The 108,217-nt window shown below is 65.7% G+C and carries 115 protein-coding genes and 1 tRNA gene (2 of these 116 running past the window's edge); 48 read left to right on the forward strand and 68 right to left on the reverse strand.

Annotation, left to right across the window (positions count from 1 at the left end):
• Positions 1–143: the beginning of an NAD(P)-dependent oxidoreductase gene (locus ACYQ6W_RS03050; protein ID WP_459673503.1), read on the reverse strand. Its footprint begins 736 nt before the window's first position; 143 of the gene's 879 nt are visible here — the first part of the coding sequence; its start codon is at positions 141–143; its stop codon lies beyond the left edge, outside the window.
• A 137-nt stretch (positions 144–280) separates the two neighbouring features.
• Between ACYQ6W_RS03050 and ACYQ6W_RS03055 the strand changes: the two genes are divergently transcribed.
• Together ACYQ6W_RS03055 and ACYQ6W_RS03060 are read left to right on the forward strand one after the other, a co-directional pair.
• A complete protein-coding gene (locus tag ACYQ6W_RS03055; RefSeq protein ID WP_459673504.1) occupies positions 281–892 on the forward strand; it encodes a carbonic anhydrase in 612 nt (203 codons plus the stop codon).
• Positions 893–956: 64 nt separating this feature from the next.
• Positions 957–1,163 carry a hypothetical protein gene (locus tag ACYQ6W_RS03060; protein WP_459673505.1) on the forward strand — a complete coding sequence of 69 codons (207 nt, stop codon included), beginning with the start codon at positions 957–959 and terminating at the stop codon, positions 1,161–1,163.
• Positions 1,164–1,243: 80 nt separating this feature from the next.
• On the opposite strand, the gene ACYQ6W_RS03065 is transcribed toward ACYQ6W_RS03060, so the two are convergent.
• Positions 1,244–1,804: an NADPH-dependent FMN reductase gene (locus ACYQ6W_RS03065; protein ID WP_459673507.1), complete on the reverse strand. Its 561-nt coding sequence runs from the start codon at positions 1,802–1,804 to the stop codon at positions 1,244–1,246.
• 140 nt (positions 1,805–1,944) lie between these two features.
• On the opposite strand from ACYQ6W_RS03065, the gene ACYQ6W_RS03070 reads away from it, so the two are divergent.
• Entirely contained in the window at positions 1,945–2,637 is a 693-nt protein-coding gene (locus ACYQ6W_RS03070; RefSeq protein ID WP_459673508.1) for an AraC family ligand binding domain-containing protein, read from the forward strand.
• On the opposite strand, the gene ACYQ6W_RS03075 is transcribed toward ACYQ6W_RS03070, so the two are convergent.
• Entirely contained in the window at positions 2,582–2,983 is a 402-nt protein-coding gene (locus ACYQ6W_RS03075) for a winged helix-turn-helix transcriptional regulator (RefSeq protein ID WP_459673509.1), read from the reverse strand. The genes ACYQ6W_RS03070 and ACYQ6W_RS03075 overlap by 56 nt on opposite strands.
• A gap of 85 nt (positions 2,984–3,068) precedes the next feature.
• On the opposite strand from ACYQ6W_RS03075, the gene ACYQ6W_RS03080 reads away from it, so the two are divergent.
• A complete protein-coding gene (locus ACYQ6W_RS03080) occupies positions 3,069–4,085 on the forward strand; it encodes a zinc-binding alcohol dehydrogenase family protein (RefSeq protein WP_459673510.1) in 1,017 nt (338 codons plus the stop codon).
• A 30-nt stretch (positions 4,086–4,115) separates the two neighbouring features.
• On the opposite strand, the gene ACYQ6W_RS03085 is transcribed toward ACYQ6W_RS03080, so the two are convergent.
• Positions 4,116–4,325, reverse strand: a complete 210-nt coding sequence (locus tag ACYQ6W_RS03085) for a hypothetical protein (RefSeq protein WP_459673511.1) — start codon at positions 4,323–4,325, stop codon at positions 4,116–4,118.
• 275 nt (positions 4,326–4,600) lie between these two features.
• Between ACYQ6W_RS03085 and ACYQ6W_RS03090 the strand changes: the two genes are divergently transcribed.
• The gene (locus ACYQ6W_RS03090) at positions 4,601–5,014 is read left to right on the forward strand and encodes a hypothetical protein (RefSeq protein WP_459673512.1); all 414 of its coding nucleotides are present in this window, start codon (positions 4,601–4,603) and stop codon (positions 5,012–5,014) included.
• Positions 5,015–5,117: 103 nt separating this feature from the next.
• On the opposite strand, the gene ACYQ6W_RS03095 is transcribed toward ACYQ6W_RS03090, so the two are convergent.
• The 6 genes from ACYQ6W_RS03095 to trxB all read right to left on the reverse strand — a co-directional run bounded on the left by ACYQ6W_RS03095 (position 5,118) and on the right by trxB (position 10,020).
• Positions 5,118–5,192 (reverse strand) — tRNA-Met (locus ACYQ6W_RS03095).
• A 90-nt stretch (positions 5,193–5,282) separates the two neighbouring features.
• The gene (locus ACYQ6W_RS03100) at positions 5,283–6,113 is read right to left on the reverse strand and encodes a phosphodiesterase (RefSeq protein ID WP_459673513.1); all 831 of its coding nucleotides are present in this window, start codon (positions 6,111–6,113) and stop codon (positions 5,283–5,285) included.
• A gap of 31 nt (positions 6,114–6,144) precedes the next feature.
• Positions 6,145–7,236, reverse strand: a complete 1,092-nt coding sequence (gene mnmA / locus ACYQ6W_RS03105) for a tRNA 2-thiouridine(34) synthase MnmA (RefSeq protein ID WP_459673514.1) — start codon at positions 7,234–7,236, stop codon at positions 6,145–6,147.
• Between the two features lie 16 nt (positions 7,237–7,252).
• The gene (gene nth, locus ACYQ6W_RS03110; protein ID WP_459673515.1) at positions 7,253–8,008 is read right to left on the reverse strand and encodes an endonuclease III; all 756 of its coding nucleotides are present in this window, start codon (positions 8,006–8,008) and stop codon (positions 7,253–7,255) included.
• An 83-nt stretch (positions 8,009–8,091) separates the two neighbouring features.
• Positions 8,092–8,976 carry a LysR family transcriptional regulator gene (locus tag ACYQ6W_RS03115; protein WP_459673517.1) on the reverse strand — a complete coding sequence of 295 codons (885 nt, stop codon included), beginning with the start codon at positions 8,974–8,976 and terminating at the stop codon, positions 8,092–8,094.
• A 75-nt stretch (positions 8,977–9,051) separates the two neighbouring features.
• Complete coding sequence (gene trxB / locus ACYQ6W_RS03120; protein WP_459673518.1) at positions 9,052–10,020, reverse strand: thioredoxin-disulfide reductase; 969 nt, start codon at positions 10,018–10,020, stop codon at positions 9,052–9,054.
• 174 nt (positions 10,021–10,194) lie between these two features.
• Here trxB and ACYQ6W_RS03125 point away from each other — a divergent pair, with 174 nt between their 5' ends.
• Complete coding sequence (locus ACYQ6W_RS03125; RefSeq protein WP_459673519.1) at positions 10,195–10,674, forward strand: Lrp/AsnC family transcriptional regulator; 480 nt, start codon at positions 10,195–10,197, stop codon at positions 10,672–10,674.
• 19 nt (positions 10,675–10,693) lie between these two features.
• Here the strand turns inward: ACYQ6W_RS03125 and ACYQ6W_RS03130 are convergent, their stop codons facing one another.
• Together ACYQ6W_RS03130 and ACYQ6W_RS03135 are read right to left on the reverse strand one after the other, a co-directional pair.
• Positions 10,694–11,647, reverse strand: a complete 954-nt coding sequence (locus ACYQ6W_RS03130) for an NAD(P)H-dependent glycerol-3-phosphate dehydrogenase (protein ID WP_459673521.1) — start codon at positions 11,645–11,647, stop codon at positions 10,694–10,696.
• Positions 11,648–11,708: 61 nt separating this feature from the next.
• Positions 11,709–12,359: an OmpW/AlkL family protein gene (locus tag ACYQ6W_RS03135; protein ID WP_459673522.1), complete on the reverse strand. Its 651-nt coding sequence runs from the start codon at positions 12,357–12,359 to the stop codon at positions 11,709–11,711.
• 82 nt (positions 12,360–12,441) lie between these two features.
• Here ACYQ6W_RS03135 and ACYQ6W_RS03140 point away from each other — a divergent pair, with 82 nt between their 5' ends.
• Positions 12,442–12,993: a M23 family metallopeptidase gene (locus ACYQ6W_RS03140; RefSeq protein ID WP_459673523.1), complete on the forward strand. Its 552-nt coding sequence runs from the start codon at positions 12,442–12,444 to the stop codon at positions 12,991–12,993.
• Here ACYQ6W_RS03140 and ACYQ6W_RS03145 read toward each other — a convergent pair.
• From ACYQ6W_RS03145 to ACYQ6W_RS03155, 3 genes are all read right to left on the reverse strand, one after another.
• A complete protein-coding gene (locus ACYQ6W_RS03145; RefSeq protein WP_459673524.1) occupies positions 12,930–13,739 on the reverse strand; it encodes a YdcF family protein in 810 nt (269 codons plus the stop codon). The genes ACYQ6W_RS03140 and ACYQ6W_RS03145 overlap by 64 nt on opposite strands.
• 25 nt (positions 13,740–13,764) lie before the next feature.
• On the reverse strand, positions 13,765–14,214 hold the full coding sequence (locus ACYQ6W_RS03150; protein WP_459673525.1) for a hypothetical protein: 450 nt from the start codon (positions 14,212–14,214) through the stop codon (positions 13,765–13,767).
• Between the two features lie 83 nt (positions 14,215–14,297).
• A complete protein-coding gene (locus ACYQ6W_RS03155) occupies positions 14,298–15,569 on the reverse strand; it encodes an Hsp70 family protein (protein ID WP_459673526.1) in 1,272 nt (423 codons plus the stop codon).
• Positions 15,570–15,691: 122 nt separating this feature from the next.
• Here ACYQ6W_RS03155 and ACYQ6W_RS03160 point away from each other — a divergent pair, with 122 nt between their 5' ends.
• Entirely contained in the window at positions 15,692–16,057 is a 366-nt protein-coding gene (locus ACYQ6W_RS03160; protein WP_459673527.1) for a VOC family protein, read from the forward strand.
• Between the two features lie 4 nt (positions 16,058–16,061).
• Here ACYQ6W_RS03160 and ACYQ6W_RS03165 read toward each other — a convergent pair whose 3' ends face one another.
• From ACYQ6W_RS03165 to uvrA, 3 genes are all read right to left on the reverse strand, one after another.
• Entirely contained in the window at positions 16,062–16,763 is a 702-nt protein-coding gene (locus ACYQ6W_RS03165) for an SDR family NAD(P)-dependent oxidoreductase (protein WP_459673528.1), read from the reverse strand.
• A 7-nt stretch (positions 16,764–16,770) separates the two neighbouring features.
• Positions 16,771–17,205, reverse strand: coding sequence for a CBS domain-containing protein (locus tag ACYQ6W_RS03170; RefSeq protein ID WP_459673529.1), 435 nt, complete (start codon positions 17,203–17,205; stop codon positions 16,771–16,773).
• A gap of 150 nt (positions 17,206–17,355) precedes the next feature.
• Positions 17,356–20,253 carry an excinuclease ABC subunit UvrA gene (gene uvrA / locus ACYQ6W_RS03175; protein ID WP_459673530.1) on the reverse strand — a complete coding sequence of 966 codons (2,898 nt, stop codon included), beginning with the start codon at positions 20,251–20,253 and terminating at the stop codon, positions 17,356–17,358.
• Between the two features lie 347 nt (positions 20,254–20,600).
• On the opposite strand from uvrA, the gene ssb reads away from it, so the two are divergent.
• From ssb to ACYQ6W_RS03190, 3 genes are all read left to right on the forward strand, one after another.
• Complete coding sequence (gene ssb / locus ACYQ6W_RS03180; RefSeq protein WP_459673531.1) at positions 20,601–21,098, forward strand: single-stranded DNA-binding protein; 498 nt, start codon at positions 20,601–20,603, stop codon at positions 21,096–21,098.
• Positions 21,099–21,120: 22 nt separating this feature from the next.
• The gene (locus ACYQ6W_RS03185) at positions 21,121–22,845 is read left to right on the forward strand and encodes a GGDEF domain-containing protein (RefSeq protein WP_459673532.1); all 1,725 of its coding nucleotides are present in this window, start codon (positions 21,121–21,123) and stop codon (positions 22,843–22,845) included.
• A 94-nt stretch (positions 22,846–22,939) separates the two neighbouring features.
• Positions 22,940–24,322, forward strand: coding sequence for a chloride channel protein (locus ACYQ6W_RS03190; RefSeq protein WP_459673533.1), 1,383 nt, complete (start codon positions 22,940–22,942; stop codon positions 24,320–24,322).
• A 25-nt stretch (positions 24,323–24,347) separates the two neighbouring features.
• Here ACYQ6W_RS03190 and ACYQ6W_RS03195 read toward each other — a convergent pair whose 3' ends face one another.
• The 4 genes from ACYQ6W_RS03195 to ACYQ6W_RS03210 all read right to left on the reverse strand — a co-directional run bounded on the left by ACYQ6W_RS03195 (position 24,348) and on the right by ACYQ6W_RS03210 (position 29,612).
• Entirely contained in the window at positions 24,348–25,814 is a 1,467-nt protein-coding gene (locus ACYQ6W_RS03195; RefSeq protein ID WP_459673534.1) for a mannose-1-phosphate guanylyltransferase/mannose-6-phosphate isomerase, read from the reverse strand.
• Between the two features lie 88 nt (positions 25,815–25,902).
• Positions 25,903–27,312: an MFS transporter gene (locus ACYQ6W_RS03200; RefSeq protein WP_459673535.1), complete on the reverse strand. Its 1,410-nt coding sequence runs from the start codon at positions 27,310–27,312 to the stop codon at positions 25,903–25,905.
• A 9-nt stretch (positions 27,313–27,321) separates the two neighbouring features.
• Positions 27,322–28,503 carry an MFS transporter gene (locus ACYQ6W_RS03205; RefSeq protein ID WP_459673536.1) on the reverse strand — a complete coding sequence of 394 codons (1,182 nt, stop codon included), beginning with the start codon at positions 28,501–28,503 and terminating at the stop codon, positions 27,322–27,324.
• Positions 28,504–28,571: 68 nt separating this feature from the next.
• Positions 28,572–29,612 (reverse strand): RluA family pseudouridine synthase, encoded by a 1,041-nt coding sequence (locus ACYQ6W_RS03210; RefSeq protein ID WP_459673537.1) that lies wholly within the window; start codon positions 29,610–29,612, stop codon positions 28,572–28,574.
• A gap of 54 nt (positions 29,613–29,666) precedes the next feature.
• Here ACYQ6W_RS03210 and ACYQ6W_RS03215 point away from each other — a divergent pair, with 54 nt between their 5' ends.
• The 6 genes from ACYQ6W_RS03215 (at position 29,667) to ACYQ6W_RS03240 (ending at position 35,513) form a co-directional block, all read left to right on the forward strand.
• Positions 29,667–30,005 carry a hypothetical protein gene (locus ACYQ6W_RS03215; protein WP_459673538.1) on the forward strand — a complete coding sequence of 113 codons (339 nt, stop codon included), beginning with the start codon at positions 29,667–29,669 and terminating at the stop codon, positions 30,003–30,005.
• A gap of 7 nt (positions 30,006–30,012) precedes the next feature.
• Positions 30,013–31,302: a DUF445 domain-containing protein gene (locus ACYQ6W_RS03220; RefSeq protein WP_459673539.1), complete on the forward strand. Its 1,290-nt coding sequence runs from the start codon at positions 30,013–30,015 to the stop codon at positions 31,300–31,302.
• Positions 31,303–31,365: 63 nt separating this feature from the next.
• Positions 31,366–32,355 (forward strand): D-erythronate dehydrogenase, encoded by a 990-nt coding sequence (gene denD, locus ACYQ6W_RS03225; protein WP_459673540.1) that lies wholly within the window; start codon positions 31,366–31,368, stop codon positions 32,353–32,355.
• A 172-nt stretch (positions 32,356–32,527) separates the two neighbouring features.
• Positions 32,528–33,664 carry a Re/Si-specific NAD(P)(+) transhydrogenase subunit alpha gene (locus ACYQ6W_RS03230; protein ID WP_459673541.1) on the forward strand — a complete coding sequence of 379 codons (1,137 nt, stop codon included), beginning with the start codon at positions 32,528–32,530 and terminating at the stop codon, positions 33,662–33,664.
• A gap of 53 nt (positions 33,665–33,717) precedes the next feature.
• Positions 33,718–34,110 (forward strand): proton-translocating transhydrogenase family protein, encoded by a 393-nt coding sequence (locus ACYQ6W_RS03235; RefSeq protein ID WP_459673543.1) that lies wholly within the window; start codon positions 33,718–33,720, stop codon positions 34,108–34,110.
• Between the two features lie 8 nt (positions 34,111–34,118).
• Positions 34,119–35,513 (forward strand): NAD(P)(+) transhydrogenase (Re/Si-specific) subunit beta, encoded by a 1,395-nt coding sequence (locus ACYQ6W_RS03240; protein WP_459673544.1) that lies wholly within the window; start codon positions 34,119–34,121, stop codon positions 35,511–35,513.
• On the opposite strand, the gene ACYQ6W_RS03245 is transcribed toward ACYQ6W_RS03240, so the two are convergent.
• On the reverse strand, positions 35,510–36,409 hold the full coding sequence (locus ACYQ6W_RS03245; RefSeq protein ID WP_459673545.1) for a LysR family transcriptional regulator: 900 nt from the start codon (positions 36,407–36,409) through the stop codon (positions 35,510–35,512). The genes ACYQ6W_RS03240 and ACYQ6W_RS03245 overlap by 4 nt on opposite strands.
• A gap of 104 nt (positions 36,410–36,513) precedes the next feature.
• On the opposite strand from ACYQ6W_RS03245, the gene ACYQ6W_RS03250 reads away from it, so the two are divergent.
• Positions 36,514–37,266, forward strand: coding sequence for an SDR family NAD(P)-dependent oxidoreductase (locus tag ACYQ6W_RS03250; protein ID WP_459673546.1), 753 nt, complete (start codon positions 36,514–36,516; stop codon positions 37,264–37,266).
• A 21-nt stretch (positions 37,267–37,287) separates the two neighbouring features.
• On the opposite strand, the gene ACYQ6W_RS03255 is transcribed toward ACYQ6W_RS03250, so the two are convergent.
• Both ACYQ6W_RS03255 and speB read right to left on the reverse strand, forming a co-directional pair.
• Entirely contained in the window at positions 37,288–37,644 is a 357-nt protein-coding gene (locus ACYQ6W_RS03255) for a hypothetical protein (RefSeq protein WP_459673547.1), read from the reverse strand.
• Between the two features lie 71 nt (positions 37,645–37,715).
• Complete coding sequence (gene speB, locus ACYQ6W_RS03260; protein ID WP_459673548.1) at positions 37,716–38,786, reverse strand: agmatinase; 1,071 nt, start codon at positions 38,784–38,786, stop codon at positions 37,716–37,718.
• Between the two features lie 146 nt (positions 38,787–38,932).
• On the opposite strand from speB, the gene ACYQ6W_RS03265 reads away from it, so the two are divergent.
• From ACYQ6W_RS03265 to ACYQ6W_RS03295, 7 genes are read left to right on the forward strand one after another with little or no spacing between them, the layout of a single operon-like run.
• Complete coding sequence (locus tag ACYQ6W_RS03265; RefSeq protein WP_459673551.1) at positions 38,933–39,406, forward strand: SUF system Fe-S cluster assembly regulator; 474 nt, start codon at positions 38,933–38,935, stop codon at positions 39,404–39,406.
• A gap of 4 nt (positions 39,407–39,410) precedes the next feature.
• Positions 39,411–40,895 carry a Fe-S cluster assembly protein SufB gene (gene sufB / locus ACYQ6W_RS03270; RefSeq protein ID WP_459673552.1) on the forward strand — a complete coding sequence of 495 codons (1,485 nt, stop codon included), beginning with the start codon at positions 39,411–39,413 and terminating at the stop codon, positions 40,893–40,895.
• A 16-nt stretch (positions 40,896–40,911) separates the two neighbouring features.
• Entirely contained in the window at positions 40,912–41,670 is a 759-nt protein-coding gene (sufC, locus tag ACYQ6W_RS03275; RefSeq protein WP_459673553.1) for a Fe-S cluster assembly ATPase SufC, read from the forward strand.
• A complete protein-coding gene (gene sufD / locus ACYQ6W_RS03280; RefSeq protein WP_459673554.1) occupies positions 41,670–42,962 on the forward strand; it encodes a Fe-S cluster assembly protein SufD in 1,293 nt (430 codons plus the stop codon). The genes sufC and sufD overlap by 1 nt, the downstream gene beginning before the upstream one ends.
• The gene (locus ACYQ6W_RS03285) at positions 42,959–44,203 is read left to right on the forward strand and encodes an aminotransferase class V-fold PLP-dependent enzyme (protein WP_459673555.1); all 1,245 of its coding nucleotides are present in this window, start codon (positions 42,959–42,961) and stop codon (positions 44,201–44,203) included. The genes sufD and ACYQ6W_RS03285 overlap by 4 nt, the downstream gene beginning before the upstream one ends.
• A 20-nt stretch (positions 44,204–44,223) precedes the next feature.
• Entirely contained in the window at positions 44,224–44,622 is a 399-nt protein-coding gene (locus ACYQ6W_RS03290) for an SUF system Fe-S cluster assembly protein (protein WP_459673557.1), read from the forward strand.
• A gap of 14 nt (positions 44,623–44,636) precedes the next feature.
• Positions 44,637–45,020 (forward strand): HesB/IscA family protein, encoded by a 384-nt coding sequence (locus tag ACYQ6W_RS03295; RefSeq protein WP_459673559.1) that lies wholly within the window; start codon positions 44,637–44,639, stop codon positions 45,018–45,020.
• 57 nt (positions 45,021–45,077) lie between these two features.
• On the opposite strand, the gene ACYQ6W_RS03300 is transcribed toward ACYQ6W_RS03295, so the two are convergent.
• A complete protein-coding gene (locus ACYQ6W_RS03300; RefSeq protein WP_459673560.1) occupies positions 45,078–45,467 on the reverse strand; it encodes a VOC family protein in 390 nt (129 codons plus the stop codon).
• A gap of 89 nt (positions 45,468–45,556) precedes the next feature.
• Between ACYQ6W_RS03300 and ACYQ6W_RS03305 the strand changes: the two genes are divergently transcribed.
• Together ACYQ6W_RS03305 and ACYQ6W_RS03310 are read left to right on the forward strand one after the other, a co-directional pair.
• On the forward strand, positions 45,557–45,808 hold the full coding sequence (locus tag ACYQ6W_RS03305; protein WP_459673561.1) for an AbrB/MazE/SpoVT family DNA-binding domain-containing protein: 252 nt from the start codon (positions 45,557–45,559) through the stop codon (positions 45,806–45,808).
• An 8-nt stretch (positions 45,809–45,816) separates the two neighbouring features.
• Positions 45,817–46,203, forward strand: a complete 387-nt coding sequence (locus tag ACYQ6W_RS03310) for a type II toxin-antitoxin system VapC family toxin (RefSeq protein ID WP_459673562.1) — start codon at positions 45,817–45,819, stop codon at positions 46,201–46,203.
• Positions 46,204–46,206: 3 nt separating this feature from the next.
• Here ACYQ6W_RS03310 and hydA read toward each other — a convergent pair whose 3' ends face one another.
• Positions 46,207–47,646, reverse strand: a complete 1,440-nt coding sequence (gene hydA / locus ACYQ6W_RS03315) for a dihydropyrimidinase (protein ID WP_459673563.1) — start codon at positions 47,644–47,646, stop codon at positions 46,207–46,209.
• 130 nt (positions 47,647–47,776) lie between these two features.
• Here hydA and ACYQ6W_RS03320 point away from each other — a divergent pair, with 130 nt between their 5' ends.
• From ACYQ6W_RS03320 to ACYQ6W_RS03375, 12 genes are all read left to right on the forward strand, one after another.
• Positions 47,777–49,135 (forward strand): NAD(P)-dependent oxidoreductase, encoded by a 1,359-nt coding sequence (locus ACYQ6W_RS03320; RefSeq protein WP_459673564.1) that lies wholly within the window; start codon positions 47,777–47,779, stop codon positions 49,133–49,135.
• A 15-nt stretch (positions 49,136–49,150) separates the two neighbouring features.
• Positions 49,151–50,446 carry an NAD-dependent dihydropyrimidine dehydrogenase subunit PreA gene (gene preA / locus ACYQ6W_RS03325; protein ID WP_459673565.1) on the forward strand — a complete coding sequence of 432 codons (1,296 nt, stop codon included), beginning with the start codon at positions 49,151–49,153 and terminating at the stop codon, positions 50,444–50,446.
• Positions 50,443–51,705, forward strand: coding sequence for an allantoate amidohydrolase (locus ACYQ6W_RS03330; RefSeq protein WP_459673567.1), 1,263 nt, complete (start codon positions 50,443–50,445; stop codon positions 51,703–51,705). The genes preA and ACYQ6W_RS03330 overlap by 4 nt, the downstream gene beginning before the upstream one ends.
• A complete protein-coding gene (locus ACYQ6W_RS03335; protein WP_459673568.1) occupies positions 51,702–52,484 on the forward strand; it encodes an ABC transporter ATP-binding protein in 783 nt (260 codons plus the stop codon). The genes ACYQ6W_RS03330 and ACYQ6W_RS03335 overlap by 4 nt, the downstream gene beginning before the upstream one ends.
• Complete coding sequence (locus tag ACYQ6W_RS03340; RefSeq protein WP_459673569.1) at positions 52,477–53,364, forward strand: ABC transporter permease; 888 nt, start codon at positions 52,477–52,479, stop codon at positions 53,362–53,364. The genes ACYQ6W_RS03335 and ACYQ6W_RS03340 overlap by 8 nt, the downstream gene beginning before the upstream one ends.
• Positions 53,361–54,314 (forward strand): ABC transporter permease, encoded by a 954-nt coding sequence (locus ACYQ6W_RS03345; protein WP_459673570.1) that lies wholly within the window; start codon positions 53,361–53,363, stop codon positions 54,312–54,314. Before ACYQ6W_RS03340 ends, ACYQ6W_RS03345 begins: the two co-directional genes overlap by 4 nt.
• 164 nt (positions 54,315–54,478) lie before the next feature.
• The gene (locus ACYQ6W_RS03350) at positions 54,479–55,474 is read left to right on the forward strand and encodes an ABC transporter substrate-binding protein (protein WP_459673571.1); all 996 of its coding nucleotides are present in this window, start codon (positions 54,479–54,481) and stop codon (positions 55,472–55,474) included.
• A gap of 123 nt (positions 55,475–55,597) precedes the next feature.
• Positions 55,598–56,836, forward strand: coding sequence for a branched-chain amino acid ABC transporter substrate-binding protein (locus ACYQ6W_RS03355; protein WP_459673572.1), 1,239 nt, complete (start codon positions 55,598–55,600; stop codon positions 56,834–56,836).
• Positions 56,837–57,039: 203 nt separating this feature from the next.
• Complete coding sequence (locus tag ACYQ6W_RS03360) at positions 57,040–57,969, forward strand: branched-chain amino acid ABC transporter permease (protein WP_459673573.1); 930 nt, start codon at positions 57,040–57,042, stop codon at positions 57,967–57,969.
• Positions 57,970–57,983: 14 nt separating this feature from the next.
• Positions 57,984–60,065, forward strand: a complete 2,082-nt coding sequence (locus tag ACYQ6W_RS03365; protein ID WP_459673574.1) for a branched-chain amino acid ABC transporter ATP-binding protein/permease — start codon at positions 57,984–57,986, stop codon at positions 60,063–60,065.
• Positions 60,058–60,780 carry an ABC transporter ATP-binding protein gene (locus tag ACYQ6W_RS03370; RefSeq protein WP_459673575.1) on the forward strand — a complete coding sequence of 241 codons (723 nt, stop codon included), beginning with the start codon at positions 60,058–60,060 and terminating at the stop codon, positions 60,778–60,780. The genes ACYQ6W_RS03365 and ACYQ6W_RS03370 overlap by 8 nt, the downstream gene beginning before the upstream one ends.
• Positions 60,781–60,832: 52 nt before the next feature.
• Entirely contained in the window at positions 60,833–61,324 is a 492-nt protein-coding gene (locus ACYQ6W_RS03375) for a YaiI/YqxD family protein (protein ID WP_459673576.1), read from the forward strand.
• A gap of 8 nt (positions 61,325–61,332) precedes the next feature.
• Here ACYQ6W_RS03375 and ACYQ6W_RS03380 read toward each other — a convergent pair whose 3' ends face one another.
• From ACYQ6W_RS03380 to ACYQ6W_RS03390, 3 genes are read right to left on the reverse strand one after another with little or no spacing between them, the layout of a single operon-like run.
• Complete coding sequence (locus tag ACYQ6W_RS03380; RefSeq protein ID WP_459673577.1) at positions 61,333–62,580, reverse strand: NAD(P)/FAD-dependent oxidoreductase; 1,248 nt, start codon at positions 62,578–62,580, stop codon at positions 61,333–61,335.
• The gene (locus ACYQ6W_RS03385; RefSeq protein ID WP_459673578.1) at positions 62,577–62,891 is read right to left on the reverse strand and encodes a MocE family 2Fe-2S type ferredoxin; all 315 of its coding nucleotides are present in this window, start codon (positions 62,889–62,891) and stop codon (positions 62,577–62,579) included. The genes ACYQ6W_RS03380 and ACYQ6W_RS03385 overlap by 4 nt, the downstream gene beginning before the upstream one ends.
• Positions 62,892–62,922: 31 nt before the next feature.
• Entirely contained in the window at positions 62,923–63,987 is a 1,065-nt protein-coding gene (locus ACYQ6W_RS03390) for a fatty acid desaturase family protein (RefSeq protein ID WP_459673580.1), read from the reverse strand.
• Between the two features lie 137 nt (positions 63,988–64,124).
• Between ACYQ6W_RS03390 and ACYQ6W_RS03395 the strand changes: the two genes are divergently transcribed.
• Positions 64,125–65,138, forward strand: coding sequence for a LacI family DNA-binding transcriptional regulator (locus tag ACYQ6W_RS03395; protein WP_459673581.1), 1,014 nt, complete (start codon positions 64,125–64,127; stop codon positions 65,136–65,138).
• Positions 65,139–65,151: 13 nt separating this feature from the next.
• Here the strand turns inward: ACYQ6W_RS03395 and ACYQ6W_RS03400 are convergent, their stop codons facing one another.
• Complete coding sequence (locus ACYQ6W_RS03400) at positions 65,152–65,547, reverse strand: acyl-CoA thioesterase (protein ID WP_459673582.1); 396 nt, start codon at positions 65,545–65,547, stop codon at positions 65,152–65,154.
• Positions 65,548–65,556: 9 nt separating this feature from the next.
• Positions 65,557–65,883, reverse strand: a complete 327-nt coding sequence (trxA, locus tag ACYQ6W_RS03405) for a thioredoxin (protein ID WP_459673583.1) — start codon at positions 65,881–65,883, stop codon at positions 65,557–65,559.
• Between the two features lie 153 nt (positions 65,884–66,036).
• Here trxA and ACYQ6W_RS03410 point away from each other — a divergent pair, with 153 nt between their 5' ends.
• Positions 66,037–66,912: a glycosyltransferase family 9 protein gene (locus ACYQ6W_RS03410; RefSeq protein WP_459673584.1), complete on the forward strand. Its 876-nt coding sequence runs from the start codon at positions 66,037–66,039 to the stop codon at positions 66,910–66,912.
• Here the strand turns inward: ACYQ6W_RS03410 and addA are convergent.
• From addA to tsaE, 4 genes are read right to left on the reverse strand one after another with little or no spacing between them, the layout of a single operon-like run.
• The gene (gene addA, locus ACYQ6W_RS03415; protein WP_459673585.1) at positions 66,882–70,412 is read right to left on the reverse strand and encodes a double-strand break repair helicase AddA; all 3,531 of its coding nucleotides are present in this window, start codon (positions 70,410–70,412) and stop codon (positions 66,882–66,884) included. The two genes, ACYQ6W_RS03410 and addA, sit on opposite strands and share 31 nt — an antisense overlap.
• On the reverse strand, positions 70,409–73,390 hold the full coding sequence (gene addB, locus ACYQ6W_RS03420) for a double-strand break repair protein AddB (protein ID WP_459673586.1): 2,982 nt from the start codon (positions 73,388–73,390) through the stop codon (positions 70,409–70,411). Before addB ends, addA begins: the two co-directional genes overlap by 4 nt.
• The gene (locus ACYQ6W_RS03425; RefSeq protein ID WP_459673587.1) at positions 73,387–74,148 is read right to left on the reverse strand and encodes a nucleotidyltransferase family protein; all 762 of its coding nucleotides are present in this window, start codon (positions 74,146–74,148) and stop codon (positions 73,387–73,389) included. The genes addB and ACYQ6W_RS03425 overlap by 4 nt, the downstream gene beginning before the upstream one ends.
• Entirely contained in the window at positions 74,145–74,618 is a 474-nt protein-coding gene (gene tsaE / locus ACYQ6W_RS03430; protein WP_459673588.1) for a tRNA (adenosine(37)-N6)-threonylcarbamoyltransferase complex ATPase subunit type 1 TsaE, read from the reverse strand. The genes ACYQ6W_RS03425 and tsaE overlap by 4 nt, the downstream gene beginning before the upstream one ends.
• 81 nt (positions 74,619–74,699) lie before the next feature.
• On the opposite strand from tsaE, the gene ACYQ6W_RS03435 reads away from it, so the two are divergent.
• On the forward strand, positions 74,700–75,713 hold the full coding sequence (locus ACYQ6W_RS03435; protein WP_459673589.1) for an NAD(P)/FAD-dependent oxidoreductase: 1,014 nt from the start codon (positions 74,700–74,702) through the stop codon (positions 75,711–75,713).
• A 53-nt stretch (positions 75,714–75,766) separates the two neighbouring features.
• On the opposite strand, the gene ACYQ6W_RS03440 is transcribed toward ACYQ6W_RS03435, so the two are convergent.
• From ACYQ6W_RS03440 to ACYQ6W_RS03475, 8 genes are all read right to left on the reverse strand, one after another.
• Complete coding sequence (locus ACYQ6W_RS03440) at positions 75,767–75,919, reverse strand: hypothetical protein (RefSeq protein ID WP_459673590.1); 153 nt, start codon at positions 75,917–75,919, stop codon at positions 75,767–75,769.
• 113 nt (positions 75,920–76,032) lie between these two features.
• A complete protein-coding gene (locus ACYQ6W_RS03445) occupies positions 76,033–77,562 on the reverse strand; it encodes a SpoVR family protein (protein ID WP_459673591.1) in 1,530 nt (509 codons plus the stop codon).
• Positions 77,559–78,839, reverse strand: a complete 1,281-nt coding sequence (locus ACYQ6W_RS03450; protein ID WP_459673592.1) for a YeaH/YhbH family protein — start codon at positions 78,837–78,839, stop codon at positions 77,559–77,561. The genes ACYQ6W_RS03445 and ACYQ6W_RS03450 overlap by 4 nt, the downstream gene beginning before the upstream one ends.
• Positions 78,840–78,848: 9 nt before the next feature.
• On the reverse strand, positions 78,849–80,795 hold the full coding sequence (locus tag ACYQ6W_RS03455; RefSeq protein WP_459673593.1) for a PrkA family serine protein kinase: 1,947 nt from the start codon (positions 80,793–80,795) through the stop codon (positions 78,849–78,851).
• A 306-nt stretch (positions 80,796–81,101) separates the two neighbouring features.
• A complete protein-coding gene (locus tag ACYQ6W_RS03460; RefSeq protein ID WP_459673594.1) occupies positions 81,102–81,542 on the reverse strand; it encodes an RbsD/FucU family protein in 441 nt (146 codons plus the stop codon).
• 90 nt (positions 81,543–81,632) lie between these two features.
• Positions 81,633–82,328, reverse strand: a complete 696-nt coding sequence (locus ACYQ6W_RS03465) for a YoaK family protein (protein ID WP_459673595.1) — start codon at positions 82,326–82,328, stop codon at positions 81,633–81,635.
• On the reverse strand, positions 82,321–82,803 hold the full coding sequence (locus ACYQ6W_RS03470) for a phosphate-starvation-inducible PsiE family protein (protein ID WP_459673597.1): 483 nt from the start codon (positions 82,801–82,803) through the stop codon (positions 82,321–82,323). Before ACYQ6W_RS03470 ends, ACYQ6W_RS03465 begins: the two co-directional genes overlap by 8 nt.
• A gap of 68 nt (positions 82,804–82,871) precedes the next feature.
• Positions 82,872–83,882 carry an alpha/beta fold hydrolase gene (locus tag ACYQ6W_RS03475; RefSeq protein ID WP_459673598.1) on the reverse strand — a complete coding sequence of 337 codons (1,011 nt, stop codon included), beginning with the start codon at positions 83,880–83,882 and terminating at the stop codon, positions 82,872–82,874.
• A gap of 213 nt (positions 83,883–84,095) precedes the next feature.
• Here ACYQ6W_RS03475 and ACYQ6W_RS03480 point away from each other — a divergent pair, with 213 nt between their 5' ends.
• A complete protein-coding gene (locus tag ACYQ6W_RS03480; protein WP_459673599.1) occupies positions 84,096–84,578 on the forward strand; it encodes a YciE/YciF ferroxidase family protein in 483 nt (160 codons plus the stop codon).
• Here ACYQ6W_RS03480 and phnN read toward each other — a convergent pair.
• Genes phnN through phnG form a run of 8 tightly spaced genes read right to left on the reverse strand, consistent with a single transcriptional unit; the run spans position 84,553 to position 90,735 of the window.
• Positions 84,553–85,152, reverse strand: coding sequence for a phosphonate metabolism protein/1,5-bisphosphokinase (PRPP-forming) PhnN (gene phnN, locus ACYQ6W_RS03485; RefSeq protein WP_459673600.1), 600 nt, complete (start codon positions 85,150–85,152; stop codon positions 84,553–84,555). The two genes, ACYQ6W_RS03480 and phnN, sit on opposite strands and share 26 nt — an antisense overlap.
• Positions 85,149–86,288 (reverse strand): alpha-D-ribose 1-methylphosphonate 5-triphosphate diphosphatase, encoded by a 1,140-nt coding sequence (locus tag ACYQ6W_RS03490; RefSeq protein WP_459673601.1) that lies wholly within the window; start codon positions 86,286–86,288, stop codon positions 85,149–85,151. Before ACYQ6W_RS03490 ends, phnN begins: the two co-directional genes overlap by 4 nt.
• Positions 86,285–86,986: a phosphonate C-P lyase system protein PhnL gene (phnL, locus tag ACYQ6W_RS03495; RefSeq protein ID WP_459673602.1), complete on the reverse strand. Its 702-nt coding sequence runs from the start codon at positions 86,984–86,986 to the stop codon at positions 86,285–86,287. The genes ACYQ6W_RS03490 and phnL overlap by 4 nt, the downstream gene beginning before the upstream one ends.
• On the reverse strand, positions 86,983–87,756 hold the full coding sequence (gene phnK / locus ACYQ6W_RS03500; protein WP_459673603.1) for a phosphonate C-P lyase system protein PhnK: 774 nt from the start codon (positions 87,754–87,756) through the stop codon (positions 86,983–86,985). Before phnK ends, phnL begins: the two co-directional genes overlap by 4 nt.
• Positions 87,753–88,598 carry an alpha-D-ribose 1-methylphosphonate 5-phosphate C-P-lyase PhnJ gene (locus ACYQ6W_RS03505; protein ID WP_459673604.1) on the reverse strand — a complete coding sequence of 282 codons (846 nt, stop codon included), beginning with the start codon at positions 88,596–88,598 and terminating at the stop codon, positions 87,753–87,755. The genes phnK and ACYQ6W_RS03505 overlap by 4 nt, the downstream gene beginning before the upstream one ends.
• On the reverse strand, positions 88,595–89,704 hold the full coding sequence (locus ACYQ6W_RS03510; RefSeq protein ID WP_459673605.1) for a carbon-phosphorus lyase complex subunit: 1,110 nt from the start codon (positions 89,702–89,704) through the stop codon (positions 88,595–88,597). The genes ACYQ6W_RS03505 and ACYQ6W_RS03510 overlap by 4 nt, the downstream gene beginning before the upstream one ends.
• A 3-nt stretch (positions 89,705–89,707) precedes the next feature.
• Complete coding sequence (gene phnH, locus ACYQ6W_RS03515; protein WP_459673606.1) at positions 89,708–90,280, reverse strand: phosphonate C-P lyase system protein PhnH; 573 nt, start codon at positions 90,278–90,280, stop codon at positions 89,708–89,710.
• The gene (phnG, locus tag ACYQ6W_RS03520) at positions 90,277–90,735 is read right to left on the reverse strand and encodes a phosphonate C-P lyase system protein PhnG (RefSeq protein ID WP_459673608.1); all 459 of its coding nucleotides are present in this window, start codon (positions 90,733–90,735) and stop codon (positions 90,277–90,279) included. The genes phnH and phnG overlap by 4 nt, the downstream gene beginning before the upstream one ends.
• A gap of 99 nt (positions 90,736–90,834) precedes the next feature.
• Between phnG and ACYQ6W_RS03525 the strand changes: the two genes are divergently transcribed.
• A complete protein-coding gene (locus ACYQ6W_RS03525) occupies positions 90,835–91,971 on the forward strand; it encodes an alpha-D-ribose 1-methylphosphonate 5-triphosphate diphosphatase (RefSeq protein ID WP_459673609.1) in 1,137 nt (378 codons plus the stop codon).
• Positions 91,972–91,981: 10 nt separating this feature from the next.
• Here ACYQ6W_RS03525 and phnE read toward each other — a convergent pair whose 3' ends face one another.
• Genes phnE through ACYQ6W_RS03540 form a run of 3 tightly spaced genes read right to left on the reverse strand, consistent with a single transcriptional unit; the run spans position 91,982 to position 94,463 of the window.
• Positions 91,982–92,794: a phosphonate ABC transporter, permease protein PhnE gene (phnE, locus tag ACYQ6W_RS03530; RefSeq protein ID WP_459673610.1), complete on the reverse strand. Its 813-nt coding sequence runs from the start codon at positions 92,792–92,794 to the stop codon at positions 91,982–91,984.
• On the reverse strand, positions 92,791–93,558 hold the full coding sequence (gene phnC, locus ACYQ6W_RS03535; protein WP_459673611.1) for a phosphonate ABC transporter ATP-binding protein: 768 nt from the start codon (positions 93,556–93,558) through the stop codon (positions 92,791–92,793). Before phnC ends, phnE begins: the two co-directional genes overlap by 4 nt.
• Positions 93,555–94,463, reverse strand: coding sequence for a phosphate/phosphite/phosphonate ABC transporter substrate-binding protein (locus tag ACYQ6W_RS03540; protein ID WP_459673612.1), 909 nt, complete (start codon positions 94,461–94,463; stop codon positions 93,555–93,557). The genes phnC and ACYQ6W_RS03540 overlap by 4 nt, the downstream gene beginning before the upstream one ends.
• Before the next feature lie 178 nt (positions 94,464–94,641).
• Between ACYQ6W_RS03540 and ACYQ6W_RS03545 the strand changes: the two genes are divergently transcribed.
• From ACYQ6W_RS03545 to ACYQ6W_RS03555, 3 genes are all read left to right on the forward strand, one after another.
• Positions 94,642–95,118, forward strand: coding sequence for a YbaK/EbsC family protein (locus ACYQ6W_RS03545; RefSeq protein WP_459673613.1), 477 nt, complete (start codon positions 94,642–94,644; stop codon positions 95,116–95,118).
• Positions 95,119–95,410: 292 nt separating this feature from the next.
• Positions 95,411–97,228, forward strand: coding sequence for a phosphomethylpyrimidine synthase ThiC (gene thiC / locus ACYQ6W_RS03550; protein WP_459673614.1), 1,818 nt, complete (start codon positions 95,411–95,413; stop codon positions 97,226–97,228).
• Positions 97,229–97,323: 95 nt separating this feature from the next.
• Entirely contained in the window at positions 97,324–98,322 is a 999-nt protein-coding gene (locus tag ACYQ6W_RS03555; protein ID WP_459673615.1) for an alpha/beta fold hydrolase, read from the forward strand.
• Positions 98,323–98,346: 24 nt separating this feature from the next.
• Here the strand turns inward: ACYQ6W_RS03555 and ACYQ6W_RS03560 are convergent, their stop codons facing one another.
• From ACYQ6W_RS03560 to ACYQ6W_RS03605, 10 genes are all read right to left on the reverse strand, one after another.
• Positions 98,347–98,850: a chemotaxis protein CheW gene (locus ACYQ6W_RS03560; protein WP_459673616.1), complete on the reverse strand. Its 504-nt coding sequence runs from the start codon at positions 98,848–98,850 to the stop codon at positions 98,347–98,349.
• A gap of 32 nt (positions 98,851–98,882) precedes the next feature.
• Positions 98,883–99,230: a hypothetical protein gene (locus tag ACYQ6W_RS03565; protein ID WP_459673617.1), complete on the reverse strand. Its 348-nt coding sequence runs from the start codon at positions 99,228–99,230 to the stop codon at positions 98,883–98,885.
• Positions 99,231–99,243: 13 nt separating this feature from the next.
• A complete protein-coding gene (locus ACYQ6W_RS03570) occupies positions 99,244–99,819 on the reverse strand; it encodes a chemotaxis protein CheD (protein WP_459673618.1) in 576 nt (191 codons plus the stop codon).
• Positions 99,816–100,850: a protein-glutamate methylesterase/protein-glutamine glutaminase gene (locus tag ACYQ6W_RS03575; RefSeq protein ID WP_459673619.1), complete on the reverse strand. Its 1,035-nt coding sequence runs from the start codon at positions 100,848–100,850 to the stop codon at positions 99,816–99,818. Before ACYQ6W_RS03575 ends, ACYQ6W_RS03570 begins: the two co-directional genes overlap by 4 nt.
• On the reverse strand, positions 100,847–101,719 hold the full coding sequence (locus ACYQ6W_RS03580) for a CheR family methyltransferase (protein WP_459673620.1): 873 nt from the start codon (positions 101,717–101,719) through the stop codon (positions 100,847–100,849). The genes ACYQ6W_RS03575 and ACYQ6W_RS03580 overlap by 4 nt, the downstream gene beginning before the upstream one ends.
• Complete coding sequence (locus ACYQ6W_RS03585) at positions 101,716–102,189, reverse strand: chemotaxis protein CheW (protein ID WP_459673621.1); 474 nt, start codon at positions 102,187–102,189, stop codon at positions 101,716–101,718. Before ACYQ6W_RS03585 ends, ACYQ6W_RS03580 begins: the two co-directional genes overlap by 4 nt.
• Positions 102,189–104,309: a chemotaxis protein CheA gene (locus ACYQ6W_RS03590; protein ID WP_459673622.1), complete on the reverse strand. Its 2,121-nt coding sequence runs from the start codon at positions 104,307–104,309 to the stop codon at positions 102,189–102,191. The genes ACYQ6W_RS03585 and ACYQ6W_RS03590 overlap by 1 nt, the downstream gene beginning before the upstream one ends.
• Before the next feature lie 9 nt (positions 104,310–104,318).
• A complete protein-coding gene (locus ACYQ6W_RS03595; RefSeq protein ID WP_459673623.1) occupies positions 104,319–104,684 on the reverse strand; it encodes a response regulator in 366 nt (121 codons plus the stop codon).
• 5 nt (positions 104,685–104,689) lie between these two features.
• Positions 104,690–104,992 (reverse strand): STAS domain-containing protein, encoded by a 303-nt coding sequence (locus ACYQ6W_RS03600; protein ID WP_459674041.1) that lies wholly within the window; start codon positions 104,990–104,992, stop codon positions 104,690–104,692.
• A 392-nt stretch (positions 104,993–105,384) separates the two neighbouring features.
• Positions 105,385–105,756 (reverse strand): response regulator, encoded by a 372-nt coding sequence (locus tag ACYQ6W_RS03605; protein WP_459673624.1) that lies wholly within the window; start codon positions 105,754–105,756, stop codon positions 105,385–105,387.
• A gap of 369 nt (positions 105,757–106,125) precedes the next feature.
• Here ACYQ6W_RS03605 and ACYQ6W_RS03610 point away from each other — a divergent pair, with 369 nt between their 5' ends.
• Entirely contained in the window at positions 106,126–107,355 is a 1,230-nt protein-coding gene (locus tag ACYQ6W_RS03610; RefSeq protein ID WP_459673626.1) for a FliM/FliN family flagellar motor switch protein, read from the forward strand.
• 31 nt (positions 107,356–107,386) lie between these two features.
• On the opposite strand, the gene ACYQ6W_RS03615 is transcribed toward ACYQ6W_RS03610, so the two are convergent.
• The 3 genes in view from ACYQ6W_RS03615 to ACYQ6W_RS03625 are tightly spaced (each overlapping or abutting the next) and all read right to left on the reverse strand, a layout consistent with a single transcriptional unit that may run on beyond the window.
• The gene (locus ACYQ6W_RS03615; protein WP_459673627.1) at positions 107,387–107,839 is read right to left on the reverse strand and encodes a hypothetical protein; all 453 of its coding nucleotides are present in this window, start codon (positions 107,837–107,839) and stop codon (positions 107,387–107,389) included.
• On the reverse strand, positions 107,836–108,159 hold the full coding sequence (locus tag ACYQ6W_RS03620; protein WP_459673628.1) for a flagellar biosynthesis anti-sigma factor FlgM: 324 nt from the start codon (positions 108,157–108,159) through the stop codon (positions 107,836–107,838). Before ACYQ6W_RS03620 ends, ACYQ6W_RS03615 begins: the two co-directional genes overlap by 4 nt.
• Positions 108,156–108,217, reverse strand: the final stretch of a protein-coding gene (locus tag ACYQ6W_RS03625) for a flagellar protein FliS (RefSeq protein ID WP_459673629.1). 316 nt of this gene lie beyond the right edge of the window; only the last 62 of its 378 coding nucleotides appear in the window; the start codon falls outside the window, past its right edge; the stop codon is at positions 108,156–108,158. The genes ACYQ6W_RS03620 and ACYQ6W_RS03625 overlap by 4 nt, the downstream gene beginning before the upstream one ends.

The following is a 108,217-nucleotide window of genomic DNA, read 5'->3' on the forward strand; positions in this document are numbered from 1 at the left end:
TCGGCGAGCGTAATCCCATCACCACTCAGCGCTTCGGCTTTCGCGCGCGAGCGGTTGTAGATCACCAGTTCATGGCCCGCGCGCCTCAGGGTGCGCACCATGCCGCTGCCCATGGCGCCGAGGCCGATCACACCGATTTTCATCACCTGCGTTCCTTCTGCTGCCGTCCCGATGTGGGGTCTGGCTGCGGCCTGCCAGCGGCCGCCTGCCATTGCTCTTCCGTTACGAGAGCGGCCGCCAGCATATTGCTGCGCGCCGCGCCTCGCCCTAATCTCCCGCCGTGGAAAATCTTCTGAGTGGATACAGGCGCTTCCGCCATACCGTATGGCCCGGGCGCCGCGAGCGGTTCGAGGCTCTGGCCAAGCTTGGCCAGAAGCCCGAAACCTTGGTCATTGCCTGTTCGGACAGCCGGGTTGATCCGGCCATGGTCTTCGACGTGGGACCGGGCGAGATCTTCATCGTCCGCAACGTGGCGAACCTCGTCCCGCCCTTCGAGGAGGACCTGGCCTTCCATGGCACTTCTGCGGCCATCGAATTCGCCGTGCGGGTGCTCGAGGTGCGGACCGTCATCGTCATGGGGCATGCGATGTGCGGCGGCATCCACGCCTTGCTCCATCCCGCCTCTGCCGAGCGGCTGGACTTCATGTCGTCCTGGGTCGGCATTGTCGCCGAAGCGCGAGACCGCGTTCTCGCGTGCGAGCCGGTGAAAGAAAAGCAGCAGCAGCTCTGCGAGTACGAGGCCATCAAAATCTCGCTGCGCAATCTGATGACCTTCCCTTGGCTCGCCCGCCGGGTCGAGGAAGGGAAGGTGGAGCTGCACGGCACGTCCTTCGACATTCGCACCGGCGTGCTCTCGGTGCTGAACGAGAAGGGCGAGTTCGAGCCTGCCTGACGCCGCGGGCCTTTCGCCCGAGGCGCCAAGTTTACGGGTGTCTCCAAGCAGGAGTGACGAGGCCGTGCTGACCGCCGTTTCCAAAGGGATCATCAGCTTTTCCTTCGTGCTCGCGGGACTGGCCTGCCTTTGGCTGGCGGCGGATCTGCTGATCGCCGCGCCCTCCACCTTGATTTTCGAAGAACTCGCCATCGGCTGCGCGGGTCTTGCGCCTATCCTCTGCCTGTTCGGCTGGGGTCTGCGCTGGACCGCAGCGCAATTCGGCCACTGACGATTCGGCCTTAACTACAGCGGCTCCATTGGGGCGCCGGCCCACAGCGGAGCGGGAGTCGCGCCGGCGCCAGGCGAGCATCATGCCGGCCCTCGTGCGGTCAGCTCCGCAAGGAAGCGTTCCAAGGCTGCGTCGAAATGGGCGATGGTGCGTGCATCGGTCAGCCGGCCCTCGCTGATTTTCTCCGCGATCTCGGGCACGATCAATTCCTTGAGCGGGGCCATGCGGCAGAGCATCGCCGCGAGCGTCTCCCGTAGCTGATACTGGGCGCGGACGCCGCCGAGAGCGCCCGGCCCGATGCTTGCGAAGAGCACCGGCTTGCCAACGAAGCAACTGGTGAAAGCAGGCCGAGACAGCCAGTCCAGCGCGTTCTTCAGCACGCCGGGAATGCCGTGATTGAATTCCGGCGTCACGATGAGCACGGCATCGCTGGCGGCAATGCGGGCGCGGGCGTCCGCCACCGCGGCGGGTGCTGCCTCTCCGTCAAGATCCTGGTCGTAATGAGGGAAAGCGCCGATCGCGAGCTCTGCGTAGTTCGTCTGCGCGGGCAGGAGGGCAGCGAGGCTACGCAAGGCCGCTTGGCTATAGGCCTGCCGGCGAATGCTCCCCGCGATCCCCGTGACGGTGAGGCGCTGCTCCATGATGCTCTCCTTGTGTCCTGCGCTGGTGATGGCGTTTAATCAAAAGTATCGCGCGATACTTTCGAAAAACTGCCAAAACCATGCGCCCAGATGCCATTCAGGATTTTGAAGCGCGGCACGTCGTGCACGAGGCGGGGACGATGGTTGCACGCCACGACCATGCACGCGCCCAACTCGGCGTGGTGCTGGCCGGCACCATGGCCGTCGAGGCGGAGGAGGGTGCCTGGCTCGCCCCGCCCGGGCGCGGCATTTGGGTGCCACCGGGCGTCAGTCACGCCGCGCGCTACAGCGAGTCCGCCTCTTTCGTGCAGCTCCTGATCCCGGTGGAGGCGGCGGAAGGCCTGCCACAGCACTGCTGCAGTCTCGTGGTGTCGTCTCTTCTGCGGGAGCTGGCGCTGGAAGCGGCGGGTCCCGATGGCGAGGACGCAGAGGAGCGTGGCTTGATCCTGAGCCTGATTCTGCGCCGCATCCGGGCGCCGCGCACTGGCCCCACTCTCTTCCTCCCCTACGGGCGGGACCCCCGGCTGCGCCGGGCCGTGGCGCTGCTTCTCGCCGATCCTGGCACCAGCCTCGATTTCGCGGCCGTCGCGCGCAGCGCCGGCGCCAGCCAGCGCACGCTGGCGCGGCTGTTTCAGGCCGAGACGGGCATGGGCTTCGCGCGGTGGCGCGAGCATCTGCGCGTCACGGTCGCGGTCGACTGGCTGACGCAGGGGCGGTCGATCACGGAGACGGCGCTCGATCTTGGCTACCAGAGCCCGAGCGCTTTCACCGTGATGTTCAGCCGGCTTCTGGGCCAGCCGCCGGGGCGCTTCCTGAAGCACGAGCGCCGGTGAAGAGGCTGAGATGCGCATCGCCCCAGAGCTTGAGCGCGAGGAGGACCGGCTCGAGCGTGCGCCCGCGTGGTGACAGGCTGTATTCGACCTTGGGTGGCACCTGGGCATAAACTTGGCGGGTGATCAGCCCATCGACTTCCAGCTCGCGCAGCTGGTTGGTCAGCATGCGCTGGGTGACGTCGGGGATGAGCCGGCGCAGCGCATTGAAGCGGAGCGTCCCGTCCAACAGATGGAACAGGATCACGCCCTTCCACTTGCCGTCGATCAGACTGAGCGTGGCTTCCACCGAGCAACCGGGGCTGCAGTCGAAGCGGGAATGGCGCGGCGGCGTCTGAACAGTATCCATTTCGACACTATAACCCAAAATTGTGCGTACTTTCCAGGGTGGAGGGTAATAGCCATACTCGAGGAAACAGAAGAGGAGATGCGCGATGCGCGCCATCGGTTATCGGCAGCCCGGCCCCATCGAACGGGACGGCTCCTTGGTCGACATCACCTTGCCCGATCCCCAGCCGGGTGCCGGCGACTTGCTGGTCGAGGTGCGGGCAGTCTCGGTCAACCCCGTCGACACCAAGGTGCGCGTGCGTGCGGCACCGGCGGACGAGGCCTGGAAGGTGCTCGGTTGGGACGCGGCCGGCGTCGTCCGCGCGGTGGGACCCAACGTCACCCGCTTCCGTCCGGGTGATGCCGTCTATTACGCCGGCGACCTGAACCGGCAGGGGACCAATGCGGAACTCCATCTCGTGGATGAGCGCATCGTCGGCCACAAGCCCGCCTCCCTGGATTGGGCGGAGGCCGCGGCCTTGCCGCTGACCGCGCTCACCGCATGGGAAGCTCTGTTCGACCGCCTGGAGGTAACCCGGCCGGTGCCTGGGGCGGCACCTGCGGTCCTGATCATCGGCGGTGCCGGCGGCGTCGGCTCCATCGCGGTCCAGCTCCTCCGCGCGCGGACTGACCTCACCGTGATCGCCACCGCATCCCGGCCCGAGACTCAGGCGTGGGTTCGCAACCTCGGCGCCCACCACGTCATCGACCACAGCCAGTCCATTCCCGAGCAGGTGGCGGCATTGGGCCTGGGCGCGCCGGGCTTCGTGTTTTCGACGACGCACACGGACAGCCATCTGCCGGCGATCGCAGAGACGATTGCGCCTCAGGGACGTTTTGCGCTGATCGACGATCCCGCGGCGCTGGACGTGAACCCCTTCAAGCGCAAGGCGGTGTCGGTGCACTGGGAGTTCATGTTCACCCGCTCGATGTTCCAGACCGCGGATATGGCGGCGCAGGGCGAGATCCTCGACGCAGTGGCGGGACTGGTGGAAGCAGGCGCGGTGCGCACGACGCTGACGGACCGTCTCAGCCCGATCTCCGCAGCCAATCTCCGCCGCGTCCACGGGCTGATCGAAAGCCATGCGGCCCAGGGGAAGATCGTGCTGGAAGGCTGGGGTTAGTCCCTGGAAGCGCTTGACAGGCGGAAGCCCTCACTCGGCGGGGATTTTCGCCCCGGGCGGTGCCGTGTAGGAGCCATCTTCGGCGAGCTGCGCGGCATCCACTTCCTCGGCCGAGGTGAGAATGACCAGGCCATGCCGCGCTTCAATATCGGGTAGGCTGCGCTTGACCGGGGCGATTTGGCCCAATCCTTCACCGGCGATCCAGGTCCAGTAGTCGTAGACGACGATTCTTCGAGTCACAGCTGTCTCTCCGCGCGCCCGGATCAGACCGGGCGGGCACGCCGCAATTATGATCAGGCCCGCGTCATTAGATACATCGCAATCGCGTGTGGGCTATGCGGCTCGAACGCAGACGGACCTCCTTCACCTTGTGACGTCGCGCCTGACGTCGGTCTCAGCATGTTGATGCAAGTGAAGGAGTGGCAGGGCCACCTAGGGAAGGCGGCGGGGGCCGGCAGCCTGCGAAAGGGCGGTCGGCTGTACCCGCGGCGGCCCGCCCTTGAGGAGATAAGCCATTGAAAGCGAAGCAGGACGCGATGCGTTATCACTACCGCGCCGAAGACCTGGCGGCCGCGCGGTGCCTCGGTTGGGTCTCTCTCGGGCTGGGGATCCTGGACATGTTCGGCCGCCGCCGCGTCGCGAAGCTGACGGGCGTTGATAATCTGCCTCTCATAGGGCTGGTCGGCGCGCGTGAGCTTCTGACGGGCTTCGGTCTCCTTCTCGCCCGCGATCCTGCACCCTGGGTCTGGGCGCGCGTGGGTGGCGACGCGTTTGATCTCGGAACGCTCGCATCGGGCGTGACGCGGCACAACCCGCGCCACCTTGGGTCGCTCGTGGGATTGATGATGGTGGCCGGCATCGCGGCGGTGGACGTCGCCATCGCGGGACGGCTGCACGCGACTGCCGAGCGTGAGGCGCTTGGCGCGTAAGCCGCAACCATCAGCGAGAGCAAGAGGACTGTCCCTCGCCGGAAGGTCGCCAGACGATCACGGCGTGCAGAGCGCGACCATGATCCGCCAGCGATTGATCTGATGGTAGCGGCGGACGGATTTGAACCGCCGACCAAGGGATTATGATTCCCCTGCTCTACCGCTGAGCTACGCCGCCATATCAGACCCTGCGACGTCGACCGTCGCGCGGTGCGTGCGGATAGCGCCCGGGCGGGCGCCCGTCAACCCGCCTCCACAGCATGGGCGGTCACGCCGGTCGCCCCGGATAATCATCGTCTACCAGGAACGGATAGGGGCCGGGGAAGCGTTCGACATAGGCGGTGTGGGTAACGATCTCACCGGCGGGCAGCTGCAGATGGAGATGATAGGCGGACGGCTCCATGACCAGCCGGGAGTCGGCGCCCGGCCGCAGATCGAGTTCCGACTGATGGACCACCGCAGGCGCCACGATGACGATGGCGTGGCCCAGCCGGCCGACGATGCTACGGTGGTGATGGCCGGTGAGGATTCGCTCCACCTGGGGGTGGCGCGCCAGCACCGCGCCGAGCTCCGCCGTGTTCCGCAGCCAGATGTGGTCCATGTCGGTGACGCCCGCCAGCATCGGCGGGTGGTGCAGCACCAGCATCGTCGGCTTCTGCGGCTGGGCCGAGAGCGTGCGGTCGAGGAAGGCGAGCCGCTTCTCGCAGAGCAGGCCATAGCCCGCCTCAGGCACCACCGAATCCAGCATGAGGAGGCGCACCGGCAAATCCTCGACCGCATATTGGACGAAGTCGGGATCGGCGGTTACGCCGGGAAAGTCGGCGAGGCCGGCGCGGAAATTGTCGCGTCGGTCGTGATTGCCCGGAACGAGATAGACCGGCATGGGCGCCAGACGCTGCAGCAGCTTTGCCGCCATGCGGTATTCCTCGGGACGTCCACATTCCGTGACGTCGCCGGAAACCACGACCGCATCGGGCCGCGGATCGAGGCTGACGATCACCGCCAGCGCGCGTTCCACCAGCATATTGGTTTCAACGACGCGGGCGGCGGGCACCCCGTAGGGGCGGATGTGCAGGTCCGAAAGATGGGCAATCAGCATGGGCGTGGTCTCTTGCTTTGAGACCGGAAGCTTAGGTGCCGACGGCCCCCAGCGCCATGGGACGTTCGATGAAACCGCCGCCGAGCACGCGGTCGCCGTCGTAGAAGACGCAGCCCTGGCCAGGCGCGGGCAGGGCCGGCGTGTCGAGCGTCACGAGTGCTCCCCCGCCAGGCTGGACCTGCACCAGGGCGGGTGCGGGCTCGGCACGGGCGCGCATCTTGACCGTGACGCGCAGGCCTTCCGGCGGGACCTCGGCGAGCCAATTGACTTCGCGCAGCCTGACCTCGCGCACACCGCCCTGACGCGGACCGACGACGACGCGGCGCCGCGCAGGGTCCAGCTGCGTCACCACGGGGCCATCCTCGCCCTCGCGGCGGGTCAGCCGCAGGCGCTTGGCCTGCCCCACCGTGTAGCGGGCGATGCCCTCATGCTGGCCCAGGACGCGGCCTTCGGCATCGACGATCTCCCCCGGCTCCAGCGCCTCGGGCCGAAGCTTGGCGATGATGTCGGTGTAGCGGCCTTGCGGCACGAAACAGATGTCCTGGCTATCCGGCTTGACGGCGACCGCGAGGCCGAGACGCGCCGCTTCGGCGCGCACCGCCGCCTTGTCCGGCATGCTCCCGAGCGGAAAGCGGCTGAAGGCGAGCTGATCGCGGGTCGTCGCGAAGAGAAACCAGCTCTGGTCCCGCTGGGGATCGACCGCGCGATGCAGCTCCGGACCCTGCGGCCCCTCGATGCGGCGGACGTAATGGCCGGTGGCCATCGCCTCCGCGCCCAGATCGCGTGCCATGGCGACGAGATCGCCGAACTTGACGCTCTGGTTGCAGCGCACGCAGGGCACCGGCGTCTCGCCGGCCGCGTAGCTCGCCGCGAAATCCTCCATCACCGCCGCGCGGAAGCGCGCCTCGGCGTCGATGACGTAATGCGGGATGCCCAGGCGGTCCGCCACGCGGCGGGCGTCATGAATGTCCTCGCCGGCGCAGCAGGCGCCCTTCCGCTTCGCGGCGGCCCCGTGGTCGTAGAGCTGCAGGGTCACGCCGATGACCTCATGGCCCTGCTCGGCCAGAAGCCCCGCGACGACCGAGCTATCCACCCCGCCGGACATGGCGACGACGATGCGCATTCAAAATCCCTTGAAACTAGCTGTCTTCTATCGCAACGGCCGTGACCCGGCCACGGGGCTTGGGAGATGGCCGTGTCGCGGCGGGCGGCGGGCTCTTCAGCCGGAAGGCGCACCAGGGCGCGGCATTGCAGCGCCAGCATTCGGGGGTCCGCGCCTTGCAGATGTAGCGGCCATGGAGAATGAGCCAGTGATGGGCATGCATCAGCATGTCGGCCGGAATGCGGGCGAGAAGCCCATCTTCCACGGCGCGCGGGGTCTTGCCTGGTGCGAGCCCAGTGCGATTGCCGAGACGAAAGAGGTGGGTATCCACGGCGATGGTCGGCTCGCCGAAGGCGACGTTCAGCACGACGTTCGCGGTCTTGCGCCCGACGCCGGGCAGCGCCTCCAGCGCCTCCCGGTCGTGTGGCACCTGCCCGCCGTACTGGTCCAGCAGGATTTGGGACAGCGCGATGACGTTGCGTGCTTTGCCCTGCCACAGCCCGATGGATTTGATGTAGCGACCGAGCCCTTCGACGCCGAGGGCGACCATTGCCCGCGGATGGTCGGCTTGGGCGAAGAGCGGCCCGGTCGCCTTGTTTACCGAGGCGTCCGTCGCCTGTGCCGAGAGCACGACGGCGACCAGCAGCGTGAAGACGTTGTGATAGACGAGCTCGGTCTTCGCATCAGGCCAATGCGCCGCCAGGGCTTCGAGGAAGGGGCGGACGTTCTTCTTCGGCATGCGCGGGCCGGCGGCACCGGGTTTGGCCCGCGTTGCCTCTGCAGTTTCGGTCATCGCTGTCGCTCTCGCGGAACATGAAAACGGCCCGCTTCCTCTTCAGGAAGCGGGCCGCATGACGGGCGGTGGAAACGTGGTGGTCAGGCTTTTTCGGCAATATGAGCCAGCAGGAAGTCACGGAAGACGGCGACGCGCTTCGAGTTCCGCAGCTCTTCCGGATAGACGAAGAAGACGTCGACCTTGGGGGCCTTCACGTCCTGCAGGACGGTGACGAGGCCCTCGGTGTCACGGCCGAGATAATCCGGCAGCACGCCGATGCCGAGGCCCGAGCGGATGGCAAGGGCCATCCCGTGAAGGTTGTTGATCTCGAGCGCGGCACGGCGCGGATTGCCCGGGCGCCGGCCGGCCTCGGCCAGCCAGTTGATGTCGTCCACCGGCGGGCGATAGCCGCCGAAGAGGATGATCTTGTGGTTGTCGAGATCTTCCGGGGTCTGTGGCGTGCCGTATTTCTTGAGGTATTCCGGCGCCGCATAGACCGTCCAATGGATGTCCATCAGGTGGCGCTGGACGAGATCCGGCTGCTTCGGCGGATGCATGCGGATCGCGACGTCGGCTTCGCGCATCGCGAGGTCGAGGTCTCCGTCATCCAGAAGGAGCGACATGGTGACTTCCGGATACTGCTCCAGGAAGGCCTGACAGCGGGAGGCCAGCCAGATGGAGCCGAAGCCCACCGTCGTCGTCACCTTCAGGCGGCCTGCCGGCTTTTCCTTGCTTTCGGTCAGCAGCGCCTCGGTCATCGCCAGTTTGGCGAAGACTTCGCGCACCGTGCGGTTGAGCGCCTCGCCCTGCTCGGTGAGAATGAGCCCGCGCGCATGGCGGTGGAAGAGCGGCACCTGAAGCGCTTCTTCGAGCGCGGAAATCTGGCGGGAAACGGCAGACTGGCTGAGGTTCAGAGTGTCACCGGCATGCGTGAAGCTTCCGGCTTCCGCCACCGAGTGGAAGACCCTTAATTTGTCCCAATCCATAATACCGTTTCCAATCCGCTCATCATAAGGTTCATCTGGCTGGTGGCGCGGCCCTCCACACCACCTCCTGCGGGCTTAATAGGCTGCTACCGAGACTTTCGAAATGCTGTGTGTGAGCCATTTTTCTGCATCCAGTGCCGCCATGCAGCCTGAAGCGGCAGCGGTGACGGCCTGACGATAAATTCGGTCCTGAACGTCGCCCGCGGCGAAGACCCCGGGGACGGAGGTGCGAGTCGTTCCCGTCTCGGTGAGGATGTAGCCCTCAGGATCGAGATCGAGCGCGCCCTTGAAGACGGTGGTGTTCGGAGAATGGCCGATGGCGACGAAGACGCCGTCGAGGTCGAGCGTCTGGGTCGAGCCGTTCGTCACGTGCTTGAGTCGGAGACCGGTCACCGTCGGCGGGGTGCCAGCGCCGAGGATTTCGTCCACGGCATGGTTCCAGATCACGGAGATCTTCGGGTTGGAGAATAGGCGGTCCTGCAGGATCCGCTCCGCCCGCAGAGAATCGCGCCGATGCACCAGCGTCACGTGGCTTGCGTGGTGCGTGAGGTACAGCGCCTCTTCGACGGCCGTATTGCCGCCGCCGATGACCGCGACCCGCTTGCCGCGATAGAAGAATCCGTCACAAGTGGCGCAGGCGGAAACGCCGGCGCCACGCAGCGCGCGCTCGGACGGCAGTTCGAGCCACCGGGCCGACGCGCCGGTTGCGATGATCACCGCATTGGCCTCGAAGCGCTCGGCCGAATCCGTCACCGCGACGAAGGGGCGGCGCGAGAAATCGACCTCGGTGACGATGTCATGGATGATGCGGGTGCCCATGCGCTCGGCCTGCGTCGCCATCTGCTCCATCAGCCAGGGGCCCTGGATCGCATCGGCAAAGCCCGGATAGTTTTCGACGTCCGTCGTGATGGTGAGCTGGCCGCCCGGCTGCAGTCCCGCGACGAGAACGGGCGTAAGTCCGGCCCGCGCCGCGTAGATCGCAGCGGTGTAGCCTGCGGGGCCGGCGCCAATGATGAGCACCGGAATGGGCTGCGCGTTGGTCATGAGAGTAAACAATCCACCGATTCGGTCATAGCAAGGATATCTGCCAGCGGAAAGACAAGGCAAGGAAAACACTTATCTCTTGCCGCGGGCGTTGTTCCCTCGATCTGGCACGATTAAAACAATATTGCGTGTGCGCCCCGTTTTCGGAGCGCTTTGGAGTATTTGGACCCGCCGATGAAAAACGACCCGAACGACGTCGCGGATTTCGATGCGATCGACCGCCGAATCTTGACGGAATTACAAATGGACGGCCGGATCACAAATGTCGAGCTTGCGCGGCGCGCGGGAATATCGGCTCCGCCTTGCTTGAGACGCGTGCGTCGCCTGGAGGAGGCTGGCTTCATCCGCGGTTACCATGCCGAAACCGACCCGGCCCTTCTCGGCTGGAGCATCACCTTCTTCGCGATCGTCGGCCTCGAAAGCCAGAAAGAGGTGGTGCTCTCCGCCTTCGAGAAGACCGTGTCCACCTGGGAGGAGGTGAGGGAGTGCCACATGATTCGCGGCGGCGGCGATTTTCTGCTGCGACTCGTGGCGCGCGATGCTGCGCATGAAAATCTCCTCACGCAGCGCCTCACCGGGCTCAATGAGGTCAGCCGGGTGCAGACCCTGCAGACCATCCGTACCAGCAAGAGCCAGGCCGGCGTCCCGATCTGACGGAGCGCCCTCCCTCCCCTCAATCGATCGTCTTCAGCAGCCGGGGCCGCATCTCCGGCGGGTTGGCCATGGCGGCGGCCAAGCCTTCGAAGAAGGGCGACGCCGCCCCGGACCGGCGGATGAAGGCGAGGAAGGCGGCGATCGAGCGGCTGCCTTCGGCCAGCGGCACTGGCCCGTCCGGGGCCGTTGCCGTGCCGCCGAGACCCTGGCCGAGGTCGACGCCGAATCGGTAGTTGCGCGACTGCGCCGAGGTGCAGGTGAGCACCAGATCGCCGAGGCCGCCCGGCGTCATCACGGTCTCCGCCCTGCCACCGAGGGCGGGAAGCAGACGCTGCAGCTCGGCGATGCCCCGCGCGACGTAGCTCGCCCGTGTGTTCTCGCCGAGGCCGAGCCCCTGAGCGAGACCGGCACCGATCGCGATGATGTTCTTGGCGACGCCGATGATTTCCAGCCCGCGCAGATCGGGGCTATGGCTGATGGACAGTTTCGGGCCCGACAGCCGATCCGCAACCCAAATCCCCTGCGCCGGATCGGTGCAGGCGAGCGACATCCAGGCCCGGTGCCCGGCAAGCATCTCCCCGGCGAAGGTCGGCCCCGACAGCATGGCCACGGCATGGCCCGGCAGATGTCGGGCGATCAGGTCGGTCGGGAATTCATGCGTCTCGGCATCCATTCCTTTGATGCAGGAGACGAGCGTCGCTTTGCCGCCGCGCCGCGGGATAGCGTCCAGCACGGCGGCGAGGGCTCCGCTCGGCACCGCAAGCACGACGACCGCATAGGCGGTGAGGTCAACTGCCGCGAGATCATGCACAAACCGATGGACGCCTGGAGAAGGGTGCTCCGTTTCCACCGGCCGCCGGCAATAGACCGTGGTTGCGATGTCGCCCCGCGCGGTCAGCTCCAAGGCGAGGGCCTGACCGAAGGCGCCGTAGCCCATGATCAGCAGAGGCAGGGGAGACGTTTGGGCAGCCATCATCCGATCCGGGTGGTGGAAGCGGCGAGGTGCCCCGTTCTGGCGCGGAAGTCCAGCGCGGTTAGAAGCGATAGCCGATGCCAGCGCCGATGACCCAAGGGTTGATCTGCCCCGATGAGCTGAGCCGGCCATTATTGGCCGAGGCATCGGCGGAGAGCAGCAGCTTCTTCACGTCGAAATTCGCGTACCACGGCCCCTGCACCCGATAGTCCACGCCCATTTGGAAGGCCGCGCCCACTTCGGAGCTGATGGAGAGCTGCTGGATCCGCCCGCCCGCCGGTTCGGTATCGAAATAGGGCGTGATGGCGATGCCGATGCCGAGATAGGGGTTGAGGCGGGCGTGCGGGCGGAAGTGATACTGCCCGGTTACGATGATCGGAACGGCCGAAACCTTGCCGATCGGCACCGTGCCGAGCCGCGTGCCGACGGCCGTCAGCGTCTCGTGAACGATGCCGGTCTCACCCTCGATCGCCAGATGGTCCGTGAAGAAGTAGGAGAGATCGATCTCCGGCGTGACCGAGTTGGAATTGTCGAAGTAACCGCCGATGGGATGGATCGTCGTCGCGCCATGTTTCGGCAGGACGCCGACGACGCGGCCGCGAAGAAGGAAGCTGCCGGCGGTGAGGTCGTCGCTGGCCTGCGCCCGGGCCGGATGGATGGCAAAAAGGATGGGAAGGGCGGCCAGAGCTGCCCCGACGACGAATTTCAACATGAGGGTTTCCTACGCCGGAACCGGTTCGGGCGGTGCAAACTAGGGGGTTCCGATTCCAGTGCCTAGATGTGATTTTGGTCGTATGCGGGGCGCCACCATCCGTTTGGCGCCTTGGCTCGCGGCGCTCTGCCTGCCCGCACTGGTGGCGGCAGCCCCACCGGCCAGGCCACCGGTTCCATCCGCAATCGGCCCGCTGCTCCGGCCGGTCACGCCTGGCTGCGTCACCTCACCCTTCGGCCCGCGCTTCCTGCCGCAGGCGCCGGTCTCGGGCCACTATCATTGGGGCGTCGACTTGCGCGCCGCGGCCGGCGCACAGGTGCGGGCGGTGGCGGTCGGGCAGATCATCCGAATCGACCGCAAAGGGATGGGCGGCCTCGAAATCCTGGTCCAGCACAAGGGGTTCCGTGCGCTCTATGCCCACCTCGGCATGGTCGCGCCGCGCATCGCCAACGGTGCCCGGACGCTCCACGCCGGGGACTGGATCGGCCGGATCGGCCGCACAGGGCTGACGCTCGGCACGCATCTTTATTTCGAAATCGCGATCGACGGAAAACGGGTGGATCCGGTGCCCTATCTCGGCGTGACCGCCTGCGGTGCGGGAAAGAGCGCCGAGGTGCGGCCCATCAGCCAGTAGGCGATCAAGCCGGCCCATTCATGCGCCGCGAGATCGACCAGTTCGAGGCGCTCTGGGAAGCTGCCGCGAAAGGCCATGATGGGGTCGGGTGCCGTCTTGTATCCGACGGGATAGGGCAGGACCGTCCAGCCGGCGCGGCGAAAGAGGCCGACGGAGCGGGGCATGTGCCAGGCGGAGGTCACCAGCAGCCAAGTTTCGCCTGGCTGCGGATGCATTTCGGCTTTCAGCAGAACCGCGTTCTCGTAGGTGGTGCGCGACCGGCCCTCATAGGTGATCCGGTTCTGGTCGAGGCCGAGTTCGGTGAACAATGCACGCGCGACCGTCGCTTCATTCATCTTGCCGTGAATCAGCAGCCCGTTGCCGCCAGTGAAGGCGAGCCGAGCGTCGGGATAGTGGCGCGCGAGGGCGACGAGGCTGGTCATCCGCTCCGCGGCGGCATTGAGTGACGGCATGCCGCGCGCTTCGGAAAGATCCGTTTCCACCGCGCCGCCGAGGACGATGATGCCGGTCACCGCCGGCGGCAGGGTCCGCATTTCGGGGAACCGGTTCTCGAGCGTGCCGAGCCACAGATCCCCGATGGGCAGCACCGCGATCGCGACGAAGCTGCCGAGCGAGAGGCTGAGGCACAGAAGGCCGGCGCGCCGCCGATGGTGATAGAGCAGGGCGAGCCCGAGACAGCCGAGCAGAAGCAGCATCATGCTCGGCGCACAGACGAGCCAGAGCAGCTTCGAGACGAGAAAGAGCATCAGCGGCGCCGGCAACCCCGGCGCGTCAGTGGCAGCGGCCGATCACGCGGTCGCCTCCGCCCGGGAAGGTGTCGGGCGTGCCGCCTGACGGCAGGATGGAGATGGCGCGGATATTGCCAACCCAGGATTGGCCGCCGCCCAGATGGAAGGCGCTCAGATCGCCATAGTAGCAGCCGTTCTGAACGAAGAGCGTGTGATCGGCATCCGCCGGGCTCGCATTGTCCGAGACCGCGATCCATTGGCCCGTGCCATTGGAGATGGAATAGGCGGGAAAGTCATGGATCAGGCTGCTGACCGTCACGTCCACCGACTGGCCTTGGCAGCCGAGGCCGGCCCAGAGGCGCACGAGGCCCGAGGGGGGAACACCACAGGCCGTCTGCGCACCCGCACCCGCTGCGCTCCCGATGAGAAGCGCCGCGGCGATGGTGCCGAGGATGGGGAAGCGGGCGCGGGACGGACGGCGTGCGGGGCGCATGCGGCTCTCCTAGGGGTGGTGCGGCGGCGGCACGCTACTTCCTGCCGCCTGCGCGAACAACGCGCCTATGCATTACCGAAGCGTTAGTCTGCCTGCGCCGTAGCGCGGTCCTTCCCGATGAGAGCCAAGCCCTCGGCGACCGAGACGAATTCGCCGCCGCCTGAGAGTTTTTCCGCACCGAAGCGCTGGGCGAAGAGGGCACGGACCGCCGGGACGAAGGAGGTGCCGCCGGTGAGGAAGACGCGGTCGATCTCCGTGGCCCGCAGCCCCGCCCGATCCAGCGCCTGATCGACGGCGGCCCCCATCCGCACGAGGTCTGCCGCGATCCAGCCCTCGAACTCAGCGCGGGTGATGCGGCGTTCCACCGCGAGCCCCCCATGATCGAAGTGCAGCACGGCCTCCTCCGCCGTCGAGAGTTCCGCCTTCACCGCGCTCACCGTCTGGTAGAGCTGATAGCCCAGCTCCTCCTCGATGATGCGGATGAGGGTGCGCAGCTTCTCCGGGTGGTCGCTCGCGGCTGCCACCTCCTCGATGGCGCGTAGGGTGCGCGGCGCGCGCATCAGCGACAGCCGGTGCCAGCGCGCGAAACCGGCGAAATACTCGGGCGGCACCGGCAGGGCCGTCCCCATGACCCGGTAATGGTCGCCCTTGCCGAGCAGCGGCGAGACGACATGATCGATGATCCGGTAGTCGAAGGTATCGCCGGCGATGCCAACGCCGGCATAGCCCAGGGCGGTGACCGGTGCCGCGCCGCGCGGATCGAAGCGCATGACGGAAAAGTCGGAGGTGCCGCCGCCGAAATCCCCCACCAGCACGGTCGCCGGTCCGTCCAGCGTCCGCGCGAAGCGGTAACCGGCAGCCTCCGGCTCCAGCGCGACGTCGACCGCCGCGAAACCCGCCTGTGCAAAGGCAGCGCGCAGCCGCTGCTCGCCGAAATCGTCGTCGGCGTGTTCGCCCGCGAAGCGAACCGGCCGCCCCGCCGTGACATGCATACCCCTCTGGCGTCCCTCCGCCAGCGCGTCCAGGAAGGTTCCGATCATGTCTTCGAGCGAGAAGAGCTTTCCGGCGATGTTGGTGCGCGTGAAGCTATGTTGGGCGAGATAGGTCTTCATGGACATGATCAGCCGGCTGTCCATGGGATCGTTGACGTAGGCTTCGACCGCGTAGGGGCCTGCGGCATGCTGCAGGCGCGGGCGGCCGCGCGTCTTCTCCTGCCAGAAACAGAGGACGGTGCGGAAGACCTCGAATTCACGGCTTCCAAGGGCGTATCGCGTGGTGGCGATGCCGCCGTCGGGGAGCAGCCGCGCGAGCACGCTGTTCGTGGTTCCGAAGTCAATACCCACTCGTTCGGTCATGCCCAGGCGTCTCGTCTCGTCAAAGGGCGGCGGTTCAAGCCTAGCTGACGGGGCAGCGCAAGAGAGGCGCATGGGAGGCGTCCATGCGCTATGGTGACGGCGCGGATTCAGGGGAGGGATCGTTGGACCAGGTTCTCGCGCTCAGGCCTTTTGTGCCCGCGAAGGATTTTGCCCTCTCCAAGCGCTTCTACGGGGCGCTGGGCTTCCGCATAACGCTGGAGGAGACGCCGATCGCCGTACTCAAGCTCGGTAGTTTCAGCTTCATCCTTCAGGATTTCTACAAGCCGGACCTCGCAGAGAACCTGATGCTTCAGCTGCTGGTGCGGAACGTCGACAGCTTCTGGGCCGGGATCGACTTTGCGGCACTGATGCAGGACTTCGCGGTCAAACCGCCGCGGCCGCCGGCGATCCAGCCCTGGGGGATGAAAGTGGGTTTCATCCATGACCCTTCCGGTGTTCTTTGGCATATGGCAGAGGCGCCGTTCTGACGGGTCAGAACGGCTCGACCCAGGGCCGCAGCTCAACCTCGAAGGACCACGCGCTGCGCGGCTGGCGCAGCAGGGCAAGATAGGTTTCGGCGATCGCCTCCGGGTCCAGCATGCTGTCCGGCGCGTCTGCGGGCTCCGCGCGCGCCGCGCTGCGCACCGCGCCATCGATGTTGATGTGGGCGACGTGGATGCCCTTCGGCCCCAATTCCCGCGCCGCACTCTGCGCCAGACCCCGCAGCGCGAATTTGCCCATGGCAAAGGGTGCGGACTGGGCAAAACCCTTGTGGCTGGCGGAAGCGCCGGTCAGCAGGATGGCGCCGCGGCCTGAGGGTTCCATGCGCCGCGCCGCTTCCTGCACGGCGAGGAAGCCGCCGAAGGCCGTGACTTCGATCGCGCGGCGCACCGCCTCCGGATCGAGGCTGCTCAGCGGCCCGCGTACCCGGCCGCTCGCATTGTAGATGACGACGTCCGGCGGCCCGAGCGCCGCCTCCACCGTCTGGAAAAGACGGGAGACGGACGCGGGATCGGCCGCATCCGCCGCGACGGGGCGGGCGCCCGTCTCCGCGACGAGTCCTGCCAGCTTCGCCGTGTCGCGTGCCGCAAGAGAGACCGCGAGGCCGGCGGCTGCCAGCTGTCGGGTCAAGGCACCGCTGATCCCGGTGCCGGCGCCGATGATCAGGGCGTGGCGATAGGGGATCGGGCGCATGGCGACCTCACGAATGCAGGCGCGAGAGGTCGAGCAGGACGCGCGCCTCGAATTCCTTGTCCTGCAGACGCTGCCGGACGAGATCGACGATGCTGACGACACCGGCGAGAGCCGTGCCGTCCAGCACGACAAGGTGGCGGACGTTGGCGAGCGTCATGGTGGCGAGAGCAACCTCCAGGCGCTCGTTCGGCGTGCAGGTGACGAGGGGCGCGCTGCTCAGCGGCCCGACCGCCATGGAGAGAGCGCCGGCGCCGTGCTTGGCGATGGCCTTGCCAAGGTCGCGCTCGGTAAAGATCAACGCTGGCTGCAGGTGGTCATCTTCGACGATGACGGCGCTGACGTGCTTCTCCCGCATCAAGCGGACGATGGAGAGCACGGTCTCGGTCGGGCGGACGAGCACCGGTTGCTCGCGCTTGTGTTGCAGGATCTCTTGGATCGTCATCGGGCGATCTCCTTGTCTGGAGAAACCGCCGCCGCGGGGCGGCGGGGCATCCGATTGGGTGCGCTCCTCAACTATGATGCGGTTGTGAAGGATGGACACCCCCGTCCGCCTGGCCTCTCCCTTGCCGGCGATGCGGGGCTCTTCTTCCTCTCAGGCCCGCCGCCGACGGGCGCGGGGCCTTTCCTGCACCACCTGGCCTTCGAGCAAGGGAGCCAAGAAACGCCCGGTATGGCTCGCCGGATTGGCGGCGATGTCTTCCGGCCGCCCCTCCGCAACGATGCGCCCGCCGCCGTCTCCACCCTCGGGGCCCAGATCGAGGATCCAGTCCGCGGTCTTGATGACCTCCAGATTATGCTCGATCACCACCACCGAATTGCCCTGATCGACCAGGGCATGCAGCACTTCGAGCAGCTTGCGCACGTCTTCGAAGTGCAGGCCCGTGGTCGGTTCGTCCAGGATATAGATGGTCCGTCCGGTCGCCCGGCGGGCCAGTTCCTTGGCGAGCTTGATGCGCTGCGCTTCGCCCCCCGAGAGCGTCGTCGCCTGTTGGCCCAGCTTGACGTAGCCCAAGCCGACCTGGGCAAGCAGGTTCAGCCGGTCATGAATGCGCGGCACGGCGGAGAAGAAGGGGATGGCCTCCTCCACGCTCATGTCCAGCACGTCCGCGATCGACTTGTCGCGGAATTTCACTTCCAGCGTTTCGCGGTTGTAGCGCTTGCCCTTGCAGACGTCGCAAGTGACGAAGACATCGGGCAGGAAGTGCATCTCGATCTTCAGCACGCCATCGCCCGAGCAGGCCTCGCAGCGGCCCCCCTTGACGTTGAAGCTGAAGCGGCCGGCCTTGTAGCCGCGCGCCCGGCTTTCGGGGAGTTCGGAGAACCAGTCCCGGATGGGCGTGAAGAGATCGGTGTAGGTCGCGGGATTGGATCGGGGCGTGCGTCCGATGGGGGACTGGTCGATGTCGATGATCTTGTCGAGCAGTTCCAGCCCTTCGATCGCCTCGTAAGGGGCCGGAACCTCGCCGGAACCCATCAGCCGGCGCGATACCGCCTTATAGAGCGTGTCGATGACGAGGGTGGACTTGCCGCCGCCCGAGACGCCGGTAATGCAGGTGAAGGTGCCGAGAGGAATTTCCGCCGTCACGTTCTTCAGGTTGTTGCCGGTCGCGCCGACCAGACGAAGCATGCGCTTCGGGTCCACCGGGCGGCGCTTTTCCGGCACGGCGATGCGCTGGCGGCCCGAGAGATAGGCGCCTGTGATGGAATTGGGATCGGCGGCGACCTCCGCGGGCGTGCCCTGCGCGATGACGCGGCCGCCGTGAATGCCCGCTGCTGGCCCCATGTCGATCACGTGGTCGGCGGCCCGGATGGCATCCTCGTCATGCTCCACCACGAGGACGGTATTGCCGAGCGATTTCAGACGGCGGAGGGTGCCCAGCAGGCGCTCGTTGTCGCGCTGGTGCAGGCCGATGGAGGGCTCGTCCAGCACGTAAAGCACGCCCGTGAGGCCGGAGCCGATCTGGCTCGCGAGGCGGATGCGCTGGCTCTCGCCGCCGGACAGGGTGGTCGAGCTGCGGGACAGGGTGAGATAGTCGAGCCCGACATCCATGAGGAAGCGCAGGCGGTCGATGATCTCGCGCAGGATGCGTCGGGCGATCTCCTGCCGCTGTGGTGTCAGCTGCCGCTCCACCCCCTCGAACCAGGGCAGGGCCTCGCGAATGGCGAGGTCCGAGCTTTCGGCGATGGTACTGCCGGCAACTTTGACCGCGAGAGCTTCCGGCTTCAACCGCGCGCCGTGACAGACGGCGCAGGGCTTTTCGGCTTGGTATCGCGACAGTTCCTCGCGCACCCAGGCGCTATCCGTCTCTTTCCAGCGGCGTTCGAGGTTGCGCAGCACGCCCTCGAACGGCTTGGTCACGTTATAGGCGCGTACCCCGTCCTTGTAGGTCAGTTCCACGGGGTCGCTGCCGGTTCCGAACAGGATGCCGTCGCGCGCGCGCTGCGGCAGCTCGCCCCATGGCGTCGTCATCTTGATCTTGAAGTGGCGGGCAAGCCCCTGCAGCGTCTGGTCGTAATAGGGACTCTGGGCATTGGCCCAGGGGGCGACGGCGCCCGCATTCAGGGGCCGCCGGTCGTCCGGCACCACGAGCTGGCCGTCGAAGAAGGTTTCCATACCGAGCCCGTCGCAGGCCGGGCAGGCGCCATGCGGCGAGTTGAAGCTGAAGAGCCGCGGCTCGATCTCCTCGATCGTAAAGCCGCTGACCGGGCAGGCAAAGCGGGAGGAGAAGGTGATGCGTGCGCTGCCATCCTCCGGCGCGTCCGGCGGCTCGGCATAGGCGATGCCGTCGGCCAGGCCGATCGCCGTCTCGAAGCTGTCGGCCAACCGCGCCTCGATCCCAGGCCGCACGACGATCCGGTCCACCACCGCCTCGATCGTATGCTTGAGCTTGCGGTTAAGGTTCGGTACTTCGCCGATCTCATAGAGCGTGCCGTCCACCTTGACCCGGGTGAAGCCGCGGCGCTGCAGCTCGGCCAGTTCCTTGCGATACTCGCCCTTGCGGTCCCGCACCACGGGAGCGAGGAGGAGCAGCCGCGTGCCCTCCGGCATGGCCATGACGCGATCGACCATCTGGCTGACGGTCTGCGCCTCGATCGGCAGGCCGGTGGCCGGAGAGTAAGGAATGCCGGCGCGCGCCCAGAGTAGGCGCATATAGTCGTGGATTTCCGTCACCGTGCCCACAGTTGAGCGCGGATTGCGGCTGGTGGTCTTCTGCTCGATGGAAATGGCGGGCGACAGGCCCTCGATGCTGTCGACGTCCGGCTTGCCCATCAGCTCCAGGAACTGGCGGGCATAGGACGACAGGCTTTCTACGTAGCGGCGCTGGCCTTCGGCGTAGATCGTGTCGAAGGCGAGCGACGACTTGCCCGAACCCGAAAGGCCGGTGATGACGACCAGGCTGTCACGGGGAATCGAGACATCGACGTTCTTGAGATTGTGTTCGCGTGCTCCGCGCACGGTGATGAAGGCGCCGCCAGGATTCTGTGCCACTCTCGAAGACCGCATTCTCGATTGATGTTCGTGACTTGTTCACGTACAAGCTTTGAAGCGCGCCGTCGAGCGCCCCTCTTGCAGGGGACCCTTTCCGAGAGGAACCGTGGGACGGGATGCCGCCGCGCCTCGTGCAGATTGGGACCAGGGGCGGGATTGTAAAGAGATGCCGCGGCCAGCCCTTGTGTTGGTTTGTTTATGTTGCGATTGTGGAATTAATGCGTTGCGGCGGATGGCGAGCTGCCGCTGCGGAATCGAGGCGCAGCGCGTCAGGTGGCTGGCTGCCTCGGGCAAATTCAACTAGGCTGGTTCCTTTCCAAGACTGACGGCCGACGGAGACTGAGAACATGGCGGGTAGCGTCAACAAGGTAACCCTCATCGGAAACCTCGGCAGAGACCCGGAGGTGCGCAACACCCAGTCCGGCATGAAGATCGTCAATCTTCGGATCGCGACCTCCGAAAGCTGGAACGACAAGGCGAGCGGCGAGCGTCAGGAACGCACGGAGTGGCACAGCGTCGTCATCATGAACGACCGGCTGGCAGACGTGGCCGAGCGCTTCCTGCGCAAGGGCAGCAAGGTCTATGTCGAGGGCAAGCTGCAGACGCGCAAATGGACCGACCAGCAAGGGCAGGACCGGTATACGACCGAGGTGATGCTCGGCCGGATCGGCGCCGAACTCGTCCTGCTCGATCGGGCGGAAGGGGGCAGCATGGGCGCCTCAGGCGGAAGCAGCTTTGGCGGCGGCCGCAGCGAGCGACCGGCCGCGGCGCGGGCCCCGGCCTCCTCCGGCTGGGACAGCGGGCCCGGCCGCGGTGGTGACTTGGACGACGAAATCCCCTTCTGAGCACAAGCTCGCGGCGGAGGGCATGATCGAGACTCCGGAAACCATCCATGGTGAGCCGGGAGACGCTCCTATTCTCCCATTCACGATGATGGGCCCGCTTCTCCAGCGGGCGTGGGATCTTTCGTGCCAAGGCCAGATCGAGACCGCGACCGCGCTGGCGCAGCGGGTGCACGACGAGGCAGCCGCCAGCAACGACGAGGCCCAGCGCGCCCTCGCTGCCTGCCACCTCGGCTGGTACTGCTTCATGCAGGCCTATTACGAAGAGGGCATCCTGCATGTCCTCTCGGCGCGCGACTTTTTCCAGTCGATCGGTGACAAACCCCGCGAGGGCTGGGCCCGCGCCATCCACGCTTGGCTGCTGATCGAGATCGGCGCCCCGAATGAGGCACTGGACGAGGCGATGCTCGGCCTTGAATGCGCCGAACACTCCCGCGAAGACCGGGCCATCTCCACCTGCCTCAACGTGGTCGGCGTCGTTTACTGGATGCTGGGCCAGCTTGACCGCGCGCTGCAATTTGCGGAAAGCGCCGTCGCCGTCGCCCGAAACGTCGGCGATCCAGTCGATCTCGGCCGCTGGCTCATCAACCTCGCCGACATCGAGGCCGCGATCTGGAAGCAGCAGCGGGATGCCGGCGAGGCTCCGGACGAGGCGAGGCTCGACCGCGCCTTGACGCTGGCGGCGGAGGCGCTGTCGCTCACCTCTCTGACGCGCGACAGCTGGACCGGCCGAATCGTTCTTTGCTCCCTTGCCGACTTCCATCTGCTTCGCGGCCAGCGCGGCGAAGCGGCGCGGCTGCTGGAGGATTGGGACAAGTTGCAGGGCGGCTCGGGCGCGCGATCCCGCCTCTATTACCTGCTCGCTCTTGGCCGGTTGCGGCACGCAGAGGGCGAGCATGAGGCGGCCATCGGCGCTCTCCTCTCCTGTGCCACCCTCGCGGAAGAGACCTCGGATCTCGAAATCGGCGTACCCTGTTGCCTGCTGCTGTCGGACTGTCTGGCCGTGCGGGGCGAGTTCGAGCAGGCGCTGCGCTGGCACCGCGAGTATCACAAGCGTTTCCTGCGGCGGAGCACCGAATCCTCTCTTGCGCGTTCCCGCGTCGCCGCGATCCGCTACGAGACCCGGCAGTTGCAGGCCCGCGTCGAGGCGGAGCGGTCGCGCGCGGATGGGCTGGAGGAGATGAACCGGGCCTTGGCGCAACAGGCCGCTCTGCTGATGAGCGCGAGCATGGAGGATGTGCTGACGGGCCTGCCGAACCGGCGCGGCCTCGAGAGCGCGTTGCTCGCCATCACCCTGGACGGCGCCCGGAGCTATAGCCTGGCGATGATCGACCTCGACCACTTCAAGCAGATCAACGACCGCTTTACCCATCTCTTGGGAGACGAGGTGCTCCGCGAAGTCGCGCGGGCGCTGCGGATCGCGACCAATCCGGAGGATCTGCTGTTCCGCTACGGTGGCGAGGAGTTCGTGCTGCTGATGCTCGATGGGGACGAACTGCGGTCGGCCCGCACCTGCCTTCGCGTCTGTCAGGTCGTACGCAACTGGAATTGGGCGCGCATCCACCGCGAGCTTCAGGTGACCCTCAGCATCGGTCTTGCCCGCTCCAGCGAAGCGCCGACCCCGGCCGACGTTCTCAGCATTGCCGACGGCCGGCTGTATGAGGCCAAGAATTCCGGGCGGGACGGAATGGTGCTGGGTCGGCGCCCCCGGCTGCTTCGCTCCTTGACGCTGTCTCCCATGCTCCATTAACCCCCTCTGCAGGACTTCGGGTCGGGGCTGACCGCTCCCCAGCAGCCGGGTTGAAGCCGCTTTCTTCCACCCGACCGCACCTCCGGAACCCTCGATGCGACTTGATCGGCGCTCCCTGCGCTTCTGGCGCCAGTTTCCCCTGACATCTCCCCGCTTGTGGGCCCGGCGAATCGCCTTCTGGGTGGGAGCCGCGATCGTCGCCCTGGTGGCAATCGCCTTCGCCCGCCTCGCAGATGGGGCGCAGGATCTCTTCACGGCGGCGACCGCCGGACATCGGGCCTGGCTGGTCCTGCTGATCGCGCCGACAGGCTTCGCGCTGTCCGTTTATCTCACCCGCACAGTCTTTCCAGGCGCTCAGGGCAGCGGCATTCCCCAGGTCATCGCCGCGCTCAAAATGACCGATTCACGCATGGTCGAGCGGGTGCTGTCGCTGCGCGTGGGTCTCGGCAAGGTTCTGCTGACCCTGCTGGGGCTTGCCTCTGGTGCCTCGATCGGACGCGAGGGCCCGACGGTGCAGGTGGGCGCTTCGATCATGCAGGCCCTGGGCCGGGCGCTCAGCCTGCCCAGGGTGGAGACGCAGCGTGGGCTGGTGCTGGCGGGCGGCGCTGCGGGTGTCGCCGCCGCCTTCAACACACCCCTCGCCGGTATCGTCTTCGCGATCGAAGAGTTGAGTCACAGCTTCGAATCCCGCACGAGCGGCATGGTGCTGACGGCGGTGATCCTGGGTGGTATCGCGACCCTCGCGCTCTCCGGCAACTACACCTATTTCGGCGTCACTAGCGTCGGGCTGCCGCTGGGCAGCGGCTGGGTCGCCGTCATCCTCTGCGGCCTCATCGGCGGCCTGTTGGGCGGCTGTTTTAGCGCGATGCTGCTCGCCTTGCCCAGCAGCCTGCCAGGACGGCTCGGCCGCTGGGTGAAGAGCCATCCCATTCGTTTCGCGGGTTTCTGCGGCCTCGCGATCGCGGTCATCGGCCTGTTGTCGCACGGCGCCACCTACGGCACGGGCTATGCCCAGGCCCGTGCGCTGGTGGAGGGCGATGCGCGGCTGCCCGTCACCTTCTTCATCCTCAAATTTCTGGCGACGGTCTTTTCTTACCTCAGCGGCATCCCGGGCGGCATCTTCGCGCCCTCGCTCTCGGTTGGCGCCTCGCTCGGCAGCTGGCTCGCTCAGCTATTTCCGCACAGCCCGGCGCGCGCCATCGTGCTGCTGGGGATGGTGGGATATTTCGCGGGGGTGGTGCAGGCGCCCATCACCGCCTTCGTCATCGTGCTGGAAATGACGGCCAATCAGCAGATGACCATCCCGATCATGGCGACGGCGTGGCTGGGTTATGCCGCCTCGCGGCTCGTTTGCCGCCGGCCGCTTTACGGCACCCTGGCACGGCGTTTCTTGAAGGAGACGGTCGCGACGTCGCGCGCCGCGCCCCAGGTCGTGGAGACCGCGACGATTTCCGTCACCCGACCGCAGGAACACTGAGGCTCCTGCGGTCCAAGTACGGCGCTCAGCTGCGGCCGTAGGTGTCCTGAAAGCGCACGATGTCGTCCTCGCCCAGATAGGCGCCGGACTGTACTTCGATCAGGGTCAGCGGAATGCGGCCCGGGTTGAAGAGCCGGTGCTTGCAGCCGAGCGGCAGGTAGATGCTCTCGTTCTCCCGCACCAGAACCTCTTCCTCGTCCCGCGTCACGATAGCGGTGCCTTCGACCACCACCCAATGTTCGGCGCGATGGAAATGGCTCTGGAGCGAGAGCTTCTCGCCGGGCTTCACCACGATGCGCTTCACCTGGAACCGGTCGCCCAGGATCAGCACCTCGTAATGGCCCCAGGGGCGGTAGCTGAGATTGTGGCTCACCGCTTCCGGGCGCTGGTCCTTCTTCAGGCGTTCGACGATTTTCTTGACGTCCTGCGCCCGGTCCTTGTGAGTGGCGAGCACCGCATCCTCGGTCACCACCAGCACCACGTCCTCGAGGCCGAGGACGGTCGCGAGGATGCCGTCACTGCGCACGTAGCAGTTCCGTGCGTCTTCGAGCACGGCGTCGCCCACGGCGACGTTGCCGCCCGCGTCCTTCTCGCCGAGCTCCCACAGGGCGCTCCAGCTGCCGACGTCCGACCAGGCGAAGGAGACCGGCACCACGGCAGCGCGGCTCGTGTGCTCGGCCACGGCATAGTCGATGCTGATGTTAGGGCAGGCGGCGAATTCATCCCGGCCGAGGCGGATGAAGTCCAGATCGGTGGTGCGGGCTTCCACGGCCTTGCGCGCCGTCGCCAGAACATGCGGTGCGTGAGCCTGCAGCTCTTCCAGGAGTGTCGAGACAGTGAAGACGTAGATGCCGGAATTCCACAGCACGTTGCCGCCGGCGATGAGCTTTTCTGCCAAGGCCGCATCCGGCTTTTCGATGAAGCGGCTCAGCTGGTGGGCGGCCGGCATCTCGGGCAGCGCCGCGCCCATCTCGATATAGCCGAAGCCGGTTTCGGGTTTGGTCGGCCGCATGCCGAGCGTCACCACCCGGTTGGTGTGAGCGACCTCGGCCGCGGTCAACAGTGCCTGGCGCAGCGCCTCGGCATCCGGGATCGCGGCGTCGGCCGCCATCATGCAAATGACGGCCTGCGGATCATCCTGAGCCAGCACGAGGGCGGCGGCGGCGATCGCGGGGGCGCTGTTGCGGCCCACCGGCTCGAGCAGGATGCGGGCGCCGTCCACGCCGGCTTCACGCAGCTGCTCAGCCACCATGAAGCGATGCGCCTCGTTGCAGACGACCAGAGGGGGAGCAAAGGGCGCGCCGAAGGTGCGCAAGGCCGTGTCTGCGATCAGGGACTTGTCCGAAGCGAGGGGCCAGAACTGCTTGGGGAAGCTCTCACGCGAAACGGGCCACAGCCGGGTGCCGGAGCCGCCGGAGAGGATGACCGGCACGATCGGCGTCACCGGGGTGGCGCTCCGACGGGACAGTTCGGAGGCGAGATCAAGGGACATTCTTCAAGGGCTCCTGCGGCGGATCGCGATAGATCCCACTATGCCGCAACTGCAGCATTGAATTCAAACGACACCTTCGAGTGCGAGCCTAAGCCGATCGGCTGCCCTGCTCCCTCCGATGGCCACTGACTGCAGCACCGGCGGCGGGGTGGAGCAGAAGGAAATCGGCAACGCCCACAAGGCAGAGGAGGAAGATTCCGGCGAAGGCAAGGCGGAATGCCGCTACCCCAATCGTGCCGCCGAAGAGCGCCTCCCCGAGCCGGAGCAAAATGGCGCCGACGGCGACGCCGAGGCCGAAGCTCACCTGCTGCGCGAGGTTGAAGAGGGTATTGGCCGAGGCCATCCCCGCCTTGGGGACGTCGGCGAAGGCGAGAGTGTTCATCGCGGTGAACTGGATCGAGCGGGTCATGCCGCTGAGGAGCAACAGGGGCAGGAGCGCCCAGTCCGGCGTCATCGGCGTGAGGAGGGCCATGCCAAGGAAGGTGAAGGCGAGGAGGACGCCGTTCACCAGGAGCACGCGGCGGAAACCCACGCGCCGCATCAGCGGGCTGGTCAAGGGCTTGATGCCTAGATTTCCGACAAAGAGAACAAGGAGCAACGACCCGGCGGCCACCGGACTGCGTCCGAAACCCAGTTGAAAGAGCAGCGGCAGCAGGAAGGGCACGGCATTGATCGCGAGGCGGACCAGGGAACCACCGCGGACCGTGGTCGCGAAGCTGCGTGTGCGGAGCGCGTCGAAGGTGATCAAGGGCCGCGGATGCCGACGTGCATGCAAGACGAGCGCTGCACTTCCAAGGAGGCCGGCGAGAATCAGGCTGCCGCTCAGCGCGATGCTGCCGGACGCGCTGCCGAGCAGACTGGCCCCATAGACCAGGGCGATCGCGGCACCTCCGCTCAGCAGCGCCCCGACACGGTCGAGTGGTGTGGCCTCGCGATGATCGTCGTGGATCAGCGCAAGGGTCGCGAGGAAACCGAGCAGGCCGAGCGGCAAATTGAGGAAGAAGATCCAGCGCCAGGAGGCATAGGTCGTGAGGGCGCCGCCAACAGCGGGGCCGAGGATGGGGGCGACGAGGGCAGGCCAGGTGATGAGGGCCGTTGCCCGCATCAACTCGGCTTTCGGGGTCACGCGCAGCACGACCAGCCGCCCCACGGGCACCATCATTGCCCCGCCCATCCCTTGCAGGATGCGTGCACCAAAAAAGCTCCAGAGCCCGTTGGAGAGGCCACAGAGCGCTGAGGCAATGGTGAAAAGCGCGATCGCGAGGGCGAAGACCCGGCGCGTGCCGAAGCGGGTCGCGGCCCAGCCGCTCAGCGGAATCCCCGCCGCCAGCATGACCATGTAGGCGGTGATGCCAATGTTGAGATCGATCGGATGCACCCCGAAGGTACGCGCCATATGCGGCAATGCCGTTGTGATCACGGTCGTATCGAGGAGTTCCATGAAACCGCTGCCGGCGACGAGCAGGGCGACGAGGATGGGGGAGGCGGCGCGGACCATCGCTTAGCGTCAGCCTGCTGATCGATGGCTGGGCTTGGGGCGGTCGAAAAGGAAGATCGCCAGGGCGAGCAGGGGAGGGGTGGTGCCGAGAACCGCCACCAGAGACCAGCCGGCGAAAGCATAGACGAGCGGGGCAAGCGCCGAGCCAACGGCGGCGGAGACGAAGGCGCCGGCGATGAAGAGCGCGTTGATGCGACTGCGGATATCCGGCGCCAAGTCGAACAGCACCTTCTGCGCAAAGGCGAGGTGAGCCTGCACGCCGCCGTCGAGCAGGATGGTTGCAAGGACGAAGAGGCCGAGGCCGGCCCAACCGCGGGCGAGGCCGGCCGGCCAGGTCAAGGCCAGGCCCAGGCTCACCATCGCCATGCAGCCGATGGTGCCGGAGCGGATCAGGCCGCGATCGGCCAGGCGCCCGGCAACCGGTGCGGAGAGCGCGCCCGCCGCACCGACGAGGGAGAAAATCGCGATCCCATCCTGGCCGAGGCCGAAATGCCGCGCCAGTTCGAGAGGAATCGTGGTCCAGAACACCGAGAACGCGAAGAAGAGGCTCATGTGAAAGGCCATACGGCGCTGCAGGATCCGGGTGCGGAGCAGCAGCGGCACCATGGAGGCGATGACCGCGCCGTAATGCTTGCGGGCGTGCGGTCTCCGGTCGGGCAGGCGGTGCCAGAGCACCAGTGCCATGCCGAGCATGGCGACGGTCGCGACGACGAAGACGGTGCGCCAACCCGCAACGCTCGCGATCAGGCTGGCGATCGGCCGCCCGAGGAGGATGCCAGTCAGCAGCCCGCTGACCACCGTTCCTACCTGCCTTCCGCGACGCGCGGGGTCCGCGAGATGCGCGGCCATAGGCACTACCATCTGAGTGGTCACCGAGGTGACGCCGATGACGAGGCAGGCGAGCAGGAAGGTGAAGGCCGCATGGGCCGAGGCGGTAAAGAGAAGAGCGACGGCGCTGAGACAGAGCGTCGTCACCATCAGTCGTCGGTTCTCGACGAAATCGCCGAGCGGCACGAGGAGCAGCAGGCCGAGCGCATAGCCGATCTGGGTCAGCGTCACGACGAGCCCGTACGCCCCCGGATGCAGGCCGACGGAAGGCCCGATCAGCCCGATCATCGGCTGGGCAAGATAGAGATTGGCGACGCTGATGCCGGCGGTGACGGCAAGCAGCATCGTCATGCCCGCCGACATGCCGCCGGGTCCGTCACGCTCTGATTGTGTCGACATCGCGGGAGCTAACGGTGCGCCGTCCCCCCGTGTCAACCGGTGGCGCCCTCCGTATCGGCGTCGAGCGCCGTGATCAGAGCTTGAAAATCGGCCGGCGGATCGGTGTGGAAGGACAGCTCTTCCCCGGTACGCGGATGGGCGAAGGCAAGGCTTGCCGCGTGCAGAGCCTGGCGCGGGAAGTCGAGAAGCTGGCCGCGCAGCGCCGATGGGAGGTTCTTCGAGACCGCCGGAATGCGGCGCAGATAGACCGGGTCGCCGATGATCGGGTGCGCCTGATGCGCGAGATGCACACGGATTTGATGGGTGCGTCCGGTCTCGAGCTTGAGGTCGAGCAGGGAGACGGCGAGGCGCCAGATCTTGGTGGTGCGGTAATGGGTGAGGGCGGCACGGCCACCGATACCGCGGACGGCCATGCGCTTGCGGTCCCGCGGGTCCCGCCCAATTGCGCCCTCGATGTCCCCACTCGCCGGGCTCAATACCCCCCAGGCCAGCGCCATGTAATGCCGGTCGAGATCGCGGGCCGCGAAAATCTCCGACAGGCGGGCATGGGCCAGTTCGGTCTTCGCCGCCACCATGACGCCCGAGGTATCCTTGTCCAGCCGGTGGACGATGCCGGGTCGGCGCTCGCCGCCGATGCCGGTGAGGCTCTCCCCGCAATGGGCCAGGAGAGCATTGACCAGGGTGCCCTGGTAATTGCCCGGTGCCGGGTGAACGACGAGACCGGCCGGCTTGTCGATGACGATGAGATCGGCGTCCTCGTACAATACCGTGAGCGGAATCGCCTCCGCCTGGGGGATGGCGGGGGCGGCATCCGGCACGGACAGACTGTACGTCATGCCGGGCTGGACCGGCTCCGATGGGTCGCGGACCGTGATCTCTCCGCGTCTTGCCATCCCGTCCAGGATCAGGTTCTTGATCCGGGAACGGGAGAGCGCGTCGAAATGCCGGGCAAGAAATCGGTCCAGCCTTTCGCCTCCGTCTTCCGGGGCGGCCTGGATGGGCGCGGCGCCGAGCGGCGCCTCGTCTTCGGGATCGTCGTCGAGGTCTGGGATCGGGGGAGGGCTCTTGGTCATCCGCGAGACATACCCAGAATTGTGAGACCCCTGATAGGGCTTGGGAGCGCGGAGATGAAAAGCACACGACCGCTGCTGATCGCGGTCATCGTGATGGGCGTGCTGGTGATCGCGGCCACCGGTGTCGTCATCGTCAAGGTGGTGCAGGATATTGCAGGCGGCGGCCGCAGCCGGCAGAGCGCAGGCATCGCGAGCACTATCGTTCCCGGCGAGCCGCAGACGATTACGCTGACCACCCAGATGCTGAACCAGCCCGCAGGCTCCCACATCTCCTCCATCGCGACGGCCGGGGATCGGCTGGCGGTGCTGGTGAACGGCGGCGGGCCTGACCGTATCCTCTTCGTCGATCCCGCGACCGGCGCGGTGACGGGCCAGCTCATGCTCGGGAAATAGCAGGCGGATGGCGGCCTCTCCCGCACCGGTGACGACGGAGGCGGACCGCGCGGACCGGCGGTCGCTCCGCCGCCACCGCGCCTTCGCGACTGCACTTCTGCTTCTCATGGTGCTCCTGTGCCTCGGCAGTTTCGCTCTGCCGCACGGCCTATGGCGCGACCTTCTCGAATCCGCGGCCAAGGCCGGTATCGTCGGCGGCTTGGCGGACTGGTTCGCCGTCACTGCGCTCTTCCGGCATCCGCTGGGCATCCCCATTCCGCATACGGCGATCATTCCGGCGCAGAAGGAAAGGCTGGGCCGCGCGCTGGGCCGCTTCATCGGCACCCATGTCATCACTGAGGCGGAGGTAGGCCGCGTGCTGGCGCGGGCGGATCTGCCCGGCCTCATCCACCGCTTCCTCTCCGATCCCGCGACCGTCCGGCCCGCCGCAGAGGCCATGGCAGCGAGCTTGCCGAAGATCCTGCTTTCGCTCGAGGACGGCCGTGCCCGAAAGCTGATGGAACGCCTGCTGCCGCGCCTCGTCGGCGGGCCGGCGGCTGGTCAGGTGGTGGCGCGCGCCCTCTACGGCCTTGTCGAAGGCGGCCGGCACCAGGAGGTGTTCACCTTCGTCCTCGACCAGCTTCGTACCATGCTGAGCGCTAAGGAGGAGGATCTGCGCGGCGGCATTCGCGAGCGGGTGCGCGAGCAGGGGGGGCAGCTACTGGGCTGGGCGATCGGCGGCAGCGTGGCGCGCCGTGTCATCACGGCGGTCAACGCCGAACTCGACACGATCGGGCCCGATGGATCCACCATGCGGGTGGCGTTCGACGAATGGGTGCGCCAGCAGATCGCTTTGATCGAGACCGATCCGGAGCGGGCGGCGGAAATCGGCACGGCGATTCGTCGTGTCGTCGCCCATGAGAGCGTGCAGAGCTGGCTCGGCGACGTCTGGCTGCGGCTGCGCCGCGCCGTGGAGCAGGATGCGGCGCGCCCGAACGGCCACACCCTCTCGGTGATGGAGGCAAGCCTGCGGAAATTCGGCGAAGCCATCGAGCAGGACCCGGCCATCCGTGCCGGGCTGGAGCGGGGTGTCGCCGCCATCGTCTCGGCGCTCCTCCCGCTCGCCCAGGCCCGCGCCGCGGATTTCGTAGCCGAGGTGGTGGCGGGGTGGGACGCCAAGACGGTGACCGAGCGGCTGGAATTGCGGGTCGGCCGCGACCTGCAGTTCATCCGCATCAACGGCACCCTGGTCGGTTTTCTTGCCGGTGGTCTGCTCTACCTGCTGCTGCGCGCGCTTTTCGGGGCAGGCGCGCTTTGACAGAGCCGCGGAGTGCCGCTCTGATCAGTGGACAATAAGCCCCGTCGGGCAGGGAGGATGACGATGCATGTGATGATTCTGGGTGGGGCCGGCATGGTCGGCCGCAAGCTTGCGGAGCGCATTGGGCGGGATGGCGCGCTGGCCGGCAAGCCCGTCGATCATCTCTCCCTGATCGACGTCGTCACCCCGATGACACCGCATGGCTTCCTCGGCACCACGGATTGCACGGCGGCGGATCTTTCGGCCCCCGGCCAGGCGGCGGAGGTTCTCGCGTCCCGCCCTGACGTCATCTTCCACTTGGCGGCCGTCGTCTCGGGCGAGGCCGAAGCCGATATGGATAAGGGCTATCGCGTCAACCTCGACGGGATGCGTTTCCTGCTGGAGGCGATCCGGGCCGAGCAGGGGCGGAGCGGCTACAAGCCGCGCGTGGTCTTCGCCTCCTCCATCGCGGTCTTCGGCGGCGACATGCCGCCGGTCATCGGCGACGACTATTTCCTGACACCGCAGACGAGCTACGGCGTGCAGAAAGCGATGTGCGAACTGCTGCTGGCGGACTATTCCCGTCGCGGCTTCATCGAAGGGATCGGCCTGCGTTTGCCGACCGTCGTCGTCCGCCCGGGAAAGCCGAATCTGGCGGCCTCCGGCTTCTTCTCCAACATCATTCGCGAGCCCTTGCAGGGGCTGCCCGCCGTGCTGCCCGTGAGCGACAGCGTGCGCCATTGGATGGCGAGCCCGCGCGCGACCGTCGGTTTCATGACCCATGCCGCGGGTCTCGACATCGGGCTTCTGCGCGGCCGGAACAGCCTGACCATGCCGGGCCTGTCGATCACGGTTGCCGAGCAGATCGCGGCACTCGAGAAGGTTGCCGGCGCGAAGGCGGTTGCCCTGATCAAGCGCGAACCCGATGAGCGCATCATCCGTATCGTCGACACCTGGGCACAAGGCTTCGACGCCAGCCGGGCTGCGGGGCTCGGCTTCGTTGCCGAGACCAGGTTCGAGGACATCATCCAGGTGCACATCGAAGACGAACTTGGCGGACAGATTCCGCTCTAAGCTATTCAATTCCGTTGCTTGTCTCTGCGGCTGGCGCTTATCGTTCGAGGGACGAACATTGCGTCAGCCGTCGTAGAGAGACAGTCGCCAAGCCAAAACTTCTCGCCTAGCATGACCGCGTAAAAAGTGGGGGCTATCACGCCCCCCAACAAAAAAGTCGGGATAACGACCTATGCGCGTAGCGATAGCCGCGGAAAGCGACGCCGATGAAACCCGCGTGGCCGGCACGCCGGAGACGGTCGGCAAGCTCATCAAACTCGGAGCCAGTGTGGTTGTCGCGCGTGGAGCGGGCCGGACATCGGGCGCGAGTGACGCCGAGTACAGCGCAGCAGGGGCGGAACTCGCCGATCCGGCGGCGGTCGCCGATGGCGCAGATATCATCTTGAAGGTCCGTCCGCCGACCGAGGATGAGTTGCGGCGCTATCCCGCCGGCGCCATCCTCATCGGCATGCTCGACCCCTACGGCCGGTCCGCGGCGCTGGAACAGATCGCCGCCGCCGGCATCAATGCGTTTTCCATGGAGTTGATGCCGCGCATCACCCGTGCGCAGAGCATGGACGTGCTGTCCTCTCAGGCCAATCTCGCCGGCTACCGCGCGGTGATCGATGCCGCTGCACGCTATGGCCGGGCCTTACCGATGATGATGACCGCCGCTGGCACCGTGCCGGCCGCGAAGGTCTTCGTCATGGGCGCGGGGGTCGCCGGGCTGCAGGCAATTGCGACGGCGCGGCGGCTTGGCGCGGTGGTCACCGCGACGGATGTGCGCCCTGCGGCCAAGGAGCAAGTGGCGTCCCTCGGCGCCAAGTTCGTCGCGGTCGAGGATGAGGAGTTCAAGCAGGCGGAGAGTGCGGCGGGCTATGCCAAGCCGATGTCGCCCGAATACCAGGCCAAGCAGGCGGCGCTCGTCGCCGAGCACATCAAGAAGCAGGACATCGTCATCACCACCGCGCTGATCCCAGGCCGCTCCGCACCGCGCCTGATCAATGCGGAAATGGTCGCATCCATGCGGGCGGGATCGGTCATCGTCGATCTTGCAGTAGAGCGCGGCGGGAATGTGGAGGGCGCGGTCTCGGGGCGGGAGATCGAGACGCCGAACGGCGTTAGCATCCTCGGGCACAGCAATACCGCCGGCCGCATCGCCGCGTCGGCCTCCGCCCTCTATGCGCGGAACCTTCTCGCCTTCGTGGAAACACTGATCGACACCACGACGAAGGCCATCAACCCGAATTGGGATGACGAGCTTGTCCGCGCCACATTGCTGACGCGGGACGGGGCGGTCGTGCATCCGACCTTCAAAGCCGCCGCCTAAACCACGCCTTCACGACGCCACGCCGCGCAAGACGGCGGTCAAAGGGGGACTTCATGAATCAGACGACGGATGCGATAGCGACCGGCGCAGGTGCCGCAGCCCATGCTTTGAGCGGAGGCGTGGTTGATCCCTTCGTCTTTCGCTTCGCGATCTTCGTGTTGGCGATCTTCGTCGGCTATTACGTCGTCTGGTCGGTCACGCCAGCGCTGCACACGCCGCTGATGGCGGTGACGAATGCCATCTCCTCCGTCATCGTGGTGGGCGCGCTTCTCGCCGTGGGCGTCTCGCTGCATGACGTGATGGGCGGCCACTCCCTCGTGGCGCGTTTCTTCGGCTTCATCGCCCTGATCCTCGCCTCCATCAACATCTTCGGCGGCTTCCTGGTCACGCAACGCATGCTGGCGATGTACAAGCCGCGTGCGGCGCAAACGCCCAAGAAGCAGTGAGCGCCGCCATGTCCCCGGATCTCGCGCAGCTTCTCTATCTCGTCGCCGCCATCCTGTTCATCCTGGCCCTGCGTGGCCTGTCTTCTCCCAGCTCCTCCCGTCGCGGCAATCAGATGGGCATGGCCGGCATGGCGATCGCCGCCCTGACGACGCTTGCCGCGGCCGCCCCAAGTGGTTTCAGTGGCTGGCTGTTGGTGATCCTCGGCATCGCCATCGGCGGCGGCATCGGCGCCGTCGTCGCCCGGCGCGTCGCGATGACGGCGATGCCCCAGCTGGTTGCAGCCTTCCATTCCGGCGTCGGCCTCGCCGCCGTATGTGTCGCGGCAGCTGCGAGCTACGCGCCGCAAGCTTTCGGAATCGGCCTGCCCGGTCATATCGAAACCGGCTCGCTGGTCGAGATGTCGATCGGGCTCGCAATCGGTGCAGTGACCTTCACCGGCTCGGTCATCGCTTTCGCCAAGCTCAACGGCAATATGTCCGGCCGGCCGATCATGCTGCCGCAACGCCATACCATCAACGCGGCGCTCGCAGCCCTGTTGGTGCTGCTGATCCTGTGCTTCATCACCACGCAGTCGCATTTCATCTTCTGGCTCATCGTGATTTCGGCTCTGGCACTGGGCGGGCTGATCATCATCCCGATCGGCGGCGCGGACATGCCGGTCGTTGTTTCAATGCTGAATTCCTATTCCGGCTGGGCGGCCGCTGGCATCGGTTTCACCCTGGGCAATCTGGCGCTGATCATCACCGGCGCGCTGGTCGGCTCCTCGGGTGCCATTCTGAGCTACATCATGTGCTCTGCGATGAACCGCAGTTTCATCTCGGTCATCCTGGGCGGCTTCGGCGGCGAGACGGCGGTCGCGACGGGTGTGGTGGAGACGCGGCCCGTGAAGCAGGGTGCCGCGGACGACGCCGCTTTCATCATGAAGAATGCCGGCCAGGTGATCATCGTGCCGGGCTACGGCATGGCGGTCGCGCAGGCGCAGCACGCGCTGCGAGAGATGGCGGACCGTCTGAAGGAGGACGGCGTGCAGGTGCGCTACGCCATTCATCCCGTTGCGGGCCGGATGCCGGGCCACATGAACGTGCTGCTGGCCGAAGCGAACGTGCCGTATGATGATGTTTTCGAGCTGGAAGACATCAACGCGGAGTTTGGCCAGGCAGACGTCGCCTTCGTCATCGGCGCCAACGACGTGACCAATCCGGCGGCGAAGCTCGACAAGAGCTCTCCGATCTACGGCATGCCGATCCTCGAGGTGGACAAGGCAAAGACTGTACTCTTCCTCAAGCGTGGCATGGGGTCCGGCTATGCCGGCGTGGAGAATCCGCTGTTCTTCAAGGACAATACGATGATGCTCTTCGGCGACGCCAAGAAGATGGTGGAGCAGATCCTCAAGGCGCTCTAGCGGCTCCTCACCTCTGCGGGAAAATGCCGCGCCAGATGATCGATGAAGGCGCGGACCGCTTGTGGCAGGCCGCGCCGCGTCGTGAAGACGAGGTGGACGATGCCGGGCGGCCCCCGCCATTCCGGAATGACCTGAACGAGCGCACCTGACCGCAGTTCCGCCGCGATCACATGATCGGGCAAAAGCGCGATGCCGAGGCCGGCGATCGCCGCTTCGGCCATCACTCCGAAGCTCGCGCAGCTCATGCGGGGAGACAGCCGGAAGCGGCGGTGCACGCCGCCCGGACCTTCCAGAAGCCAGTCGAGTTCTCCCGCTTCGTCGCTGGTGCCGAGGATGGGCGCCGTTTCGAGGGCGGCCAGCCCATCCGGGAGCCGGCGCGCCAAGCCGGGGCTCGCCACAAGGATGCGGTGCGAGATGCCCAGTGAGCGCATGGTCAGCGCTGCATCACTGTCGAGCGTCAGACGTACACGGAGGGCGACGTCGATCGCCTCGGTGATGAGATCGACGGGCCGGTCGGTTGCCAGCACCTGCAACTGCACCTTTGGGAAGCGTGTGAGGAAGGCGGGGAAGACGGGTGCCAGGATATCGGCGAGGCCGGTGGGGCAGGAGAAACGCACCAGTCCCGCAGGTTCGCGCTGGCCTTCTGCCACCATGCGTTCCGCGAGTTCCATCTCGGCCAGCATCGCGACACAGCGGGCATAAAACGACTGCCCGGTGTCGGTGACGCGAAAGCGCCGAGTCGACCGCTCGATCAGCCGCACGCCGAGGCGCGCCTCCAACCCCGCGATACGCCGGCTGAGCTTCGACTTCGGCATTTGCAAGACGCGGCCGGCTGGGGCGAAGCCGCCATGCCGAACCACCGCGGCGAAATAGGCATAGTCGTTGAGGTCGATCATTGTCCTATCCATAGAACGATGAAGGCCGATTTCGGCTTCTACCGCCGATACCGTTCCAGGGATACCTCTTCCGCCATCGAACAACGCGAGACAGGAGACTTCCGATGGCTGGACAGTTTCAGGACAAGGTCGTGGTCGTCACCGGCGGCAACAGCGGGATCGGCCTGGCGACGGCCGCGGCCTTCCTCGCCGAAGGCGCGCATGTCATCATCACTGGGCGGCGGAAGGACGCGCTGGACAAGGCCGTCGCCAAGCTCGGCGGCCGGGTGACGGCGGTGCAGGCGGATGTCTCCAAGCTTGGGGACATCGACAAGCTCTACGACGTCGTGCAGCAGAAGCACGACCATATCGACGTGCTTTTCGCCAATGCCGGCGGTGGCGACTTCGCCCCCCTTGGTGCGATCTCGGAGGAGCATTTCGACCGCATCTTCGACACCAACGTGAAGGGGATGGTCTTCACCGTTCAGAAGGCGCTGCCGCTGTTTCGCGATGGTGGGGCCATCGTGCTGATGGCGTCCATCACCAGCAGCACGGGCGCGCCGGCCTTCAGCATCTACAGCGCCTCCAAGGCGGCCGTGCGCAGCTTCGCCCGTACTTGGATTCTCGATCTGAAAGACCGGCATATCCGGGTCAATGCCGTGAGCCCCGGTGTGACGGAGACCCCGGGTCTGAACGATCTCTTCGGAGGCGGGCAATCGGCGGAAGAGGCGAAGACCTTCCTCACCACGCAGATTCCGGCGGGCCGGGTGGGTCAGCCTTCGGAGATTGCGAAGGCCGTGCTCTTCCTCGCCTCTGACAATGCGAGCTTCGTGAATGGCGTGGAACTCTATGTCGACGGTGGCCAGGCTCAAATCTGAACCTGGCGTCGATCCGCCGGGTCAGGGACCCCGGCGGCGAGCCCGCATCATGGCATCCATCTGCGCCATGATCGGGCCGAAGGGCCCACCCATTGGCGCACCGCCACGACGCATGCGCCACAGCTGGAAGCGAAGTGCCGCATAGCCGATGAGCGCGGCGCCGATCATCACCGGCACGAGAACCAGTGCAAGCGACAGAACCACGCCTGCGACTGCTACCGACCCGGCAATAACGGCTGCGATGGTCAAGGTGCGACCAAGCGAGCCACCGCTCCGCGGAGGCCGTGGTGGCCAGCCCGCAAAACCCTCGGTCCGGGGCTTTTCGACAAAGCTGCCGTCGGCGCGCATGTCGATGTCATAGGGGCGACGTTCGATCATGCTGAGGAGAGTGGGCCTCGGTGGCTTACCGTTCAACCGGTTTCCGCGTGACGGCTTCGTAATTTCCTCGTTCAGCGCGCCCGGATGGAAGGCTTGTCCCGCAAGGCGACCAGGGAGAGCATTTCGAACAGAACCTGCGCCGCGATCTGCGCCGTATTGGTGGTGGGATCGTATTGAGGCGCGACTTCGACGACGTCTCCCCCGACGACGTCGAGGCCACGAAGGCCGCGCAGCAGAGCCAGAACTTCCCGCGGCTGCAGGCCGCCGACTTCCGGCGTGCCGGTGCCCGGTGCGAAACCCGGATCGATCGAATCGATGTCGAAGGAAAGATAGACGGGTCCATCCCCGATGAGGCGGCGCGCAACGTCGATGTAGCGGCGGATGCCGTGCTCCTCGACCTCTTCGGCGTGCACCACCGTCATGCCGCTATCGGTCGAAAATTCGTAGAGATATTCCGCCGTGCCGCGGATGCCGATCTGCAGCGTGCGGCGGGGATCGATGCAGCCATCCAGCGCGGCCTGGCGGAAGGGGCCGCCATGATGGAAGCGGCTTCCCTCATAGGAGCCGGCGGTGTCCGCATGGGCGTCGATATGGATGAGGCCGACGGGTCGCGTTTCCCCGACGGCCTTCAGGATCGCCTGGCTGATGGAGTGGTCCCCACCGACGGAGAGGGGGATGACGCCGGCCGCCACCACCGCCTTGTAGCCGGCCTCGATGTCCTCGTGGCAGCTTTCGAGGCTGTAGCGGGAGCGCAGCGGCACGTCCCCGACATCGGCAACGCGCAGTTGGCCGAGCGGCGCCACGCGCAGCACATGTTCGTAAGGTCCGATGCGTTCGACCGCTCGAACGGCGCGCGGCCCGAGGCGGCAGCCTGCCCGGTTGGTGACGCCGAGATCCATGGGCACACCGATCAGCGCGACGTCGAGATCCTGGAAGCCCTCAGGCGAGCCGAAGGCGTTCTGCCGGAAGGGCGCGGCCAGAAAGGTCGCGGGATCGGAATAGGGCAGGCGACGGCGGCCATCCGGGCTGATGGTCTTCTCGGCGATTTCCTTGAAGTGCGGATCGAAGACCTGGCCACCGCTCAAACCTTCGTATTTGTCTCGAATGCGCTTCAGGTTCGCCGCAAAAGCCTCGTCCGCCATGGTGCTCGATCCTCTTCCGTCTGTGCCACGGGTAGACACTTCCGCCGCGGGGTTCAACCGGCGGGGCAGCGGAGCCCGGCCGGATGACAGGGCTGCCTTCCAAAACAGGACTGGCACGGTCCTGAATAGAGCGGTAGAAAGTCCCCATGCTCAAGCTGTCGAAATTGACGGATTACGCCGTGGTGGTGCTGGTTCGCCTCGCCGAGGAAGGCGGGCTGCAGACCTCGGGCGGCATCGCTGCGACCACGGGCGTGCCGGAGCCGACGGTCGCCAAGGTGCTCAAGATCATGACCAGCGCCGGGCTGGTCTGCTCACAACGGGGTGCGCGCGGTGGCTATCGCATTGCGCGCCCGCTATCCCAGATTCCGGTGGCGGACGTCATCACCGCGATCGACGGGCCCATTGCTTTGACCGCTTGCGTGGAGCATTCCCCCAGCGTCTGCGAGGCCTCGGGGCTTTGCCCGGTGAAGGGGCGCTGGGATGCGGTGAATGCCGCCATTTTGGGGGCTCTGTCCGGCATCAGCCTTGCCGACATGAGGCCCGCGGGCGCCTTCGCGCCAGCGACCAACCATCGGCCCGAGCCGGGCCACGCCGTTTCAACCACTGCCTTCGTCGAGTGAGGCCATGCCAGCAGTCGCAGAGACCCTAGAAACCGTCCGCTCCGTGACCGGCTCCACCTACAAGTGGGGCTTCGAGACCGATGTCGAGATGGATCTCGCGCCGAAGGGGCTGTCGGAGGACACCATCCGCCTGATCTCCGCCCGCAAGGAGGAGCCGGCTTGGCTGCTGGAGTGGCGGCTGAAGGCCTTCGCCGCCTGGCAGAAAATGGAAGAGCCGCACTGGGCGAAGCCGGACTATCCGAAGATCGACTATCAGGACATCCACTACTACGCGGCGCCCAAGAAGAAGGGCGGCCCGAAGAGCCTGGACGAGGTCGACCCGGAGCTGCTGCGCACCTATGAGAAGCTCGGCATCCCGCTGAAGGAGCAGGCGATCCTGGCCGGTGTGGAGCCGGGGGACGAGGACCGCCTGCCGATGGCCGTGGATGCGGTCTTCGACAGCGTGTCTGTCGCCACCACCTTCCGGGAGACCCTGGCCAAGGCGGGCGTCATCTTCTGCTCGATTTCGGATGCGGTGCGCGAGCATCCGGAACTGGTGCGGGAATATCTGGGCAGCGTGGTGCCGGCGGCCGACAACTTCTTCGCCGCGCTGAATTCGGCCGTTTTCACTGATGGCAGCTTCGTCTTCATCCCCCGCGGCGTGAAGTGCCCGATGGAGCTTTCCACCTATTTCCGCATCAATGCGCGGAATACGGGGCAGTTCGAGCGCACGCTGATCATTGCCGAGGAAGGCGCGTCCGTCAGCTATCTCGAAGGCTGCACGGCGCCGATGCGCGATGAGAACCAGCTGCATGCGGCGGTCGTCGAACTCGTGGCGATGGATGACGCGAAGATCAAGTATTCGACGGTGCAGAACTGGTACCCGGGCGATTCCGAAGGCCGAGGCGGCATCTACAACTTCGTCACCAAACGCGGTGCCTGCCGCGGTGCGCGCAGCCATATCAGCTGGACGCAGGTGGAGACGGGCTCCGCGATCACCTGGAAGTATCCGTCCTGCATCCTCATCGGCGAAGGCAGCGTAGGGGAGTTCTACTCTGTCGCCGTGACGAACAACCATCAGATGGCCGATACCGGCACGAAGATGATCCATATCGGCCGCAACACGAATAGCACGATCATCGCCAAAACGATCAGTGCAGGCCATTCCGATAGCACCTATCGCGGCCTAGTGCGCATGATGCCGAAGGCGCAGAACGCGCGGAATTTCACGCAGTGCGACAGCCTGCTGATCGGCGACCAGTGTGGCGCGCATACCGTGCCGTACATCGAAAGCCGCAATCCGTCAGCTAAGATCGAGCATGAGGCCACCACCTCGAAGATCGCCGAGGATCAGCTTTTCTACTGTCGCAGCCGTGGCCTTTCCGAAGAGGATGCGGTTGGGCTGATCGTCAACGGCTTCTGCCGCGACGTGCTGAAGGAGCTACCGATGGAATTCGCCGTCGAAGCGCAGAAATTGTTGGCTGTGAGCCTCGAAGGCTCGGTGGGTTAAGGAAGGCTCGCGTATCATGCTCGAAATCAAGGGACTGACCGCCGAGATCGACGGCAAGGAAATCCTCAAGGGGATCGACCTGACGATTCCCCCCGGCGAGATTCATGCCGTGATGGGACCGAACGGCGCCGGCAAATCCACCCTGTCCTACGTTCTCTCTGGCCGGGAAGGCTACGAGGTGACGGGCGGCACGGCGACCTTCAACGGCGTCGACATTCTCGCCATGGAGCCGGAGGAGCGCGCGGCCGCCGGCATCTTCCTCGCCTTCCAGTATCCCGTGGAATTGCCCGGCGTGGGCAATGCCAATTTCCTGAGGACGGCGCTCAACTCCATCCGCCGCGCCCGCGGCGAGCCCGAGATGGACGCGGTGCAGTTCCTGAAGGCGGCGCGTGCGGCGGTAAAGAAGCTCGCCATGTCGGAAGACATGCTGAAGCGCAACGTGAACGTCGGCTTCTCGGGCGGCGAGAAGAAGCGCAACGAAATCCTGCAGATGGCCCTGCTGGCGCCGAAGCTCGCGCTGCTCGACGAGACCGATAGCGGGCTCGACATCGACGCGCTGCGGATCGTGGCCGATGGTGTGAACGCGCAGCGGGGCCCGGATTTCTCCGCTCTCGTCATCACCCATTATCAGCGCCTGCTCGACTACATCGTGCCGGACCACGTGCACGTGCTGGCAGCCGGGCGCATCGTGCGGTCGGGCGGCCCTGAACTCGCGAAAGAGCTGGAAGCCAGCGGCTATGCCGGCCTCATTGGCGAGGCGGCGGAGGCGGCGTGATGGCATCCGCGACAGGCGAGATGGGGGAAGCCCTCCGCGGCTTCCTGGCGCGCTACGAAGGGCTGCGGACGCAACTGCCCGGCGTCGCGGCGGAGCGGGAGGCCGCTGCCGGTGTGCTGCGGGCGCGCGGCTGGCCGACCACGAAAGACGAAGCCTGGCACTTCACCAGCCTGCGGCCGATTGCCGGTCTCGACTTCGCGGAGCCGGTGAGTGACCTCGACCATGGGATCGACCTGCAGCGCCTGCTGCCGACGGTGGAAGGCCCGCGCCTGGTGTTGGTGGATGGGCGCTACCGCCCGGACCTGTCGGTTCTGCCCGAGGATGTCTCGGTCCGCTCCTTCGCCGAGAGCCATGCCTTTGGTCCGCTGCCGCGGCCGGAGCGTGACCGGCTGGTGGCGCTCAACACCATGCTGGCCGAAGACGGCATGATGATCGAGGTGCCGGAGGGCGTCGATGGCGGTTTCCTGATGCTCGCGCAACTGTCGAGCGGCACGCATCGCCGTTCTGCAAGCCACCCGCGCCACCGCATTCGACTTGCGCGCGGTGCGCGACTCGTCATGCTCGAGGTGTCCGCCGGCGAGGGGGCGTATCTCAACAATCCCGTACTCGAGATCGAAGTGGCCGAGGAGGCGCATCTGACTCACGGGCGTCTGCAGAACGACTCGGCCGATGCCTTTCATCTGGCGACGATCTACGCCGACACCGCGGCGGGCGGCGTCTATGACTGCTTTTCCCTCGCATTGGGCGCGAAGCTGGGGCGGACCGAGATTCACGCGCGGCTCGGCGGTGAACAGGCGGCTGTGCACCTGAACGCGGCCCAGATCATGGGCGGCAGCCAGGTGAGCGATTTTACAACGGCGATTTCGCACGATGCGCCAAACTGCCCGTCCCGCCAGACGGTGAAGAGCGTTCTGACGGGAAAGGCGCGGGCCGTTTTCCAGGGCCGCATCGAGGTTGCCCGGATCGCCCAGAAGACCGACGGCTACCAGATGAACCAGGCGCTGCTGCTCTCTCCCGATGCCGAGATCAACAGCAAGCCGGAGCTCGAAATCTACGCCGACGACGTGAAGTGCAGCCATGGCGCGACGGTGGGCGCATTGGATGCCGAGCAGTTGTTCTATCTTCGCAGTCGCGGCGTGCCGGCCGACATGGCGCGGATGATTCTCGTGCGCGCCTTCCTGACCGATGCCTTCGAGGCGGTTGCCCATGAAGGGCTGCGCGCGGTTTTCGAGACGGCGGTCGAGCGGTGGTGGGAGACGACGGGCCGTGAGGCGGAGGTTCCGGCGGCATGAATGCGATTCTAGGACGGCCGGCCTTCGACGTCTCGCGCGTCCGGGCTGACTTCCCCATCCTGTCCCAGACCGTGCGCGGCAAACCGCTCGTCTTCCTCGACAGCGGTGCCTCCGCGCAAAAGCCGCGCGTCGTCATCGACGCGATGCGGGAAGCGATGGAGACGCAATACGCGAACGTCCATCGCGGGGCGCATTGGATGAGCGAGCGGACGACGGAGGCTTTCGAGGCGGCGCGCGATTCCGCGGCGCGGCTGATGAACGCGTCTTCGCAGGACGAGATCGTCTTCACCCGCAACAGCACGGAGGCGATGAACCTGGTCGCCCATAGCTATGGCCGCGGGGTGCTGACGCCGGGCCAGGCGGTGGTGATCTCGGAGATGGAGCACCATTCCAACATCGTGCCGTGGCAGTTGCTGCGTGACACGCATGGGGTCGAGCTGCGGGTAGCGCGCGTCACCGATTCCGGCGAACTGGACATGGCGCATCTCGAAAGCCTGTTGGCGGATGGCCGTGTTGGTCTCGTCTCCGTCACCCATATGTCGAACGTGCTGGGCACCTACACGCCGGCCGAGCGCATCGTGCAGCTTGCCCACGCCCGTGGCGCGCGCGTTTTGCTCGACGGCAGCCAGGCCATCGTTCATCGACGTGTCGACGTGCAGGCGCTTGACGTCGATTTCTATGCCTGGACCGGCCACAAGCTCTACGGCCCCACGGGGATCGGCGTGCTGTTTGGCAAGCGCGAATTGCTCGAACAAATGCCGCCCTTCCTCGGCGGCGGCGACATGATCTCCTCCGTGACCTTCGAGCGCTCCACCTGGGCGCGGGTGCCGCATAAGTTCGAGGCCGGAACGCCTGCCATTCTCGAAGGCATCGGGCTGGATGCTGCCATCCGCTACGTCGAAGCGATCGGCTATGACGCGATCGCGGCGCATGAGCAGACCCTGACCGAGCACGCGCTGGCGAAGCTCGCGACTGTCGAGGGGGTGCATCTCCTCGGCCGCGCCCAGGACAGGGGCGGTGTCTTCTCCTTCACGATGGACAGCGCGCATGCGCATGATGTGGCAACGCTGCTCGATCAGTCGGGCATCGCCGTGCGCGCAGGGCATCATTGCGCTGAGCCGCTGATGCAGCGGTTCGGACTGGACGGTACCGCACGCGCGACCTTCGGCGTCTATACGACCGTCGAGGAAATCGATGTCTTGGCCGAAGCTCTCGGCCGTATCCGGGCGTTCTTCGCCTGATGCGGGAGCAGGAGGAAAAGATGGTGGATCAGTCACCGAAATACGAAGGTGCGGAAGGCGAAGCGGTGCATCACGCCTGGACGCCCGAAGGCGAGGTGCCGCCCCCCTCGGCCGCAACTATCAGCGAGGATGCGATCATCGAGGCGATCTCCACCGTCTATGATCCCGAGATCCCCGTGAACATCTACGAGCTGGGGCTCATCTATGCCGTGGACATCGCGGATGACGGGAAGATCAAGGTGGAGATGACCTTGACGGCGCCGGGCTGTCCGTCCGCGCAGGAACTGCCTGTGATGGTACGCGAAGCCATCCTCGCCGTGCCGGGCGTCACCGATTGCGAGGTGGAGACGGTTTGGGACCCGCCCTGGGATATGAGCCGCATGAGCGACGAGGCCCGCCTCGCCATGAACATGTTCTGATCGAGGAGATCGCCATGAGCCAGACGACAGACACCGGTTCCGCCGCTCCGAAGCCTGCGCGCCGCGCGCTGCCGCCGCTGATGCGCCTGACGGACGCTGCCGCGGCCCGGCTCGCCCAGCTCTATGCCAGCGGCCAGCAGGGCAAGCTGCTCAAGATCTCCGTCGGTACCAAGGGTTGCTCCGGTCTTTCCTACGACATGGATTTCGTCGATGCCGCCGGCCCGACCGACGAGGTCGTGACCGACAAGGGGCAGACCGTGCTGGTCGACCGCAAGGCGAGCCTGTTCCTGATCGGCACCGAGATGGACTACAAGGTGGAGAAACTCTCCGCAGGCTTCACCTTCACCAATCCGAACGAGAAAGGCCGCTGCGGCTGCGGCGAGAGTTTCTACGTCTGAGCGGATAGGTTCCGGTGAAATCGACGAGCGCCGCCCTGACTTTCGGGGCGGCGTTTTTTATGGCGCGGGCTGGATCAGATCCCAGCGATTGCCGCAGCAATCGAGGAAGACGGCGACCGAGCCATAGGCTTCCACTCGCGGTCCTTCCTCGAAGATCACGCCTTTTGCGAGAAAGTCCGCGTAGTCGCGCACCAGATCGTCGGTGTGCACGACGGAGATAACCCGGCTGCCGGCCTGACGGCCGACCAGATCGACCTGCTCCGGCAGGCTTGGCAGCGCCAGGCGAAGCGCCACGCCGCCGCCATCGGGCGTCACCTCGACCCAGCGCTTGCCGTTCGGCTGGGTGCAGTCATGGGTCAGAACGAAGCCCAGCTTGCCCACGAAGAAGGCGATGGCTTCATCGCAATCGCGGACAAGAAGCGTGGTGGAGGCGATGCGCAGGGTCATGATGAGGTCATGCGCCACCGGATCGCATCGAGCAAGCTTGAAATAAGGCAAAATTGCATTACTTCCGATGGACTGACCGAGGCAGGGGCATGACGACGTTAACCGTGACGGCGCGGGGCCAGGTGACCTTTAGGAAGGACGTGCTGAATCATCTGGGCATCCGGCCCGGTGACAAGATTGAGCTGGATAAGCTGCCGGACGGACGACTTGAGCTGCGGGCCGCGCGCCCGACCGCGACGATTGACGGCTTTATCGGTGTGCTTGCTGGGAAAACCGATAAAGTTGTAACCATCGAGGAGATGAATGAAGCGATCGCGGCAGGCTGGGCTGGCGAACCGTGAGGGTTGCTGTGGACACGAACATCCTGGTTCGTGCGGCAACTTTGGATGATGAGCGGCAGGCGGCGATGGCTGCCAAGCTCCTGCGCGAGGCAGAGATCGTCGTTGTTACCTTATCAACCTTGTGCGAACTCGTCTGGGTGCTGAGGCGCGCTTACAAGCTCGGAGCAAATGTCATTGCAGAAGCATTGGCGGCTCTCGTTGCGGCGGAGAATATTGTAGCCGACCGTCCGGCGGTTCAGGCCGGGATTGCGACTCTGATGGCCGGCGGAGATTTTGCCGATGGCGTCATCGCCTATGAAGGCCGCTGGCTGGGTGGCGAAACCTTCGTATCATTCGACCGGCACGCCGTGTCCCTGCTGAACGGCCAGGGCGACAGCGCGCAGCTTCTCGATTAGATCTTACCGCGTAACGCCTTTTGGCGCGTTTGCGGTATTGACCAGCGAAATCGCCTCATAGGCCGGCGGGAAGCAGGGCCGCTCGATGTAGCGCCCCGCGCCGCGCACCGCGCGCAGCTCACCTTCATGCCAGACGATCTTGCCTTGACTGATCGTCGTCGCGGCGAGACCCGTGACCTCCATGCCTTCGTAGACGTTGAAATCGACGTTCTGATGATGAGTCTTCGCGGAGATCTTGCGGTTGGCCTCCGGATCCCACAACACGAGATCGGCATCTGCCCCGACCTCGACCGCACCCTTGCGGGGATGGAGATTGAAGATCTTCGCGGTATTTGTGGAGGTGACGGCGACGAATTCCGAGGGCGTCAGCCGTCCCGTGCGCACACCATGATGCCACAACACGCTCATGCGGTCTTCGATTCCGGCCGTGCCGTTGGGAATGAGCGTGAAATTCTCGCGCCCCGCTGCTTTCTGGGGTGCGCAGAAGGCGCAGTGGTCGGTCGCGGTCGTCTGCAACTGGCCCGAGGTGAGGCCGGCCCAGAGGGCCTTCTGATGATGCTTGGGGCGGAAGGGTGGGCTCATCACATAGGCGGCGGCCGTCGCGAAATCCTTGTTCTGATAGACGCTCTCGTCGATCACCAACTGCTGTGCCAGAACTTCGCCATAGACTCGCTGGCCGGTGGCCCTTGCGCGCGCAATGGCGGCCGTCGCCTCTTCGGTCGACACGTGAACGATATAGACGGGCGCACCGATCAGGCCGGCAATCGCGATCGCGCGCTGCGCCGCCTCGCCCTCCACTGCCGCCGGCCGGGATAGCGCGTGCCCCTCCGGCCCGGTGATGCCTTGTGCCAGCAAATTCTTCTGCATGAAGGCGACGGCTTCGCCATTCTCGGCATGGACGGTGGGCACGGCGCCCAGCTCCAACGCGCGCGTGAAGCTCTTCAGGAGGATGTCGTCATCCACCATGATGGCGCCCTTATAGGCCATGAAGTGCTTGAAGCTGTTCACCCCGTGCTCGCGCGTGAGCACGCCCATCTCCTCGGCCACCTGATCCGACCAGTGGGTGACGGCGACATGGAAGCTGTAATCGGCCGCAGCCTTTTCGGCCCAGCCGCGCCACGTCTTGAAGCTCTCCAGCAGGGAAGCGCCGGGGGAGGGAATGACGAAGTCGATAATCATCGTCGTGCCGCCGGCAAGCCCGGCGGCCGTGCCGGTATAGAAATCCTCCGTCGCGACGGTGCCCATGAAGGGCAGTTCCATATGCGTATGGGGGTCGATGCCGCCGGGCATGACCAGCAGGCCGCCGGCCTCCACCACCTCGGCGCCGGCCGGCACTTCCAGATCGGGTCCGATCGCCTGGATCACGCCGCCGTCGCACAGCACGTCGGCGCGGAAGCGCCGTTCAGCGGTCACGACCTCGCCGCCGCGAATGAGAAGGGACATGGTTTCCTCCAAAGCGTAACGATGAGCTATCGTGAACCGTCACGGCGGGATTGGGAAGCGGCCAAGGGCGTCCGTTGACACGTTGTGCCAATTTCATCAGCATTCCCGCCGAGCGTGATCGGGGGACTGGATGTCGGAAAGGCTTGGCGATCAAAGTTTAAGCACCTCGGGCGCAGCGCAGGAGACGGCGGCGGCGATCGCCAGCCGCCTGGGGGAAATGGCGCCGCCGCTTTCGACGGACGAGGCGCGCGTCGAGGCCGATCGCTGCTATTTCTGCTACGATGCCCCCTGTATCGAGGCTTGCCCGACCGGGATCGACATCCCCGGTTTCATCGGAAAGATCCGCAGCGGCAATCTGCGGGGTGCCGCCACCACCATCCTCGAGAGCAATATCCTGGGTGGCAGTTGCGCACGCGTCTGCCCGACCGAAATCCTCTGCGAGGACGCTTGCGTGCGCATGGCACAGGAAGGCAAGCCGGTGACCATCGGCAGCCTGCAGCGCCACGCGACGGATTTTCTGATGGATCAGGGGGAGCATCCCTTCACCCGGGCCGCGGCGACCGGTAAGCGCGTGGCCGTGGTGGGCGCGGGGCCGGCCGGCCTCGCCTGCGCGCACCGGCTGGCGCTTCTCGGCCATGACGTCGTCATCTACGAGGCGAAGCCAAAACCGGGCGGCCTCAACGAATATGGTATCGCCGCCTATAAGGTCGTGGATGAGTTCGCGGCGCGGGAAGTGGCGTTCATCCTCCGCATCGGCGGTATCACCATCGAATACGATGCCCCGCTCGGTGCCGATCTCACGCTCGACCATCTGCGGCAGCGCTTCGATGCCGTCTTCCTCGGTCTCGGCCTGGGCGCGGCCCGCGCCGCGGAGGTGCCGGGTGAAGAGCTCCCCGGGGTGATGGATGCCATCGCCTATATCGAACTCCTGCGTCAGGCGCCGGAGCGGGCCGCGGCACTCGCGCGCGGCAACGTGGTTGTGCTCGGTGGCGGCAATACGGCGATCGATGCCGCGACGCAGATCCGCATGCTCGGCGCCGAGACCGTGACCATGGTTTATCGCCGTGGGCCCGCGCAGATGGGGGCGACCAAGGTCGAGCAGGATTGGGCGCAGACCCACGGGGTCACGATCCGCCATTTCCTGGCGCCGGTCTCCATCGAAGCGGTAGCCGGGGGCGGGCTCGCCCTGCATCTTGCGCGCACGCAGCTCGACGGTGACCGATTGGTGCAGACGGCCGACCGCGTGACGATGCAGGCCGACCTCATCCTCAAGGCGGTGGGCCAGAGCTTCGTGCCGGCACCGCTGCAGGCGGGGGAGGCGCCGGCACTGCAGCGCGGGCGTATCCTGGTGAATGCGGAATTCCAGACCTCGCTGCCCGCTGTCTTCGCCGGGGGAGATTGCATCGGCACCGGTGAGGATCTCACGGTTCAAGCGGTCGCTCAGGGGCGGGATGCCGCTCTTTCCATCCATCGCCTCCTCAGCGCCTGACTTAGGGAGACCAGCATGGCCGATCTCTCCGTCACCTTCGCCGGTATCCGTTCTCCCAATCCCTTCTGGCTGGCCTCCGCGCCACCGACCGACAAGGAATATAACGTCGTCCGGGCGCTGAAGGCAGGCTGGGGTGGCGTCGTGTGGAAGACGCTGGGCGAGGACCCGCCGGTGGTGAACGTCTCCAGCCGCTATGGCGCCGTGTCCTATGGTGGCCAGCGCATCATGGGCTTCAACAACATCGAGTTGATCACCGACCGGCCGCTCGCCCTCAACCTGCAGGAAATCAAGTCCGTCAAACGGGATTTTCCGGATCGGGCGATCGTCGTCAGCCTCATGGTGCCCTGTGTCGAGGAGGCCTGGAAGGCGATCCTGCCCCTGGTCGAGGAGACGGGCGCGGACGGGATCGAGCTGAATTTCGGCTGTCCGCACGGCATGAGCGAACGCGGCATGGGGGCGGCCGTCGGCCAGGTGCCGGATTACGTCGAGATGGTCACCCGCTGGTGCAAGCAGAACACACGCATGCCGGTGATCGTGAAGCTGACGCCGAACGTGACGGACATCCTGCAGCCGGCGCGCGCCGCCCATCGTGGCGGGGCGGACGCCGTTTCCCTCATCAACACCATCATGTCCATCGTCTCGGTCGATCTCGATCAGATGGCGCCGACTCCGGTGGTCGGCGGCATGGGCACCCATGGCGGTTATTGCGGCCCTGGCGTGAAGCCCATCGCGCTCCGCATGGTCGGCGAAATCGCGCGCGCCGCCGACATGCGCGGGCTGCCCATCTCCGGCATCGGCGGCATCTCCACCTGGCGCGATGCTGCGGAGTTCATCGCCATTGGGTCCGGCACGGTGCAGATCTGTACCGCGGCTATGCATCATGGTTTCCGTATCATCGAGGATCTGACCCAAGGTCTCTCCAACTGGATGGACGGCAAGGGCTACGCGCGACTGAAGGACTTTCAGGGCGCGGCCATCCCGAACTTCGTCCATTGGGAAGATCTCAACATCAACTTCAAGACGCTGGCGCATATCGACCAGGATCTCTGTATCAAATGCGGCCTGTGCCATATTGCCTGCGAAGATACGGCGCATCAGGCGATCGCGGCGACGCGGGTGGATGGGCAGCGCCGTTACGAGGTGATCGAAGAAGAATGCGTGGGCTGCAATCTCTGCTCCCACGTCTGCCCTGTTGAGAACTGCATCACCATGAATCCGGCGGAAACGGGCTTGCCATTTGCCACCTGGAAGGAGCATCCGAACAACCCGCTGCGCGTGGACGCGCCTTCCGAGACGAAAGCCCTGTCATGAGCCTTGCCACCAACCTCGCGATCGATCCCGCCCGGCTTTGGGATACGGTGATTGAGACGGCGAAGATCGGCGGCACCGCCAAAGGTGGGGTGAAGCGCCTGACGCTCACCGATCTCGACGCCGAGGTCCGTCGCTGGTTCATCGCCGCATGCGAGGAAGCGGGCGCGCAGGTGACTGTCGACGACATGGGCAATCTCTTCGCCCGGCGACCGGGCCGCGACGACAGCCTAGCTCCCATCGCCATCGGCAGCCATCTCGACACGCAGCCCACGGGCGGCAAGTTCGATGGCATCATCGGCGTGCTGTCCGGGCTTGAAGTGCTGCGCACGCTGAAGGATGCCGGCTACGAGACCACGCATCCGATCGAGATCATCAACTGGACGAATGAGGAGGGGTCGCGCTTCGCGCCCGCCATGCTGGCCTCCGGCGTCTTCGCCGGTGTCTTCACCAAGGATTGGGCCTATGCGCGGGAGGATCGCGCGGGGGTGCGGTTCGGAGACGCCTTGCGCGAAATCGGCTTCGTCGGCGATCAGCCCTGCGGCCAACATCCGCTCGCCGCGCATTTCGAACTTCACATTGAGCAGGGGCCGATTCTGGAGGCCGAGGGCAAAACCATCGGCGTCGTCACGGGCGTTCAGGGCATGCGCTGGTACGAGGTGACGGTGACGGGCAAGGACAGCCATGCTGGCTCGACCCCGATGACCCTGCGGCGGGATGCGCTGCTGGCCACCGCTCGGATGATCGAGGTGGTGAACGCCATTGCCATGGAGCATGCGCCGCATGCGGTGGGCACGGTCGGTCTGATCGAGGCGCGGCCGAACAGCCGTAACGTGATTCCCGGCGAGGTGTTCTTCGCGGTGGATTTCCGCCATCCGGAGGATGCAGTCCTCACGGTGATGGAGCAGAAGCTGCGCGAGCGGGTCGCCGTCATCGCCGATGCGAGCCAGGTGACAGCGAAGCTCGACTGTATCTGGAACTCTCCCGCCGTGCATTTCGATGCGCGCTGCGTCTCGGCCGTTCGCCAGGCGGCGCAGCAGGCCGGGTTCCCGCACCGGGACATCATCTCCGGGGCGGGGCATGATTCGGCCTATATCGCGGCGGTGGCACCCACCACGATGATCTTCGTACCCTGCGCCGGTGGCGTCAGCCATAATGAAGAGGAAAGCGCGGAGGCGCCTGACGTCGCGGCCGGCGCCAACGTGCTGCTTCAGGCGGTGCTGGCGATGGACGCGACCCTCGCCGAGCGTGCTTCGGCGTGAGCGCCACCCCCGCCGTCGTGGCGGAAAAGCTGAGCATCCGTTTTGGCGAGGGCGATGGGGCGACCATCGCCCTCTCCGATGTCGATCTCACCATCGGTGAGGGCGATTTCGTCTCTCTCATCGGCCCGTCCGGCTGTGGCAAAACGACGTTGCTGCGGGCTATTGCCGATCTTGTGCAGCCGAGTTCCGGCTTGCTCCGCGTGAAAGGGATGACGCCGGAGGCCGCCCGTCTCGCCCGCGCCTATGGCTATGTCTTCCAGGCGCCCGCCTTGCTGCCCTGGCGCAGCGTGGCCCGCAACGTCACCCTGCCGCTGGAGATCATGGGCCTGCCGCGGGAACGCCGGCAGGTGGAGGCTTTGCGCCATCTCGACCTCGTGGGCTTGCAGGATTTTGCCCGGAAGTTTCCCTGGCAGCTCTCCGGCGGCATGCAGCAGCGCGTCTCCATCGCCCGCGCGCTGAGCTTCGAGCCGAGTCTGCTTCTGATGGACGAGCCCTTCGGGGCACTGGACGAGATCACGCGGGATGGACTGAACCTGCATCTGCACGAGCTCTGGGGCCGCACCGGGCTTACCGGCGTCTTCGTCACCCATTCCATCCCCGAGGCGGTCTTTCTTTCCACCCATATCGTCGTCATGTCCGCCCGGCCGGGCCGGGTGGTGGAGGTGATCGAGAGCGACCTGCCGCGCAGCCGCCGCCTGGAAGATCGGGAGACGCCGGCTTTTCTCGAGCTTTCGCGCCGCGTGCGGGAGGCGCTGCATATCGGCTACGGGCATGAGTGACGGGCCCGCGCGGCGGCTGTTGGGCCGCATCCTGCCCATCCCCACGGTGCTGCTCGGCATTCTCCTCCTTTGGTATGCGGCTGCTGTCTGGCTCAATGCGCCGCAGGCCTCAGCCCTCATGGACCCGGATCAGCCGCATGGTCTCTGGGCGCTGGCGCAGGCCTGCTGGTCGATGGACCGGCCAGTGCTGCCGGCGCCCGACCAGGTGGCCGGAACCTTGCTCGACAGCGTCTTCGACTATCCTTTGACCTCGCCGCGCAACCTGTTGCTGCAGGCGGGTTATACGGCGGAGGCGGCCGCCGTCGGGCTGCTCTTCGGGACGGTCTTCGGAATCCTACTCGCTATCGGCATCCTCTACGTCCGCACGCTGGACCGCTCCGTGATGCCCTGGGTGATCGCCAGCCAGACGATTCCCATCCTCGCCATTGCGCCCATGCTGGTTGTGGCGCTGGGAGCGATGGGGGTGACGGGCCTGGTGCCCAAGGCCGTCATCGTCGCCTATCTGACCTTCTTTCCGGTGACGGTGGGCATGGTGAAAGGGTTGCGCACGCCCGAGCCCCTGCAACTCGACCTCATGCTGACATACAGCGGGGGCCCCGCGGCAGTCTTCACCAAGCTGCGCTGGCCGTCCTCGATGGCCTTCCTTTTTCCGAGCCTGCGCGTGGCCGTGGCGCTGGCGGTGACGGGCGCCATCGTCGCGGAGATGCCGACCGGCGCGCAGGTCGGCCTCGGCGCCCGACTGCTGGCCGGGAGCTACTACGGCCAGACCATGATGATGTGGAGCGCCCTGACCATGGCGAGCCTACTCGCCCTCTTCGCCCTGCTGCTCGTGACCCTTGCGGAGCGCAGCGTGACCTGGGCTAGGGGAGGCCGGATGTGAGCCGCAAGAGCCAGGCCCCACCGGGTGGCGCACAGTGGATCATGAGCACTGCCGGGCTCGTATTCTGCAGCCTTGCCGCCATCAGTCTGCGGAACTTCGGCGTGATGCCCTGGATCATGGCCGGGGTCGGTCTCGTCCTGTCGATCGCGGGCCTCTCGCTCTTCGCCCGGGGGAACAGCCGGGCGGATCGGCTGGCGTCACCCATTCTCTTCGGCCTGCTGGTATTGTGGCTGTGGCAGATGTTGGTGGTCGGCCTGCGCGTGCCCTTCGTCATCCTGCCGCCGCCGTCGCGCATCGCCTGGGCCTTGTGGAGCAATCTCGGCGTGCTGCGGGAGGACTTCGCCCAGACCTATCTGCATGCGGTGGTCATCGGCTATCTGATCGGCTGTGGCACGGGTTGCCTGTTGGCGCTTGCGATCGACCGCTCCCCGTTTCTGCAGCGGGGTTTGACCCCTCTCGGCAATCTGGTCAGCGCGATGCCGATCATCGGCATCGCCCCCATCATGGTCATGTGGTTCGGCTTCGGCTGGCCTTCCAAGGCGGCCGTGGTGGTGCTGATGACGGTCTTTCCGATGCTCGTGAATGCGCGGGCGGGACTGGCCGAGGCAGGGGCCATGGAACGCGACCTGATGCGGACGTACGCCGCGGGCTACTGGCAGACGCTGCTCCGGCTGCGCCTGCCGGCGGCGATGCCGATGATCTTCAATGCGCTCAAGCTCAATTCGACCCTTGCCCTGATCGGGGCGGTGGTTGCCGAATTCTTCGGCACGCCGACCCGCGGCATGGGCTTTCGCATCTCGACCGAAGCGGCGCGGATGAATCTTGACGTGGTCTGGGCGACCATCTGCGTCGCCGCCGTTGCCGGCTCGGCCAGCTTCGCCGTCGTCGCCTTCCTGGAGCGTTTGGTCACCTTCTGGCACCCGTCCTTCCGGAGCAGCGGAGGACGCTAGGGCGTGCTGGGCGGCAATTGACTGCAAGAAACGTTTCATTCTGATCTTTCCGGATCAATCCCGACGCAACGGCATTATTCTTGCTCTTCCAGTCCCTGAGATGGTCTCAGCCTGGGCTGACGGTCAGAGAGGATATGATGCGACAACCGACGAGACGGCTATTAATGGGAGCAGGCGCTGCCCTGCTCATGGGCGTGTCCGCAGCCCTTGCGGCGGCCCCGGCGCGCGCTGCCGATGCGCTCACGCTGCAGCTCAAATGGGTGACGCAAGGCCAGTTCGTGGGCTATTACGTCGCCCTCGCCAAGGGCTTCTACAAGGCTGAAAACCTCGACGTCACCATCAAGCCGGGCGGTCCCGACATCAACCCCGATCAGGTTCTCGCCGGTGGTGGCGCCGATGTGGTGATCGACTGGATGCCCTCTGCGCTCGCGACGCGTGAGAAGGGTGTGCCGATCGTCAATATCGCCCAGGTCTTCCAGCATTCCGGCATGGAACTCACCTGCCGCAAGGACAGCGGGGTGAAGACCCCTGCCGACTTCAAAGGCAAGACGCTCGGCGTCTGGTTCTCGGGCAATGAATATCCGTTTCTGTCCTGGATGGCGAAGCTCGGCTATACCACCGAAGGTGCGCATCCCGACGTGACCGTGCTTAAGCAGGGCTTCAACGTCGATCCGCTGCTGCAGAAGCAGGCGGCCTGCATTTCCACGATGAGCTACAATGAATACTGGCAGCTGATCGAAGCAGGAATGAAGCCGGCGCAACTCATCGTCTTCAAATATCAGGACGAGCATGTCGCGACGCTGGAGGATGGGCTCTACGTTCTGCAGTCGTCGCTGGGTGATCCGGCAAAGGTCGATCGTCTGGCCCGCTTCCTCAAAGCCTCCAAGGAAGGCTGGACCTATGCTGCGGCGCATCAGGCGGAAGCCGTGAAGATCCTGCTCGCGGCGGACACAGCTGGTGTGCTGACCAAACAACATCAGACCAGAATGGTTTCGGAAGTCGCGAAGCTCCTGGGCACGACGCCCTGGGGCTATCTGACGGCCGCGGATTACGATCGCACGGTAGACGAACTTCTGTCCACCAAGTCGACACCTGTGATCACAAAGAAGCCGGATGGCGCCTATACTCGCGTCGTCTGGGACAAGGCATTCAAGAACTGAGCAAAAACTCGTGGCTGGGCGAAAGATTTCCTCTGGACTTCTTTCGCCGCCCGAGGCTTGCTTGCCCGCGACAGCGCGGTGCCATCTAGACTGCGTTCAAGCCATCACCTAGGAGATCGAAGGATGATTACGAGACGTTCTGCGGCGTCCCTGTTCGCCGGCACGGCGCTGGGCGCGGCGCTCGGCCTGCCCCGCCTGGCCTTTGCTGCTGACAAGACCATCATCATCGGCATCAACCTGCCGATCACCGGTGCGGACGCGGCGGGTGCGAAGCGCATGATGAACGGCGCGCTGCTCGGCATCAGCCAGGCGAACGATGCCAACGAAATTCCGGGCTACACGCTGAAGCCGCTGGTGCTGAACGATGCGACCGCGACCGCGGGCCAGTATGACCCGGCCCAGGCCGCGACCAACGCGCGCAAGTTCGTTTCGAACCCGAAGGTTCTGGCGGCGATCGGCCCTGAGATGAGCGGTTCGGCCAAGGCGATGGTGCCGATCCTCAACCAGGCTTCGATCTCCATGATCACGCCCTCGGCCACCAATCCCGATCTGACCAATCCTCAGTTCGCGGCGCAGTATGTGCCGACGGGCAAGACCACCTTCTTCCGTACCGTGACCACCGATGCCTTCCAAGGCCCGAACATGGCGAACTTCTACGCCGAAACGCTCGGCCTGAAGGACGTCTACATCCTCGACGACAGCGGCGCCTATGGCGTGGGTCTCGCGGATGCCTTCCAGAAGCAGGCGGAAGCCAAAGGCATGAAGATCCTCGGTCGTGACCGGCTGGATCCGACCGCGTCCGACTACACGGCCGTGCTGACGAAGATCAAGTCGCTCAACGCGAGCTCGCTCTACTACGGCGGCGTCGCCAATGCCGGCGTCAAGCTGGTGAAGGAGAGCTATCAGGTCGTGCCCAACATCAAGAAGGGCGCGGGCGACGGCATGTATTCGCCGGACGTGACGAAGGGCGCCGGGTTCCCCGCGGCGGAAGGTTGGTACATCACCAATGCCTCTCCGCATATGACGGAAGACCCGAAGCTCGTGAACTGGATCAACGACTACACCTCCAAGTTCAACGAGTCGCCGGATGACTACGCGATCACGGCCTATGACGGTGTGCTCGTGATCATCGCCGCCCTGAAGAAGGTCATCGCGGAAGGCAAGGCGCCGACCCGTGAGAACCTGCGTGCCGCGATCGCCGGGGCTTCCGTCGATACGCTGCAGGGGCCGGTTTCCTTCGACGCGCATGGCGACATCACCCAGCGCGTGGTTTCGGTCTTCCAGATCACCCACGATCCGAAGTATCCGATCGACGACGCCATCCATCAGTTCAAATACGTCGGTGTTGCGCCGCAGAGCTGATTGCAGGCTCAAGCCTTCGGGCGCCCCGCGTGGGCGCCCGCTACGCCTTCGGCTGCACGGCGGTCCGGCAGAATCCAATCCTGTAGTCATTCCCGTCGTGCAATCGGTTCCCGACCCTGATCAGCGGCATTACCGCCAAGGGACGAGACCGACCAGCCTGCCTGTCACTGAACCATTCGTCGAAAGCCGGGACCCTCTGACGCATGTCTTCTTTTGATCTCTTTCTCCAGCAAATCATAAACGGTGTCAGCCTCGGCGCGATGTACGCCCTGCTCGCGCTGGGCTTTACCATCGTCTACGGCATCATGGAGCTGATCAACTTCTCTCATTTCAACGTCTTCATGGTCGGCTCCTTTGTCGCCATGGGCGTGCTGAATATCTTCGGCTTCACCGATCAGAGCGTCCTGCTGCACGGTCTGCCGCTGGTCGCTGTTCTGCTGGCAACCCTCGTCATCACCATGACGGCGACGGGCTTTCTGGGGGTCGGCATCGAACGGCTCGCGCTACGTCCTTTGCGAGGTGTACAGGGGCCGATGGCGATGATCACGACGATCGGCGTTTCCTACGTCATCTCGAACGTCGTCATGCTCGGCGTCGGCGCCAGTACGATGAACTACCCAAACCCCATTCCGCCCGTGAACTTCCACTTTGGCACGGCGCAGCTGTCGGTTTTCCAGCTGATCATCTGGATCGTCGCTTCCCTGCTCATGGCGGGGCTCTATTTCTTCGTCCAGCGCAGCAAGCTCGGCAAGGCGATGCGCGCGACGGCGCAGGACCCGGATGCGGCGCTGATGATGGGCGTTGACGTCAACCGGGTCATCATGACCGCCTTTTTCCTGGGCTCGGCCCTGGCCGGTGCCGGCGGTTTCATCTTTGGCCTCTATTACAACTTCACCAATTTCGGCATCGGCTTCACCGCCGGGCTGCGCGCCTTCACGGCGGCCGTGCTCGGCGGTATCGGCAACATCCCGGGTGCCATGATCGGCGGTCTCATCATCGGCATCATCGAAGCGATGGGCGGCCAATACATCGGCGCCAAATGGGCCGACGTCATCATCTTCTCCCTGCTGGTTCTCGTGCTGATCTTCCGGCCGGCCGGTCTGCTCGGGCGCTTGGCGCCCACCAAGTCCTGAAAGGAGCACGGATCATGGATACGACAACCGCGCCCCCCGATGCCAAGCCCGGCCACGAGAACACCAATGCTCTGCATATGGTCGAACCGCCGCCGAGCCGTTGGCAGTGGCTGACCGCGCCCTTCGACAAGGCGCAGAACCGAGCCATCGCCATCGGCGTCGTGGCGCTGCTCGCCGTCCTCCTTCCGGTGATCACCAGCGATCAGGCGAATATCGATGCCGCCGGCAATGCCGCGGCCTATGCCGCCCTGGCCCTCGGCCTCAACATCGTCGTCGGCTTCTGCGGCCTGCTCGACCTCGGCTATGCCGCCTTCTTCGCGATCGGCGCCTATGCCTACGGCATCCTCACCTCCTGGCAGATCACCCCCACCTGGAACGCCTTCTGGATTCCCTTTCAGGCGCTGGGGCTGGTTCAGAAGGTCGTCCAGAATGGCCAGGCGATCGTGCACTTCACCGTGTCCTTCTGGCTGATGCTGCCGCTTTCCGGCGTGATTGCTGCCTTCTTCGGTGTGCTCTTTGGTGCGCCGACCTTGCGTCTGCGCGGCGACTATCTTGCCATCGTCACACTCGGCTTCGGCGAGATCGTGCCGATCGTCGCCCGCAACTGGACGGGCCTGACGAACGGTGCCGCCGGGCTCAACGGCATCAGCGCGCCGACGCTGTTTGACTATCATTTCGGCGTGGACTCGCGGCCGTACTACTATGTCGGCATCGGCCTCGTCGCCTTTCTGATCTTCGCGAGCACGCGGCTGCGCGAAAGCCGCGTGGGGCGCGCTTGGATGGCGATCCGCGACGACGAGATTGCGGCGGGCGCCATGGGCATTCCGCTCACGCGGTTCAAGCTGCTGGCCTTCGGCATGGGTGCGGCCTTCGCCGGCATGGCGGGCACCTTTTACGTCGCGAAGCTGCAGACGGCGACGCCCGACATGTTCGGTTTTCCCGTCTCGGTCATGATCCTCGTCATGGTCGTGCTGGGCGGCCTGGGCAGCGTCTGGGGCGTGGTCGTCGGCGCCGTTCTGCTGCAGCTGCTGCAGTCCTGGTTCCTGGCGGACCTCACGCAGTGGGTGAACGCCTTCGGCGACTCGATCGGGTCCAACTACCTGGCCTCCCTCGACCTGACCCAGGCGAGCGAGCTGATCTTCGGCATCATCCTGGTGCTGATGATGCTCTACCGGCGCGAAGGCCTCATCCCCGCCAATCGCCGCCAGCGGGCGCTCAGCTTCGATCAGCAGCAATCCGCCGTGGCCGCTCATGCGCGGGCCAGCGACATCAAGCTGTCCCAGATCGGCGGCCAGGTGGCCCATGCACCGGGCGACGTGCCGATGCTCGAGATCCGCGACCTGACGGTGCGCTTCGGCGGTCTCGTGGCGCTCAACAAGGTCAACATCACGGTGCCACGGGGCAGCGTGGTGGCAGTGATCGGGCCCAACGGCTCGGGCAAGTCGACGCTCTTCAACGCGATCACCGGCCTGACCCGAGCGGGGGAAGGGAGCGTTCTCTTCAACGGGCAGGACATTCTGGGCCAGCCGCCGCATGAAATTCTGAAAGCCGGGATTGCCCGCACCTTCCAGAACATCCGTCTCTTCGGCACGCTGACCGTCGCCGAGAACATCATGATCGGTCAGCATTCGCGGCTGAAGGCGGGGATTTTCACCGCCATCGCCCGCTCGGGCAAGACCTTGCCCGAGGAGAAGGCGGCGCGGGAATGGCTGCTGGAGATTGCGAACATCTTCGGCAACCGGCTGGTGGCCCGGCTGACCCATACGGTGGCGGGGCTGTCCTACGCCAACCGCCGCCGCGTGGAAATTTCGCGCGCCTTGGCGTCCAAGCCGCAGATCCTGCTGCTGGACGAGCCGGCGGCCGGCATGAACACCTCGGAAAGCCTCGAACTTGCCGAGCAGATCCGGGGGCTCAATGCGCTTGGTCTGACCGTGCTCATCATCGAGCACAAGCTCGACGTCGTTACCCGCGTGGCCCACAAGGTCGTCGTCCTCGATCACGGCGAGAAGCTCACCGAAGGCTTGGCCGACGAGGTGCGCCGCGACGAACGGGTTCTGGAAGCCTATCTCGGCCGAGGAGCCGCCGCTCATGCTTGAGTTCCGCAACGTCAATACCTACTACGGTGACCTGCACGTTCTGAAGAGCGTCAACTACACGCTGGGACAGGGCGAAATCGTCTGCCTGCTCGGGGGCAATGCTAGCGGCAAGACGACGACGATGAAGACCATCATGGGCATCGTGCGCCCCGTCTCGGGCGAGGTGATTTTCGAAGGCGAGCGGATCGACAAGCTGCCGTCGGCGGAACGGGTGCGGCGTGGCATCGCGCCCGTGCCCGAAGCGCGGCGACTCTTCCCGCGCATGACGGTCTTCGAAAATCTTGAAATGGGCGCCTATACCCGCAAGGCGGGCCCGGAATTCGCCGAGGATCTGGAGCGTGTCTACAGCCTGTTCCCCCGCGTGAAGGAACGGCGGGACCAGATCGCCGGCACGCTGTCGGGCGGCGAGCAGCAGATGGTGGCGATCGGCCGAGCGCTGATGGCGCGGCCCAAGCTGATCTGCATGGACGAGCCGTCGATGGGGCTGTCCCCGCTCTATGTGGAACAGACCTTCGCGATCATCCAGGAGATCAACCGCCAGGGTGTCACCATCTTCGTGGTCGAGCAGAATGCGGCCATGGCGCTGTCCATCGCGCACCGCGCCTATGTTCTGGAAACCGGGCAGGTGGTGCTGAGCGGCGACGCCGCCGAGCTGCGCGAAAACGAGCAGATCCGCTCCGCCTATCTTGGTGAGATGCAGGTCGAAGCCGCCTGATCTTCCCAGTCACCGCTTGAGGATCGTCTGGCCCCTGGTCTAGTCAGGGGTCATGACGATCCTTTTCATCGATGGTGACGCCTGCCCGGTGCGGGAAGAAGCTTATCGTGTCGCCGAACGCCACGCGCTCCATGTCTTCGTCGTTGCCAATGGGTCGCGTCCTCTCAGGCCGACCGGCCGCCCCAATGTGGAGATGATCACCGTTGCCGAAGGTGCGGACGTTGCGGACGATTGGATCGCCGAGCGCATCGAGCCTGCCGACGTCTGCGTGACGTCCGATATTCCGCTCGCCTCCCGCTGCCTCGCACGCGGGGCACGCGCGATCTCACCCAAAGGCCGGGTCTGGACCGAAGACAACATCGGCAGTGCGCTAGCGGGCCGTGCGGTCGCCGAACATCTGCGCTCGGTCGGGGTCGATACCCGCGGCCCGGCGGCGCTGACGAAGGAGGATCGCTCCCGCTTCCTCGCCGCGCTCGATGCCGCCGTCACCGCTGCGCGCCGGCCATCTGCGCCGAAGTTCGTCATCCCGCCCGGCGGTTTCTGAGAGCTGTCTCAGGCAGCGGCCTTCTCCCGCAACAGAGCTTTGAGCTTGATCCCAGGGTCGGCGAGGGCCGCGGGATCGGGATGGGCGCGTGCCTGGATCAGCATTTCGGCGAGCCGGATCTCCCGTGCAATGGCACCGTTGGGCCCGAAGGCGCTGGCACCCACGAGACGACCCTCCCTGAGATGGAAGAAGAGTGGGGTGCCGCGCAGATCCCGCGTCACCGTCTGATCTCCCTCGTCCGGCAAGCCGGCAATCTGCAGGGTCTCGCCGTGCTGGTCCGACCAGAACCAGGGCACCGTCTCGAAGATGGCCGTCTCACCCAGGAGGCTGCCCGCGACATGACGTGCCTGGTCGCCGGCGTTGCGCCACGCTTCCAGCCGCAGGCGGCGGCCACTGAAGACGGGATGGGGGAAGGAGCAGCAATCGCCGGCGGCGAAGATCATGGGATCTGACGTCATCAGCCTCTCATCGACGCGGATGCCGTTCTCCACGGCGAGCCCCGCCGCTTCGGCGAGCGCGGTTTCTGGCACGGCGCCGATCCCCGCGATGACGGTATCCGCCTGTAGGCGCCGGCCATCCTGCAGGCACACCGTATGGCTTGCATCGTCTGCTTCGATGGCCGTGAGGCCGACGCCGGTCAGGATCGTCACACCCGCCGCTGCGTGGCGTGCGGAGACGAGGGCAGCGACTTCGGCCGGCACGGCGCGGCCAAGGATGCGCGGGGCCATTTCCAAGACGGTGACCTCGCAGCCTTTCTCGCGGCCGCTCGCCGCAAGTTCGAGGCCAATGAAGCCGCCGCCGATGATGACGATGCGGCGCCCAGGCTGCAGACGCGCCCTCAGCGCCAAGGCATCCGCGAAGCTGCGAAGATAAAAGGCCTGCTCTCCCCCGGGGATGCCGAGGCGGCGCGGCCGGGCCCCCGTGGCGAGAAGAAGCCGGTCGTAGCCCAGGTGGCTGTCATCCGAAAGCTGAACCCGCCGTGCCGTGCGATCGATCGCGACGGCACTGATGCCGCGGCGGTGGCCGATGGCCTTCTCCGCAAGCTCCTGCTCCGTCGTGATGGCCGCGGGGGCCGGGTCATCCGGGCAGCACATCGCCGCTTTGGAGAGCGGCGGCCGCTCATAGGGGAGATGGCTTTCCGCACCAACGAGGGTGATGGGGCCCATGTGGCCGCGCTCGCGCAGGGCCAGTGCTGCCCGGCCCCCCGTCTCGCCGGCGCCGATGATGACGATGTTGTGGGCGATCACCGCGGTCATCCGAGATCGACGAAGACGCGGCCGCCCTCGATCTTGACCGGATAGGTTTTGAGATTGACGCAGGCGGGCGCCCCCTTGGCCTGGCCGGTGATGACATCGAAGCGGCCGTTGTGCTTCGGGCACTCGACGATGCGTCCCATCACCAGGCCATCCGAGAGGTGCACGTGTTCATGAGTGCAAAAGCCATCGGTCGCGCAGAATTGGTCGTCCTCCAGCCGGTAGACGGCGAGGCTGATTGCGCCATGATCGACGCGAATAACATCCTCTTCCTCGATGTCGTCGGGCGCGCAGGCGTCGATCCAATTAGCCATGTTATGGTTTCCTCCGATTGCCGTTGTGCGGTCACTCTGCAGGCTGGGATGCGGCCGGCGGCAGTGCGCGAACGACGTAATAGTCTGGGTTACGTCGTTGACGAAGCAATGTCGGGATGATCTCTCGGTATGCGGCAAGGATGTTGGGATAGGCCGGTGGGCACTGGTCCTTGATCGCCGCATGCAGCGCGGGCAGGGCGTGGTACGGCACCATCGGGAACATGTGGTGCTCCACGTGATAGTTCATGTTCCAGTAGAGGAAACGGGAAATCGGATTCATGTAGATCGTGCGGCTGTTGAGCCGGTGGTCGAGCACGTCTTCCGACAGTCCCGCATGCTGCGTCACGCCGAAGACGATGGTGAGCCAGCCGCCATAGAGCGTGGGCAGACCGACGAGCATGGCCGGAAGCCAGCTGTGGAGAGCGATGGACAGGCCTGCGACCGCGAGCAGGATCGCGAGATAGATGCGCGCAACGACGAAGACCTTCCAGCGCTCCATCTCGGGGATGAAGGTGGCTTCTTCATCCGTCAGCCGGCCCATGGCGTGCAGCGCGAGCTTGCGCATTGCTGCGGCGGTCGACTTGAGTGCGAAGAGGTTGAGCAGCATGCCGAGAATGTCGGGTGGCCGCTTGACGGAAATTTCCGGGTCGCGCCCGACGATGATGGTGTCCGTATGATGGCGTGTATGGCTCCAGCGCCAGACCGTGGGTTCGCGCATGATCATGAAACAGGCGAGCTGGTAGACTGCCTCGTTCATCCAGCGCGTCTTGAAGGCGGTTCCGTGGCCGCACTCGTGCCAGCGCGAGTCTGTTGCCGAGCCGTAGAGCACGCCATAGACGAAGAAGAACGGCACCGCGGCCCAACTACCCCAGAAATGGACGCCCCCTACGCCCGAGAGGATCAGCGCGCCGAGCCAGATTACGGTGTCGCGGATCGCCGGCCCATCCTTGCGGCGCATCAATTCCTTGAGTTGCTTGCGGGGAAGAGTGCAGGCGTACCAGTCGGCGGAGGCGAGTCCCCGATCCACGGCCTGCCGCGCTCCCTCGCCGACGAGGCTGTAGTCCCGCTTGCGTGCCTCAGCGATCGTCGTACTCATGCCATTCCCCCGTTTGATTCAGGCGGCCCGTTATCCTTGGGCTTTCCGCTGCTATAGCCCAGGCCGAGGCGCCTCCCCGTCGCTCGTTTGGGGGATTTCCCTCATTTGGTTACAGTGGCAGAAAAGCGGGAGGGGCCGTGGAGAGCGGGAAGAAGCGCCCGGGGCTGGCGGAGGTGGCGCGACGCGCGGGCGTCGGCCTCGCGACCGTCGACCGCGTACTCAATGAGCGCGGCAGTGTTTCTCCAGCGACGGAGCGCCGGGTCATCGAGGCCGCGCAGGCGGTGGGCCTCCGACGGATCCTGCCACGGCCTCACATGCGGCAGCTGCGCATCGAGGTCATCCTCGCGCGCGCCATCACGCCGTTCATGGAGCGGCTGACCCGCGCGATGGGCCAGGTGGCGGAGACCCTGGATCGGTCGATCACGATCCAGCGGACCAGCCTCGACATGCGGGATCCGGCTTCCGTCGCGCCGCGCATCCTGGGCAGCCGGGCGGACGGGATCATCATCTACTGCGAGGAACACCCGGCCAACGTCGCCGCCATCGCTGCCTCCGAAGCCGCGGGCAGGCCTGTCATCTGCGTGGTGACCGATGTCCCCGATGCGCCACGGACTGCCTATGTCGGTATCGATCATGCGAAGGCCGGCCGCACGGCGGGGTTCCTGGCTGCGCTGATGCTGCGGCGACCGGGGCGCGCCATCGTCATCTCGACCAGCGGCGGCTTCCGGGCGCACCGCCAGAGGATCGATGGCTTCCGCGAGGCGTTGGCGGTCCATCATCCGGCAGTGACTGTCGTCTCCGGCCTGATAACCGGAGATGATCAGGAACGCGCCTATCATCAGGTGGCGCAATGGCTGCGCAAGGGGCCCGAGGTAGTGGCCGTCTACAACACCGGGGGCGGCAATCGCGGGGCCGCCATGGCGATTCGGGATGTCGGCCGTCGGGGAGAAACGCTGTTCCTCGGCCACGAACTGACCGACGAAACCCAGCGGCTGCTGCGCGACGGGGATATGACGGTGACGATCGATCAGGCGCCTGAGCTACAGGCGCGGCGGTCAATCGATCTGATGGTGGCGACGCTCGGCGCGAACGCCGGGCCGCCGGTGGATCCTGAAATCGCCTTCACCCTGCACACCGCAGAGAACTGCTGACGGGCCGGGAGCCTTAGGCGGGAGGACCTTGCTCGATGGGGCGGGGCTTCCGGTCTTCGTCGATGGCAACGAAGGTGAAGACCGCGGTGGTGACGCGCACTGTCTCGGTCTGAAAACGCGTCCGCCGTTCGGCTTCGACGGTGATCTTCATCGAGGTGCGGCCCATGGAGAGGAGGTCTGCGTAAACACTGACCTCGTCACCCACATGCACGGGCGCCAGGAAGGCCATCGCATCGACGGCCACGGTAACGCAGCGTCCTTTAGCGATGCGGTGGGCGAGGTTGCCCGCCGCAAGGTCCATCTGCGACAGCAGCCAGCCGCCGAAGATGTCCCCTGACGGATTGGTGTCCGCCGGCATGGCGATGACGCGGATCAAAGGCTCACGAATCGCCACGGCCGGGGACCCCATCGTCAGACCTTAGAGGCTGCGTTCGATCCAGGCCTTGAGCACGCTCTTGGGAGCGGCGCCAACCTGAGTTGCCGCCGGCTTGCCGTCCTTGAAGAGGATCAGGGTCGGTATGCCGCGCACCGCGTAGTCGCTCGGGGTCTGCGGATTTTCGTCGATGTTCACCTTCGCAATAGTGAGCTTGCCCGCATATTCGGCCGAGATTTCTTCGAGTGCCGGCGAGATGGCGCGGCAGGGGCCGCACCATTCCGCCCAGAAGTCGACGACCACGGGCCCGGGCGCATTGAGCACGTCGGTCTGGAAGCTTGCGTCTGTTACCGCCTTGGTATTGCCAGCCATTGGAACCTCGTCATGAAACCCTGCCTCGCCTCGCGGCGAAGGGATGGTGGAGTTGAACGCAAGGTGGGACATTCGTCGCCACCAAGCAAGCTTGACCGAACGAGGATCAGTCGTGTCGCGTGGTCAGCCAGTCGCCAAATGCAGGAATGATCGATGCAAGATCCGCGCCTGACGACGATTCTCAACGGTTTCGGCATTAGCTTGGGTGACAGCATCATCGGGATGCAAGCCTTGGCCGCGGCCCGCGCGGTGGGCGCCATCGAAGGGCGAGTCGTCCTTGGCCGCGTGGAGCCCGCGGCCAAGCCTCTCGTGCCCCAGGTGTATCGCCTGGCGGGAGACCTGGCTGAGGTGCTGCCGATGGGCCTTGCGCCACGAAGCGGCCGGGTGATCGACATTCGCGACTTCGCCTTCGATCCAGAGTTCTCCCGGGTCTCTATGATCGATTTTTTCCTCATGCGGCTGGGCATCGCGCCGGAGAGGATTCCCCCTGCGCTCAAGCGCAACCTCTGGCTTGCGCCGCGACTGCCGGCTCTGCCGCCACTGGATCTACCGCAGGACTACCTGCTGTTCTGTCCAGGTGCCTCCATCCCGTTGCGCGACATGCCAGCACCCGTACGGCAAAGGATCGCGCAGCGTCTGGTGGACCATGGGCCTGTCTTAGCCCAGGGTGACCCCCTGCCGGGTACGATCCAGGCCCCGCAGTTCGCCACCATCGAATCGCTCGCTGCCCTGGTTGCGGGGGCGCGGGCCGTCATTTCTACCGACACGGCGATGGTGCATCTGGCCGATGCCTTCGACCGCCCATGCCTCGCCTTCTTCACGACGCATCGGCCGGAGTGGCGGGTTCGGGACTATCCGGGCTGCACCGCGGTTCACCTGCCGGCACCCAATTTGCCGGAAAGCCTGGAATTTCCCCGTGGCCCTGCCGATCTCGCCGCCGCGCGGTTGGCCTGGTTCCCCACAGGCCAGGATTTCGACTGGCTCGACCGCAGGCTGGATCAGTTCCTGGCGACGCTTCCCGGCGCGTGAGCCTGCAGCAAGTGGTCGGGTAGCGGCATGATCGTTCCAGTCTCCGTCCAGACCAGGGCGCAGTGCACCCGGTGCTGCGGGAAGATCGCGCCGAGCAGGGCGCGATAGGCCGCCATCTGACGCAGGTAGAGCATCGGCGCGTCATCGGCCGAAGGCGGTGCGTGACGGCCAGTCTTGAAATCGACCGCGAAGACGTCCTCGGAGGTGACGGCGAGTCGGTCGACGACGCCGGTGATGACGAGGCCGTTCACCTCCCCGGTCAACGGCACTTCGGCCTGACTGCCGGGAGCGAAGGCGGCCGCGAGGGTAGGATGCGCGAGGACCGCCTCGCATTGTGCCAGCACTTCCGCCGCCTCCTCGGCGGAGAGCCGCGCCGCCCCCTGCTGCAAAAAGGCGAGGCTGCGTGCGGTGCGGCTCTCCGGCGGCAGGTCGGGCAGATACTGCAGCAGCCTATGGATCAAGGTTCCCCGGGCCAGCGCGCCGATGGGCGCAGCGCCGCGGGTGAGGGGCGAATCGGCGGCCGGCACGGGACCCAGGGCGACATCTTCCGGCCGGCTTGGCGCGAGCGGCCGCGCGCGCGCGGGTTCCGGCGGTGGCGCGGCAGGCGCCCCTCCTGGCCCGGCGGTAAGCCAGGCGGGCGAGGGGAGGGCGGTGAGCGTGGCGAGTCGCGGCCTGGCCGGCGGTGGCCGCCGCTGCGGAGCGGCGAGGACGCGGCGCGCCGGCGGCCACAGTGCCGGATCTTCCTCCGTGGGTGCACCCAGTCGATCGAACCCGCGACCGATCAGATCATGCCAGGTGGGCAGGCTGCCGGTGCCACTTTCCCAACCGCAGACCACGAGCCGGTCTTCGGCCCGGGTCATGGCGACGTAGAGCAGGCGATGATGTTCCTCGGTCGCGCGGGCCTGGCCCGCGGCCTGCACCGCCCGGCTCGCCTCGCAATGGCCCTCCTTGCGCGGGCAGAGGACCGGCAGTTCCATGCCGCTGACGGGATCCGCCATCCAGATCAACCCGCTCCGGTCGGGCGTCGGCCGGCTGCCGGCATCAGCCATGATGACGATGGGCGCTTGCAGCCCCTTGGAGGCATGGACGGTCATGATGCGCACGGCATCGCCGGCGGTGCCCGGTTCACGCTTTGCCTCCGCCGTCGATTGCCGCAGCCAGTGCAGGAAGCCTTGCAGCGAGGGAGGGTGGCCGGCCGTGTAGGTGAGTGCTGCCTGAAGCAATTCGTCCACTGGCTCCGCGGCTTCGGGACCCAGCCTGCGAAAGAGGCGCGCGCGGCCCCCGAGCGCGCCAAGGGCGAGGGAGAGCAGGGCATGCGGCGAGGCGTAGTCGACGCGGCCCTGCAGCGTCTCGAAGAAAGACCAGGCCCGAGCCCATTCCGGCCGCTCGGCTGCGCGTGCGCGCAGGGCATCGGCGAGGTGCGCGTGGCTGCGCCCGGCGGCAAGATCCATCAGGCTGTTGTCTGAGAGATCACCCAGGGGACTGGTCAGCCAGCAGGCGAAGGACAGATCGTCCTCGGGCAGCAGCAGGCTGTCGGCGAGGGCCATCAGATCCTGCACGGCGGCTTGGGCTGCGAGTTCCAGCCGGTCGAGACCCGCGACCGGGACGCCTGCGGCTTTCAGCTCGCGCACCAGGATGGGCGCGAAGGGGGCGCGTCGCTGCAGCAGGACCAGCACGTCGCCTGGGGAGACGGGGCGCCCCTGGCTTTCCAGCAGGGTCGTGCCGTCGGTGAGCTTGGCGATCCACCCCGCGAGTTGCCGGGCGAGCCGGCCCGATGCAGAGGTCTGGCCGAGATTGGTTTCGGGAATCGTCCAAGCCTCGGGGGAGGGTACGTCCTCCTTCGGCGTGAGTGGCCAGAGCTCCACCTGCCCGCCATCTTCTGGGCGGGCGGACAGATGGGCGAGTGGAAGTCCACCCGTTTCGACCACGCCGCGCGCGGCCTCGGGGTCGGCAAACACCGCATCCACCAGTTGCAGGACGGGTGCGACGGAGCGGAAGGAGACGTCGAGCGCGCCATCGTGCCAGCCGCGCCCCGCGCCGCGCACCCGGCTGCGGAGCCGCGCACGCCACTCGTCGAAGGAGCGGAGGTCGGCCCCCTGGAAGCCATAGATCGATTGTTTCCGGTCGCCCACGGCGAAGACGGTGCGGCCGATGCCGCCCTCCTCATTCCGGGTGCCGAGGCCGGAGAAGAATTCCTCCGTCAGGCTGCCGGCGATGGTCCATTGCACCGGCGCGGTGTCCTGCACCTCGTCCAGCAGCAGATGGTCGAGCCCATGATCGAGCTTGAAGAGCACCCAGGCGGCACCCGGATCGCGCAGGAGGTCGTTCGACCGCAGGATGAGATCGCCGTAATCCATTAAGCCTTCGACCTGACGCCGACGCGCCTGCTGGCGGAGGATCGGCAGGCAGAGATGCAAGAAGGCGGCTGAGAGGCGGGCGAGGCGGTCTGCGGCGAAAGCCTCCTGCAGGGCCTCAAGACGCTGCTGCTCGCGTTCGATCGCCGGCCACAGCTCCGGCCGTTGTCCGTCGAGCTTCTTACCCACGAGCGTGACGCGGGCCAGCGGCTCGCCCGTCTTGCCGAAGAAGCTCGACGCCCAATTGGCCCAGGCGGCCCGGCGCCCGGCGGCGTCGAGGGCGAGCCAATCGAGCAGAAGCAGCGCCCGTTCGGCGGCCTTGGCAGGACCCTCCGTTGCAACGGTGCCGAGGCTGGCCCGCAAGCTTGCCCAATCGCCACCGGAGACAGCGTCCTCCCAGATGGCCGCTTCGTCACGATGGGCGCCGAGGGTGCGGCGGAGCATGGTGGTGAGACTGGCCCCATCCTGGATCAGCAGCCCCTCCGTCCGGTCCCGTGCGGCATCGACCTGGCGCAGCAACTGGTCGAGATCGTCGGCCGAGATTTGGCTCGCCAGCAGATCGACGGCTTCGGCAAGGGTTGGGTCGCCCTCATGCAGGCGTGCGAGCAGGCTCTCCTGTTCCTCGCGCAGGCCAAGCAGTGCGTCGCGCTCCTCGATCAGGCGGAAATGAGGAGAGATGCCGGCTTCCAGCGGAAAGCGCCGCAGCAGGGATTGGCAGAAGGCATGGATGGTCTCGATGCGCATGCCGCCCGGCAGATCGAGCACGATCGCGAAGAGCGAACGGGCGCGCTGCCTGTGGGCGGCGGTGGGCAGTACGGCGAGGTCTTCCAAGGCGCGGTCGAGGGCTGCGTCGGGCAGGCTGACCCAGTGACCGAGCCGGTCCTGCAGGCGGAGCGCCATCTCCGCGGCGGCGTTGCGGGTGAAGGTGAGGCAGAGGATGCGCCCAGGGTCGACGCCGCCAAGCATCAGCCGCAAAAGCCGGTCGGTCAGCAGCTTGGTCTTGCCCGAGCCCGCGGAGGCCGCAACGAAGGTGGAGACCCGCGGGTCGGAGGCCGCCATCTGGCTCTGGCTCGCGCGCACCCGGGCATCGGCTGCCGAGGGCGTCGGCGGCAGGGGCAGACCCTCCTGCGGTGCGGCAATCGTCATGCGCCGTCTCCGCCACCGTCACCGGTTGCGCCCGCCCACTCCGCCATGCGGGCAAGGCGGCCATAGGCACTATCGCGCGCGGCGCGGCCGGGGTGTGGACGGGCAAGATAGGGTCGCGCCGGCTGGTCGAAATCGGCGATGAGCCGGCGCAGGCTCGCTTCCGCCTGGGTGACAAGTTCGGCGATCTCTGCCGCGCTTTCGATCGGCGTGATGACTTCGCCGGGGTCGGCGCCGCCGCGCAGGCGCCAATAGGCCATCTCGACCGTCGGACCCATGTAATCCGGACCGAAGCCGCCGGCCGCGGCCATGGCGGCGGTCAGAGGAAGCTGGGGCGCGTGGCCGTCCTTGACCCGGCTCTTCTGCGGCACGGTTCCCGTCTTGTAGTCGATGAGGCCGAGGCTGCCGTCGGCGCGCCGCTCGATCCGGTCGGCGCGGCCGGTCAGGCGGAAGACGCCGCCAGGTGCCGCAAGCGGCCAGTCCCCCGCGACTTCCGTGCCGATGGCTCGCAGTTGGAGGGCGGCCCGGCGCTCGCTCTCGACGGCCGCGATCCAAGCGGCGATGCGCAGCAGGCGCGGCCTCCACCAATTGGCAAGCGCCGGGCGCAGCCGGGCGGCCCCAAGCGCCTGCTCCATGGCGATGCGCAGGCGCTGTGGCGAGTCGGGCCGCCATTCGGCGCCGGCCTCCTCGAGGAAACGCTGCACCCCGGCATGAACGAGGCGCCCGTAATCCGCCGCATCCGTCGCCTGGTCGAGCGGATCGAGCTCCCGCAGGCGCAGAACGTGACGGGCGTAGATGGCATAGGGATCGGCCAGCCAGGTTTCGATTTCGGTGATCGACAAGCGGCGCGGGCGAAGATGCAAGGCTGGCCGCGGAGCGGGCGGCCGCGCGGGCACCGGCGGTCCGGCCGGCTGATCGATGCCCGCGGCCCAGGCGGCGGCCGGGTGCAGCGGCAGGCTGAGGCCTTGTCCTGCGAGCATGGCCTCCAATCGAGTGAGCCAGCGCGCCGGCACCGCAGGCGCGCCACCCAGGCGGCGTGGCGCGCTGAGAATGACCGTCGGAGCACCGCAGGCGCCAGCCATGAAATCATGCGCCGCCTGCCCGATTTCTTCCTCAGGCGATGGGAGACCGGCTTCCGCGCGCATCCGGCGGCTTAGCCAAGGGCCGGGATCGGGCAATGGTGGCCAGGACCCTTCCACCAGACCCCCGAGGATGACGACGTCCGCGCTTAAGAGGCGGGCTTCCACGAGACCCCAGATGAAGATTCGCGGATGCAGGGTGGTGCCCTCGGCGCCGCCGCGAATGGCCCGCCGACTGCGCACCACCTTTCCTTCCAGCACGGCATCGAGCAGCCCGGGCAGCACGCGCGGCGGCGTGTCTGGCAAGAGGGCGAGGGCGGGCCGCAATTCCGCGAGGGCGGCGGCCAGGGCTTCCCCTTCTTCGCCCGACCAGAGGCGTTCGGTGCCGCTGCTATCCGCCGTCGTGGCAATTGCTTCGGCGGATTCCACCAGCGCATCCATCAAGACGGTCGGCGCTTGCGCAAACGTGCCTTCGGCGACCCGCAAGAGCGGCAGGAGTGCGGTTTCCACACGGTCGAGCAGATCCGCAACGGCGGCCGGGACCTCGCCACGGGCGGCGGCCACGGCCTGGCGCAGACCGGTGAGGCCGGCCGGCGGCCGCGGCCCCCGCAGGCAATGCCGCTCCAGCGCGCGCGCAGCGGCGCGGGCCGCTCCGGGAGAGAGGCCGGCTGCCATGAAGGGGTGCTTGAGCAGCGACAGGAGTGGCACCGGCGCCAACCGTTCGGCGACCGCCTGCGCCAGCAGGCGCAGCAGGGCGGCATGGGGTGTTTCGATCAGCGGTTCGCCGGCGCTGTCATCAGCGATCACGCCGAAGCGGCGCAATTCGGCGGCGACGCGGGCGGCGAGCACACGGTCTGGCGTGATCAGGGTGGCGCGCGCGCCCGGCGTCTCCAGCGTGTCACGCAGGATGGTCGCGATGGCGAGGGCTTCCTGCTGCTGGTCTGCCGCCGCCAGGCGGTAAAGGCCGCCGAGATCGAGTGGGGTCGGCTCGCGCCAATGGTCGAGGGCGACAGCCGGCAGCAGCGCGCGCGCCAGCAAGTCTTCACGGCCGGAGGGAGGCTTCCTCTCGTCCCAAAGCCGCACCTCGTCGCGGCGGGCGCCGATAGCGCCGAGCAGGCGCTGCATGCCGGTCTGCGGATGGCTCGGGGTGAGCGCGCGCCATGCGGCGTCCGGCATCTGCCGATCCAGCCCCTGGAAGATGACGGCGCCCTGAGGCAGGTGCGCGACGACCCGGGCGAGATGGCCGAGGGCGGGGCGGAAGGCCGTTACTCCAGCGATCCAGACTGGATGAGCGGGCGGCGCCGCCTCCCAGCTTTCGGCCTGAGCATGCAGCAGCCGCACTTGGCGGCTGGCAGCATCCATCATGCCGCGTTCGGCGAGGATGCGAGGCCATTGCTCGGTTGCGATGGCCAGAAAGGTGAGCGTTTTCTGCCAATGGGCTGCGAGTTCTTCGGGCACGCTGGCCGCGAGCGCTTGGGCGAGCGGGATTTCCGCGCGGGCCGCCTCGTCCATCAGCGCGGCGAGCTCGCGTGCAAGGCGCCAGGTTGCATCCAGGCTAGGCTGCAGTGTCCCGCTTGCCTGCTCGAGAGCGATGATCAGCCGGCAGAGGGTTGCCAACCGCTCGCCCTCCGGCATGGCCGGCGGCAGGGCGAGCGCCGTCGCGCTTTGCAGCAGCGATGTCTCCTCCGCCGCGGCGATGGCGGAGATGCGGGGAAGAATGAGCGGCTTTCCATCCGTCGCGCGCAGGAAGGCTTCCGCCAGGCTGCGCGCGGCGCGGCGCGTCGGCAGCAGGATTAGGCCGCCGCCCAGCGGGTTGTCGCCGTGTTGCGCAAGCCAGCGTGTGGCCAGCGCGTCAAGAAAGGGCGTGCCGGCCGGAATCGTCCACAGAGCGGGCGCCGTCACCGTTTCTCGCCCGCGAACCGCTCCCTCAAATCGGCTTCGGCGCGGCCGAGATCGGCAGGGGTAGAGAGATGAAACCAGAGCCCGTCATGGACGATAGCGCGCAGCCGGCCGGCGGCGATGGAGGCATCCCACAGCCGGTTCATGCTGAATGCGCCATGCGGGGCCGCCGCGAAGAAAGCGGGGGCGAGGAGCTGCACACCGGCAAAGAGATAGGGGACCTGCTCGTGCTGCTCCGGCCGGCGCGGCACGCCCCAAGGATCGAGCGCGAAATCTCCCGCGCCTGCCTCGCCCATGACCTGCGCCACGCGATGCAGCAGCAGCACGGCGTCGGCAGGCGCCAGAGCCTGCGCATCAGCCAGCCGTTGCAGCGTCAGCAGCGGCCCGTCGAGCCAGAGGGCATCGCCATTGACGACGAAGAAGGGCGCGTCGCCGAGCAAGCCCTCGGCCAGGGCTGCGGCCACGGCGCCGCCGGTGTCGAGCAAGGTTTCCTCGTGGCGGATGACGATCTCCGGCCCGTCGGCGCGAGCCTCGAGATGGGCGGCCACCTTGCTCGCCTGCCAATGGGTGTTGACGACCACGCGGGTAACGCCGGCTTCGGCCAGCCTGTCCAGCGCGCGATCGAGCAGGGTACGCCCGCGCACCGGTAGCAGCGGTTTCGCCGTTTCGCCGGTGAGCGGCCGCATACGCGTGCCGAGACCGGCCGCGAGGATCATGGCGGTGCGGGGCGAGGCCGCGGGAAAGAGGCTTGGCTGGCTCATGCCGGCTCCATAAGCTGCGCCCGTCGATCAGGCCAGCCCGAGAGGACTGCGGTGCGGCCTTCATCGGGTTCCGGATGCAGGGTGATCGCAAGCGCGCCTGCCGGTGCCTGGGCGCCCAAGCGGTCCGGCCATTCGATCAGGGTGATGTCGGCGAAGGCTTCCTCAAGCCCAAGTTCGCGGAGATCCGGACCTGGTTCGACGCGCCAAAGATCATAATGATGCACGACCCCGCGCGGGGTCTCGTAGCTCTGGACGAGGGTGAAGCTCGGGCTCGGCACGTCGAGCGTCGGATCCTCAGCGAGGCTGCGGAGGATGGCGCGCGCGAGCGCGCTTTTGCCGGCGCCGAGGGGCCCAGCGAGCAGCACGCAGTCGCCGCGTTGCAGCAGGGCGGCAATACGGCGGCCAAGTGCTTCCGTCGCCGCGAGAGACGGCAGGGACAGGTACGGGCCGTCCGGCTCGGTGTGGTTCATGGCCGGGACCATGCCCCAAGGCTGGACGGACCGGAAGGCCGGAGCCTATCTACCCGCGCAGTGAGAGGAGGACGGATGCGCATGGCCGAGACCATCGAGACCGACGTCGCGATCGTAGGAGCGGGGCCGGCGGGGCTTTTTGCCGTCTTCGAATGCGGCATGCTGAAGATGCGCAGTCTGCTCATCGACGCGCTGGACGAGGTGGGCGGCCAGTGCTCAGCCCTCTACCCGGAAAAGCCGATCTACGACATTCCGGCCCATCCGGCGATCGAGGCCATGGACCTCGTGGCCAAGCTCGAAGCGCAGATCGCGCCCTTTGCCGCACCGCGGCTGCTCGGACGACGGGTGGTCGGTCTGGCGGGGGAGGCAGGCGCCTTCACGCTCACGACCGATGCGGGTGACCGGGTGACCGCACGCGCCGTGATCATCGCAGCTGGTGCCGGGGCCTTTGGGCCGAACCGCCCGCCGCTCGACGGGATCGAGGCCTTCGAGGCGACGGGGAGCGTCCAGTATTACGTGCGGCGGCGCGAGGATTTCCGCGGCAAGCGCGTGGTTATTGCTGGTGGTGGCGATTCGGCGGTGGATTGGGCCTTGGCGCTCAAGGACGTGGCGGCGTCGGTTGCCGTGGTGCACCGTCGGCCAAAATTCCGCGCCGCTCCCGAAATGGCTGCGCGACTGGACGAGGCCGCTGCGGCGGGCGCGATCGAGATGGTCATTCCCTATCAGCTACATGGGCTGGAGGGGGCGGGCAGTATGCTGTCGGGCGTGACGGTCGCGACCTTGCAGGGTGAGCAAAAGACCCTTCCTGCGGATGTCCTGCTGCCCTTCTTCGGCCTCTCGATGGATCTCGGACCGATCGCGGAATGGGGCCTCGCGCTGGAGCGGCACCATCTGCCGGTGACGCCCGCAAGCTGCGAAACCACTTTGCCCGGCGTCTTCGCCATTGGCGACGTCGCAACCTATCCGGGCAAGCTGAAGCTCATTCTCCAAGGATTCTCGGAGGCAGCGATGGCCGCTCATGCCATCCACCCGATCGTCCATGCCGACCAGGCGCTGCATTTCGAATATTCGACCAGCAAGGGCGTTCCTGGCTGATCGTCAGCACCGCGGGGAGGCCGCAATCCTCCCCGCGGTTTGGCTTAAGCGGGTTACAATATGAGCAGGACGATGATGATGATCAGGATCAGTCCCAGCCCGCCGCCAAGCCCATAGCCGTAGGGGCCGCCGAAGCCGCCGCCGACGAAGCCGTAACCGCCGCCGAAGATCAGCAGCAGAATGAGGATGATCAGAAGGAGGCGCATCGCATATTCCCGCAAGGTGACAAGGTTGTAACCTAGCTGGGAACGAGTGGCGTTCTGGCAAGACGGAACGGGGGCGTTCCGAGGCCTTCATCTTTTCGCGATCTAGACTCTGGTCAGCTCGGCGGCGGGCCCGCGGTGTAGGTTGCGAGTACCGCATCGGTTTCGGCATCAACCTCCTGGAGCCGCACCTCGTAGCCCCAGAGCTGGGCCACGTGCCGCAAGGTCGCCTCCGCATCACGCTGGGCGAGCAGACGGCCGGGTTGTGTCCGATGCTGCAGCATCAGGCGACGGTCTCCCGCGAGGTCGACGTCCACCACCTGCACGTCCGGGTCATGAGTTGCGGGATCGTAGCTCTCCGCCAGGCTGCGACGGATGGCGCGATAGCCCGCATCGTCATGAATGGCATCCACCAGGAGCGCGGAATCAGCCGTGTCGTCCAGCAGGCGGAACATGCGAAACTGCCGGATGACGGCGGGTGAGAGGAACTGCAACACGAAACTCTCGTCCCGGAAATTCTCCCACGCATACCGCAAGGTGCCAAGCGGGTCCTGGTTGCCGGCGATGTCCGGGAACCAGTTGCGATCCTCCTCCGTCGGATCGGTGCAGATCCGCTCGATATCACTCATCATGGCGTAGCCGAGGGCATAAGGGTTGAAGCCCGGTCCGCCTGCCGGATGATCGAACCCCACCTGCATGATGACGTTGCTCGTGGAGTGCAGGACCTCCAGGAAGGCGGCGTCGTTAATCTGCGCCGTTTCATGCAGGCGCCTCATGATGCGCTGATGCACCCAGGTCGCGCAGCCCTCGTTCATCACCTTGGCTTGGGGTTGTGGATAGAAATACTGGGCGATGAGGCGCACGATGCGAATCACCTCCCGCTGCCAGGGTGCGAGCCGGGGCGCCACCTTCTCGATGAGATAGAGCAGGTTCTCTTCGGGCAGACCTAGGCGCCGGCGCCGGTCGGCCACCGTATCCGTCGTGTGCTTCGGCTTGCCGCCGGGCACGGTGCGCCAGAGATCGTCGAACATACGCTCGTCATGCTCGCGCCGTTCGCGTTCGCGCTTCTGGTCCAGCTTGAGATTGAGCGGGCGCGCGCCGCCGTGGCGATGGACTCCGTGGCGGGACAAGGCGTGGGCGGCATCCAGCACCCGCTCAACCGCAGCAGCCCCGTGTTGGTCTTCGCAGGACGCGATGTAACTGCGCGCGAATTCCAGATAGTCGATGATGGCCGAGGCTTCGGTCCATTGCCGGAACAGGTGATTGTTGCGGAAGAAATGATTATGGCCGAAGGCGGCATGGGCGATCACCAGCGCCTGCATGGTCGCCGTGTTCTCCTCCATCAGATAGCTGATGCAGGGGTTGGAGTTGATCACCACCTCATAGGCCAGGCTGGAATAGCCCCGGCGATAGCTGGCCTCGTGCTGCAGGAAGCGCTTGCCATAGGACCAGTGACGATAGGTGAGCGGCATACCATGCGCCGTGTAGACGTCCAGCATCTGTTCCGGTGTGATGATCTCGATTCGGTTCGGATAGACTTCGAGTCCCAACTCCTCCAACGCGATCCGTTCGATCGCGTCGTAGCTGCGCTGGATGATGGGGAAGTCCCAGTCTGAGCCTTCATACAACAGGCGATGCTCGGTCACGCGGCTACCTTGCGAGCAAAGAGTTGGCGGAACACCGCGAAGATGTCGCGTCGGTCAGAGACACGCGCGACGGCCAAGCGCGGATCCCGCGCGGCGAGCGGCGCATAGCCGCGCCACAGCTCGGTCTCCCCGCGGATCACCGCCATGCTACCGACCTCGATATAGGCGAAATACTGCACGCAGGGCAGAATCTCGCCCTCCAGCATGGCGACGGACTTGTGGGTGTCACTCGTCGAATTGTCGCCGTCCGACGCCTGTGCCACGTAGATGTTCCAGCTGTCCGGAGGGTAGCGCCGTTTCTGGATCGTGAGGAACTCGGTGAGCGCGCTAGAGACGACGGTGCCGCCGGTGCGCGGATCGGTGAAGAAGGTCTGCTCGTCCACTTCTTCGGCCGTCTCGGTATGCCGGATGAAGACGAGATCCACATGCTTGTAGCGACGCTCGAGAAAGACGTGCAGGAGCAGGAAGAATCGTTTGGCGAGATCCTTCATCTGCTCTGACATCGAGCCTGACACGTCCATCAGGCAGAACATCACGGCGCGCGCGGAGGGCTTGGGCACTTGCGTAAAGCGGCGGTAGCGCAGATCGACCGGATCGATCCAGGGAATCCGGCGTTGGCGCAACAGCGCGGTCTCGCGCTCGGCTCGGAGCGCGCGAAGCCGGTCGGCATCCTCCTTGGAGGCCTCGAGCCGCGCGATCTCGGCTTCCAATTCCAGAATGTCCGGGGTTTTGGGCCGTTTCAGACCGATGCGCCGCGCCATGGACTGACGCATGCTGCGCGCCATGTCGATCTGGGAGGGTGAACCATCGGTGGAGAGACCGGTGCGCAGCGGCGCCATGGTCTCGGTTGCGACGATCTGGCTTTTGACCAGGTCGGGCAGCTCCAGATCCTCGAAGAACAGATCCATGAATTCGTCGCGTGTGAGGATGAAGCGGAAGCCATCCTCACCGCCGCCCCCGCTGCCCGGTTCCCCGCCATCGCCGTTGCCGCCCTGGCCGCCCGGCGGGCGCTGGATGCGATCGCCCGTCGAGAATTCCTTGTTCCCCGCGAAGACGACGTGGCGGCGCCCCTTGGTGAAAACGCTGTGGAAGCTCGGCTCGTTCAGCGTGTCCGCCGGAATGGTGACGCTCTGGTCTCGCCCGACTTCCCGGATCGTCCCTTGATCAATCGCCTGTCGGGCAGCCCGGGCGACGGCCGCCCGGGCCCGCTTCAGAACGCGCTGGCGGTTTTCAAGGTTCTTGCCGTGCGGGTTGCGTCTGCGATCAATGATCTCCAAGGCCGCTACTCAGGCTGACTGTTTCACGCGCATATACCATTCGACGAGACGTCGGACCTGCCGCTCAGTATAGCCCCGTGCGGCCATGCGGCTCACGAAATCATTGTGCTTGCGCTCTGTCTCGTTGTCCTTCTTCGAGCCGAAGCTGATGACGGGCAACAGATCCTCGACTTGGCTGAACATGCGCTTTTCAATGACCTCACGGATCTTCTCATACGAGGTCCAGGACGGGTTGCGTCCGCCATTGCTTGCGCGGGTGCGCAGTGCGAACTTCACGACCTCGTTGCGGAAATCCTTCGGGTTCGCGATGCCTGCGGGTTTTTCGATCTTGGTCAGTTCGGCGTTGAGCAATTCCCGGTTGAGCATCTGGCCGGTGTCGGGGTCCTTGAAATCCTGATCCTCGATCCAGGCATCGGCATAGTCGAGATAGCGGTCAAAGAGATTCTGCCCGTAGTCACCGTAGCTTTCGAGGTAGGCCTTCTGGATTTCGTTGCCGATGAATTCCGCGTAGCGCGAGGCGAGCTCATCCTTGATGGTGGCGAGGTAGGCGGCCTCCGTGTCCGGGGGGAACTGCTCGCGGCGGATCGCCTGCTCCAGCACATACATCAAATGCACTGGGTCGGCCGCGACTTCGGCAGAGGAGTAGTTGAAGGTCTCCGACAAAACCTTGAAAGCGAAGCGGGTGGAGATGCCGTCCATGCCTTCGTCGACGCCGGCCGCGTCCTTATATTCCTGCATGGTCTTCACCTTGGGGTCGGTCTCGCGGATGTTCTCCCCGTCATAGACGCGCATCTTGGCGAAGGGCTTCGAATTGGCGTGCGGTTTGAGGCGGGAGAGTACGGCGAAACGGGCCAACATCTCGAGGGTATGCGGCGCGCAGGGTGCCTCGCCCAAGGCGGAGCCCGCGATCAGCTTCTGGTAGATCTTGCTTTCTTCGGTGACGCGGAGGCAGTAAGGCACCTTGACCACGCTCACACGATCGAGAAAGGCCTCGTTCGTCCTATTGTTGCGGAAACTCTGCCATTCCGCCTCGTTGGAATGGGCGAGAATGATGCCTTGAAAGGGGATGGCCCCGATGTTCTCGGTGCCGATGTAATTTCCTTCCTGCGTCGCCGTGAGCAAGGGATGCAGCATCTTGATCGGCGCCTTGAACATCTCGACAAATTCGAGAAGTCCCTGGTTCGCCCGATTCAGCCCCCCGGAAAAGCCGTAGGCGTCTGGGTCGTTCTGGCTGTAGCTCTCAAGCTTGCGAATATCCACCTTGCCGACGAGGGCAGAGATGTCCTGGTTGTTGTCGTCACCAGGCTCCGTCTTGGCGATAGCGATCTGCCGCCGCCGCGACGGATAGAGTTTGACGACGCGAAAGCGCTGCAGATCGCCGTTCCATTCATCGAGCCGCTTGATGGCCCAAGGGCTCATCAGCCCGGTCAGCACGCGGCGCGGAATGCCGTAGCGTTCCAGCAGCATGTCGCCCATGGTTTCGGGATCGAAGAGGCCGAGCGGGCTTTCGAAGACCGGACTCAACTCGTCGCCGGCTTTCAGCACATAGATCGGCTCCTTCTCCATCAGTGACTTGAGCCGTTCGCCAAGGGAGGATTTGCCGCCCCCTACCGGGCCGAGCAGATAGAGAACCTGCTTGCGCTCTTCGAGGCCTTGGGCGGCGTGGCGGAAGAATCCCACGATTCTCTCGATTGTCTCTTCCATGCCGTGGAAATCCGAGAAAGCAGGATAAATGCGGATCGTGCGGTTGAGAAAAATCCGAGAGAGGCGTGGATCGCGCGCCGTATCCAGGATTTCCGGTTCGCCGATGGCGCTCAACATCCGTTCTGCCGGGCTCGCGTAGCAGAGCGGATCATTCCGGCAAGCTTCTAGGTAATCCGCGAGGCTCATCTCTCTCTCACGCGTCTGCTCGCGAAGGGTCGCGTGCAGAGAAAAGATGTCGTCAGATCGAACCATGCGGGGTGTTCTCCAGGCAGTCGGCGAGACGTTCAGGGGATTTGGACAAGGTGCTCTGCGGTGGTCACTCTCCTTGAGCTGCGGCTTCCATCCTGGACCGCCGTCGCTAGCCGTTTCAGCCTAGCGCAAGCAGCTTACGATTTTCATCAACAAGATTTGCTAGAGGCGCGCCCTGTCGAGGTTTTCATCCCGGCGACGGCATCGCTAAAGGTCGGGGACGCTTGGGTTTTTGGTGCGCTGCGGCGCGACAAAAAAAGCCCGGCCCCTCAACGGAACCGGGCTTTCGCCTACAGCGACTCGGTGGCGTCAGCCTTCGCCGGGCCGCAGCACGCCCTTCTTGAGGATGATGTTGCCGTAGAGGCGGCGTTCCGCTGTCTGGACGACCGCGAAGCAGCTTCTGACGAGATCGTAGAAGGCGAAACGCTCCACCGGCACCACGCCGAAGCGGCCACCGCTGTGCTGCTTGACCTGTCCTTCGAACTCTTCGCAAATCGGCGCGAGCACGTCCGGGTCATGCACTTGGCGCATGACGAATGCAGGCTCCTCCACGAAATCGTCAAGCGGCATGAGCTTGAGGATCGCGTCGGTCAGGTGGGTGGCGGTCACGCCGTCCGCCCGCACGACACGCTTGCCCATTGTGGCGGCAGGGAAATTGCAGTCGACGATCGCGATATCGTCACCATGGCCCATCTGCCGCAGGATGGCGAGCAGTTCGGGAGAGATCACAGGGTCGATGAAACGTAGCACGGCCTTCAGGCTCCTTGTTGACGGCTCCGGCCCCGTGTCTACAGGAGGGTACCCGCGGCGCGAAGCGGTGAAACCGCAGTTGAAACCGGTTCAGGCGGTCTCCGACCGCCGGGCTGCCGCCCAAGCGAGGTAGAACAGCAGAAGCGTTGGCAGGGCGAGCGCGAGGAAGCCGAAGGTGATCGCGCCGAGACCCCCAGCAATGGCGCCCACCGCGAAGGATCCGACGGTCAGGCTGATGCGCTCTGCGCCACGGACGAGGTCCTGACGGGCAGTCACGGTCTTCTGCTCGGACGCCGCGGTCAGCCACTGGGTCCAGCGGACCGTCGCTTCCGAGATGTTGGTCGTCATGGCCGTGGTGGAGGGAAGCTTTGCGAGGAAGATGCGCATGAGCGCGTTCTGGGTCGCCATCGCCATGAGCAGCAGGGTCGCGACGCAGAAGGCGCTCGGGTCGTCGGCGAACTGGCTGTCCGGCAGCCAATGCTGCGTGGCGCCGGCCGCGAGGAAGAACAGGCCCTCCAAGACCAGGGCACGCGCCAAGGTTCGCCCGCTCCAGCGGATCATCAAGGTCGCGGCCATGACGCCAGTTACGAAGATCGGCAGGGCGCAGAATTTCAGCAGCACGTGCGGGTTGCCGCGGGCGATGCCCACCGCCATGAAGGCGAGATTGCCCGTGACATGGGCGACCAGAAGCCCATGAAGCGTGAGGAAGGCGAAAGCATCGGCAAAGCCGGCGGTCACCGCCAGCATGACGGACAGTTGCCGCTCCGGCAGTGCGCTGTCAGGCATCCGGCGAGAGGATCGATCCGGCTTGAGCCGCTCGCCGCTCCTGGTCCCGGACGAGCCAATACACCAGGCCGAGAGCAAGGATCGCCACCGCCACCGCGATCGTCTCGCTGACGTTCACCTCCTTCAGATCGAGCACGATGAACTTCCGGAGCGTCGCTAGCAGGCCGATCAGGATGATCGAGCGAATGCGGACGATGCTCGCCTGGCTGGAGGTGACGATCAGGAAGGAGCGTTTGAATTCCAGCCCAATCAGCACCGTGAAGAACATGCCGAAGATGGCGGGATAGACGGAGGGGTCCGCGGGGTCGAGCGATCCGGTGCTGATCAGGGCGGCCGTCACCAGGACGAGGTGCCAGGTGGCGAGCGCGATGAGAACGACGATGACGAGGGTGAGCACCAGCATGATGATGTGCTCGAAAGTCTCGTACAGCGTATTGCCAATAAAGCGGCGCACCGCCGCATGAACATCCGCCATCGCCGGAAAACCCCATCTCGTGGAGATGTCTGCCATAGCGGAGCGGCGGACCGAATTCTATCGGAAGACTACTGGGCGAGCCAGTTTCGCACTGCAGCGCGGAGAAAGGCGCGCTCCTCCGGCAGGTCCGACGGGGCCCCGGCGACATGGCCCCAGATGCTCGGGATGGCGTGCAATGCGCCGGTTTGCAGATGCGCCAGTTCCAGGGCGTTGTCGGCGACGGGGAAATAGAGGTCGGTCTCGCAGGGCATCAGTAGTACCCTGGCGCAGATGGCGGCGAGGGCCGCCGCGAGATCGCCGCCGTAGAGGGCGTTGTTGCTGATGTCCCCCGCATACCAAGTGCGGAGCTGGGCATAGAGATCCGCCGCCGCCAGCTGAAAACCCGGCTGCCAATGCGCGTCGAGAAATTCGTCCAGCGTGTGGGCGCCGGTCGAGGACAGGTGCAAGCCTTCCCGATACCAGGCCTGGCTCATCGCCCAGCCGGCGTAGCACCGCGCGAAGGCGCGGCGGGCGGCCTGCGGCTCGGCTGCGAAGCGGCCATCGCCCAGATGTTCGGGGGCCGCCTCCAGAATGGCCATGAGCGAGGCGAGGAAGACCTGGTTGTGCGGTGAGGTGCGGGCCGACCCGCAAACGATGATGGCGCGCTCCACAGCCTCCGGCGCGAGCGCCGCCCAGTGATAGGCCTGCTGCGCTCCCATGGAGAAGCCGTAGACACAGGCCAACCGCTCGACACCGAAGACCTCGGCAAGCAACCGGCGCTGCGCCGCCACATTGTCGGCTGTGGTCACCAGGCTCGGATAATCCGGCGTGTTGGAGGGGCTGGAGGAGCGGCCGTTGCCGAACATGTTGGGGATCACGACGAACCAGCGTCCGGGATCGAAAAGGCTCTCCGCACCGATCGCCCATTGCAGGCCGGGATGCTGGGCGCCGTAGCTCGTCGGATAAAGGATGACGTTGTCCCGCGCCGGAGAAAGGGTGCCGAAGGATTTCCAGGCGAGTTTCGCCTGCGGCAGAACTGCCCCGGACTGGAGGGCCATGTCCCCCAGATCGAAAACGCCGGTCTCCGTTGGTTCGTCCATCTCGCTCTCCTGCTGCTGAAGAAGAGGATCACCCGTCCTTCTGCATTTGGGAAGCGGGCGATTTCGTGATCGCGTTACACCGGAGCGTGAAAGGGTCAGCGCTTTGGCCGGTGCCTCCTTCCACCCAACTCCTGCAACGATCGAGCCTTGGCCCGTCCGAGCGGGGCGGTGTCGCGGAGCCGGTTGAACGACATGGAGGATACAATGCGCAGTATGGACGAACTTTTCCTGCACTTCCTGCGGGATGTCTATTACGCCGAGCGGCAGATTTCGAAGGCGCTGCCGAAGATGGCGCGGGCGGCGGAATCGCCCGAGCTGAAGCAGGCTTTCCAGGAGCATCGCGAGGAGACTCAACATCAGATCGAGCGGTTGCAGAAGATCTTCGAGACCCTCGGAAAGCGCGCCCAGGGCGTGACCTGCGAGGCCATCAACGGCCTGATCGAGGAAGGCGAGGAGTTGCTGGAGGCGGCGAAGGAGCCGAGCCCGGTGCGCGACGCAGGCCTGATCGCCTGTGCCCAAGCGATCGAGCATTACGAAATGGCGCGCTACGGCTCCCTCCTCGCCTGGGCCAAGCTCGCGGGTCAGAGCGACGTGGCGCAGCTGATCGAGGAGACTTTGGCGGAGGAGAAGAAGGCGGACAGCCTGCTCAACCAGCTCGCCAATTCCAAGGTCAACCAGGCGGCGAAGGCGGCCTAATGTCAGGAGGGGGCGCGGTCAGCGCCCCCTCGCGTTTCTCTGCCAGGTGCGTGAGCAGGCCCACCAGCGCAGATACCCCTGCTGCGATGGTGCCGTCATTGGAAATGCGGTGAAGAGCGACGCCAGGTGGCGGTTCGGCTTGGCGGGACAGGCGCCGTGCGATGTCGGCGCCGCTCTCGCGCCCTCGTTCGGCCAGGCGCGCGGCACGAAGGGCGTCGGGCGCCGTGATCTCGACGGCAACAACCGAAAAGCGCCGCGCAGCTTCCGCGATGACGCTGCGGGATACATTGACCACGACGATCGCGCCTGCCGTTGCGGCGGCGAGGCCTTCGTTCGGCACCCCGTAATAGAGGCCGTGCGCTTCCCAATGCAGTCCGAACTGTCCTTCGCGGAGCAGCGACAAAAAGGTTGGCACGTCGACCGTTTCATGGTCTTCGTGCGAAGCTTCCCGTGTGACGGTACGGCGGGCGAAAACGAAACGTGGGTCGCCCCTGAGCGCGGTCGCCGCACCGGCGAGCAGCGTGTCCTTGCCCGAGCCGGAAGGGCCAACCACGAGCACCAAGAGGCCGGTCATGCGACGCGCAGTCCCTCACGCCAGACGGCGGCCGGCGCGGCGAGTCCGCCCGCCCGGCGCACCCGCAGCAGATCTGCGCGCAGACCCGGGAGCAGACGACCACGATCCGTGAGGCATGCCATGCGGGCAGGGCCAGCGGTGACCAGCGCAACTGCCGCTGGCAGATCGAGCGCCTCCTCGGCCAGATCGAAGGCGGCTTCAAGCAGAGCGGGCGGCACGTAATCGGAGGCGAGGGCATCAACGGCACTGGCCGCGACCAGATCGGCCGCCGCCACATTCCCCGAATGCGATCCGCCGCGGACGATATTGGGCGCGCCGGCGATCACAGTCATGCCGAGGGCCTTGGCCCGGCGAGCGGCCTCCATGCGCACGGGAAACTCACTGATCGCGATGCCGGCGGCGTGGTTGTCATCCACCTCTTCCACCGTCTCGTCATCATGGCTCGCCAGCACGATGCCGCGCCCCGACACCATGTCGAGCAAGGCGCGTCGGTTAGGCGCGCGCAGACGCGCCCGATTGTCACGCAAGATGTCGATCTCGCTGTCGACCTCGGCAAGAGAGGTGCTGCCCGAAGCCATCTTGCGCGTGCGAAAGCGGCCGAGGTCGGCATATTGGCCAACACCCGGCGTATGATCCATCAGGCTCGCCATGCGGACGAGCGGGTGATCGATCACGGACTCGGCGAGGCCAAGCATGTTTTCCGCTGGCAACTCGCAGCGCAGATGGAGGAAGTGGTCGGCCTTCAGCAAGCCGGTCCCGGTCAGCGCCGTCAGATCCCCAACTCCATCCTGAAAGGTGCGGATGCGATCTTCATTGTCGAAGTTGAGGTTGCCGACGCAGAGTGCGTCGAAAACGGTGGTGACCCCGGCGGCCACGCATTGCCCGTCATGTGCGAGGAAGGCGGAGCGAGAGGGCCAGCGTGCATTGGGCCGCGGCATCACCTGACGCTCGAGATTGTCCGTATGCAGATCGATGATGCCGGGCATCACGACGTCGCCCTCGCAGTCGATCGCACCGGCAAGATGCGACGGGCCCTCGGCGATGTCTGCAATCATCCCGTCTCGGATTACCAGGCTGCCGAGGAAGCTGCGATCTTCGAGAACGAGGAGCGCATTGGAAAGGACGATCTCGGTCATGCGGCAGCCTGAACAGGAGAGAGGAGAAAGAGACGATCCGCAATGGCTTCGCGGGTCGGCGCGTCATGGACGATGCCGAGGATGGCCGTGCCCCGTGCCTTGGCTTCGGCGACGAGGCCGACCACCGCGTCGCGGTTGGCGGCGTCGAGCGAAGCCGTCGGCTCATCGAGCAACAGGATGGGATGGCCGCCGATGAAGCCACGCGCGAGGTTCACGCGCTGCTGTTCACCGCCGGAGAAGGTGGCCGGGGGCAGGCCGTGCAGCCGCTCCGGCAGGTTGAGGCGCAGAAGCAGGTCCCGGGCCTGGGCGCGCGCTTCCTCCCGCGGATGGCCCCGTTGCATCAGCGGCTCCGCGACGATCTCGAGCGTTGGCACCCGCGGCACTACCCGCAGGAACTGGCTGACATAGCCGAGCGTTTCCTGGCGCACTTCGAGGACCAGACGCGGGTCGGCCGTCGCGAGATCAACCCATGTGTCGCGATGACGAATGCGGACATGGCCGGAGCCTACGCGATAGTTGCCGTAGAGGCTGCGCATGAGGGTCGACTTGCCGGCGCCCGAGGGGCCGGACAAGACGACGCATTCGCCTTTCGAGAGCGTGAGGTCGACCCCCGCCAGAACGGGCATCGTCGTTCCCCCCTGGAGGTGGAGCGTAAAGGTTTTGCCGAGGTCTTCGGTTGCGAGAACGACGTCACTCATGCCTGAAGCACCGAGCTCACGAGCAGTTGGGTATAGGGATGCTGCGGGTCGTCCAGCACCTGATCGGTGAGCCCCGTCTCCACCACCTGGCCTCGCCGCATGACGAGGATCCGCCCGGCAAGCAGGCGCGCGACGGCGATGTCATGCGTCACCAAGACGACGGCAAGGCCGAGGCGGGAGACGAGGGAGCGGATGAGGTCGAGCAGTTTCGCCTGCACAGATACGTCGAGTCCGCCGGTTGGCTCGTCCATGAAGACGAGGCGGGGATGGGTTGCGAGCGTACGGGCGATCTGCAGCCGCTGCTGCATGCCGCCCGAGAAGGTGCGCGGCAGATCGTCGATCCGGCTTGGGTCAATTTCGACCTGACGCAGCCAGTCCATGGCGATGGCGCGAATGTCGCCGTAGTGGCGGGCGCCTTGCGCCATCAGCCGCTCCCCGACATTGCCGCCGGCCGAGACGGACATGCGCAGAGCATCCCGGGGATTCTGGTGGACGAAACCCCAATCGGACCGGTGCAGCGCGCGCAGCCGGGGCGCCGGCATGGCATGGACGTCCTGCAGCGCGCCGGTCGGGTCGCGATACTGTACCTGGCCTGCGTCCGGCCGGGCCTGCCCCGCTAAGACTCTCAGCAGGGTCGATTTCCCCGAACCGCTTTCGCCGACGATGGCCAGCACTTCGCCCGGCCAGAGTTCCAGGGTCACCTGATCCAGGGCGCGGATGGCGCCGAAGCGCAGATCCAGGCCTTGGGCTTCGAGAAGGGGCACGGTCATGCGGCCTCTCCCAGATCGGGCTCGCGCCGGCTTTCGCAGTAATCCGTGTCCGAGCAGACGAAGATGCGGCCGCCGCGATCATCCGTCACGACCTCGTCGAGGTAGCTATCATCGGCGCCGCACAGCGTGCAGGCATGGGGGGCGCGCAGCAGCTTGAAGGGATGATCCTCGAAATCCAGCGGGCGCACACGGGTATAGGGCGGCACGGCGTAGATGCGCTTCTCCCGCCCGGCGCCGAAGAGCTGCAGCGCCGCCATCCCGTTCATCTTCAGCGTGTCGAAGGCGGGAATGGGCGAGGGCGACATCAGGTAGCGGTCGTTCACCATCACCGGGTAGTCGTAGGAAATCGCGACATGGCCGAAGCGCGCGATGTCCTCGTAAAGCTTCACGTGCATGAGGCCGTAGTCGGCGAGGGCGTGCATCTGCCGTGTCTCGGCCCGGCTCGGTTCGAGTTTCGCGAGAGGCTCCGGCAGCGGCACCTGATAGACGAGAATCTGATCGGCGCGCAGCGGCTGTTCGGGAATGCGGTGGCGGGTCTGGATCACGGTCGCCTCCGCCGTTTTGGTCGTCGTCTCGACGCCGGCGACGCGGGCGAAGAAGCGGCGGATGGAAACCGCGTTGGTCGTGTCGTCAGCACCCTGGTCGATGACCTTGAGGACGTCCGTGGAGCCGAGGATCGCGGCCGTGACCTGGATGCCGCCGGTGCCCCAACCGTAGGGCAGGGGCATTTCGCGCGCCCCGAACGGCACCTGATGCCCAGGAATGGCCACCGCCTTCAGGATGGCACGACGGATCATCCGCTTCGTGGGCTCGTCCAGATACGCGAAGTTATAGCCGTTCATGCCGCCTCTCCCTGTGCGGGCTCGGCCGGTTCGGCCATCTCGGCGGTGCGCCGCAGGGCGCGGATCGTTTCAAGCTCACTCTGGAAATCCACGTAGTGCGGCAGCTTCAGATGTTCGACGAAGCCGGTCGCTTCGATATTGTCGCTATGGTAGAGCACGAACTCGATGTCCTGCGCTGGCGCCGTGACGTCCTCACCGAGCTCCTCGGCGCGCATGGCGCGGTCGACGAGCGCCATGCCCATGGCCTTCCGCTCGCCATGGCCGAAGGTGAGGCCGTAGCCGCGGGTGAACTGCGCAGGCTCCGTCTTCGATCCCGCGAATTGATTGACCATCTCGCATTCCGTCAGGGTGATGCGGCCGATTTCAATCGGGAAGCCGAGCTCCGGCGGTTCGATTTCGACGGCGACGTCGCCCATCCGGATCTCACCGACGAAGGGGTGGTTGTTGCCGTAGCCGCGCTGGGTCGAGTAGCCGAGGGCGAGCAGAAAGCCTTCGTCCCCGCGTGCCAGCGCCTGAAGCCGCAGATCGCGCCCGGCAGGAAATGTCAGCGGTTCGCGCGTCAGGTCGCCGGGCGCAGTGTCGTCTCCCGATGGTTCGGCGCCCATCAAGCTCTCGCTGCGCAGAAGGTCGAGTACGCGCGGCACATGCTCTCGTGGCGGAGCTGCGCGTGGGATGGGAGCGGGGGTGACGTCGCTCTCCGCTTCGAGGGCGAAATCGAGCAGGCGATGGGTGTAGTCATAGGTCGGCCCCAGCATCTGGCCGCCCGGCAAATCCTTGTAGATCGCCGAGATGCGGCGGCGGAGCTGCATCCGGCCGGTTTCCACCGGGCGGGAGGCGGCGAAGCGTGGCAGCGTGGTGCGATAGGCGCGCAGCAGGAAGGCCGCTTCGATGAGGTCGCCTTGCGCCTGCTTGATGGCGAGCGCGGCGAGCGCCGGATCATAGCACGAGCCTTCGGCCATCACCCTGTCCACCGCGCGGCCAAGTTGGCTCGCGATCTGATCGGTGCCAAGTTCGGCAACCGACAGCGGTCCGCGCCTGGTGCGGGCGAGCCAGTCGTGCGCCGCGTCGATCGCGCGCTCGCCCCCTTTGACGGCGACATAGGCCATATTTCAGCTCTCCCCGATGCGCAGGCTGCGCGGCAGCGCGCACACGGCGTTGCCGGCACACAGAAGAAGATCGATGCCACGCGGGAAGGTTTCGTGATTCCGCTGCCACTGCTTGACGAAATCTTCCGGAAGGCCCTGCGGCGCGATCATCGTCGGCGCTTCGAGCCCGGGGCCGTAGATCGTTCGCTTCGGGCCGCCTTCCAGGCTCGGGACCTGCAGGATGACAGTGGCGCCCGCTTCCGGATCGACGTCGCTGCCGGTCTTGAGCTGGGTGAGAGCCGGCAGGCGGGTGGTACAGAGAAAGGCCGCGTCGGCCGCATCCGCTGCGGGCACGACCCCCGCATGGAAGGCAAGCCATTCCCAACTGGCCGCGAGGTTCTCATCTAGCCAGAGGGAAACCTCGGCGTCGACGAGTGTCAGGAGAACCGAAGCGGTGGCCGGAGCGAGGGGCGGCGCCGCGACCGTGTGGCCGAGCGTGACGATGCTTCCGGGCCGAGACATGGCCTGCAGTACCAGACGAAAGCAGCTCTGGGCTTCCGTGACGGGATCGGAGAAGCCGGGTCTGTCCATTGTCATGAGCGCATCGTGGCCAGAGTGAAGAAATCGACACGGGTGGCCTCCGCTTCGGCGGCCGTCTGAGCCTCCGCAGCAGCGAGGGCGCGTGCCAGCGGTGCGATGACCTGTTCCTCCAACCCGGCCGTCAGATCGGGGTCTTGCAGCGCCGCATCGAGGGCAGCGGCCAGTTCCGCCTTCTTCCCGTCGCGCCCGGCGATATAGGCGTGGCCGACCCGACCCTGCGCATTGCGGACGCTGCAACGGGTCACCGTCATCTCGCCCAGATTGAAAGCCCCACCGCTGCCGCCGGCCCGGCCGCGCACCATGACGAGCCCGGCCTCGGGGCCGCGCAGCCGCATGTGGGAGGGAAGCGGGGCCACCTCGGCCAGCCGGGCTTCGATGGCCTGACGGTCGCTTCGCGCAAGGGTTGCCATCCAGTTTTGGCGGCGGGTGATGTCGGTGTTTGGCATCGTCATCCGATATTCATCTAGACGTCTAGACTTTACGCCTGGTGGCGTTAGTGTCAACGGCAATCGCGTGACACCACGCAGGCATGTGAAGAAGCGAGGCAGGCAATGGCTCTGGAGATCGTCGGCGGGGAATGGCTCACGCAAGCCGGCCTGGAAGAGGGAGTGGTCAGGCTTCAGGCCGGGGTGATCGCCAATAGGCTGAGCGGCGCATCGCGACGGTTCGATGCGCGCGAGCTGCTGGTGCTGCCGGGCATCGTCGATCTCCATGGCGATGCCTTCGAGCGGCAGGTGCAGCCGCGCCCGGGGGTCGCTTTCCCGATGGACCTCGCCCTCGCGGAGACCGAGGCGCAGCTCGTCGCCAATGGCATCACCACCGCCTTTCATGGCGTGACGCTGTCCTGGGAGCCGGGGCTGCGCAGCGCCGAAGCCTTCACGGCGCTGCTCATGCAGTTGGAGGCGCATAAGCCACGAACCGCCTGCGACATGCGGGTGCATCTGCGGTGGGAAGCCTACAACCTGGAGGCGCTGGACCTGGCGCTCGCGACGATCGCGGCCGGTCAGGTGCATCTTCTGGCGTTCAACGATCACACGCCCGGCATCCTGCGCAAGATAAAGGACCCTGCGGCTTGCGCCAAATATAGTGATCGCGCGGGCATGACGGTGGAGGCCTTCCGCGCGCTCGCGGACCGTATCGCCGCGCGGGCCGAGGCTGTGCCTGCCGCCCTGGAACGGATCTCGGCGGCCGCGCGCACCGCCGGCATCGCACTGGCGAGCCATGATGACGCAACGCTCGAGGAGCGGGCCGCTTTCCGTGCCATGGGCGCGCGCATCTCGGATTTTCCCATGAATGCCGAGACGGCGCGAGCTGCGACGGACGCTGGCGACTGGGTGCTGATGGGCAGCCCCAACGTGGTGCGCGGCGGCAGCCATATGGGCTGGATCTCTGCCAGGCAGATGGTGGAGAGCGGCCTGTGTCGTATCCTCTCCAGCGATTACTTCTACCCCGCCTTGCTGCGTGCGGGCTTTGCCTTTGGCGGTCGCGATGGGCTCGCCAAGGCATGGCCGCTGATCTCGGAGAACCCGGCGAAGGCCGCAGGGCTCGCGGATCGGGGTACGATTGCGCCCGGTCTGCGCGCGGATCTCGTCATCGTCGCGGCAGAGCCCGCGCCCCGCGTGGTCGCGACCATCGCTGGGGGCCGCATCGTCTATCTCTCGGCAGAGGGCGCGGCGCGGCTCCACTGAGGGCCGCGCGTCAGGCGATCCGTTGCCGCAGCGCGGCGGAAATCCGCTCGGCGCCGACGACGATGGCGAAGGTGAGGACCAGCAGCATCGAGACGGTGCGGTATTGGAAGAGGTTCATCGCCGTCAGCAGCTGGAAGCCGATACCGCCTGCGCCGACGAAGCCGAGGATGAGCGAGGAGCGGATGTTTTCGTCCAGCCGGTAGAGGGTGATGCCGAGCAGCGAAGGAATGACGGTCGGAATGACGCCGTGGGTGAAGACCGCGAGACGTGAGGCGCCGGTCATGCTCAGCGCGTCCACCGGGCCCATGTCGATGTCTTCGATCGTTTCGGCGAAGAGCCGGCCCATCATGCCAAGGCTGTGGATGACGATGGCGAGCGCGCCGGGGAAGGGGCCGAGGCCGACGGCCGCCACGAAGATGAGCGCCCAGACGAGATCCGGCACGACCCGGGCAAGTGCGATGAGGCCACGCGCCGCGTAGTAGAGCGGCTTTGCCGGCGTCGTGTTGCGTGCGGCGAAGAGGGCGATGGGAAGCGCGAAGACGAGGGCAACGGCAGTGCCGAAGAGACCCATGTCGATCGTCTCCAGCGCGGGCCAGAGGGCATCCGGCAGGGCGGAGAGATCGGGCGGCATCGAGCGGCTGACGATGTCTGCGATGCCGGCTGCACCCGTGACCAGATCTTGCGGGCGTGCATGCACGACGACGGCCGCTTGCAGAAACAGGCCGACACAAAATAGCGCCGCGACGAAACCGAGGGCGTTCATGCGGCGCGGCGGCGTGCTCTTCTTTACCGGCTGTGCTGGGTTGATGGCGAAACCGTTCATGCGCTCGCGGGCTCCGGAGCTTTGGTGTAGAGGGCCGAAACCTGCGTCTCGAGCACATCGGCAGGCTTCGTGTCGAACTGTACGCGCCCGGCCTTGAGACCGAGGATGCGGTCCGCATAACGGCGCGCGAGATCCGGCTGATGCAGGACGCAGAGCACGCCGAGCCCATCTTCGTGGGCGACGCGGCGCAGAAGCGTCATCAACTCTTCGGAGGCTTCGGGATCGAGGCTCGCGACTGGTTCGTCCGCGAGAATGGCGAGCGGACGCTGGGCGAGCGCGCGGGCGACAGAGACGCGCTGCGCCTGGCCGCCGGAGAGGGTACCGGCGCGTTGGGCAGCGAAATCCTCAAGGCCAACTTCTGCAAGGCAGGACAACGCGAATTCTCTCTCGCTCTGCGGCAGGAAGCCGAGCGCGGTCGCGAGGGTGCGGTGGCGGCCTAGCGTGCCCGACATGACATTGGCGATGACGCTGCGGCGCTTCACCAGATTGGCATGCTGAAACACCATGCCGAGCGCCATTCTGGCATCCGCGAGCGGACGTCCGGATAGCTCCGTGATCGGCTCCCCGGCGACCTTGATACGCCCAGCAGTGGGCTTGAGCATCCCGGCAATGCAGCGCAGCAAGGTCGATTTGCCGCAGCCGTTGGCGCCGAGAATGACGACGAGTTCGCCCGCTTGAAGGCTGAGGCTCGCCTCCGTCAACGCCATGCGCCCCGTAGGGTAGCGCATGGCGAGGGAGGAGACGTCGATCAGCGTTCTGCTCATGACCCCAGCTTGTTGAGGTCAAGATGCAGCACGGAAACAAGGCTGCGGATACCGTCATAGTCCTTGTCGCTGATGGCGACATAGCCGTGACCTTTGAGGCCGATGACCTTGAGGTCAGCGGCAGGGATGCTGCTGAGATCGAGATTCTGCAGAACATCCGTCAGTTTGGTCTTCAGAGCGGGCGGCAGATTGCCGCGAACGACGACGGGATCTTCGGGAATCGGCTGGCTGGTCCATAGAGTGACGAAATCCGATGGATTATAGATGCCGGCATGTTGCGCGGAGAGAATTTCCTGGCTGTTGATTTCACCCGCTTCGACCTTGTGATGCAGCAGGGCCTCGTAGCTCGCGGTATGGCTGCCGGCATAGACAGCCTTGACCCCATGATCAGGGTCGATCCCAACCGACTTCAGGGCGTAGGCCGGGAAGAGATGGCCGGAGGTCGAAGCCGGATCGGAATAGGCGAAGCTGTGACCGGCCACGCCCTTCAGGGTCGTGATGCCGGAACCGGGCCAGGTCACGACGCTTGCCGTATAGGTGTCGGGCTTGCCATCCGGCGTCGCATAAGTCGCGACGACTTCGGCACCGGCCATCTTCTGGGCCAGAATGTAGCTCAGCGGACCGAACTCCGCGATGTCGATCTTGCCGGCACGCATCGCCTCGATCGTGGCGTTGTAGCTAGTGCCGATCTTGAGATTGACTGGGCATCCCATCTTCTCGCTGATGATGGCTGCAATCTTGTGATAGAGCGGAACAAAGGCGGCCGAGGCGTCGAACGGGATGACACCGTAGTTGATGCCGCCCGCGGGGCAGACATCGGCGGCGAGCGCGCCGGTGCTGGTCGCGATCAGGGCCGCGAAGCCGAACAGCGCCTTCGAGGCGGAGCCTCGGAGAAATGTACGCATCAGGACGGGTTCCTTGTTTGGGCGGCAGGCGCCTTGCCGGCCGCTCGGTCAGGCGGCCTTCTCTAGCCCAGACGCCGCCAGAGACTTTTGACATCTAGATGAATATGGCCGGGACCCGGAACGTTGCGCCGGAGACGGAGGGGCGGAATAGTGTGTCCGTGGTTAGACGGAGACGCCGATGAGCCTCGACTCGGTCCGTGCCTTTTTTGCCGAGAAGGCACCAGACATCGCCATCATCGAGTTGGAGAGCAGCACGGCGACGGTCGCAGCGGCCGCTGAGGGGCATGGCGTCTTGCCGGCGCAGATCGCCAAGACTCTCTCCCTCAAGATTGGGGACCGCTATCTGCTGGTGGTGGCACGGGGTGATGCGCGGCTCGACAATCGCAAGGCCAAGGCGGTGCTCGGCGGCAAGCCGCGGATGCTGGATGCCGAAGAGGTCGTGCGTATCACCGGGCATCCCGTTGGTGGAGTCTGTCCTTTCGGCCTGCCGGAGCCGCTGCCGGTCTATTGCGACATCTCTCTTCAAGCTTTCGACGAGGTGGTGCCGGCTGCCGGCTCCACCCACAGTGCGGTGCGTATCGCGCCCGGCCGCATGGCCGAACTCACCGACGCCGAATGGGTGGACGTGTGCCAGACGCCTGGCGAGGGCGTTTGACCCCGCCGTGGTTCGTGATGCGGCAAGGCGGTTGACAGAGGCGCCCGGGCCTCGCCATCCTTGATCCTACCAAGGGGGGCTCCGGCAAGGAGCTGAGATTCCGCTAGGCCATCCGGTTGGGATGCAGCGCGGTGACCCTGCCGGCAAAGCCTGCGTGCGAAGGCATGTGGCTGCGCCGGGGAACCTGATCCGGATCATGCCGGCGGAGGGACTGGTACGGGAGTGCGGATGGCCCTGTGCCGCCTGTCCGTCATCTCCCGCCCATCTTCTCGCGCGGCGAGGAGGTGTTTCGATGCCAGACGATCTCGCCCAACCCCAAACCGTGACGACGGGACCGATCTCCGGCTCCCGCAAGATCCATTCTGCACCCGAAGGTTTTCCCCAGATTCGGGTGCCCTTCCGTGCAGTGGCGCTCGATCCGCAGGCTGCCGAGCCGCCAGTCACGCTCTATGACACCTCCGGCCCCTATACCGACCCCGAGGTGAGGATCGACCTCGCGCAGGGCCTGCCGCGCATCCGCGAGAGCTGGATCGAGGCACGCGGTTTTGCGGCGGTCACGCCGCGTCAGGTGCAACCCGAGGATAATGGCTTTGCGGAGGGCCGCTTTCTTGCGGCCCCCTGTCCCGCCTCGCAGGTGGTGCGGCAGGCGAGCATGGGGCAGCGGGTGACGCAGCTGGACTTCGCCCGCGCCGGCGTGATCACCGAGGAGATGCGCTATGTCGCGCATCGCGAAAATCTCGGCCGTTCGCGGGCGGCAGAGGGGCCGGCGGTGCGCAGGGCCGATGGCGAAAGCTTCGGCGCCACCATCCCCGACTTCGTGACCCCCGACTTCGTGCGCGCTGAGATCGCCGCCGGCCGGGCCATCATCCCCGCCAACATCAACCACCCGGAACTCGAGCCCATGATCATCGGGCGCAACTTCCTGGTGAAGGTGAATGCGAACATTGGCAACTCCGCTGTCACCTCCTCCGTCGCCGAGGAGGTGGAGAAGCTTGTTTGGGCAACGCGTTGGGGCGCGGACACGGTGATGGACCTCTCCACCGGCCGCAACATCCACAACATCCGCAGCTGGATTCTGCGCAATGCCAGCGTGCCGATCGGCACTGTGCCGATCTACCAGGCGCTGGAGAAGGTGGGCGGCGCGCCTGAAAAGCTGGATTGGCCGGTGTTTCGGGATACGCTGATCGAGCAGGCCGAGCAGGGGGTGGACTATTTCACCATTCATGCCGGGCTGCGGCTGCATCACGTGCCGATGACCGCGGAACGCGTGACCGGCATCGTCTCGCGCGGCGGTTCGATCATGGCGCGCTGGTGCCTGGCGCATCACCGGGAGAGTTTCCTCTACGAGCATTTCGCCGAGATCTGCGAGATCATGCGGCGCTACGACGTGTCCTTCTCGCTCGGCGATGGACTGCGCCCAGGCTCCATCGCCGACGCCAATGACGCGGCGCAGTTCGCCGAGTTGGAGACGCTCGGCGAACTGACCCGGATTGCCTGGTCTCATGGCTGCCAGGTGATGGTGGAGGGGCCCGGCCATGTGCCGATGCACAAGATCCGCGAAAACATGACAAAGCAGCTGGAGGATTGCGCAGAGGCGCCCTTCTACACGCTCGGGCCGCTGACGACCGATATTGGTGCGGGCTACGACCACATCACCTCGGCGATCGGAGCCGCGATGATCGGCTGGTTCGGCACCGCCATGCTCTGTTACGTGACGCCGAAGGAACATCTCGGCCTGCCTGACCGGGATGACGTGAAGACCGGCGTCGTCACCTATCGGATTGCGGCGCATGCCGCTGATCTCGCCAAGGGCCACCCAGCCGCGCGTCTGCGCGACGATGCGGTCAGCCGCGCGCGCTTCGCCTTCCGTTGGCAGGACCAGTTCAACCTCTCGCTGGATCCAGAGACGGCGCAGGCCTTCCATGACGAAACCTTGCCGAAGGAGGCCCACAAGACCGCGCATTTTTGCTCCATGTGCGGGCCGAAATTCTGCTCTATGCGGATCAGCCAGGATTTGCGGGAAGACGCGGTGCGCCTGGCCGGGCTTGCCGAGAAGAGCCGCGAGTTCGAGGCGCAGGGGAAGCACCTTTACCTCTCGCCACCAAGCTGAGCGATCGGCGGGCTGAGGTCGGCATGGGCCCCATGTGACAATCTGATGGCAATTTCATTTGATTCCTATCCCTGGAGTGATAGCCAGGGAGGGCGATGAAGCCTCAGGATAACTCTCCGGAACACGCCGCCTCGGCTGCCGTTTCCTGGCCCCGTCTCCGCTTTGGGATGGGCCGGCGGCAGGCCTTTCGGCCGCGCGAAATCAGCGGCGCCTTCGTCATGTCGGATGGCGCCGTGCTGCCCTATCGCGAGTGGCTGCCTGAAGGGCCGGCGCATACGGTGGTTCTCGCCCTGCATGGCATCAACGATAGCGCTGATGGCTGGGCGCCCCCGGCCGTGCACTTTCAATCCGCCGGGATCGCGCTGATCGCGCCGGATCAGCGCGGTTTCGGCGCGGCCACCGGCCGTGGCCAATGGCATGGCACCGATCGTCTGGTGGCCGATGCCGAGGCCATGGTCGCGGACATCCGCACCCGCTTCCCCGGGGCACGGCTGTTTCTGGCGGGAGAGAGCATGGGGGCCGCGATCCTCATGGTGCTCGCGGCGCGACGGCGGCAACTGGGTGTCGCGGGTTTTGTGCTGAGCGCGCCCGCGGTCTGGGGACGGCGAGAGATGGCGACGGCGCATCGCCTGTCCCTGTGGTGGGCGCATAAGACGGTGCCCTGGCTCCGCTTGCGGGCGGACCGGTTGGGCATCAAGCCGACGGACAATCTGGCCGCTTTGCGGCGCATGCAGCATCCGAGCCTCGGACGGCCCTCGGCCAGCATCCGCTCGCTCAAAGGGCTCGCGGATCTCATGGACAGCGCCTTGGAGACGGCAGGCGGGCGCCGTGCACCGACGCTCTTCCTCTATGGTGGCAAAGATCAGCTGGTACCGCCCCGCGCGATGGCGGCATGCTGGCGGCGGGAGAGACTGGCGAAGCCGGGTGAGCGTGTCTTCGCCTTCTATCCTGATGGCTACCATCTCCTGCACCGGGATCGTGCCGGCGGGATCGTCACACGGGACGTCGTGCACTGGCTGCGCGATCCGGCAGCGGCGCTGCCATCGGGCGCCGATCATCGGGCGGCCGACTGGCTGGCGAGCCTCGCCGCCTGAAGCGCCAATCGCGCGCCGGGGACCTCAGGCGTGTTCGAGATCGAGAGCCGCAACCTGCTCCTGCGGAATGACTGCAGAGAGGGAGAGGATGCCGATGATCCTTTCGTTTATCATGATCAGGCTTTCCACATAGGCACGGGACACCGCGTCTCCCGTATCCGGCGTGATCTGTCGCATCTGATCCGTGACGGTGATGATGTCCGACACTGCGTCCACCAGCAGGCCTACGGCCTTGTCACCCATCTCGATGACAACGACGACGGACGCAGGCGTCGGTTCTCGACTGGGAAGGCCGAGGCGCAGGGCGAGGTCGATGATGGCGAGAACCGTGCCGCGCAGATTGATCATGCCCTTGATGTAGGAGGGCGCATGCGGCAGGGGCGTCGAATTGATCCATCCGCGAATCTCGCGAATCGCCATGATGGTCATGGCGAATTCCTGGTCCCCGACGCGCACGGACAGAAGCTGGTTGCCCGTGTCTCCGGCAGGACCGATGCTGGCGGGGCTTGGCTGGGAGATGGCGGACATCCTGTCACTCCGATCGAAAGAAAATGCCGGTGTCAGAAAAGATCGAGCTCGCCCGAGACCTGCTCGTCCGGATCGGTCTCCTCTCCAGCGAGCCGGTGCGCGAGTGCCGCGAGCTTTACCTCGCCCAAGGCATCGGAAGAGTTAACCCGGCAATCCGTGGGCACGGCCATGTTGAGCGAGAAGAGGAAGGTTGAGATCGCGCTCAGACGCTGCGAGGTGAGATCCAGCGTTTGCACGTTGCGCACGTAATCTGCGTTGGTGGCGATTTCGAAGAGAGCCGGACTCAGCATCGTCTGCAGACGATCAATCGTCGCGCCGAGCTCTCCAACCTCTTCGGCAATCGCCTCCAGAATCGCAACGAGCTGAGTCGAATCTTGCATGAGGCGGCTTTCGCTAGAAGAGTTCGATCGCGCCGGTCTGGACCGGTTGCTTGGAGACCGAGGTCTGATACTCGGTCTGGAACAAAGCCTCGTCCTCCCCCTTCAACAGAACCTGCCGGGCGCGGCCGCTGGTGGGCCAGAACTGGACGCGTCGCCCTTGGTTGCCGCGCAAACTGCCGCCCACGACTGGTATGCCTTCGGCCTGGAGGAATTTCTCGGCGAAGGTCGCGTTCAGATTGCCGACATCGGTGAGGCCGCGGATCATGCGCGCCCCGCCGAAGAGCTTCGCCTGCAGCGAGTCGCGCCGCACGCCGCGCCGTAGCAGGGCGTTGACGAGCAGTTCCATGGCGTAGACGCCGTAGCGGGCTGAGGGACTGCTGGCGCGCGGCTCCAGCGTCTGTCCTTCCTCACCTGGCAGCAGGAAGTGGTTCATGCCGCCATAGCCGGTGACCGGATCCCAGATGCAGGCGGCGATGCAGGAGCCGAGGATGGTCGTCAGCACCGCATTGGGATTGTTATCCACGTGCTGCTCACCCTGCACGACATGGATGCGGACGAGGCCATCAGCGGTGGGAAAGCCTTTGCTCATGCGCGTCGTGCCGCCATCTGGTGAGCATTGGACAGGCGGATGATCCGGCTGCCAATCTGTTCCAGCGGAAGCTGCTTGCCGACCGCGCCGATTTCGTAAGCGACCCTCGGCATGCCGTAGACGACGCAGGTCATTTCGTCCTGACCGATGGTCTCGCAGCCGGCTTGGCGTAGCGCCAGAAGGCCGTCCGCGCCGTCCCGGCCCATGCCCGTGAGAATGACGCCGATGGCGCGGCTCCGAACCGTGCGCAGCACGGACGCGAACATCACATCGACCGAAGGGCGATGGCCATTGACCTTGGGCGCGTCGCTGAGTCGGCAACGTAGTGGTGTTTTGGCGCCCAATTCGAGATGCGTATCGCCGGGAGCGAGGTAGATCCGCCCCGGCAGCAGCGGCGCGCCGTCACTCGCTTCTGTCACCGTCGCAGGACAGATATTGTTCAGCCGGGCCGCGAAGCTGCGCGTGAAGGTCGGCGGCATGTGCTGGGTGATGATCGTCGGCGGGCAGTTCTCCGGGAAATCCGAGAGGACGGTGATCAAAGCTTCAACCCCGCCGGTGGACGCGCCGATGGCGACGATCCGGTCGTCTGGCATGAACTGGCCGGGTTCGGCCTGCGTCCTCTGCACCAGACCCCGCATGCGCCGGCGAGACCCTGCCGCCGCCTTCACCTTCTCCGGCAGTTGGTCGAAATCCTCCGACTGCCCCCCGCTCGGCTTCGGGATGCAATCGAAGGCGCCGATTTCGAGCGCCTTCAGGCTGATATCGGCCCCCCGCTGCGTCAGCGTCGAAATCATGATCACGGGAGTCGGCCGCAGTCGCATGATCTTTTCGAGGAAGGCGATGCCGTCCATGTTCGGCATCTCGATGTCGAGCGTGACGACGTCCGGGTTCAGCTGCTTGATGGCCTGGCGCGCTTCATGGGGATCGGCTGCCTGGCCCACCACCTCGATTTCTGGGTCCGAGCGCAGACGCGCCGCGATGACCCCGCGCATCGTGGGGGAATCATCGACGATGAGGACGCGTACGGTCATGTCGCACCTGCTGAGCGAGTGATGAGACGATAGGTTGTGATCCCGTCACTCTTAAGAAGCCGTTCAGCGGGGCCCGTCACTCGCTCGGAATGGCCGATGTAGAGGGCAGCATTCGCTTCCATGAGAGGGGTGATCCGCTCCCAGATGCGGGACTGCGTCTCTTGGTTGAAGTAAATGACGACGTTGCGGCAGAAGATGGCATGGAAGCGCCCTTGCATGGGCCAGCTGCCGATGAGATTGAGCTTGCGGAAGGAGACGAGAGCGCGCAGCTCCTCACCCGCCTGCATCTCGCCTGATCCGAGATTGACGAACCAGCGCGTGCGCAAGGCCGCGGGAATGGAATCGAGTGCAGAGGCCTGGTAGATGCCCGCCTGACCAAAGGCGATCATGTTCGGGTCGATATCCGTCGCCAGAATCTTGATGTCATAGCGCGCGGCATCGGGCATGAGAGACAGCACCGTCATGGCCATGGAATAGGGTTCCTGGCCACTGGAACACGCTGCCGACCATAGCCGCACACGTCCGCCCTTTTTGGCGATCGGCAGGGTATCCGGCAAAATCTGGGTCTTGAGATGCTCGAAGTGATGCGGCTCGCGAAAAAAGCGGGTCACGTTCGTGGTCAGGGCGGCGATCATCTCGCCGCGTTCCTTCGCGCCATCCGGACTCATGATCAAATCGCAGTAGTCACGAAAGGTCGTGAGCCGGAGCGCCCGCAGTCGTTTGGCGAGGCGGGAATAGACGAGATTGACCTTGTTCTCCGTCAGGGAGATGCCGACCTCGGACAGGAGAATGTCCGCGATGGTCTTGAAGTCCGTCGCGCTGAAATGGAACTCGCCGTCGGCGACGATACGCTCCTTGCTACTCATCATGCAGCCACGGCATTTTCAGGCGGCAGAACATTGTCCAGGGAGACGAGGCTGATCATGCGCCCGTCCACCGGCACGAGGCCGCGAAGGAAGGTCGCGACGGCGTCGGAAGAAACGTCCGGCGTCGGCTGGATGTTCTTGTGGTTCAAGGTGATGATGTCCGAGACGGCATCGACCAGCAGGCCAATCTGTTTCTGCTCGATCTGCACGACGATGATGACGTTGCGGTCCGTGGGTTCTGCCGTCGGCAAGCCGAGGCGAACGGCAAAATCCACGATAGGTAGAACCGCGCCGCGCAGGTTGATGACGCCACGGATATAACGTGGTGCCTTGGGCAGAATGGTAGCAGAGGTCCAGCCGCGAATTTCCCGCACCGACGTCACGTTGATGCTGAATTCCTGTTTCCCCACACGGAACGCGATGAGTTCGTGAATCCGCGAGTCAATCTTGTCGAGATCCGGAGCGGGGCTCATTAAAACACCTGTGACATGGACCGGGTGAAATCCGTACGTCCGGCTTCGCGCGTGGCGGAGACGATGGTATCGACGTCGAGAATGAGGGCGACGTGACCGTCTCCCATGACGGTGGCGGCCGCGATGCCGTAGACCGCGCGGTAATTCGCCTCGATGCTCTTGATGACGACTTGGCGCTGCCCCTGGATTTCATCGACGAGCAGGATCGCGCGATTGCCGCCTTCACTCTCCACCAGCAGGGCGACACATTGATCGGGTGGCGTCGTGTGATTGCCGAATTCCAGAACCTCGGCGACATCGACCATCGGCACGTAGCCGCCGCGCAGGGCGAGGACCGAGGTGCGATTGTCCAGCGGGTAGATGTCGCTCATGCTGGGTCGCAAGGTCTCGAGCACCGCGGCCAGCGGGACGATCAGCGTCTGGTCCGAGGTCTTGACCACCATGCCGTCCAGCACGGCGAGCGTCAGGGGCAAGCTGAGCGTGAAGGTGGAGCCGAGGCCGGGACGCGAGGTGATGGAGATGCGACCCCCCATCGCTTGCACCGAGCGGCGCACCACGTCCATCCCGACGCCACGACCCGAGATGTCAGAGATCTGGCTCGCGGTCGAGAAGCCCGGCAGGAAGATGAGATTGTCGATCTCGTCCTCCGTCAGCTGCGCGTCGGGGCTGATCAAGCCGTTCTCGATCGCCTTCTGCTTGACGCGCGCGCGGTTGATCCCGGCGCCATCATCCGAGACTTCGATGACGATGCGGCCAGACCGGTGCAGGGCGGTGAGCCGTACCAACCCTTCCGCAGGCTTGCCGGCAGCCAGTCGCTTCTCCGTCGATTCCAGCCCGTGGTCGATCGCATTCCGGATCATGTGGGTCAGCGGATCGGCAATGCGCTCGATGACCGTCTTGTCGACCTCGGTGCTTTCGCCCTCGGTCACAAGGCGCACCTGCTTGCCCGTATGAGCCGCCAATTCGCGCACCAATCGCGGCATGCGTTGGAAGACGGCGCGGACCGGCTGGGCGCGGATCGCCATCACGCTGTCTTGGATTTCGCGCGTCAGCGCCTCCAACTCCTCAAGCGCCATGGCGACGGCCGAGGTGCGGGCAAGGCCGGCCTCCAGGACACGTTGGCTGAGCATCGCCTCGGTGATGACGAGTTCGCCGACGAGGTCGATCATGCGGTCCACGCGGTCGAGGTCGACCCGGATGGTCTGGCTGACGGTCGAGGCGCTCTCCGCCTGAGCCGCCATGGTCTCGACGGGATTCGGCGGTGCCGGAGGGGCCGGCGTCTCGCTGTCTCCCGCGCTGGTCGCGACCGGCGGGGCATGCGTCTCCGCGGAAGGGGCGGTTTCCGCCGGCGCCGCGTCGCCGTCGAAAAAGCTGAAATCCGGCCGCTCAAAAATCTCCAGGTCGCAGTCGTCTTCGACGAAATCGAAGACGGCCCGGATCGCGGCACTGTCCTTGTCGGTGGTCAGGACGATGTTCCAGCTCAGATAGGCGGCTTCCGGATCGAGATCGGCGAGGTCCGGCAAGGCCGAGGAATCGACCTCTGTCTCGACATCACCGAGAAGCGCGAGTTCGCGTAGCAGAAGCGCGGTCTCGTTCGCCTTGGCGTAAAGCGCGGCACGCGGCGTGAAGCGAATGACCCAGCTGCGCCGTGGTGGCCCGGCGGGCGGAGGCGGTGGAGCGGGCGGTGCCGGCGCCGCGGCAGCCGGTTTGGCTTCAGCGGGTGCAGAGCCGCCTGCCGCGAGCGCATTGAACTCCGCGACGAGGTCCTGGGTCTGTCCGTCCGATATCGGTTCGCCCTGGCGCGCCGCTCGCACCAGATCCATCAGCGCGTCGGCGGCCCGCAGCAGGAGCGACATGACCTGCGGATCCGCTGCCATGCGCCCGGCACGAATTGCATCCAGCGTCGTCTCGAAGACATGGGCGAAGCGGACCAGGGCGTCGAGCGCGAAGATCCCAGCCCCGCCCTTGATGGAATGCACGGCCCGGAAGACCGCATTGACGGTCTCGGCATCCTTGCTGCCGCTGTCCATGCGGAGGAGACCTGCCTCCAGTTCGCCGAGCTGTTCTTCACATTCCTGGAAGAACACCTCGCGGATTTCAGCCATCGGGTCCGCTGCCATGATTGCTCCTCAGGCCGCGACGCGGCGGATGGCGTCGACGAGCTTGGCCGGATCGAAGGGCTTGACGATCCAGCCTGTGGCGCCCGCCGCCTTCGCGCGGCTCTTCTTTTCGGGGTCAGCCTCGGTCGTGAGTACCAGAACCGGCAGTGTGCGGCGATCCGCATCCTGGCGCACGGCCTCGATGAAACCAAAGCCATCGAGCCGCGGCATGTTGATGTCCGTCACCACGACATCGGGCTTCTCGGTTTTGAGGACTTCGAGTCCATCCATCCCGTCTTCGGCCTGCAGAACGCGGAAGCCGGCAGCGACGAGAGAATGTTTGAGCATGTCGCGCATGGTGCGCGAATCATCCACGGTGAGCACGGTCAGCGCCATTGCTCCTATCCTTTTGCCTGAGTGAGCATGTCGGGGCTGACCCCCAGCAAGACGAGACCGGCCTGAAGTTCCGCCGACAGAGGGGCCAAAACGAGGTCTTGACCATCTGCCAGCCAGGCCGCATGCGCCGCGAGGATGACCTGCAGGCAGAGACCACCGATGCGCTCGACCTTGCTGCCGTCGACCTGGAGCGCACCGCCACGTTTCGCGAGAAACTCCTGCTGCAGCTGCGACGCCGCTTTCAGGTCGAGGACGGTGGGGAGTGACAGGGTTTCTATGGGGCTCTCCCATGCTGCTGGTGAACGGATGGTAGAGAGCGAGGCACAATGGCCGTGGTGCTCGCCATCCTCGGGTCGCGGTGATCGTGGGCGTCGTCCGTCTAGTCAGTCGCGTTGTCGTCAGTTGGATCTGTAGGCGTTGATCACATTGGTCGTTTCGCCGCTAACCGACTGCGGTCGTTGAGGCTTTCGACCTGAGACCTTGATTGCGTTTGCGGACGCGGTCATGGATTGACCGGTCTCCCAAACCGCGCCATCAAGGCATGGTCGTTGTCCTCCTTATAGGGAGCAATCCCTAATTTTCCCTGATGCATCAGTACCTTTGCGGGACGGCGCGAATCTTTCGGCAGAGATTGCAGGTATAACAAAAAACAGGATCTCCTCGCGAAGATCCTGTTTTGAGGGCTGCGGGTGGCCAGTCGCTATTTGTTAGGAATGAGCTGTTTCACCACGTAGACGAGCTGGTTGGGCTGCGGTGGCTTGGTGAGCCATCCCGAGGCCCCGGCGGCGCGTGCCTCATCCCGCTTGCGTCCGTCCGCTTCGCCACTGAGAACGATGATCGGCGTGAACTTGGTCGCTGCCGCTTTGCGGGCCTCCTTGATGAACTCGATTCCGTCCATCTCCGGCATGTTGAGATCGGTGAGGATGACCGCCGGCTTCAACCCATTGGTGAGTTCGGTGATGCCTTCCTTACCATTCCCGGCTGTGGTGACCTCGTGGCCCGCCTTCGACAGGATTTGCGCCAGATTCATCACCATGGCGGGCGAGTCGTCGAGAATAAGAATCAACGCCATCTGGGTGAGGCCTCTTCCCCGCTGTTACGGACCTTCAGCGCGGCAAATGCTGATGGCATGATGTTTACAGAAAGATGCATTGAGATAAGCTGACCATTCCTGAACCAAAACGTGCATCCTAATCGCGAAGTTTTCGCCTGGGTGCGTTAAGAAAACATAAATAAAACCGCCAAGGATGCATTAACTGGTGAGTAAATATCGGTCTGTACTATAAAAATCATAACCCATCCGTGCAACCCGATTCCGTCCCGCGGCCCAAGATGATCACCTTGAACAGCATGAGCGTTTACAGATCGTTAAAATATCCTGGGTGATCCCGGTGGGGCCCTATGCGTACCGTTTCGACCTTCCGGAGGAATATCGTCGGGTATGGTGCTTCTGGATGATTCGCCTGCCATCGAGACACTGGATCTCCTGGCCTCATCGCTCACGCCCCAGCTGCGCTCCACGCTCATGGAAGGGTTGTCGGACCCGATCATGCGCAAGATTGCGTTTTCCCTCTCTCAGCGCATGCGGTGTCCGGTATCGCTGTTGAGTTGCGTCAATGGCGTCATTAGTCACGATTCTGCACTGTCCGCCTTGCCCGACGTCATGCTCGCAGGGATCGCAGACCTGGCGCCGCTTCACGGCCGCATCATCATCGCCGTCGAAGGCGATCTGATCGGCACTGTGGTCGACGCCATGTTCGGCGCCAAGAGTTCGGATTTCTCCAGCCGCAACGATCTGTCCGCCATGGAAACGCGCATCGGCAAGCAGATGATTGAGTTGACCCTTGAGGGGTTCACTGAGGTGTTGAGCAGCTTCACGCCCTTGGATTGGAAGATCGTCCAATACGAAACGGCAGTGAGCATGCTGGCGATCGCTGACAAGCTCGACTGGATGATTTCGACCACGGGGATTTTCGAGACGTCATTGGGGATTGGTTCGATCCGGGCGATCGCGCCCTATTCGGCCTTCGAACCCTTCGAGGTACGTGCCAATGCGCAAACCTGGCTCATCGGGCCGAGCCTCGTCGATCGTCACTGGGCGGCGACGATGGACAGTCTCACCAGTTCCACCCATCTCGACCTCTCCTTCGACATCATCCGCACGCAGATCCCGCTGGGCGTCGCGCGGCGCTTGAGAGTCGGCCAAATCCTGCCGGTAACCTTGATGCCCCACGCCATCGGCCACACCGGGGGCATCGATGTCCTCGCCACGGATTATGGCCAGACCGACCGCGCAATCTGCTGTCGTCCGATCGCCGCTACCAATAGCGACGTCTTTTTGTCCCGAGCACAACGTCCTCTGGAGAAGCCGAAGGCGCCGATCGTCTTGCAGAAGATGCAGACGGCCTTTGACGAACAGGAACCGGCGGGGTCCTCGCCGCTCGATCATGTGCTCGTGGATCTTACCGTCCGGCTCGGCCAAGTGAGCATGACGGTGGGGGCTCTTGAACATCTGCGCGTCGGAGAGCTCATCATCCTTGAAGAAGGCCCCGATGACAGCTTGGCCATCTTGGTCGGTGGCCGCCCCTTCGGGACCGGCGAGGTTGTCTCGGTCGGTGGTGGCCGCTTTGGCTTGCGGATACTGGAATTGGTGAGACCGCCGTCCGACTGAGGCCATGCGCATGAAACCCGTCGTGTCGTCTTCAGGCTTCTGCAAGAAGGTGATCGCGATCGATGACGTCCATGGCCCGGAGCGCCTGGAGAGACGCGGTCAGCCCGTCGCCCAGTCGCTCGGCCCGGCGAAGGCCAGCGCCGCTGCGGCGTGCAAGCTCCCGCAGTCTCCGGGCGATCAGCTCAATTTGTCGTTCGACGCCGGGATTCTCCGACTGATCGAATTGCTGCCGTAGAGAAACCCTGGAGATCGGCGGGGCCGCCATCGCCTGCCGGAAAAGACCGAGTTGCGGTGCGCATGCGCCGAGTTCGGCCTCGAGAAGCGTCGTCGCCTCTGCGATCGCATGCGGCCGGCCGCCGAGCAGCGCTGCGTCCAACTGCTCGACCCGCTGTCCCAAACCATCCAACACCGCAAGCGTGTCGTCCAGGATGCGAGAAAGCGCCGGCAGGTCGCTGCCGTTATCCATGGCCAGCCCCGCGATCACGGTTTCACCTCGGAGAGGGCAGTGGAGATCGATGCGGCTAGGGCATCTGGGGAGACATCGTAGGTACCTGCGTGGATCGCGGTGCGCAGCCTGGTCACGGCGGCATGGTCCACACCGTCTGCCGCGCGGGCATGGTCAAGCAATTGGGCCGTCGCGCGTGCGCCATCCGTAATGGTCGCCGCTTCGCCACCGATGGCGGGGGCAGCGCTTTGGTAACTCGGCAGGGCGGCGTCCTTGGATTGCGCCCTGGTCACCTGGGGTGCCGCCTCTGACGCAGCGGGAACTGATCCGCTGGTCGGGTATGAATTGATACGGCTCATTGTCCCCCTGTCGCTCCTTCCGACATTCTGAGGAACTCTTCATCCAGCGTGCGGAGGG

The organism is Acidisoma sp. 7E03, from assembly GCF_054665075.1.

Excerpts from the sequence above, each read along its gene's own strand:
- ACYQ6W_RS03115 (WP_459673517.1), bottom strand. The coding sequence starts at position 8,976 with ATGGATTGGGACAAATTAAGGGTCTTCCACTCGGTGGCGGAAGCCGGA.
- ACYQ6W_RS03545 (WP_459673613.1), top strand. The coding sequence starts at position 94,642 with ATGAGCCTCGACTCGGTCCGTGCCTTTTTTGCCGAGAAGGCACCAGAC.
- ACYQ6W_RS03455 (WP_459673593.1), bottom strand. The coding sequence starts at position 80,795 with ATGGTTCGATCTGACGACATCTTTTCTCTGCACGCGACCCTTCGCGAG.
- ACYQ6W_RS03505 (WP_459673604.1), bottom strand. The coding sequence starts at position 88,598 with ATGAACGGCTATAACTTCGCGTATCTGGACGAGCCCACGAAGCGGATG.
- tsaE (WP_459673588.1), bottom strand. The coding sequence starts at position 74,618 with ATGAACCACACCGAGCCGGACGGCCCGTACCTGTCCCTGCCGTCTCTC.
- trxA (WP_459673583.1), bottom strand. The coding sequence starts at position 65,883 with ATGGCTGGCAATACCAAGGCGGTAACAGACGCAAGCTTCCAGACCGAC.
- ACYQ6W_RS03190 (WP_459673533.1), top strand. The coding sequence starts at position 22,940 with ATGCGACTTGATCGGCGCTCCCTGCGCTTCTGGCGCCAGTTTCCCCTG.
- ACYQ6W_RS03400 (WP_459673582.1), bottom strand. The coding sequence starts at position 65,547 with ATGGGGTCCCCGGCCGTGGCGATTCGTGAGCCTTTGATCCGCGTCATC.
- ACYQ6W_RS03480 (WP_459673599.1), top strand. The coding sequence starts at position 84,096 with ATGGACGAACTTTTCCTGCACTTCCTGCGGGATGTCTATTACGCCGAG.
- ACYQ6W_RS03370 (WP_459673575.1), top strand. The coding sequence starts at position 60,058 with ATGCTTGAGTTCCGCAACGTCAATACCTACTACGGTGACCTGCACGTT.
- ACYQ6W_RS03295 (WP_459673559.1), top strand. The coding sequence starts at position 44,637 with ATGAGCCAGACGACAGACACCGGTTCCGCCGCTCCGAAGCCTGCGCGC.
- ACYQ6W_RS03155 (WP_459673526.1), bottom strand. The coding sequence starts at position 15,569 with ATGACCGAACGAGTGGGTATTGACTTCGGAACCACGAACAGCGTGCTC.
- ACYQ6W_RS03300 (WP_459673560.1), bottom strand. The coding sequence starts at position 45,467 with ATGACCCTGCGCATCGCCTCCACCACGCTTCTTGTCCGCGATTGCGAT.
- phnL (WP_459673602.1), bottom strand. The coding sequence starts at position 86,986 with ATGAGTGACGTCGTTCTCGCAACCGAAGACCTCGGCAAAACCTTTACG.
- ACYQ6W_RS03100 (WP_459673513.1), bottom strand. The coding sequence starts at position 6,113 with ATGCTGATTGCCCATCTTTCGGACCTGCACATCCGCCCCTACGGGGTG.
- ACYQ6W_RS03140 (WP_459673523.1), top strand. The coding sequence starts at position 12,442 with ATGCGGGGCGCCACCATCCGTTTGGCGCCTTGGCTCGCGGCGCTCTGC.
- ACYQ6W_RS03585 (WP_459673621.1), bottom strand. The coding sequence starts at position 102,189 with ATGAGCCCCGCTCCGGATCTCGACAAGATTGACTCGCGGATTCACGAA.
- ACYQ6W_RS03490 (WP_459673601.1), bottom strand. The coding sequence starts at position 86,288 with ATGACCGAGATCGTCCTTTCCAATGCGCTCCTCGTTCTCGAAGATCGC.
- ACYQ6W_RS03390 (WP_459673580.1), bottom strand. The coding sequence starts at position 63,987 with ATGAGTACGACGATCGCTGAGGCACGCAAGCGGGACTACAGCCTCGTC.
- ACYQ6W_RS03205 (WP_459673536.1), bottom strand. The coding sequence starts at position 28,503 with ATGTCGGCGGGCATGACGATGCTGCTTGCCGTCACCGCCGGCATCAGC.
- nth (WP_459673515.1), bottom strand. The coding sequence starts at position 8,008 with ATGACCGAAACTGCAGAGGCAACGCGGGCCAAACCCGGTGCCGCCGGC.
- ACYQ6W_RS03220 (WP_459673539.1), top strand. The coding sequence starts at position 30,013 with ATGGCGGCCTCTCCCGCACCGGTGACGACGGAGGCGGACCGCGCGGAC.
- ACYQ6W_RS03250 (WP_459673546.1), top strand. The coding sequence starts at position 36,514 with ATGGCTGGACAGTTTCAGGACAAGGTCGTGGTCGTCACCGGCGGCAAC.
- thiC (WP_459673614.1), top strand. The coding sequence starts at position 95,411 with ATGCCAGACGATCTCGCCCAACCCCAAACCGTGACGACGGGACCGATC.
- ACYQ6W_RS03360 (WP_459673573.1), top strand. The coding sequence starts at position 57,040 with ATGTCTTCTTTTGATCTCTTTCTCCAGCAAATCATAAACGGTGTCAGC.
- ACYQ6W_RS03435 (WP_459673589.1), top strand. The coding sequence starts at position 74,700 with ATGGCCGAGACCATCGAGACCGACGTCGCGATCGTAGGAGCGGGGCCG.
- sufB (WP_459673552.1), top strand. The coding sequence starts at position 39,411 with ATGCCAGCAGTCGCAGAGACCCTAGAAACCGTCCGCTCCGTGACCGGC.
- ACYQ6W_RS03385 (WP_459673578.1), bottom strand. The coding sequence starts at position 62,891 with ATGGCTAATTGGATCGACGCCTGCGCGCCCGACGACATCGAGGAAGAG.
- ACYQ6W_RS03605 (WP_459673624.1), bottom strand. The coding sequence starts at position 105,756 with ATGGCGTTGATTCTTATTCTCGACGACTCGCCCGCCATGGTGATGAAT.
- ACYQ6W_RS03375 (WP_459673576.1), top strand. The coding sequence starts at position 60,833 with ATGACGATCCTTTTCATCGATGGTGACGCCTGCCCGGTGCGGGAAGAA.
- phnG (WP_459673608.1), bottom strand. The coding sequence starts at position 90,735 with ATGACGATGCCAAACACCGACATCACCCGCCGCCAAAACTGGATGGCA.
- ACYQ6W_RS03165 (WP_459673528.1), bottom strand. The coding sequence starts at position 16,763 with ATGCGCCCGATCCCCTATCGCCACGCCCTGATCATCGGCGCCGGCACC.
- ACYQ6W_RS03210 (WP_459673537.1), bottom strand. The coding sequence starts at position 29,612 with ATGACCAAGAGCCCTCCCCCGATCCCAGACCTCGACGACGATCCCGAA.
- ACYQ6W_RS03610 (WP_459673626.1), top strand. The coding sequence starts at position 106,126 with ATGGTGCTTCTGGATGATTCGCCTGCCATCGAGACACTGGATCTCCTG.
- ACYQ6W_RS03200 (WP_459673535.1), bottom strand. The coding sequence starts at position 27,312 with ATGGTCCGCGCCGCCTCCCCCATCCTCGTCGCCCTGCTCGTCGCCGGC.
- ACYQ6W_RS03070 (WP_459673508.1), top strand. The coding sequence starts at position 1,945 with ATGGTTGCACGCCACGACCATGCACGCGCCCAACTCGGCGTGGTGCTG.
- ACYQ6W_RS03570 (WP_459673618.1), bottom strand. The coding sequence starts at position 99,819 with ATGAGCAAAGGCTTTCCCACCGCTGATGGCCTCGTCCGCATCCATGTC.
- ACYQ6W_RS03465 (WP_459673595.1), bottom strand. The coding sequence starts at position 82,328 with ATGCCTGACAGCGCACTGCCGGAGCGGCAACTGTCCGTCATGCTGGCG.
- phnH (WP_459673606.1), bottom strand. The coding sequence starts at position 90,280 with ATGACAATGGACAGACCCGGCTTCTCCGATCCCGTCACGGAAGCCCAG.
- phnC (WP_459673611.1), bottom strand. The coding sequence starts at position 93,558 with ATGAGCAGAACGCTGATCGACGTCTCCTCCCTCGCCATGCGCTACCCT.
- ACYQ6W_RS03130 (WP_459673521.1), bottom strand. The coding sequence starts at position 11,647 with ATGGCTGCCCAAACGTCTCCCCTGCCTCTGCTGATCATGGGCTACGGC.
- ACYQ6W_RS03290 (WP_459673557.1), top strand. The coding sequence starts at position 44,224 with ATGGTGGATCAGTCACCGAAATACGAAGGTGCGGAAGGCGAAGCGGTG.
- ACYQ6W_RS03235 (WP_459673543.1), top strand. The coding sequence starts at position 33,718 with ATGAATCAGACGACGGATGCGATAGCGACCGGCGCAGGTGCCGCAGCC.
- ACYQ6W_RS03565 (WP_459673617.1), bottom strand. The coding sequence starts at position 99,230 with ATGCAAGATTCGACTCAGCTCGTTGCGATTCTGGAGGCGATTGCCGAA.
- ACYQ6W_RS03365 (WP_459673574.1), top strand. The coding sequence starts at position 57,984 with ATGGATACGACAACCGCGCCCCCCGATGCCAAGCCCGGCCACGAGAAC.
- ACYQ6W_RS03240 (WP_459673544.1), top strand. The coding sequence starts at position 34,119 with ATGTCCCCGGATCTCGCGCAGCTTCTCTATCTCGTCGCCGCCATCCTG.
- ACYQ6W_RS03195 (WP_459673534.1), bottom strand. The coding sequence starts at position 25,814 with ATGTCCCTTGATCTCGCCTCCGAACTGTCCCGTCGGAGCGCCACCCCG.
- ACYQ6W_RS03425 (WP_459673587.1), bottom strand. The coding sequence starts at position 74,148 with ATGAGCCAGCCAAGCCTCTTTCCCGCGGCCTCGCCCCGCACCGCCATG.
- ACYQ6W_RS03145 (WP_459673524.1), bottom strand. The coding sequence starts at position 13,739 with ATGCTCTTTCTCGTCTCGAAGCTGCTCTGGCTCGTCTGTGCGCCGAGC.
- ACYQ6W_RS03230 (WP_459673541.1), top strand. The coding sequence starts at position 32,528 with ATGCGCGTAGCGATAGCCGCGGAAAGCGACGCCGATGAAACCCGCGTG.
- preA (WP_459673565.1), top strand. The coding sequence starts at position 49,151 with ATGGCCGATCTCTCCGTCACCTTCGCCGGTATCCGTTCTCCCAATCCC.
- sufC (WP_459673553.1), top strand. The coding sequence starts at position 40,912 with ATGCTCGAAATCAAGGGACTGACCGCCGAGATCGACGGCAAGGAAATC.
- ACYQ6W_RS03170 (WP_459673529.1), bottom strand. The coding sequence starts at position 17,205 with ATGACGATCCAAGAGATCCTGCAACACAAGCGCGAGCAACCGGTGCTC.
- phnN (WP_459673600.1), bottom strand. The coding sequence starts at position 85,152 with ATGACCGGCCTCTTGGTGCTCGTGGTTGGCCCTTCCGGCTCGGGCAAG.
- ACYQ6W_RS03350 (WP_459673571.1), top strand. The coding sequence starts at position 54,479 with ATGGGAGCAGGCGCTGCCCTGCTCATGGGCGTGTCCGCAGCCCTTGCG.
- addA (WP_459673585.1), bottom strand. The coding sequence starts at position 70,412 with ATGACGATTGCCGCACCGCAGGAGGGTCTGCCCCTGCCGCCGACGCCC.
- ACYQ6W_RS03595 (WP_459673623.1), bottom strand. The coding sequence starts at position 104,684 with ATGGCGCTGACCGTGCTCACCGTGGATGATTCGCGCACCATGCGCGAC.
- ACYQ6W_RS03245 (WP_459673545.1), bottom strand. The coding sequence starts at position 36,409 with ATGATCGACCTCAACGACTATGCCTATTTCGCCGCGGTGGTTCGGCAT.
- sufD (WP_459673554.1), top strand. The coding sequence starts at position 41,670 with ATGGCATCCGCGACAGGCGAGATGGGGGAAGCCCTCCGCGGCTTCCTG.
- ACYQ6W_RS03330 (WP_459673567.1), top strand. The coding sequence starts at position 50,443 with ATGAGCCTTGCCACCAACCTCGCGATCGATCCCGCCCGGCTTTGGGAT.
- ACYQ6W_RS03340 (WP_459673569.1), top strand. The coding sequence starts at position 52,477 with ATGAGTGACGGGCCCGCGCGGCGGCTGTTGGGCCGCATCCTGCCCATC.
- ACYQ6W_RS03285 (WP_459673555.1), top strand. The coding sequence starts at position 42,959 with ATGAATGCGATTCTAGGACGGCCGGCCTTCGACGTCTCGCGCGTCCGG.
- mnmA (WP_459673514.1), bottom strand. The coding sequence starts at position 7,236 with ATGCGCATCGTCGTCGCCATGTCCGGCGGGGTGGATAGCTCGGTCGTC.
- ACYQ6W_RS03575 (WP_459673619.1), bottom strand. The coding sequence starts at position 100,850 with ATGACCGTACGCGTCCTCATCGTCGATGATTCCCCCACGATGCGCGGG.
- ACYQ6W_RS03380 (WP_459673577.1), bottom strand. The coding sequence starts at position 62,580 with ATGACCGCGGTGATCGCCCACAACATCGTCATCATCGGCGCCGGCGAG.
- ACYQ6W_RS03525 (WP_459673609.1), top strand. The coding sequence starts at position 90,835 with ATGGCTCTGGAGATCGTCGGCGGGGAATGGCTCACGCAAGCCGGCCTG.
- ACYQ6W_RS03580 (WP_459673620.1), bottom strand. The coding sequence starts at position 101,719 with ATGATGAGTAGCAAGGAGCGTATCGTCGCCGACGGCGAGTTCCATTTC.
- ACYQ6W_RS03560 (WP_459673616.1), bottom strand. The coding sequence starts at position 98,850 with ATGTCCGCCATCTCCCAGCCAAGCCCCGCCAGCATCGGTCCTGCCGGA.
- trxB (WP_459673518.1), bottom strand. The coding sequence starts at position 10,020 with ATGACCAACGCGCAGCCCATTCCGGTGCTCATCATTGGCGCCGGCCCC.
- ACYQ6W_RS03510 (WP_459673605.1), bottom strand. The coding sequence starts at position 89,704 with ATGGCCTATGTCGCCGTCAAAGGGGGCGAGCGCGCGATCGACGCGGCG.
- ACYQ6W_RS03305 (WP_459673561.1), top strand. The coding sequence starts at position 45,557 with ATGACGACGTTAACCGTGACGGCGCGGGGCCAGGTGACCTTTAGGAAG.
- phnE (WP_459673610.1), bottom strand. The coding sequence starts at position 92,794 with ATGAACGGTTTCGCCATCAACCCAGCACAGCCGGTAAAGAAGAGCACG.
- ACYQ6W_RS03320 (WP_459673564.1), top strand. The coding sequence starts at position 47,777 with ATGTCGGAAAGGCTTGGCGATCAAAGTTTAAGCACCTCGGGCGCAGCG.
- ACYQ6W_RS03620 (WP_459673628.1), bottom strand. The coding sequence starts at position 108,159 with ATGAGCCGTATCAATTCATACCCGACCAGCGGATCAGTTCCCGCTGCG.
- ACYQ6W_RS03185 (WP_459673532.1), top strand. The coding sequence starts at position 21,121 with ATGATCGAGACTCCGGAAACCATCCATGGTGAGCCGGGAGACGCTCCT.
- ACYQ6W_RS03255 (WP_459673547.1), bottom strand. The coding sequence starts at position 37,644 with ATGATCGAACGTCGCCCCTATGACATCGACATGCGCGCCGACGGCAGC.
- phnK (WP_459673603.1), bottom strand. The coding sequence starts at position 87,756 with ATGACCGTGCCCCTTCTCGAAGCCCAAGGCCTGGATCTGCGCTTCGGC.
- ACYQ6W_RS03440 (WP_459673590.1), bottom strand. The coding sequence starts at position 75,919 with ATGCGCCTCCTTCTGATCATCCTCATTCTGCTGCTGATCTTCGGCGGC.
- ACYQ6W_RS03265 (WP_459673551.1), top strand. The coding sequence starts at position 38,933 with ATGCTCAAGCTGTCGAAATTGACGGATTACGCCGTGGTGGTGCTGGTT.
- ACYQ6W_RS03080 (WP_459673510.1), top strand. The coding sequence starts at position 3,069 with ATGCGCGCCATCGGTTATCGGCAGCCCGGCCCCATCGAACGGGACGGC.
- ACYQ6W_RS03470 (WP_459673597.1), bottom strand. The coding sequence starts at position 82,803 with ATGGCGGATGTTCATGCGGCGGTGCGCCGCTTTATTGGCAATACGCTG.
- ACYQ6W_RS03150 (WP_459673525.1), bottom strand. The coding sequence starts at position 14,214 with ATGCGCCCCGCACGCCGTCCGTCCCGCGCCCGCTTCCCCATCCTCGGC.
- ACYQ6W_RS03065 (WP_459673507.1), bottom strand. The coding sequence starts at position 1,804 with ATGGAGCAGCGCCTCACCGTCACGGGGATCGCGGGGAGCATTCGCCGG.
- ACYQ6W_RS03355 (WP_459673572.1), top strand. The coding sequence starts at position 55,598 with ATGATTACGAGACGTTCTGCGGCGTCCCTGTTCGCCGGCACGGCGCTG.
- ACYQ6W_RS03135 (WP_459673522.1), bottom strand. The coding sequence starts at position 12,359 with ATGTTGAAATTCGTCGTCGGGGCAGCTCTGGCCGCCCTTCCCATCCTT.
- speB (WP_459673548.1), bottom strand. The coding sequence starts at position 38,786 with ATGGCGGACGAGGCTTTTGCGGCGAACCTGAAGCGCATTCGAGACAAA.
- hydA (WP_459673563.1), bottom strand. The coding sequence starts at position 47,646 with ATGTCCCTTCTCATTCGCGGCGGCGAGGTCGTGACCGCTGAACGGCGC.
- denD (WP_459673540.1), top strand. The coding sequence starts at position 31,366 with ATGCATGTGATGATTCTGGGTGGGGCCGGCATGGTCGGCCGCAAGCTT.
- ACYQ6W_RS03410 (WP_459673584.1), top strand. The coding sequence starts at position 66,037 with ATGCAAGATCCGCGCCTGACGACGATTCTCAACGGTTTCGGCATTAGC.
- ACYQ6W_RS03075 (WP_459673509.1), bottom strand. The coding sequence starts at position 2,983 with ATGGATACTGTTCAGACGCCGCCGCGCCATTCCCGCTTCGACTGCAGC.
- ACYQ6W_RS03475 (WP_459673598.1), bottom strand. The coding sequence starts at position 83,882 with ATGGACGAACCAACGGAGACCGGCGTTTTCGATCTGGGGGACATGGCC.
- ACYQ6W_RS03590 (WP_459673622.1), bottom strand. The coding sequence starts at position 104,309 with ATGGCAGCGGACCCGATGGCTGAAATCCGCGAGGTGTTCTTCCAGGAA.
- ACYQ6W_RS03555 (WP_459673615.1), top strand. The coding sequence starts at position 97,324 with ATGAAGCCTCAGGATAACTCTCCGGAACACGCCGCCTCGGCTGCCGTT.
- ACYQ6W_RS03125 (WP_459673519.1), top strand. The coding sequence starts at position 10,195 with ATGAAAAACGACCCGAACGACGTCGCGGATTTCGATGCGATCGACCGC.
- ssb (WP_459673531.1), top strand. The coding sequence starts at position 20,601 with ATGGCGGGTAGCGTCAACAAGGTAACCCTCATCGGAAACCTCGGCAGA.
- ACYQ6W_RS03215 (WP_459673538.1), top strand. The coding sequence starts at position 29,667 with ATGAAAAGCACACGACCGCTGCTGATCGCGGTCATCGTGATGGGCGTG.
- ACYQ6W_RS03540 (WP_459673612.1), bottom strand. The coding sequence starts at position 94,463 with ATGCGTACATTTCTCCGAGGCTCCGCCTCGAAGGCGCTGTTCGGCTTC.